Source organism: Intrasporangium flavum, assembly GCF_001956915.1.
GTDB lineage: Bacteria > Actinomycetota > Actinomycetes > Actinomycetales > Dermatophilaceae > Monashia > Monashia flava.
Window position 1 is genome coordinate 172163 of sequence record NZ_MLJO01000003.1, and the last position, 113426, is coordinate 285588.

The following is a 113426-nucleotide window of genomic DNA, read 5'->3' on the forward strand; positions in this document are numbered from 1 at the left end:
GCCCGACGGCGAGCCGGTCGCCCGCGCGGAGCGTGCCGAGCCGCGCCCCCGCGGACCGGGCGAGCCGGCCGACCCGATCGGCCTCGTCGGCCGGGTCGGCGACCCAGGAGGTGCGCACCTCGGCGACCGGCCGGTCGAGCACGCCGGCAAGGCCGTCGACGTGGTCGGCGTGGAAGTGGGTCAGCACGACGAGGTCGACGACGCGCACCCCGAGCCGGTCGAGGCAGCCACGCATCAGGTCGGGCTCGGGCCCGGTGTCGACGACGACGGCGTGACCGTCCCCGGCGTCGACGACGAGGCCGTCGCCCTGGCCGACGTCGCACGCCACGACGACCCAGCCCGGCGGCGGCCACGACAGCACGCTCGTCGGGGTGGCGCCGCCGGCCACGAGGACGACGGCAGCCACCGCCGCGAGCGGCCGGTGCCGCCCGCGGTGCCAGGCCCAGGGCCCGACGAGCAGCGCCGCGAGCGACACCACCGCCAGCAGCACCGCAGCGGGTGCGGAGTCGCCCCACGGCACCGAGCCTGCCGGGAGGCCGGCGCACCACCGCGCGACGGCGGCGATCCCCTGGGCCGGCACCGCCGCCGCCCAGGCGAGCACGGCCGCGACGGGCACGCCCACGGTCGCGACGACGGCGACGACGACACCGACGATCGTGGTCGGGGCGACGAGCGGCGCCGCCAGCAGGTTGGCGAGCACCCCGACGACGGAGACGCTGCCCTGCAGCGGCGCCACGAGCGGCGCACACACGACCTGGGCGGCCACCGGTACCGCGACGACGGGACCGAGCGGCGCCAGCCGCCGCGGCAGCACCGCGGCGATGCGCTCGCCCCACGGGCGGGCGAGGACGAGCAGCCCGAGGGTGGCGACGGCGGACAGCGCGAAGCCGAACGACCGCGAGAGCCACGGGTCCCACACGAGCAGGACGGCCACGGCGCCGGCGAGCGCCGGTACCCCGGCACGGCGCCGCGACGTGGACAGTGCGAGGAGGCCGACACACCCCATGACGGCCGCGCGCACGACGCTCGGCTCCGGTCGCGCCAGGGCCACGAAGCCGACGAGCAGCACGAGGGCGACGGCCGGACGCCAGCGCCGCGGCACGCGCAGCACGCCGCACAGGCCCAGGCCGGCCCCGAGCACGAGCGTGACGTTGGTGCCGGACACCGCGGAGAGGTGGCTCAGCCCGGTGGCCCGCATCGCCTCGGTGAGGTCGCTCGGCGTTCCCGACGTGTCGCCGACGACGAGCGCCGGCACGAGGCCACGAGCATCGGGCCACACGCCCGCCGTCGCGTCCCGGAAGCGTTCGCGGACGTGGTCGGCGGCCTCGACGAGGGCGCCCGGACCGTCCCGGAGCCGTGGTGCGCCGGTGGCCGACACGACTGCCACGACGTCGTCGCCCGGTTGCGACGGTGAGAGGCGGCCGACGACGACGATCTCGTCACGCCAGCCCACGTCGGACCACCCGGGACCCCAGCCGATGAGGAGGACCGGGGTCGACACGGCGCTGCTGCGTCCGCGCCCGGTGACCTGCTCGGCGTCGAGGCGCACGACCCAGAGGGGCGGGCCGGCGCGCTCCGGAGCCGACAGGTCGGTCCCGGTCGGCCGGGGGTCGGCCGCCACCCGTCCGACGAGGGTCACGACGGCCTGCTCGTCGGCGAGCTGCGCCACCGGCCCTGCCGACCGGATCGCGCGGTGACCGGCGGCCGCGCCCAGCAGGAGCGCGACGACGGCGAGCGTCGCGGCGGCGAGCCGGGCCCACGCGGGCACGCGCCCTCGTCCCGGCGCCCGGACCGCCAGGACCGCCAAGACGACGAGTGCGACGCCGAGGACGAGGCACGTCGCGGCTGCCAGGACGACGCCGGCCCCGGGGGCGGTCAGCCCCCAGAACGCGACGACCGGCCACGCGACGACGACCGGGACGAGCAGCCGCACGTCGAGCAGCCCGGCCGTGCGCGCCGCCCGGTGTCGAGCCGCCGTCCCCCGTGAGCCGCTGTCGGTCACAGGGTGACCTTGGGGCGCAGCCGCTCCATGAGCTTGTCGCCGATCCCGCTCACCTCGCCGAGCTCGTCGACGGAGGTGAACCGGCCGTGCTCGGTGCGCCAGTCGAGGATGCGCTGCGCGAGGACCGGTCCCACGCCGGGAAGCGTGTCGAGCGCGGCGAGGTCGGCCGTGTTGAGGCTGACGAGCGCTCCCCCGGAACCGCCTCCGGCGTCACCCGTGCCTCCGGACGCTGCGGCCCGGCCGGCGCCCGCGGTGACCGCCTCGCCCGGCCGCGGCACGTGCACCTGCTCGCCGTCGACGACGAGCCGCGCGAGGTTGAGCGCCGAGAGGTCGGCGCCCCGGCGGGCGCCTCCAGCCGCCGTGATGGCGTCGGCCACGCGGCTCCCCGGCGCCAGCCGCACGAGTCCCGGGCGGTTGACCTGCCCGACGACGTGCACGACGAGAGTGGCGGCGGCCGTGGCGGCCGGCGCACCCGCCGACGATGCCGAGGCACCCGAGGGACCCGAGGCACCTGGAGCGGTGGAGACCCCTCCCGCGTCGGGGGTCGAGGTGCCGGTCGACGCCATGACCGACACCGCACGTCCGGGGCCCTCGACCGGGCCCGCAGCCGAGCGCTCCGCCCACAGCACCCGCACGACGAAGGCCGACCCGACGGCGACGACCAGCGCCAGCAGCGACACGACGGCGGTCGTCGACACGCTCCGCCGGCCCGACCGCACCTCGTCGGGGACCGTGAGCAGACCGGGCCGACGCGCCCGGCGCAGGTCGGCGTCGAGACGACGGGTCTGCTCGTCGGCCTCCGACCCCTCCGACCCGTTCAAACCACCGAGCAGGTCACCGACGCCGCCGAGCCCCACCCTCTCGAGCCCGTCGCGGAGGCTGCCGCCGACTCCCTCGTCCTCGCGGTCGTCGGCGGTCTCGAGCACGGCCTCCGCCCTGGTGGGTGGCTCGGGAACCCACCCGGCCGTGTCGCGTCCGTCGGCGAGGATCGCGGCCACGCGGCGCAGGTCGGCGGGACGGCGCGGTCGTCGAGGCATGCCGGCACGCTAGGGAGACCGAGCGACCCGCGTCCTGCCCCGCCCCGGGGGCTGGGGACGACGCCGACGCCCGGCGAGGGGGTGTGGACGACGCGCGAGCGGGGCGGCAGGCCACGTGACGAGACACCGGGCGTGCCGATTCCCGCGGCGGCAGTGCCGTGGGCCAGACTGCTCCAATGGCCCGGCACATCATGACCCTGACCTGTGAGGACCGTCCCGGCATCGTCGCGGCCGTCTCCGCGGCGCTGCTCGCCGTCGACGCGAACATCGTCGAGAACCAACAGTTCTCCGACGAGGACACCAACCTCTTCTTCATGCGCACCGTCTTCGACGCCGACGCCTCCGAGGTCGAGCGCGTGCTCGACGCCATCCGCGAGAGCCCGGCCGTCGTGTCGCAGCACCTCGCGGTCCGCCCCGAGGACGAGCACTGCCGCACCGTCATCCTCGTGAGCAAGTTCGACCACTGCCTCCTCGACCTGCTGCACCGCTGGAAGTCCGGCGACCTGCCCATCGACATCGTCGGCGTCGTGTCCAACCACGAGGACTGCCGTGGCCTCGTCGAGTACTACGGGCTGCCGTTCACCGTCATCCCGGTCACCCCGGACACCAAGGCCGACGCCGAGGCCGAGCTGCTGCGCATCGTCGACACGGGCGACGTCGGCCTCGTCGTCCTGGCCCGCTACATGCAGATCCTCAGCGACGGCCTGTGCCGGGCTCTCGAGGGTCGCGCCATCAACATCCACCACTCGTTCCTGCCCGGCTTCAAGGGCGCCAAGCCCTACCACCAGGCCCACGACCGGGGCGTCAAGCTCATCGGCGCCTCGGCGCACTACGTCACGGCCGACCTCGACGAGGGCCCGATCATCGAGCAGGACGTCGTGCGCGTGACCCACGCGGAGTCGCCGCAGCGGCTCGTCGCGATCGGTCGCGACGTCGAGCGACGCGTCCTGTCGCGGGCCGTGCGCGACCACGCGGAGTCGCGCGTCTTCCTCTCGGGGCGCCGCACGATCGTCTTCTGACGCGCCGCAGGGCGCGTCCGCGTCCACCCACAGCGTCCTGACAGCCGGTCCATGCCGACCTTTGAGTCGGCGCTCCTACCGTCACGCCGAAACACCTCTCAGACGGATGGATCGGACGGTGTGCGGTGGCCAGGTCTCGCCATGACGGCAGTCCTCGATCGTGGTACCGGAGCAGGGCCGTCGTGCTGCTCGCGGCCGTGCTCCTCCTCGCCGGTGGCGGCGGGGCGTGGGCCCTGACGCACCGGGCGAGCGACCCGACGGCGACCCGGACCCGCACCGTGACGGCGTCCCTGACGACGCTCCAGCAGACGGTCACGGCCTCCGGCACCATCGAGCCGGCGCAGCAGGCCGACCTGGCGTTCGGCAGCGCCGGCACCGTCACGAGGCTGTCGGCGACGGTCGGGCAGAAGGTGACGACCGGTGAGCGGCTCGCGACGATCGACGACACGACGCTGCGCAGCCAGGTCGACCTCGCGTCGGCGCAGGTGACCCAGGCCCAGACCCAGGTCGATGCCAGCTCCACGGGAACGGCCGCGCAGCTGGCCTCGGCGCGCGCCCAGCTTGCGTCGGCGCAGGCCCGCCTGACCCAGGCGCAGGACGCGCTGTCCGCCGCGACGCTCACCGCACCGTTCGACGGCGTCGTCGCCGCGGTCGACGTGCAGGTCGGGGCGCGCGTCGGCGGATCCGGTTCCGGCAGCGGCGGTTCCGGTTCCGGCGGGTCGGGTGGCACCGGAGCGGCGGGTGCGTCGGGAGCCTCCACCTCGACCGGCGGCTCGGGCACGACGGTCCTCACCGTCATCTCGACGTCGTCGTGGCTGGTGACGACCTCCGTGACCAACGCCGACCTGCCGAACGTCAAGGCCGGCCTGCAGGCCCAGGTGACGCCGACCGGTGCCACCCAGCCCCTGTTCGGCACGGTGAAGTCGGTGGGCATCATCGCCTCGTCCGGCTCGAGCGGCGCGGCCGAGTTCCCGGTGACGATCGCCCTGACCGGGCACCCCACCGGCGTCTACGCGGGCACCACGGCGTCGGTGTCGATCATCGTGCGGCAGCTGCCCGACGTCCTCGTGGTCCCGACGCTGGCCGTGCGCACCGAGAACGGGGCCACCGTCGTGTCCCTCGTCCGAGGCGGCTCCACCGTGACGACGCCGGTGACGGTCGGGCAGGTGTTCGGCGCCCAGACCCAGGTGACCAAGGGCCTCTCGGAGGGCGACCAGGTCGTCATCGACCTCGGCACCCTCCAGCGCGGCACGACCGGCGGGACACCACCGAACGGGACCGGGACGGGCGGCCTCGGCGGCCGGGGCCTCGGCGGCTTCGGGGGTGGGGGCTTCGGCGGCGGTGGCGGCGGGTTCGGCGGTGGCGGAGGCGGATTCGGCGGCCAGGGTCGCACGAGCGGGCAGGGTGGGTGAGGTCATGGGCTCCCCCATCCTCGACCTCGCCGACGTCCGCAAGACCTACGCCACAGGCAGCATCGCCGTCGACGCCCTGCGCGGGGTGACGCTGTCCGTCGACGCCGGCGAGTACGTCGCCGTCATGGGCCCCTCGGGCTCGGGCAAGTCGACGCTCATGCACATCCTCGGCTGCCTCGACGTGCCGACCTCCGGCACGTACCACCTGGCCGGCGAGGACGTCAGCGGGATGGGCGAGCGCCAGCTCGCCGACGTGCGCAACCGCCGGATCGGCTTCGTGTTCCAGCAGTTCAACCTCCTGCCGACGCTGAGCGCCTGGCGCAACGTCGAGCTGCCCCTCACCTACGCGGGGGTGGGGCGCGAGGAACGACGCCGTCGCGCGGTCGAGGCCCTCGGACGCGTCGGGCTCGGCGACCGCGTCGAGCACCGACCCGGAGAGCTGAGCGGCGGTCAGCAGCAACGGGTCTCGGTGGCGCGCGCCCTCGTGACCGACCCCGACCTCGTCCTGGCCGACGAGCCCACGGGCAACCTCGACTCGACGTCGACCAACGAGGTCCTGGCCCTCTTCGACGAGCTGCACGCCCAGGGCCGCACCATCGTGCTCATCACGCACGAGTCGGACGTCGCGGCGCGGGCCGCTCGCATCGTGCACGTCCTCGACGGCCGCCTCGTGGCCGACGGCGCCGTGCCGGTGGGGGGCGCGCGATGACGTGGGTCGAGACCGCCCGCACCGCCATCGACGCGATCCGGACCCGCCGGATGCGCTCGGCGCTCACCGTCCTCGGGATGCTTATCGGCATCGCCGCCGTGATCCTCACCGTCGGCCTCGGCCAGGGCGCGCAGGCGCAGGTGGCCAGCCAGATCGACGCGCTCGGCTCGAACCTGCTCATCGTCACCCCCGGCAGCGCCACGCAGACGAGCGGGCTGCGCGGCGGCCGCGGCACGGCCACGACGCTGACCGCCGCGGACGCCGCGGTGCTCGCCGACCGCGCGGTGGCCCCCGACGTCGCCGCGGTCGCGCCGGTGTCGACCTCGACCCAGAGCGTCCTCGCCGACGGCACGAACTGGACGACGAGCATCGTCGGGACCACGCCCTCGTGGCTGGGCGTCCGGGCCCGGACGGTGCAGCTGGGCCGGTTCTTCACCCAGCCCGAGCTCGACGCCGCCGGACGGGTGGCCGTCGTCGGGGCGACGACCGCCGGGCAGCTCTGGGGTGCAAGGTCGCCCGTCGGACAGACCATGAGCGTCGGTGGTCTGCAGCTCACCGTCATCGGCGTGCTCAACACGGCAGGATCCACCGTCGGGGGCGACCAGGACGACCAGGTGGTGCTGCCCTCCACGACGTACGCCCAGGCGTTCGGCGGTGGCAGCCCTGCCGTGTCGACGATCTACGTCGAGGCCACCGGTCAGGACTCGCTCTCGGCGGCCTACCAGGAGACGCAGAACGCCCTGTTCACCTCGCACGGCGTCACGGCCGACACGGCCGACGTCACCGTCAGCAGCCAGGCCTCGCTCGTGCAGACCGCGACGACGACGGCCCACGTGCTGACCGTCCTGCTCGGCGGCATCGCAGCGATCTCACTGCTCGTCGGCGGCATCGGCGTCATGAACATCATGCTCGTCTCGGTCACCGAGCGGATCCGCGAGATCGGCCTGCGCAAGGCCCTCGGCGCGACCCCGCGCGTCATCCTGCGCCAGTTCCTCGTCGAGGCCAGCCTGCTCGGTCTCGTCGGCGGCGTCCTCGGGCTCGGGCTCGGGCTCGTCGGCGCGGCGGTCCTCCCCCATGCGATCGGCCAACCGGTCGCCGTGTCCGTCGCGGCGGCAGCCGCCGCCCTGCTCGTCTCCCTCGTCATCGGCGTCGCCGCCGGGGTCTACCCGGCCAACCGCGCGGCCCGCCTCGCCCCCATCGACGCGCTCCGCAGCGAGTGACGTCCCGTCCGAATCGAGTGATCCCGTGACCGACACCCAGCCTCTCCCCCGTCGACGCGTCGCCGTGCCGGTCCTCACGCTCGTCGCGGCACTCGGCCTGGGCGCCTGCGGTCCGGGGGCGACCGCCGCCTCGCAGTCCGGGGGCACGGCCGTGTCGACCGGACGCGGCGGGGACAGCGGCTCCGGCACCGGCTCCGCCGGCGGGTTCGGCTCGGGCCGTGGGTTCCCCGGCGCCGCCGGCCTCGTCGCCGACGTCACCGGCAGCACGGCCCAGGTGCAGAGCACCACCGCTCAGACCGCGGTCACCTGGACGCGGACGACGCGGTTCACCAGCCTTGCCCCCACGACAGCGGCCGCGGTGCGCGTGGGCGTCTGCATCACCGCCCGACCCGCCTTCGCAGGCCGGCCCTCGGCGACCGGGACCGGGACGCCGACGCCCACCCCCACGGCCACAGGCGTGGCACCGACCGTCGCCGCCGCCACGATCGAGCTGTTCCCGGCCACCTCCGGGCAGTGCGTGCCGGCAGGCTTCGGCGGCGGCAACCGGGTGGCACCGACGGGTTCACCCACGGCGACCGGCGCCCCCGCCGGCCAGAACGGGCTCCGCGGCGGTGGTCGCGGCACGGTGGGGACCGTGACCGCGGTCGAGTCCGGGGCGTTCACGGTGCGGCCCGTGGTCCTGCGCGGCCCCAACGGTCCGGGCGGCACGTCGCTCGCCCCGGTCACGGTCACCTGGGGCGCGTCGACGACGTTCACGACGCTCCAGGCAGCCACCGCGAGCGCGGTCCGGGTGGGCGCCTGCGTCACGGCGATCGGCAGGGCCGACTCCACGGGCGCGGTGACGGCGGCCTCGATGCAGGTCAGCCGGCCGGTCGGTGGGTCCTGCACGACCGGGCGTGGCTTCGGCGGCCGCGGCGGCTTCGGCGGCGGCCCCGGGGCAGGCGCCCCTGCGGCGGGGGTGGGGAACGGTGGCTGAACGAGGCACCACCCGACGTTGGACGGTCGTCGTCGTCGCGGCCGCCGTCGTCCTCGTGCTCGCCGGCGGCTACGCGGTGGGGCTGACACGGAGCACCGACCCGACCGGCAGCTACCGCACCGCGACGGTCGGGCGCGGGCCCGTGCAGCAGGTCCTGACGCTGACCGGCACCGTGAGCCGCCTCGACGAGGTCACCGCGACGTTCCCGACATCGGGCACCGTGCGCAGGGTCGCGGTGCACGTCGGGCAGCGCGTCGCGCAGGGCCAGCTGCTCGCGACGATGGACCCGACCGACCTGCGCGCCGCCCTGCTCGCGGCCGACGCCCAGCTCGCCCACGCGCAGGCCTCGCTCGACGCCGACGAGAGCGCCACCTCGACCCCGACGACCTCGACCACCTCGACGGGCGGCTCGACGGGCTCGACCGGGTCGGCAGGGTCCCGGACGTCGTCCGCGACGAAGACCGCGACCGGAGGCTCCACCGGCGCCCCGACCGGCGCATCGACCGGGTCGAGCGGGTCGAGCGGGTCGAGCGGGTCGAGCCGGTCGACGGGTGGATCCGGCAGCCGGGCTGGCGGGGGCGCTCCGACCGGTTCCATCGACACCCGTTCGCTCGTCAGCGCCGTGGACCGCGCGCAGGCAGCGCTGGCGGCCCAGCAGACCGCGTGCGCGCCCGTGCTCGGAACGCCACCGCCCGGGGGCCGCGCCAGCCGGTCGCAGACCCGGACCGCATCGCCCGCGTCGACCGGTGCGGGCGCCACCGGCACGCCGACGCCGGACCCCACCACGCCGGACGCCACGACCACCGGCACGCCGACCGTGCCCGCGACGACGACGCCACCCACGACGCCGACCACCTCGCCCACCACTGCGCCCACTGAGCCCACTGCGTCACCCACCACTACGCCCACTGCGACCGGAGTGCCCACGGGCACCCCGACCACGTCACCGTCAGGCCCCACCGCGATGCAGCTCGCTGCCTGCGCGCTGGCCCTGCGCACGACCGCCGGAGCCCAGCAGGCCGCGTCCGCGCGGCTGACCAGCCTTGCGGCGCAGGTGTCCCGGGTCGCCACGCAGGTGGCCCGGGCGGCAGCTGCCGCGGCCGGGTCGTCCGGCTCGACCGGTGCCTCGCACTCCCCCGGGACGACCGGCTCGACCGGGACGACCGGCTCCTCGAACACCGGCGGCGCGTCGGGATCGGCCTCACGCGCCGGAGCGACCCCGAACGCGGGCGCCACGGGCACGCAGAGCACCGCGAGCCGCGTCGCGTCGGACCGGGTCGCGGCGCTCCAGGCCCAGGCCTCGGTCGAGCAGGCGCAGGTCGACCTCGCCGGAGCGACGCTGAGGGCTCCCGTCGCCGGCGTCGTGGCGCAGGTCGACCTGACCGCGGGGTCCCCGGCGTCGACATCGAGCGGCATCGTCGTCGTCGGCGACGGCGCCGCCCAGGTGTCGGTGGCCGTCCCTCTCGCCAACGTCCACCTCGTCGCGGCCGGCCTGCCGTCCACGGTCACCCCGGCGGGCGCGACCACGGGCGTCGCCGGCAGCGTCACGTCGGTGGGGCTCCTGCCGACCGCCACCAGCGGGTCCACCTCGGGCAGCGGCTCGACGGCCACCGGGTCCGCCGGCACCGCGACCCCGAGCTACCCCGCCCAGGTGCTGGTGGCCCGCCCGCCCGCGGCCCTCGCCGCCGGCTCCACCGCCACCGTCTCGCTCGTCGTGGCGAGCACGCCCGACGCCGTGCGCCTGCCCGTGTCGGCCCTCGCCGGCAGGGACGGCGGCAGCGCCACGGTGCAGGTGCTCGCGGCCGGCACCCCGACCACCCGACGCGTCGTGCTGGGGGCGGTCGGCGGCGGGTGGGCGCAGGTGCTGACCGGCCTCACGGGCGGCGAGCAGGTCGTCGTCGCCGACCTGTCCGCGGCCCTGCCCACCGCGACGACCGGGCTGCGTGGCCTCGGGGGTGGTGGCTTCGGCGGGGGCGGGTTCGGCGGCGCGGGCGCCGGCCGGGGAGCCGGCGGAGCCGGGGGAACCGGAGGCACCGCGGGCCGGACCGGCTGAGCCGGCGTCGAGCCGGACCGGTCAGCCCTGCTCCCGCTCCCGGTCCGGCTCCTCGTCCGGCTCCTCGTCCGCATCCTCGTCGGAGTCCTCGAGGTGCTCGATCCGGCGCTGGCGCCACCAGCCGATGACGTTGTTCTGGTGGCGCCACAGCACGAGCAGCCCGATCGCCGTGAGCCACCAGCCGGTCCACACGTCACCCGGCGCGTGCCCGGTCCACACGAGCACCGCGACGACGAGCATCGACAGGGCCCCGAAGATCGACCCCGCCGCCACCCAGCGGGTCACGGCCACGGCGACGACGAAGACGACCACGACGACGAGCGCGACCCAGGGGTGCACGCCGAGCACGGCCCCGAGCGTCGTGGCGACACCCTTGCCACCGCGTCCGCGCAGGAACGGCGACCAGATGTGCCCGAGCACCGCGGCGATGCCGACGGCGTACGCGGCGTGGGCGCCGAAGACGTGACCCGCGACGAGCGTCGGAACCAGGCCCTTGAGCACGTCGAGGACGCCGACGAGCACGCCCCACTTGCGCCCGAGCACGCGTCCGGCGTTGGTGGCGCCCGGGTTGCCCGAGCCCGACGTCGAGAGGTCCTTGCCGAGCAGTCGGGCGACGCCGGTCGCAGGGTTGAGCGAGCCGACGAGGAAGGCCGCGAGGACCAGGCCGGCCCAGGCGAGCACGGAACCGGCGGTCACGGCCGGGCGCCCTCCTCGGCCTCGGGGAGCGGCTCGCCCGGTCGCGGTGACACGGCGATGGCGACGGTCCCGGGCCCGACGTGCGCCCCCACCACCGCCCCGAGCTCGACGACGAGCACCTGCGGGGACCCCGGCACCTGGGTACGCAGGTGGGCCGCGATCTGGTCGGCGCGCTCGGCGGCGTCGAGGTGGTGCACGGCGAGGTCGACGGCGAGGCCGCCGGCCCGGACGTGCTCGAGCACCATCGCCTCGATCCGCGCGACGGCGCGCGCCGAGGTGCGCACCTTCTCGACGGGCACGATGCGACCGCCGCGCACCGCGAGGATCGGCTTGATCGCGAGCGCCGAGCCGAGCAGGGCCGACGCGGCGCCGATGCGTCCGCCCCGGCGCAGGTGCTCGAGCGTGTCGACGTAGAAGAGCACCCCGGAGGGCTCGAGCCGCTCGCGCACGGCGGCCGCCACCGCGGTCGCGTCGGCGCCGCCGCGAGCGGCCTCGGCGCCGGCGACGACGGCGAAGCCCATGGCCATCCCGATGGTCTCGCTGTCGACGACCTCGACCGGCACGGGCGCCTCGGCCGCGGCGATCCGGGCGGCCTCGAGGGTGCCGGACATCTGCGAGGACAGGTGGACCGAGACGATCGCGTCGGCGCCGTCGGCGGCGAGCCGCTCGTAGGTGTCGGCGAAGACCTGCGGCGTCGGGCGCGAGGTCGTGACGATCGTGTACTCGCGCAGCGCGGCCGCGACCTCCTGCGAGGTGATGTCGTGGCCCTCGACGTGGTCGCGACCGCCGACGACGACGTGCAGCGGCACGACCTCGATGCCGTGCCGCTCGACGTCGGCGGCCGGCAGGTAGGCCGTCGAGTCGGTGACGATGCGGGTGGTCACGGCTCGCTCCTTCCGCCGGGTCGTGCGGCCTCCAGGTGGTCCCAACGTACCGGCACCGGACGCGTCCGTCGGGGACGCGTCCGGTGCCGTGGGTCGGGCGCCCGGGCGGGTCGGCCCGGAGGCGTCAGGCCGGGACGACGTTGACGAGCTTCGGTGCGCGCACGATGACGGTCCGCACGCCGTTCTCGGTGGCCGCCTGCACCTTGGGCCGGGCGAGGACGAGCTCGCGCAGCGCGTCCTCGGTGATGTCGGGCCTCACCTCGACGCGGTCGCGCACCTTGCCCTTGATCTGCACGACGCAGGTGACCTGCTCCTGCACGATCTTGCTCGCGTCGCTCTCGGGGAACGCCGCGAAGGCGACGCCGCCGGCGTGCCCCAGGCGGGCCCACATCTCCTCGGCGATGTGCGGGGCGATCGGCGACACCATGAGCACGAGCGCCTCGACGACCTCGCGCGGCGGCACGTCGAGCTTGGTCACGGCGTTGTTGAGCTCGATGAGCTTGGCGATCGCGGTGTTGAAGCGCAGGCCCTCGAAGTCCTCGCGGACGCCGGCGATGGTCTGGTGCAGCTGGGTCGTCAGCGCCTGGTCGGGCTCGACGTCGCCGACCCGCGCCTCGCCGGTGGCCTCGTCGACGACGTTGCGCCACAGCCGCTGCAGGAAGCGCTGGCTGCCGACGACGGCGCGGATCTCCCACGGCTTGGACAGCTCGAGCGGGCCCATCGACATCTCGTAGACGCGGAAGGTGTCGGCACCGTAGGCGTCATACATCTCGTCGGGGCTCACCGAGTTCTTCAGCGACTTGCCGATCTTGCCGTACTCGCGGTTGACCGGCTGGCCCTCCCACGTGAACGTCGGCTCCGCGCCGTGCCCGCCGGCATGCTCCTCCACCTCGGCCGCCGGCACGTACTGCCCGCGGGCGTCGGTGTAGGCGTAGGCCTGGATGTAGCCCTGCGAGAAGTACTTGCGGAACGGCTCCTCGCTGCGCACGTGGCCGAGGTCGAACAGCACCTTGTGCCAGAACCGCGCGTAGAGCAGGTGGAGCACCGCGTGCTCGACGCCGCCGACGTAGAGGTCGACGCCGCCGGGGTCGCGGGTGCCGGCCGGCGCGCCCTCGACGGTCTCGTCGTGGCGGGCCAGCCAGTACGCCTCGTTCTCGGGGTCGACGAAGGCCTCGTGGTTGGCCGGGTCGAGGTAGCGCAGGTAGTACCAGCACGAGCCGGCCCAGTTCGGCATGGTGTTCGTCTCGCGCCGGAAGGACCGGGTGCCGCGACCGTCGCCGAGGTCGACCTCGACGTTGACCCACTCGGGCACGCGCGACAGCGGCGGCTCGGGGCTGCTCGACGCGTCGTCGGGGTCGAACGTCTTCGGCGAGTAGTCGGGCACGTCCGGCAGCGTCAGCGGCAGCTCGGCGTCCGGCACCGGGTGGGCGACGCCGTCGGCGTCGTACATGATCGGGAACGGCTCACCCCAGTAGCGCTGGCGGCTGAAGAGCCAGTCGCGCAGGCGGTAGTTGACGGTGCCGTGGCCGGTGCCCTCCTGCTCGAGGAACGCGATGATGCGCTCCTTGGCCTCGCCGACGTGCAGGCCGTCGAGGGAGATGCGCTCGTTGCTCGAGTTGATCGCGACGCCGTCACCGAGGAACGGCTGGTCGTCGGGGTGGCCCTCGGTCGGCTGCACGGTGCGCACGATCGGGATGTCGAACTTCTCGGCGAACTCCCAGTCGCGGGTGTCCTGCCCGGGCACGGCCATGATCGCGCCGGTGCCGTAGCCCATCAGCACGTAGTCGGCGACGAAGACCGGGATCGACTGTCCCGTCAGCGGGTTCGTGGCCCACGAGCCGGTGAACACACCGGTCTTGTCCCGGCCCTCGGTCTGCCGCTCGACGTCACCCTTGCGCGAGGCGGCGAGCCGGTAGGCGGCCACCGCGGCGGCCGGCGTGCCGGACGTGTCGGCATCGTCGCCGCGCCAGCCGGCCTCGGTGCCCTCCGGCCAGTCGCCCTGCGGCACCAGCGAGTCCACGAGCGGGTGCTCGGGCGCGACGACCATGAAGGTCGCGCCGAAGATCGTGTCGGGACGCGTCGTGAAGACCTCGATGCCGGCCTGCTCACCCGCGGTCGTGACGACCGGGAAGGTGACGCGGGCGCCCTGCGAGCGGCCGATCCAGTTGCGCTGCAGGCGCTTGACGTTCTCGGGCCAGTCGACGCCGTCGAGGTCGTCGGCCAGGCGGTCGGCGTAGGAGGTGATGCGCATCATCCACTGCGAGAGGTTGCGCTTGAAGACCGGGAAGTTGCCACGCTCGGACCGGCCCTCGTTCGTGACCTCCTCGTTGGACAGGACGGTGCCCAGGCCGGGGCACCAGTTGACCGGCGCCTCGGACTGGTAGGCGAGGCGGTAGCCCTCCAGGACCTTGGCCCGGTCGGTGGCGTCCAGCTCGGCCCAGGGACGGCCGTCGTCGGAGGTGGCGGTGCGCTCACCGGAGTCGAGCAGCTCGACGAGCTCGCTGATCGGGCGCGCCCGCCCCAGGCCACCGTCCTCGCGCACCGCGTCGGCGTCGTACCAGGCGTCCCAGATCTGCAGGAAGATCCACTGGGTCCACTTGTAGTAGTCCTCGTCGATCGTCGCGAACGTGCGCCGGTTGTCGAAGCCCAGCCCGAGGCGTCGCAGCTGGCGCTTCATGTTCGTCATGTTCTCCTCGGTGGTCTTCCGAGGGTGCTGGCCGGTCTGGACCGCGTACTGCTCCGCGGGCAGGCCGAACGCGTCGTAGCCGAGGGCGTGCAGGACGTTGCGGCCCTGCATGCGGTGGTAGCGGCTGTAGACGTCGGTGGCGATGTAGCCGAGGGGGTGGCCGACGTGCAGGCCGACGCCGCTCGGGTAGGGGAACATGTCGAGGACGATCAGCTTGCGCCCGAGCGCCGCGACCTTGTCGGGCTCGGCCCACGGGCCGGCCGGGTTCGGGGCCGCGAAGGTGCCCTCCTCCTCCCAGCGGTCCTGCCACGCGACCTCGATGTCGCGGGCCATGGCCGCGGTGTAGCGGTGCGGCGTGTCGTCGGTCTGCGGGCGCTCGGACGTCTGGTTCTCGCTGGCCTGGCTCATGTCTTCTCTCTCGTCACTGGTCGCCGGGGCAAAAGAAAACCCCTCGCACAGGAGGGGGAGCCGCGCTGATGTCGGGTGACCCCGACGTTGCTCAACGCGGCTGCGGAAGGAGGAGCAGACCAGCCATGGGGCCAAGGTTAGCGCAGCACGCCCATCCCCTGCCGAGGGCAGGTGTCAGCGGAAGAGGCCGACGACGATGAGGGTCTGGGCCACGTGGTAGGTGACGATGACGACGATCGGGGCCCAGCGGCGCTCGTGGACGAACCGGTCGTGGCCGAGCACCGTGTCGCTGACGACGAACGTGAAGCAGCCGAGGATGACGAGCCAGTCGCCCTTCCACGCGGCGACGAGCAGCAGGGTCAGCAGGGCGAGCTGGTAGATGAAGACCGGGCCGCGCTGCTCCCCCGCGCCCCGCACGATGGCGCGGCCGAAGAGGACGAAGAGCAGCACCGCCACCGGCACCGCGCCGAGCAGCCACCACGGGAAGCCCGGCTGCGTCGGCGTCTCGAGGACGGCCCAGATGTAGGCGACGTGCGCGACGAAGAACGCACCGACCCCGACGAGGAAGCGGGTCTCGGTCGCCGTGAGCAGGGCGACGTCGCCGACGAGGCTGAACCCGAGCGCGAGGAGCACCGGCAGCAGCGGCGGAGAGCCGGGCGCCGCCCCCTCCCAGCTCAGCGACCACGCGAGACCGCCGAGCAGCAGCACGACGAGCGGCTTGGTCAGCCGCTCGAGCGCGTACTCACCCCGAAGCACGGCACCCCAGTTGATGAGCGCCGTGACGCCGAGGGCCACCGAGAGGACCCAGAGGTGGGTGGTCACGATGCCAAGACTCCCAGCCGGGCCGCGCGGCCGGGCTCCGACACGCAGGATCGCCCCGGACGCCCGCCCAGCGGGCACGTGTCGGCAGCCCCACGGTTCTCTGTCAGACTCGGCCAATGCCCATGCGCAAGTTCAAGCACACGGTCACCCCTGACGACACGGCCGCCACGGTCGGCAGCGGTGACCTCGAGGTCCTCGCGACCCCGCGTCTCGCCACGTGGTGCGAGAACGCCGCCTTCCAGGTCTGCCGGCAGAGCATCGACTCCGACCACACCACCGTGGGCACGAAGATCGTCATCGAGCACGTCAAGGGCAGCGCCGTCGGCACCGACATCACGATCCTGTGCGCCGAGCCGATCAACGACGGCCGCCGGCTCGTGTGCCACGTCAGCGCCAAGGACGCCGACGGCGAGGAGATCGCCTTCGGCGAGGTGCACCGGGCGGTCGTCGACCCGGACCGCTTCATGGCCAAGTGCCAGCGCATCCTCTGACCCGCAGGCGCCTCCCAGCCACGGCCGACACGATCGACGCGTGACGCCCGGCCTCCTCGGCGCGCTCCTCGCCGCGCTCGCCTACGGCACCGCCTCGGTGCTCCAGGCCCTCGGCGTGCGCGCCCTGGCGGCGACGCCCGCCGGCACCTCGCTGCTCCGACGCGCCCGGGTGGCCTGGCCCTACGGCGTCGGGCTCGCGCTCGACGGGCTCGGCTTCCTCGCCTCCGTGGCCGCCCTGCGGACGCTGCCGCTCTTCCTCGTCGAGTCGGCGGTGGCGTCGTCGGTCGCGGTGACCGCGGTGCTGTCCGTGGCCGTGCTGGGCCTGCGGATCGGCGCGGGCGAGGTCGTCGCGCTCGTCGCCGTGTGCACCGGCCTGACCGGTCTGGCCCTCTCGGCCGCCGACGGTCCGGCCGTGCACCCCGGACCCGGCGCGACGTGGTGGCTGCTCGCTGCGGCCGCGCTCGTGGCCGGTCTCGTCGTGGTCGGTGCCGTCGACCACGACCGCCGACGCGGCGCGGTGCTGCTCAGCGTCGCCGCGGGCCTCGGCTTCGGCGGGGTCGGCGTGGCGGCGCGGCTGCTCGAGGTCCCCGACCCGGTCTGGGGAGTGCTCACCGACGGCCTGGCGTGGTCGCTCGCGGCGCACGCCGGCCTGGCCACCGTGGCCTACGCGCTGGCCCTGGCCCGCGGGCGGGTCACCACGGTGGCGGCCCTGACGTTCGCGACCGAGACGGTCGTGCCGGCCCTCGTCGGACTGCTCGCCCTCGGTGACGCGGTGCTGCCCGGGCGTGGCCCGATCGCCCTCGCCTCCTTCGTCGCGACGCTCGCCGGGTGCATCGCCCTCGCCGGCCGGGCGGAACCCGCCGAGCCCGCCGAGTCCTCCGAGCCCACCGGCACCCGCCAGGAGGACTCCGACGGGGGCGAGGCCGCCGCAGCCGCCGGCGAGGACGGTCTCGTCATCAGCGGCGACGCAGCCGCTCCACCTCGGCGGCCACCTGGGCCTCCGTCGGCTCTTCCTTGACGTAGGCCTCGTAGGCGTTGGCAACCAGCCCGATGCCCCAGCCGGCGATCGGGAAGATCGGCCAGAAGAAGCCGCTCGTCGTCATCGCCCAGACGATGACGATCATGCCGTTGACGAGGCAGTAGATGAGCAGGTGGACGCGGAAGTCCGCCTTCTTGCGGAGCCGCTGGAGCGCTCTGACGCGCAGGTCCGCCTCCTGCCGCTCCTGCTCGTCGGCCGGCTCGAGAACGGGCTCGCCGACGCGGTCCCGGGTGGGGTCGACGTCGGGTCGCGGTTCGATCGGGGTGCCGTACACGGTCATCGTTCTCACCGTTTCCTCCGCGGGCCGCCGGGCGGACCTCGCACCGGCTCCCACACTCCCACCGTAGGTCTGCACCGCCGCGGCGACGGGCGTCCGTGGTGGGACTCACCCGGTCTGACGCGTCACAGCACGTAGGCGTCGCCGTCGCGACGGAAGCCCAGGGCGGCGTAGTACGGCTCGACCATGTCGGGGGGCGGCAGGAACCGGCGGTACCCGCGCCTGCGGAGCGGTCCGTCGGTGCCGAGGATGAACTCCCCCGGGGAGAGGTCGCGGTGCCGCGGCGTCACCCAGTCGAGCAGCAGCTGAGCCGTGCCGTCGCCGGCGTCGCGGCCGATGACGACGCCGACGGTCTCGTCGCCCTTGAGCACGAGGTAGCACGCGTCGCCGGAGAAGGGGTCGTAGACGAAGTCGGGGTTGAACCGGCGGATGTCGGCCTCGTAGACGCGCAGCACGTGGCGCAGGTACGTGTCGTCGCCGGCGACCTCGAGCACCTCGTACGCGGCGGCGTCGTGCTTCTCGCGCGCCATCCGTGCCAGCTGCCAGACGTTGATCGCGGCCAGCACGACGTTGAGCCCCACCATCGGCCACACGTGGTTGGCGGTGTTGTAGCCGATGAGGATGACGCAGCCGACGAGGTTGATGATCCGCAGCCGTCGCAGCTGGGTCTGCAGCAGCGACCAGACGAGCACGGCCGAGCCGATCCAGCCGATCGCCTCCAGCCACCAGGAACCCATGGGCCGACCCTAGTGCCGTCCGGAGCCGCCGGTGCCCCCGCCGACCGGAATCGACGGGGGCACCGGGTGCCGGCAGCGGACGCGTCAGGCGTCGGGCGCCACGAACTCGGGCAGCGTGGCCTCGAAGCGGGCATCGAGCGTCAGCGAGGGCAGCACCTGCCCCTGCTTCTGCGCGTCGGCGGCGACCGCGGAGCCCCACGTGGAGGCGCGCAGCCGCTGGTTCGGCGTGCCGTGGTGGCCGGCGCTGGTGAAGCTGCAGTCGCCGACCTGGTAGAAGGACTGCTCGGCCTGCAGCACCCGGGCCGTGTTGAGGGCCAGTCCGCGCTTGTGCGTCACGAAGTACGTGCCGAACGCGTCGGCCATGAGCTCGGTGCGGCGGGTGGCCTCGGGGCCGGTGAGCGGCGAGTCGAACAGGCCCTTGTCGTACTGCACGTGGTGCGCGTACTCGTGGCCGAGGACGGCCCGCGGGCCGACGTCGCCGACGCCGATGGCCTCGAGGGCCGAGAGGATGCCGTCGCCGAAGACGAGCTTGTCGGGGATCGCCGCGACGACGGGGTCGGTCTCGCCCTCGGCGCTGAAGGCGAACGCGTTGAGGGTGAACAGCGGGTTGTCGCCGTCCTGCAGCCCCGGGTCGCTCGCGACGACCTGGCGGATCATCGAGGCGAGCCCCGCGACCGCGGACTCCGGCGCGCCGTAGAGGAAGGCGAGCGTACGGGTCATCCGGGCCTCGTCGCGCATGACGTCACCGTGCATGGCCATGAGCTGGATGCCGGACCCGTCGGTGTCCCAGAAGGTCTGGGCCGCGCGGAAGGACCGGGTCAGCTCGTTGCGGTAGTCACGCTGCAGGGCGTACCGCGTGTCGCCCGAGGACCCGAAGAGGATCGCGTCGTAGGTCGGCAGGTCGAGGGCGCCGGTCGTGGCGAGGAAAAAGAGGTTGGAGTAGTCGATGTTCGCGAGGAGGCCGTCGACGTAGGCGTCCAGACGCGTCGGGGAGCACTGGTACTGCGTCGGGTCGATGGCGCGCTCGAGCGCCTCGCGCGGCGCCGACGCCTCGACGCCGAGGCGGGCGACCGACGCCTGGCGGCGGGCCTGCCAGTCGGCCGGCAGGAACGTCCGGGCGCGGGCGACGAGCGCGGCCGCCTGCGGGTCGTCGGTGGCGCCGGTGGCGAGGTCGTAGGTGTGGCCGTTCGGAGCGACGAACGCGGTCGGCGAGACCGCTGCGGACGTGGTCGACGTCGCCGACGCCGGCTCGGCCGACGCGGCACCGGCACCGGCCGCGAGACCGGCGCCGGCGAGCGACAGCGAGAGCGACGCGACGAGCGCGACCGACCAGGGTGAGGGCTTGGGCACGTGAGGGCTCCTTGGTCAGCGTCCGCGGCCCGCTGCCGGGGACGTCGCCCTCATCATCAGGTCCCGACGCGTCGCTCCCCTGCCGGACGCGCCGGAGTGCCGACGACCTTGAGACCGATGACGGCCGCGACGACGCCGGCCAGCAGCAGCACCTTGGCCACGGAGAAGGCCTCCCCGCCGAAGAGCATCGCCCACGTGACGGTGAGGGCGGCGCCGACGCCGGTCCACACGGCGTACGCCGTGCCGATGGGGATCGAGCGGGCCGCGCGCGCCAGTCCCACCATGCTCAGGGCGCCGGCGACGAGGAAGACGACGGCCGGCAGCGGGCGCGAGAGGCCCTCGGACGCGGCGAGCGCCGAGGCCCAGACGGCCTCGAGGACGGCGCTGAGCAGGAGCACGACCCACGGCATCACGCCACCGCCTTGAGCCCGGCGATGCAGCCGACGAGCACGACGAGCAGCACCCCCCGCGCAGCGCCGAGCCGCTCGGTGCCACGGGCGACCGCGAGCGCGATCGTGCCGACGGCGCCGATGCCGACCCACACGGCATACGCGGTGCCCGCGGGCAGGCCGGTCATGGCCCACGCGAGACCGACCATGCTCAGCACGAGCGAGACGGCGAACAGCGTTGTGGCGCGGGGGCGCCGGAAGCCGTCGGACGCGGCGAGCGCGGTGGCCCAGACGGCCTCGAGGGCCCCGGAGACGACGAGGACGAGCCAGTACATGGCAGTTCCGATCCGGCCGTCTTGTCGCTGTGCGGGTACGGCTCCCTCGTCCGCAGCGCGGCGTGGCGCGCTCGCACCCATGGTAGGTGACCGGTGCACCCGGCCCAAGTCGGGCGCTCCCACCTCGCGAACCGTGTATCAGGAGGGTGCCGCCGCACTACCGTGAGATGTCGGTTCGGTTCGACCACCCGGGACCAGCCATGAGCGGTGACTACCTCGACTTCGACATCGCCCTGACCCGCGAGGGCCAGGGGTATGCAGCGCACGTGCTCGACTCCCCTGCGGGGCAGGCGTCCACACCCTTCACGCTGCCGTTCGGCGCCGCCGACCTGGCTCGTTTCATGGTGGCCGTGGGCCCGCCGCGGGTCACGTCGCGGCGGCTCGTGCCGGCGGAGTCGCGGGTCGTCGACGTGCGCGAGTACGGGCGCCGCCTCGCCGACGCGCTGCTCGCCGGTGACGTCGGGCGCGCCTTCCGCGACAGCCTCGCCACGGCCACCGCGCAGGGCCGCGACCTGCGGCTGCGGCTGCGGCTCGACGCGGTGCCCGACCTCGACCCCGTCCCGTGGGAGTACCTGTACGACAAGGGACTCGAGCGGTTCGTCGCGCTCTCGCAGGAGACGCCGGTGGTGCGCCTCCTCGACGCGCTCGACCGTCCGCCCGTCGTCACGGTGGAGCCGCCGCTGCGGGTGCTCGTCATGGTGAGCAGCCCCTCGGACCTCGAGCCGCTGGCCGTCGACCGCGAGAAGCAGCTGCTGCGGGCGACGACCGGCGACCTCGTCGCGGCAGGCCTGCTCGAGGTCGTCGTCGTCGAGGACGCGACGCTCATCTCGCTGCAGCGGGCGCTGCTCGACGACTACCACGTCTTCCACTTCATCGGCCACGGCGGCTTCGACGACCAGGCCCAGGAGGGGGTGCTCGCCCTCGAGCACCCCGACGGCACGGCGCACCTCGTCAGCGGCGCACGGCTCGGCACCCTGCTGCACGACGCTCGGACGCTCCAGCTCGCCGTCCTCAACGCGTGCGAGGGGGCCCGCACGTCGGGGCGCGACGCGTTCTCCGGGGTCGGGCAGGCGCTCGTGCGCCAGGGGCTGCCCGCGGTCGTCGCGATGCAGACCGAGATCTCCGACCGGGCCGCGCTCGTCTTCAGCCACGAGTTCTACTGGTTCCTCACCCGTGGGCTCGGCATCGACGCCGCGATGTGCGAGGTGCGCAAGGCGATGGCGGTGTCGGACGAGGCGGCCGAGTGGGGCACCGCGGTGCTGCTCCGGTCGGGCTCGGAGCAGCCTTTCGCCTTCGTCGGGCCCTCCACTGCGACAGGGCAGCCCGGTGCGGCGACCGCCTTGCGTGACGACCCGCGGGCCAGCGACGCACGACTCGCCTCGCTCTACACGGCGGCCCAGGGCGCCATCGCGGCCGCGGACACGACGACCGCGCTGCCGATGCTCGAGCAGATCGCCGCCGAGCGGCCCGACTACGCCGACGTCACCGAGCTCATCGCGCGCGTGCGGCCCGACGCCGGCCCCCCGGGCCCGGACGCCGCGGCCCCCGCGGACCGGTCGCAGCGGGCCGGCGTGGTCAACCCACGGCCGCAGACCTTCCCGCAGCAGCACGACGCGCAGCCGCCGCAGCCGAGGCAGCCGGACCGACCGGAGCCTCCGCAGCCCGAGCCGCATCCGGAGCCGGAGCAGCCACGGCCGGACCCCGAACGGCGACAACGGGACCGGGGCCGCGGCATCGGCCGCTGGGTGCGGCTCGCCGTCCTCGGCGTCGTGGTCGTCCTCGGGCTCGTCGCGTGGCGCACCCTGCCCTCGCTGCTCCAGAAGGCCGACCCGCTCGTCGCGGCGGCGTGCGGCTCCAGCTCGGTCGACCCCGGCGCCAGCGACGTCACGATCGGCTGCGCTCCCGTGGCGCCGGTCGTCGACGGTTCGTTCGACGACTGGCGCTCGGTCACGACCCACGTCGTCGACGCCCCGGTCCCGGACTTCGCGCGGGTCCCCGTCAACGGGCTGTCGGCGACGTGGCAGGCCCTGTGGGACAAGGACGCCCTCTTCCTGCACGCCGTCGTCACCGATCCCACGCACACCGGCGTGGCGGCCGGGCAGCCGAGCCAGTGGTGGCGCGGCGACGCCGTGTCCTTCGAGGTGGGGCCCGACCCGCGGAAGCTGTCCGCAGCGGCTCCCCTGCGCAAGGGCAAGGACTTCCACGTCATCCTCGCCCTCCTCGACGACGGCGACCGCGGGGCCGCTGCCGCGGTCAACGTCGTCGGGACGAGCCCCAAGGGCCAGGTGGTGTTCGCCACCGGGTCGCGGCGTCCGGGGATCGCCGTCGTGGCGCGCCCGACCGACACCGGCTACGAGCTCGAGGCGCGGGTGCCGTGGTCGGAGATCGGCCGGTCGGTGCCCCCGGCGCGCGGCGAGGTCCTCGGGTTCAACGTCAACCTCAGCGACGCGCGCGGCTCGGGGACCGACTGGGCGCTGCGCACCATGCTGAGCAGCAACCCGAGCCGGTCCGGCGCCAACCAGAACCACCCCGGCACGTGGCAGACCCTCGCCCTCGGCGACTCGGGGTGAGCGTGTCCGGCCGCCTGCACGCCCTGCTCGTCGGGGTCGACGCCTACCCGCCGCCGGTCCCGGCGCTGCAGGGCTGCGTCAACGACGTCACGGTCTTCGCCGAGGTCCTGCGACGCCGGGTCGGCGACGACGCCCTCGACCTGCTCGTCGTCACCGACGCCGCGGCCACCCGCGAGCGCGTCGCGACCGCCTTCGCCGAGCACCTGGGGCAGGCCGGCCCCGACGACACGGCGCTGTTCTACTTCAGCGGCCACGGGTCGCAGCAGGACACGCCCCCGGAGCTGTGGTCGCTCGAGCCCGACCACCGCAACGAGACGATCGTCTGCGTCGACAGCCGCTCCGACGGAGGCTGGGACCTCGCCGACAAGGAGGTGGCCACCCTCGCCGCCGGCGTGGCCGAGAGCGGCTGCCACCTTCTCGTCGTCCTCGACTGCTGCCACTCCGGCGGCGGGACGCGCGACGTCGACGAGGTGGTGCGCCTGGCCCCCGAGGACCGCCGGGTCCGCCCGGCGAGCTCGTTCCTGCCCGGCGTCGTCGCCACCTCCGCCGCCCCCTCGACGACGCGCGGCGTCCCGCGGTGGGCGACCCCGGCCGCGCGGCACGTGCTCCTCGCCGCGTGCCGGTCCTCGGAGAAGGCCCGCGAGGTGACGGTGCTCGGGCGCCAGCGCGGTGTCATGTCGGCGGCGCTCGAGGCGACCCTGCTCGCCTCCGACGGGCGGCCCTCCTACCGCGACGTGCTGCGCGCCGTCACGGCCGAGGTGCTCGGACGCGTCGAGGAGCAGCACCCACAGCTGGAGAGCACCGACGCCGCCGATCTCGACCGGCCCTTCCTCGGCGGCGCCCTCCCCGCGACGCCACGGCCGCTGACGCTGAGCCGCCTGCCGGACGGGTGGTCGATCGACTCCGGTGCCGTCCACGGCGTGCCCGAGCCGATCGGCGACGACACGACAGAGCTCGCGGTGTACCCGCTCACCGGAGAGACGTCCGGGGCGCCCCTCGCGGTCGCGACGGTGACGCGCGTGCTCCCCGACCGCAGCCTCGTCAGGCTCGACCCCGACCTCGACCCGGCGTTCGTCTACCGTGCCGTGGTCACCTCGATCCCGTTGCGTCCGTTGACCGTTCGCGTCACGGGCGACGACGCCGGCACGGCCGCCCTCCGGCGCGCCGCCGAGGAGGCCGACCACACGCTCGTCGACCTGGTCGACCCCGGCGAGCCCGGCGCCGACTCCCCCGGCCTCGTCGTCGAGTCGACGCCCGGCGGGTTCGTCATCACCCGGCCCGGGGTGCCGCGCCCGCTCGTGCCCGTCGTCGCCGGCGCGGGCCGCGAGGAGCGCACCGTCGCGGCGCTCGAGCACGTCGCCCGCTGGCTGCGCCTGTCCACCCTGACGAACCCCGCCACCCACCTCCCGGCCGATGCCGTGCGCTTCGAGGTCGGCACGCCCGACGCCGCGGCGGCGCCGACGGGCGCCGGCGGCATCCTCGGCGTCGCGTACACCGACCAGGGCCCGCCCCGGTTCACCGTGACGCTGACGAACACGTCCGGCGGGCCGCTCTGGGCGGCGCTGCTCGACCTCACCGAGACCTACGGCATCTTCACCGACGCCTTCCCGGCGGGGTCGGTCGCGCTCGGGCCGGGCGAGTCGACGGCGGTCGACCTCGCGGGCCAGGTGTCCGACGCCCTGTGGGCGGCCGGGACCGTGTCGGTCACCGACGTGCTCATGCTCGTCACGAGCACGCTGGAGTTCGACCCCCGCACCCTCGAGCAGGACGAGCTCGACGTCACCGCGCCGCCCGCCCCAGCGGGACCCGTGCGCGGCGTCGACGCGTCGGCGGCCCTCGGCACGAGCGACCCGGCCACCTCGCTCGACGGGGTGCTGCGCAGCGTCCGCACGCGCCGGGCCACCCCGGTCGCGCGGGCCGGGTCGGTGGCCGACTGGCGCACCGACACCGTCCGAGTGGTCACGACCCGCCCGCGCACCTGAGCGACGCAGCCCGTAACAGGCGCCTCAGTCCTCGGGGTCCCACTCGACCAGCCCGTCGAGGGGCTGGCGGTCGCCGTCGAGGTCGAGCACGTCGACGGGCAGGCGCCCGTACATGAGCAGGACGAGGTCGCTCGCCGTGGCCGAGCCCGTGACGGTCGGCACGCCGGCTCCGTCGGCCCCGGCGGCCCCGGCGAGGGGCTCGGCCCGCGCTCCCTCGGCCGAGAGGCCCAGGCGCCAGGCCGGGCCCTCGGTGGCCCGGTAGACAACCGTCGCCGGCTCGTAGGGCCACCGGCTCGTCGTCGCGACGCACGTCGACAGGAACTCCTCGACGCCGTCCAGCGCCACCTCGCGCGGCAGCGGCACGGGCTCGCCGACCGCGGCCTGCGCGTCCCACGTGTGCACCGCGACCTCCTGCAGCTGGTGCCGGGCGACCGCCCCGCTCGTCTGCGGCGACTGCGACCTGGCCCACCACGTCCAGCACGGCCGGTCCGGTCCCGCCTCGCGGAGCGCGTCGAGCAGCTGCTGCGTCGAGGCCGCGAGCCAGGCGTCCAGGGCCGCGCGGTCGCGCGGGGCGTTGGCCTCCTCGGGACCGGGCAGGACGCGTCCGGTCGCGGCGGCACCGAGGGCGACCGTGGCGGCCCAGGAACGGCGCCCCGCGCCGATGTGCTGGGCGAGGTCGGCCAGCGTCCACCCCGGGCAGGAGGGCACCGGGGCGTCGAGGTCGGGGGCGGACGCGATGACGGCGCGGAAGGCGGTCACCCGCTCGTCGATGAGACGCAGCAGGTCGGGCAGCTCGAGGGTGGGGTGCACGGGCGGATGTCTACCAGTTCGTGAACGAACCCGACCAGTGGGTTACCGGTTCTGCGAACCAGCGGCGCGGCTCGACCCGGCGCTGAGGGGAGCCGTCGGCTCCGCTGCGCTCCGCCTCCTCCCGAGTCCCCCATACACATCCGGAAATGAGAGAAGACCGGACGAAAAGCGTGTCCGGTCTTCTCTCATTTGTGGAGCTGAGGGGACTCGAACCCCTGACCCCCTCCATGCCATGGAGGTGCGCTACCAGCTGCGCCACAGCCCCTTTCGGGTGTCGTCTCCGTGAGGCGACTGCGTAACCATAGCGGGTTCCGCGCCCCGATCCCAAATCCGGTGGTGGAGCGACCGATCCGGGCGTACCGGGTCACGGAGGACACCACGCGGAGCGGTCCTCAGACGGTCCAGGGACCGAGGTTCCAGCCGCTGATGCGCCACCGGGTCACCGCCGAGAAGCTCTTGGCGACCTCCACCAGCTCGATCCAGTGGCAGTTGTCCAGGCCCCGGAACACGGCGTCGGAGACGTCCTGGTCGAGGCCCACGAGGTCGCTGGCCGCGACGCGGGCCGACACCCCGTGCGCGACGACGACGGCCGTCCGGCCGGGCTCGAGGGCGTCAGCCACCTCGCGCAGGGCGGCACCGGCGCGCACCGCGACGTCGGCGCGGGTCTCCCCCGTGACGCCGCGCGGGGCGTCCTCGCCGCGGTCGAGGGCCGCGACGACCTCGGGGTAGCGCTCGCGGACGTCGTCGGCGTGCATGCCCTGCCACTGCCCGACGTGCACCTCGCGCAGCCGGGCGTCGAGGCGCACCGGGAGACCGGTGAGGCCGGCGATGGCCTCGGCGGTCGAGGCGGCCCGCTGGAGGTCGCTCGAGACGACGACGGCGGGCTCGTACGCGGCCAGGTGCGGCGCGGCGGCCTGCACCTGCGCGCGTCCGCGCTCGGACAGCGGCGTGTCCTTGTGGCCCTGCCAGACGCGGGCCGCGTTGTCGACGGTCTCGGCGTGCCGGACCAGGACGATGCGCCGGGGCGCGGGGCGCTCGGCGCTCACGCCTCGTCCGACGCGGGCCGGGAGGGCGCGTCGACGTGCGTGAGGTCGATCTCGGGGCAGTCCTTCCAGAGACGCTCGAGCGCGTAGTACTCGCGCTCCTCCTCGTGCTGGACGTGCACGATGATGTCGCCGAAGTCGATGAGGACCCAGCGGCCCTCACGCTCGCCCTCGCGGCGGATCGGCTTGCTGCCGAGCTCGCGGAGGCGGTCCTCCACCTCGTCGACGATGGCGCCCACCTGGCGCTCGGACGCGGCCGAGGCGATGACGAAGACGTCGGTGAGCGGCATCTGCTCGCTGACGTCGATCGCGACGACCTTCTCGGCGATCTTCTCCTCCGCCGCGGCGGCTGCCGCCTTGGCGAGCTGGAGCGAACGGTCTGCTGCGGTCACTGGTCTCCTTGTGGCGCACCGGCGAGCTCGGGCTGCGCGGGCAGTCCCGAGTAGAGCCGGTACTTGTTGATGTACTGCACGACGCCGTCCGGCACGAGGTACCAGACCGGCTCGCCCGCCGCGACGCGCGCGCGGCAGTCGGTGGAGCTGATGGCCATGGCCGGCACCTCCTGGAGGGTCACCCGGTCCTCGGGCAGACCCTTGTCGGACAGCTCGTGCCCGGGGCGCGTGACACCCACGAAGTGGGCGAGGTCGAAGAGGAGCTCGGAGTCCTTCCACGACAGGATCTCGGCGAGCGCGTCGGCACCGGTGATGAAGAACAGCTCGGCGTCCGGGCGCTCGGCCCGGATGTCACGCAGGGTGTCGATCGTGTACGTCGGCCCGGGCCGGTCGATGTCGACCCGGCTCACGGTGAAGCGGGGGTTGCTGGCCGTCGCGATGACGGTCATGAGGTAGCGGTCCTCGGCGGGTGAGACGTCCTGGGCGGCCTTCTGCCAGGGCTTGCCGGTGGGGACGAAGACGACCTCGTCGAGACCGAAGAGCGACTGGACCTCGCTCGCGGCGACGAGGTGGCCGTGGTGGATCGGGTCGAACGTCCCACCCATGACGCCGAGGCGCATGCTCAGTGGTGCGGTCCGTTCGGGTCGACGCCGGCGCCCGGGGCGCCGTGCTGGCGGCGACGGTTCTGGGCCACCTTGTACGCCGTGTTGCGGAAGCTCCACGTGATCCCCAGCAGGAGCAGGAACACCGAGAACGCGATGATGAAGTAGGCGATCACCGGCATGGGAAGCTCGCGAACGGCCTCCTGCGACTCGGCTGCCAGGGCGAGGACACGATCAGACATGGGGTCAGCCTATCGTCCGCGCCCGGCGCAGCCACGCGTGCCCGACCGTGCCGAACGGCTCGTCCCCGCGGGCGACCGCCAGCAGGACGGCGTCGCGGCTCGCCTCGGCGAGCGCCACGACCTCCGGCGGGTAGCCGAGGCTGATCCGGTGCTCGTCGAACTCGTCCTCGTCGTCGACGAAGAGGTGCCCGTCCCGGGTGAGGACGACGTCGAGGTCGAGGTCGACCATCGTCACCTCCCACTCGGGTCCGTCGGCACCCCAGTGGTCGAGGGCCGGGTCGCGACGCTGCCAGCGCGGCACCGTGGCCATGTCGACGTAGACCGAGACCTCCTTCTCCTCCGGGTAGAACCCGGCTGCCCAGCCGCCGTCGTGCGGGGCGAGCGAGACCCAGTCGTGCTCGTCGACGAAGTCGACGCCCGGGCGGACGCAGCGCGTGCCCGGCGGCGCGTACCACCAGTGCCCGTGCTCGTCGGCCCCGGCGTAGACGCCGGTCCACTGCCAGTGGGGTCGCTGCCCCCACTTGGTGAACCGGCCGGCGACCGGGGTGCCGGGGACCAGCCCGCCGGGCGGCATCTCGTGGGTGGGAGGTCTCACCCGGGCACGCTAGCGCCGCCCGCTCCCCGCCGCGACAGCGCGGGCACAGCGGGCTGACAGGGAGCACCCATCCGCGGCCGTACCCTTGTTCGCATGGTTCCCGAGCTGTCCGTCGTCATCCCGATGTACAACGAGGAGGAGGTGCTCCCCCTCCTCGTGCAGCGGCTACGCCCGATCCTCGACGGCCTCGGCTCGCCGTACGAGGTCGTGGCGGTCGACGACGGCAGCAAGGACCTCACCGCCGCGCTCCTGCAGCGCTACCACCGCGAGTGGCCGCAGCTGCGCGTCATCCGCCTGCGCGCGAACGCCGGGCACCAGGCCGCGATCTCGGCCGGGCTCGTCTGCGCCCTCGGCGACTACGTCGTGACCATCGACGCCGACCTGCAGGACCCGCCCGAGATCATCCCCCAGATGCTCGCCGCGGCGAAGGACGACGGCGTCGACGTCGTCTACGGCGTGCGCAACGACCGCTCCACCGACACGTGGTTCAAGCGGGTGTCCGCCCAGTCGTTCTACCGGCTCATCCAGCTGATGTCCCCGACGAGCGCGCACGCCGACGCCGGCGACTACCGCCTCATGTCGCGGGCCACCGTCGATGCGATCAACAGCCTGCCCGAGCACAATCGCGTCCTGCGCTTCATCGTGCCGGCGCTGAACTTCCCGTCCGACACCGTCGAGTACAAGCGCGAGGAGCGCGCGGCGGGCGACTCGAAGTACCCGCTCATCAAGATGATCAAGCTCTCGCTCGACTCGCTCACCGGCTTCTCGACGGCGCCGCTGCGGGTGGCGACCTTCGCGGGGTTCGCCGGCGCCCTCCTCGCGGTGCTGCTCTTCCTCTACACGCTCGTCGCCCGGGCGCAGGGCCACACGGTCGCGGGCTGGACCTCGACGGTCGCCATCGTCTCGGGCGTCGGCGCGGTGCAGCTGGTCTGCGTCGGCATCCTCGGCGAGTACATCGGGCGGATGTACGCGCACATGCAGGGCCGACCGACCTACTTCATCGCCTACGACTCGATGACGGCGGCCGCGTCCGGGCACGGCCCCACCGACACCCCCCTGCCGGCGCAGCCGGCGGACGTCCACCTCGTGGCGCAGCCGGCCGACGCGCCGGCGCAGGCCGCGCCCGTCGACGACGGGCACAGCTCGGCCGGGGCCGGTCAGCTGCGCGGCTGAGCCCGCACGAGGAGGCTGACGCCCGGCAGGCCCCCGACCGGCAGGTACCGCTCGGCGGCGATGACGGCGCGCAGCCCGAGGTTGACCACCGGGTTGAGGTCCTCGAGGTCCGACCCGGAGCTCGTCCTGCGCCGCATCGCGACCACGGGTCGCAGCAGCACGTTCCAGGACCTGACGTCGGCGACCTCGAAACCGCCGCGGTCGAGCAGCTCGAGCAGGCCCTCGCGGGTGTAGCGGCGCACGTGGTCGACCGCGACGTCGTGGCTCGACCACAGGCGCGGGTCGGCCGGCACGGCCACGAGGTAGGTGCCGCCCGGTCGCAGGATGCGGCGCACCTCCGCGACGGCGGCGTCGTCGTCCTGGAGGTGCTCGAGGACGTCGAAGGCCACGACGAGGTCGAGCGAGGCGTCGGCCAGGGGCAGGTTCGTCGCGTCGCCGCGCAGGGTCGCGAGACCACGCTCGTGCGCGACCGCCGCGCCGTCGGCTCCGTACTCGAGCGCCACTGCGTCCCAACCGTGCTCACGCAGGACGCGGGTGTTGCCACCCCCTGCGGCGCCGATGTCGATGGCCCGTCCCGGGGCGAGCCCGGTGATGGCCCGAGCGAGCAGGTGACGCCGCTCGCGGTACCACCAGTGCTCGTCCTCGAGCTGGGCGAGCTTGCGGACCTCGGTGCCTTCCATGACGGCACATCATGCCACCCGCGCGTGACCGCTCAACGAACGTGCCCGTCGCCTTCCACGACCCACTTGGTCGTCGTCAGCTCGGGCAGGGCCATCGGGCCCCGGGCGTGCAGCTTCTGCGTCGAGATCCCGATCTCGGCGCCGAAGCCGAACTCGCCGCCGTCGGTGAACCGGGTGCTGGCGTTGACCATGACCGCGGCGGCGTCGACCTCGGCCGTGAACCGCCGTGCGGCGCCACGGTCCTCGGTGACGATGGCCTCGGTGTGCCCGGTGCCGTAGCGGCGGATCCGGTCCATGGCCTCGTCGAGGTCCTCGACGACGGCGACGCTCATCTCCAGGCCGTGCCACTCGGTGCCGAAGTCGGTCTCGGAGGCGAGCTCGTACGCCGCCCCCGCGGCCTCGGCGTACTCGGTCACCTCGGGCCCGACGTGCAGGCGCACGCCGGCGCCGGCTAGGTCGGTCAGCGTCTTGGGCAGGAAGTCGGCGGCGACGGCGCGGTGCACGAGCAGCGACTCGGCGGCGTTGCAGACGCTGGGCCGGTGCGTCTTGGCGTTGAGCGTGATGGCGCGCGCCTTGTCGAGGTCGGCCGCGCGGTCGACGTAGACGTGGCAGACCCCGACGCCGGTCTCGATGACCGGCACCGTCGACTCCATGACGACGGTGCGGATGAGGTCGGCGCCGCCGCGCGGGATGACGAGGTCGACGCGTCCGCGGGCGGTCATGAGCGCCCGGGCGGCGTCGCGGCCGCCCTCCTCGAGGAGGTTGACGGCCTCGGCCGGCAGGCCCTGGGCGGACAGGGAGTCGCGCAGCGCCTCGACGAGGGCGTGGTTGGTGCTCGCGGCGGCCGACCCGCCCCGGAGGATGACGGCGTTGCCGGACTTGAGGGCGAGCCCGGCGGCGTCGACGGTGACGTTGGGGCGGGCCTCGTAGATCATCCCGATGACGCCCATCGGCACCCGTACCTGGCGGATCTGCAGGCCGTTGGCGAGCGTGGAGCCGCGGACGACCTCGCCGACCGGGTCGGGCAGGGCGGCGACGTCGCGCAGGGCCTGGGCCACCGCGGCGACGCGCGGCCCGTCGAGGCGCAGCCGGTCCTGCAGGCTCTCGGACATCCCACCGGCCCGACCCCGCTCGAGGTCCTCGGCGTTGGCCGCGACGATCGCCGTGGTGGCGGCGTCGACGGCGTCGGCGAGGGCGAGGAGGGCGGCGTCCTTCTCGGCCCGCGACATCAGGGCGAGCCGGCGGGAGGCGACGCGTGCGCCGTCGGCGACCTGCGCCACGTGCTCGACGACGGCGGGGTCGATCGTGCGTTCCATGGTCCAAGGGTAGGTCGGCCGCGCGCCGCGCCCCGCCGCGTTTCCGCGGGCTGGACGCACTGGATCACGGAGCACCGACTCAGTCGAAGATGCCGCTGTAGGCGTTGATGGCGGGCTGGCCGCCGAGGTGGGCGTAGAGCACGGTGGAGTCCTTCGGGATCTCCCCCGAGGAGACGAGGTCGACGAGGCCGGCCATCGACTTCCCCTCGTAGACGGGGTCGATGATCATCCCCTCGAGCCGGCCGGACAGGCGGATCGCCTCGACGGTCGACTCGACGGGCACGCCGTAGAGGTCCCCCGCCCAGCCGGGCAGGACCGTCACCTCGTCGTCGCGCAGGTCTCGCTCCAGGCCGATGAGCGCGGCGGTGTGGCGGGCGATGCGGCCCACCTGGTCACGCGTCTTCTCGAGGGTCGCCGACGCGTCGATGCCGATGACCCGGCGTGGGCGGCCGCCGGCGTCCTCGAGGGCGGCGAAACCGGCGACCATCCCGGCGTGGGTCGAGCCGGTGACGGTGCACACGACGACGGTGTCGAAGAAGACGCCGAGGGCCTGCTCCTGCTCGGCCACCTCGTGGGCCCACGCGGCGAAGCCGAGACCACCGAGCCGGTGCTCCGACGCGCCGGCCGGGATCGCGTACGGGCGACCGCCCGCAGCCTCGACCTCGGCGATCGCCTCCTCCCACGACGGCCGGATGCCGATGTCGAAGCCGTGCGGGTCGAGGCGCACGTCGGCGCCCATGATCCGCGAGAGCAGGATGTTGCCGACGCGGTCGTTGACCGGGTCGTCCCAGTCGACCCACCTCTCCTGCACGAGCCGGCAGCCGAGCCCGAGCTTCGCGGCGACGGCGGCGACCTGCCGGGTGTGGTTGCTCTGGTAGCCGCCGATCGAGACCAGGGTGTCGGCGCCGCTCGCGAGCACGTCGGGGACGATGTACTCGAGCTTGCGCGTCTTGTTGCCCCCGAAGGCCAGGCCGCTGTTGACGTCCTCCCGCTTGGCCCAGACGTCGGCGCCGCCGAGGTGAGCCGTGAGGCGGCCGAGCCGGTGCACCGGACTCGGGCCGAAGGTGAGCGGGTAGCGCTCGAAGTCATGGATCGACACAGTGGATCTCCTTGCAGGTCAGGCGTTCTCGGACTCGAGGGTCTCGATGAGGGGACGGAGCGTCTCCCACGTCTCGTGGGCCACGTCGCCGGCGGCCCCGGCGTCCCCGGCCGCACAGCGCTCGATGATCCGCTCGTGCAGGGCCACCGACGCGCGGCCCGAGAGCGAGCCGAAGCGGAGCCGCTCGAGGCGGCGCAGGACCGGCGTGTACTGGTCGAGGACGGTCTCGACGGCGGTGTTGGCCGCCGCCCGCACCGCGACGGCGTGGAAGGCGTCGTCGGCGGTCACGGCGGCCTCGGCGTCACCCCGGCGCAGCGCGTCGGCGAACCGCTCGTTGGCCTCCCGCATCGCCTCGAGGTCGGCCGGTCCGAGCTGTGGCACCGCCTGCTCGACGGCGAGGCGGTGCATGGCCGCGACCACGGCCTGCGCGTCGCGGATGGCGCGCGCATCCAGGGTGGCGACCGTCGTGGACCGGCCCGGCGCCGCGTGCACGAGTCCCGCCTGCCCGAGGCGCAGCAGCGCCTCGCGCACGGGGGTGCGGCTCACCCCGAGCCACGCGGCGAGGTCCTGGTCGCGCAGGCGCTCCCCCGGGGTGAGCGTGCCGTCGACGATGGCGTCACGCAGCCGCTGGTGCACGTCGTCGCGCAGGAGCGGTCGCGGCGCGAGGGATTCCATCGGGATCGGCATGCAATATATTGCACATCGCACGCCCGGACCTGTCAACGTCCGAGTCGCGCGTCCGGGTGGCGAGACCTCGGCGTGCGCCTCCGCCAGGACGTGGCTACTGTGGCGACGTCCTTCACGGGAGTCCGGCGCACCGGGCTGAGAGGGGGCTGACGCGGCCCCGACCGTCCACACCTGATCCGGATCATGCCGGCGCAGGGACGCAAGGAGCCGCGATGCCGCAGCACGACCTGCACCACCTGCACGACCCCCTCGATCCGGGCCGCCCCCTCCCCCGGCTCCACGTCCTCACCGACACCCGCGACGGACGGGACCCGCTGCCGGACGTGCTCGCCGCCGTGCGCGTCGCCGGTCCCGGAGGCTGCGCCGTCCAGGTGCGCGCCAAGGAGGCGACCGACCGCGAGGCGTTCGCACTCACGGTGCGCGTCCTCGAGGTGGCGCGCCCGTTCGGGGTGCCGGTGCTCGTCGACGACCGCGTCGACGTCGCCCTCGCCGCCGGGGCCGACGGCGTCCACCTCGGAGCCACGGACCTCCCGGTCGAGCGCGTGCGAGCCGTCGTACCAGCCAGATTCGTCATCGGGGCCACGGCCCGCGACGCAGTCTCCACCCTGGCTGCCGCGTCCGCCGGTGCCGACTACCTCGGGGTGGGACCGGCCCACGCCACGACCACCAAGCCCGGGCTGCCGACGCCGCTCGGCCCGGCCGGCATCGCAGCGGTCGTCGCGGCGACGACCCTGCCCGTCGTCGCCATCGGTGGCATCGACGCGGCCCGCGTGCCTGCGCTGCTCGCAGCCGGGGCGCACGGAGTGGCCGTCGTCGCCGCCGTGAGCACGGCGCCCGACCCCGCGGCCGCGGTCGCCGGCCTGCTCGCCGCCCTGTCCCCACCCACCAGGCCACCGAACGACCCACCGACGCCCGCGGCGTCGGTGGTCGGGAACGGACCGACCGGCGCAGCGTCGTGAGCGCCGCGAGCGTCGTCGTCCTCGGCGGCGGCGTCATCGGCCTGTCCTGCGCGTGGCGGCTGGCCCGCCGCGGACACGTGGTCACCGTGCTCGACCCCACGCCGGGCCGGGGCGCGAGCCACGCCGCCGCCGGCATGATCGCGCCGGCGAGCGAGGCCGTCTTCGGCCAGGGCGCCCTCCTCGGTGCCGGCCTCGCCTCCGCGCGGGCCTGGCCCGGCTTCGCCGCCGAGCTCGCGCGCGACTCCGGCCGACGCGTCGAGCTCGCCCCGCGCGCGACCCTCCTCGTGGCCCTCGACGCCGACGACGAGGCGCACCTGGCACGGCACGCCCGGCACCTCGAGCGGCGCGGCTGCCGCGTCGAGCGCCTGACGTCCCGGGCGGCGCGGCGCCTCGAGCCGTCGCTGACCCCGCGGGTCACCGGAGCGGTGCGGCTCGAGGAGACCGCGGTCGACCCGCGCGCGGTCCTCGCCGCGCTCGCCGAGGCCTTCGCGGCGCAGGGCGGCACGGTGCTGCCGGTCGCCGCGGAGCCGGTGGTGCGCCTCGGGCGGGCGGTAGCGGCGCGTCCGGTCGGCGAGGGCTTCGGCACCGACGTGGAGGGCGAACGGGAGACCGACCTCGCCGCCGACGTCGTCGTGGTCGCAGCCGGCTGGTCGTCGCCGCGGGCCCTCGCCGGCGTCGGCCGGCCCGTGCCGGTGCGCCCGCTCAAGGGCCAGGTGCTGCGCCTGCGCGCGACCCCCGGCGTACTGACCCACACGGTCCGCGCCACCGTGCACGGCCGGGAGGTGTACGTCGTGCCCCGCCCGTGCGGCGAGGTCGTCGTCGGGGCGACGAGCGAGGACGTCGGCGAGGACACGTCGGTGAGCGCCGGGGCCGTGCACGACCTGCTCCACGACGCCGTCGAGATCGTCCCCGAGCTCGCAGAGGCCGGGTTCCGGGAGGCCTGCGCACGGCTGCGCCCCGCGACGCCCGACAACCTCCCGTTCGTCGGCCCCACCGGCGTCGAGGGACTCGTCGTCGCCACCGGGCACGGGCGCGACGGCGTGCTCCTCGCACCCCTGACGGCCGACGCGGTGACCGCCCACGTCGAGGGCCGCCCGCCGCCGCGGCCGGCCGAATCCTTCCACCCCGCCCGGCTGGGTCCCTCCCCGGACCGCGGCCACGAACCCGAGGAGAACGCATGACCGTCCACGTCAACGGCGAGGAGCGCCTCGTGCGCCCCGGAGTCACCGTGAGCGACCTCGTCGAGGACCTCGGCGTCCCGGCCCGCGGCGTCGCCGTCGCCCTCGACCAGGTCATCGTCCCCCGCTCGGCGTGGGCCCGGACCGTCGTGCAGGTCGGCGCCCGGGTCGAGGTCGTCACGGCTCTGCAGGGCGGCTGACGTGGACGACCCCTTCGTCGTCGCCGGCACGACGCTCGGCTCACGGCTCGTCCTCGGCACCGGGGGCGCCACGGGCCACGACGTGCTCGGTGCCGCGGTCCGGGCCTCGGGCACGGCCCTCGTCACCGTCGCGATGCGCCGGGTGCCGCGGGAGGGCACGGGGGGCCTGCTCGACGTCCTCGACGCGAGCGGCGTCCGGCTCCTGCCCAACACGGCAGGCTGCCGCACGGCCCGTGAGGCGCTCCTGACCGCGCGCCTCGCCCGCGAGGCGCTCGGCACCGACTGGGTCAAGCTCGAGGTCGTCGCCGACGACCGGACGCTGCTGCCCGACGTCGTCGAGCTCGTCGACGCCGCAGAGCAGCTCGTCCGCGACGGCTTCACCGTCCTGCCGTACACGAGCGACGACCCCGTCGTGGCCGGCCGCCTCGCCGACGTCGGGTGCGCCGCCGTCATGCCGCTGGGCTCCCCGATCGGCAGCGGGCTCGGCATCCGCAACCCGCACGCGATCGAGCTGGTGCGCGAGGCCGTCGACGTGCCCGTCGTCCTCGACGCCGGCATCGGCACGGCCTCCGACGCCGCCCTCGCGATGGAGCTGGGGTGCGACGCCGTCCTGCTCGCCACCGCGGTGACCCGGGCCGAGGACCCCGTGGCGATGGCCACCGCGATGCGGCACGCCGTGCAGGGCGGGAGGCTGGCACGGCTCGCCGGTCGCGTCCCGCGCCGGCACCTCGCGTTCGCGTCCTCGCCGACGCAGGGGCGGGTGGAGGCGTGAGCGCGCCACGGGTCCTCGTCGTCACCGACCGGGCGCAGGTGCCGCAGCGGCGCACCGTCCTCGACGTCGTGGCCGACGCGCTGGCAGCCGGCGCCGACGGCGTGCTCGTCCGCGAGCGCGATCTGCCGCACGGCGAGCGGGCACGGCTCGTCGACGCGGTGGGCGCCCTCTGCGCGGACGCCGGTGCCGTCCTCCTCGTGGCCGCTCCCTCGCCGCCGGGGCTCAGGACGCCGCCCGGCACGTTCGGCGTGCACCTGCGCAGCCGCGACGTCGACCGCGTCCGCGAGCTCGACCCCGACCTCGTCGCGGCCCGGCTCGTCGGCCGCTCGTGCCACGGCGTGGCCGACCTCGTCCGCGCCGCCGACGACGGCCTCGACCTCGCGACGATCTCACCCGTGGCGCCCACCCCGTCGAAGCCGGGCCACGGGCCCGCCCTCGGTCTCACCGGCCTGCGCGCGACCCTCACCACCGCCCGACGCGTGCGGCGCACGCTGCCGGCCGTGCTCGCGCTCGGCGGGGTCGACGCGTCCAACGCCCGGGGATGCCTCGAGGCGGGAGCCGACGGCGTCGCCGTCATGGGCACCGTCATGCGGGCCGCCGACCCGGCATCGGTCACCCGCGCCGTGGTCGAGTCCGTCTGCGCTGCAAGGCCCCTCGTCCGATGACCACTCGAACCGCACGGGCCGTCAGGGTGGGCACCCCTCCCGTCGCGCTCACCATCGCAGGCTCGGACTCCGGTGGCGGGGCCGGCGTCCAGGCCGACCTGGCGACGTTCGCCGCCCTCGGCGTCCACGGGACGAGCGCCGTCACCGCTGTCACCGTGCAGGACACGACGGGCGTGCACGCCGTGCACCAGCTGCCGGCCGACCTCGTCGTCGCGCAGGTCGAGGCGGTCCTGCGCGACCTCGCCCCGGCGGCCGTCAAGGTCGGGATGCTCGGCTCGGCCGAGGTGGTCGAGGCCGTGGCCGCCCTCGCCGCCGGCGGCCGGCTCGCCCCCCTCGTCGTCGACCCCGTGCTCGTGGCGACGAGCGGCGACCCGCTCGCCGGGCCCGGCGTTCCCGCGGCGCTCGCCGACCGGCTGCTACCGCACGCGGCGCTCGTCACCCCCAACGTCGACGAGGCGGCCGTGCTGCTCGGTCGCCCGCCGGCCGAGGGCGTCGACGCGCAGGCCGAGCACGCTCGCGACCTGCGCGGGGCGCTCGGGTGCGGTGCCGTCGTCGTCACCGGCGGCGCCGTGGCCACACCCCGGGGCACCGACCGCGTCGACGTGCTCGTCGACGCCGGCGGCACCCACGTCCTGCGCTCGCGCGAGGTGGCCACGCGCAACGACCACGGCACCGGGTGCACCTTCGCCTCGGCCGCGGCGGCGTTCCTGGCCCAGGGGGCCGACCCGCCCGACGCCGTCCGCCGCGCCCGCGCCGTGGTGCGGCGGGCCCTGCTCACCTCCGCGTCGTGGCGCCTCGGCGCCGGCCGCGGCCCCGTCGCCCACACCCACACCGACCCGTCCCACAGCCATCGAGGAGTCCCGTCATGACGACCCACCCCGCCCGCGCCAAGGTCCACGTGCCGAGCGAGCCGCACGGCCTGGCCGTGCCCTTCACCGAGGTGACGCAGTCCGGCGGCCACGCGCCGTTCCGCCTCTACGACACCTCCGGTCCCGGCAGCGTGCCCGAGCAGGGCCTGCCCCCGCTGCGTGCGGCGTGGATCGGCGAGCGCGGCGACACCGAGGAGTACCGGGGGCGCGAGCGGGTCCTCGCCGACGACGGCCGGTCGGCCGTGCGCCGCGGGGCGGCGTCGCTCGAGTGGCGTGGCGAGCGTCGGGCTCCCTTGCGGGCCAAGGACGCCCTACGCGTCACGCAGCTGGCCTACGCCCGCGCCGGCGTCGTGACCAAGGAGATGGAGTTCGTCGCGACTCGTGAGCGGTGCGACGTCGAGCTCGTCCGTTCGGAGGTGGCGGCGGGCCGGGCCGTCATCCCGGCCAACGTCAACCACCCCGAGAGCGAGCCGATGGTCATCGGGCGCGCCTTCCTCGTCAAGGTCAACGCCAACATCGGCAACTCGGCCGTGACGAGCTCGATCGCCGAGGAGGTCGAGAAGCTGACGTGGGCCACCCGCTGGGGCGCCGACACGGTCATGGATCTCTCCACCGGTGAGGACATCCACACGACGAGGGAGTGGATCGTGCGCAACTCCCCCGTCCCGATCGGCACCGTGCCGATCTACCAGGCGCTCGAGAAGGTCGACGGCGACGCCGCGCGCCTGTCGTGGGAGGTGTTTCGCGACACGGTCGTGGAGCAGTGCGAGCAGGGCGTCGACTACCTGACCGTCCACGCCGGCGTCCTGCTGCGCTACGTGCCGCTCACCGCGCAGCGGATCACCGGGATCGTCAGCCGCGGCGGCTCGATCATGGCCGGCTGGTGCCTGGCCCACCACGAGGAGAACTTCCTCTACACGCACTTCGACGAGCTGTGCGAGATCCTCGCCCGCTACGACGTCGCCTTCAGCCTCGGCGACGGCCTCCGGCCCGGCTGCACCGCCGACGCCAACGACGAGGCCCAGCTCTCGGAGCTGCGCACCCTGGCCGAGCTGACCGCCCGCGCCTGGGAGCACGACGTGCAGGTCATGGTCGAGGGTCCCGGCCACGTGCCGCTCGACCTCGTCAAGGAGAACGTCGACCTCCAGCAGGACTGGTGCCACGGCGCCCCGTTCTACACGCTCGGCCCGCTCGCGACCGACGTCGCGCCCGGCTACGACCACATCACCTCGGCGATCGGCGCGAGCCACATCGCGTGGCACGGCACGGCGATGCTCTGCTACGTCACGCCCAAGGAGCACCTCGGCCTGCCGAACCGCGACGACGTCAAGACCGGCGTCATCACCTACAAGCTCGCCGCGCACGCCGCCGACGTCGCCAAGCGGCACCCGTACGCCCGCGACTGGGACGACGCGCTGTCGCGGGCCCGGTTCGAGTTCCGGTGGGAGGACCAGTTCAACCTCTCCCTCGACCCCGACACCGCGCGGGCCTTCCACGACGAGACGCTCCCGGCCGAGCCCGCCAAGACCGCGCACTTCTGCTCCATGTGCGGGCCGAAGTTCTGCTCGATGCGGATCAGCCAGGACGTGCGCCGTTACGCGGCCGAGCGCGGGCTCGACGGCTCCGACGGCTCCGATGGCTCGGAAGGCTCCGACGGCTCCGGCACCGAAGACGTCGTCGAGGCGGGCCTGGCGCAGAAGAGCCGTGAGTTCCTCGACCTCGGCGCCTCTGTCTACGTCGAGTCGCCCTGACCGGCGGGCATGGACAGGGCGGCACGGCTCCGGCCCACCTCACTACAGTCGGTGCTGTGTCGCCCCGATCCGTCATCGCCACCGCCCGGCGCCTCGTCGTCAAGGTCGGGTCGAGCTCGCTGACGGGTCCGGACGGCGGCATCGACCACGAGCGCCTCGTCGCCCTGTCCGACGCCCTCGCCGCACGCCACGGCGACGGCACGCAAGTCGTCCTCGTCAGCTCCGGCGCGATCGCCGCCGGTATCCACCCGCTGCGCCTCGGCACGCGTCCGCGCGACCTCGCCACCCAGCAGGCCGCGGCGTCGGTGGGCCAAGGCGCCCTCCTCGCCGGCTACACGGCGGCGTTCTCCCGGCACGACATCACCGTCGGGCAGGTGCTGCTCACCGCCGACGACGTGACCCGGCGGACCCACTACGCCAACGCCCGCCGCACCCTCGAGCGCCTCCTCGACCTCGGCGTCCTGCCCATCGTCAACGAGAACGACACCGTGGCGACCTCCGAGATCCGCTTCGGCGACAACGACCGCCTCGCGGCCCTCGTCGCCCACCTCATCGACGCCGACGCCCTCGTGCTGCTCTCCGACGTCGACGCGCTCTACGACGGCCCGCCCACCCGGCCCGGCACGACCCGCATCCCGCTCGTCCGCGGCCCCGAGGACCTCGTCGGCATCGAGATCGGCGGCAGCGGGTCGAAGGTCGGCACCGGCGGCATGACGACGAAGATCGAGGCGGCACGCATCGCCACCGCCGCGGGCGTCGTCACGACCGTCACCGCGGCCGCGCGCGTGGTGCAGGTACTCTCCGGCGACGACGTCGGCACCGTTTTCCTGCCGATCGGCGTGCGTGGCCGTTCGCGGCGGCTGTGGCTCGAGCACGCGACCACCGCGCGCGGCCGGCTCGTCGTCGACGACGGCGCCGTCGCGGCACTCGTGCACCGCAAGAAGTCGCTGCTGCCCGCGGGCATCGTCGCCGTCGAGGGCACCTTCCACGAGGGCGACCCCGTCGACGTGTGCGGACCCGACGGCACGGCCGTGGCCCGCGGCCTCGTCAACTACGACTCCGCCGAGCTCCCCGCACTGCTCGGGCGGTCGACGCGCGAGCTGGCCCGCGACCTCGGCCCCGAGTACGAGCGCGAGGTCATCCACCGCGACGACCTCGTCGTGCTCTGAGCCCGGGACACCACCTCCGACCGCCAGCACGCACGACAGAGGCGGTCACGCGTCCGATGAACGCGTGACCGCCTCTGCCACAAGGGTGCTCGAGCCTCTCGCGGCGCTCAGTGGTGCGTCGCGGCCTCCGCGCCGACCCCGGTGAGCGAGCGGACCTCCATCTCCGCGTACTTCGCGGCGTTGAACTCCCGGCTCGTCACCGTGCCGATGTAGCCGAGCAGGAAGCCGAGCGGGATCGAGATGATCCCCGGGTTGTCGAGCGGGAACCAGTGGAAGTCGACCCCCTGGAGCATCGAGGGGCTCTTGCCCGTCGCGGGGTCGATGGGCTTGCCCGACACCACCGGCGAGAACACGATGAGCGTGATCGCGCTGATGAGGCCGCCGTAGATCGACCACAGGGCGCCCCGGGTGTTGAACCGCTTCCAGAACAGCGAGTAGAGGATCGTCGGCAGGTTCGCGCTCGCCGCGATGGCGAAGGCGAGGGCGACGAGGAAGGCGATGTTCTGGCCGAGGGCGAAGATGCCGCCGACGATGGCGATGGCGCCGAGGACGAGCGCCGAGAGGCGCGCGACCTTGACCTCCTCCTCCGGCGTCGCCCTCCCGTGCTTGACCACGGTGTTGTAGATGTCGTGCGACAGCGACGCGCTCGCGGTGATCGTCAGGCCGGCGACGACCGCGAGGATCGTCGCGAAGGCCACGGCCGAGATGATCCCGAGGAGGATCTCGCCGCCGAGGTGGAAGGCGAGCAGCGGCGCGGCCGAGTTGACGGCCCCCGGTGCCGCCTTGATCTCCTTGGCCCCGACGAGCTCGGCGGCGCCGAAGCCGAGGACGAGCGTGAACAGGTAGAAGATGCCGATGAGCCAGATCGCCCAGACCACCGAACGGCGGGCCTCGCGGGAGGTCGGCACCGTGTAGAACCGCATGAGCACGTGCGGCAGGCCGGCCGTGCCGAGCACGAGGGCCATGGCCAGGGAGATGAAGTCGACCGGGTTCTTGTACTGCAGCCCCGGTGCGAGCAGGTCGCGCGTCGCGCCGTCGGCGGCCTTGGGGGCCGAGGCGGCGGCGTCACCGAGCAGCTGGCTGAGGTTGAAGCCGAACTGGCCGAGCACCCAGAGCGTCATGATGCCGGCACCGATGATGAGCAGGACGGCCTTGATGATCTGCACCCACGTCGTGCCCTTCATGCCGCCGTAGATGACGTAGAAGATCATGATGAGCCCGACGACGGCGATGACGACGCGCTGGCCGACCGCTCCCTCGACGCCGAGCAGCAGGGCGACGAGGCCACCGGCGCCGGCCATCTGGGCCAGCAGGTAGAAGAACGACACGACGAGGGTCGAGATCGCGGCCGCGATGCGGACCGGGCGCTGGCGCAGCCGGAAGCTGAGCACGTCGGCCATCGTGTACTTGCCGACGTTGCGGAGCAGCTCGGCCACGAGCAGCAGCGCGACGAGCCAGGCGACGAGGAAGCCGATCGAGTAGAGGAAGCCGTCGTAGCCGTTGAGCGCGATGGCTCCGGCGATGCCGAGGAAGCTGGCCGCCGACAGGTAGTCGCCGGCGATGGCGATGCCGTTCTGCCGGCCGGTGAAGGCGCGGCCGCCGGCGTAGTACTCCGCGGCGCTGCGGTTGTTGCGCGAGGCGCGGATGACGATGGCGAGCGTGACGACGACGAACAGGGCGAAGATGCTGATGTTGATCGTCGGGTTGCCGACTGTGGTGGCGGCGGGGGCGAGGGTCGCGACGGCGCTCACTGGTGGTGCCCTCCCATCTTCTGGGCGAGGGCCTCGGCGGCGGGGTCGAACTCCCGGTCGGCCCAGCGCGCGTAGTACATCGTGATGACGAAGGTCGACACGAACTGCAGGAGCCCGAGGATCAGGCCCCACGTGATGTTGCCGAAGACGCGGGTGGCCATGAAGCCCTTGGCCCACACCGCGAGGAAGACGTAGAGGAAGTACCACGCGAGGAACAGCGCGGTCAGGGGGAAGACGAAGCGGCGGAACTTGGTTCGCAGCGCGGCGAACTCGGCCGACTCCTGCATGACGACGTTCGGGTCGACGTTCGGGTCGTCGGCCACGCGCTCTGGAGCTTCTTTGCTCACGGGCCACCTCCTGTGGTGGGTGTTCGGGCGAGTGCCAACGTAGGAGCACGGGCACCCGCCCGGAATCCCCTGCGCGGCGGGCGTCGCCCAGCGGCCGAGGTCGTCGCCGTGCGCAGGCTCAGCCGCGACGAGCGGTCGCGTTCGTGCGCTGAGCGGTCGACCCGACGGGGTGGAACGGACCCCGGTCGAGGTGCAGGTGCTCGGGAGCGTGCAGCCGGACCATGGTGCGGGCGACGTGCTCGGGGCGCCGCGAGCGCGTCGCGAGCGAGGCGAGCACCATCGTCGCGAACGCCACCGGCACCGTGACGGCGGCGGGCTGGCTCATGACGACACCGAGCCAACCCTGCGTCGCGATGCCGAAGGTCGTCGCGAGGACCGACGCCATCGACAGCCCTCCCCCGACGACGAGCCCGCAGATCGCCCCGGCCGCGGTGAGCCCGCGCCACCAGATGCCGAGCACGAGCATCGGGCAGAACGTCGACGCCGCGACGGCGAACGCCAGCTCGACCGCGTGCGCCACCGGCACGCCGGCCGAGGCGACGGTCAGCAGGACGGCGACGACGACGGCGATGACGGTGGAGACGCGGAAGGAGGCGATGCCCTGCCGGTGCCCGGAGCCCCACCGGACGAGGTCCTGGCTCAGCACCCCCGCCACCGACACGACGAGACCGGTCGACGTCGACAGGAAGGCGGCGAAGGCCCCGGCGGCGAGCAGGGCGGTCAGGCCCTGGGCGGCCGCACCGTCGAGCAGCCGGCTCGGCAGCTCGAGCACGACCGAGTCGGAGCGGCCGCTCGCGACGAGGTCTCCCGCGACCTGCCGGCCGATGACGCCGTAGAGCACCGGCAGCAGGTAGAAGGCGGACAGCAGCGACAGGACGACGAGCGTCGTGCGGCGCGCGGCGCGTCCGTCGGGGTTGGTGTAGAACCGCACGACGACGTGCGGCAGGCCCATGGTGCCGAGGAACGTCGCGAGGACGAGCGAGTAGGTGAGGTAGAGGGCGTTCGGCCCGCGCAGCGGCTCCGCCCAGTCGGCGACGTCGACCGCGCCGACGACGGTGGCGGGGTCGCGCCCGGCGAAGGCCGCGACGAGGAAGAAGAGCGGCGTCAGCAGCGCGACGAGCTTGAGCCAGTAGTGGAACGCCTGCACGAGGGTCACGCTGCGCATCCCGCCGGGCAGCACGCTGAGGCACACGACGAACGCCACCGCGAACTGCCCGACCCACGACGGGGCCCCGGTCAGGGTGCGCAGCGTCAGGCCGGCCCCTTGGAACTGCGGGATGAGGTACAGCATGCCGATGCCGACGACGAGCAGGCTCGAGAGCCGCCGGGCCGGAAGCGACTCGAGGCGCAGCTGGGCGAAGTCGGGCAGCGTGTAGGCACCCGACCGGCGCAGCGGGGCCGCGACGAACACGAGGAGCAGCAGGTAGCCCGCGGTCCACCCGACCGGCAGCCACAGCATGTCGACGCCACGTGCGAGGATCAGCCCGGCGACACCGAGGAAGCTTGCGGCAGAGAGGTACTCGCCGCTGATGGCGGATGCGTTGAGTATCGGGCTGACGCCGCGCGAGGCGACGTAGAAGTCGCTCATCGTGCGCGACAGGCGCAGTCCGAACGCCCCGACGGCCAGCGACGCGATCGACACCACGACCACGGCCACGACGCTGACGACGCTGTTCACGGCTCTCTCCTCAGCGCCCGTCGAGCAGGTCGCTGAAGCTCTCCTCGTTGCGCTCGGCGAGGTGCACGTAGACCCGCCCCAGCCCGATGATCTCGGCGAAGGCGACGACCGTGAGCAGCACCCACGGCAGCGGCACCCCGAGCACGTCGACGCGGCCGATCCCCGGCCACGCGTGCAGCACGAGCGGCAGCGCGCCGAGCGTCGCGGCGACGACCGCGGCCACGCCGAGGGCGAGCCGCAGCTGGCTGCGCATGAGCGAGGTGATGTAGACTTCGCCGAGCGGGGTCTGCGCGTCGATCTCCGAGGCGATGGAGGTGGCGCGGGTCCGGGCGGCCGCGGTGCGCGGGCTCGTGACCCGCACCCGTGCCGGGGCTGCCGACGCCGCCGAAGCGGCGGGCGCAGCGGGTGCGCCGGGCCCGTCCTGAGGGGCGTCCGGCGGTGCGTCCGGGGTCATGGCCGCCCCCGCGGCTGGGCCCGGCCGGCGAGCAGGTCGCGCAGCGCCCGGGTGTGGCGCCGGCTGACGACGAGCTCGTGCCCGCCGACGACGACGGTCGTGCGCCCGCCCTCGGTACGCCACTCGCTGATGTGCACTACGGACACGAGCGAGGAGCGGTGGATCCGCACGAACCCGGCCTCGCGCCACTGGTCGGCGAGGGTCGTGAGCGGCACCCGCACCAGGTGGCTGCCGGACGCCGTGTGCAGCCGTGCGTAGTCGCCCTGCGCCTCGACGTAGAGCACCTCCGAGCGCGGGACGAGCCGGCTCACCCCGGCCAGCTCGACGACGATGCTCTCGTCGGCGGGCGGCGGGGTGGCAGCCTCGCCCTCGACGCGTCGCACCACCTTGCGCACGGCCTGGTCGAGCCGGTCGTCGCGCACCGGCTTGAGCACGTAGTCGACGACGTTGAGCTCGAAGGCGTCGACGGCGTGCTGCTCGTGGGCCGTGACGAAGACGACGGGCGGCTGGGCCGTGAACCGCGACAGCACGCGGGCGAGGTCGAGGCCGCTCAGCCCCGGCATCTGCACGTCCATGAAGATCGCGTCGACGGGCTGCTCGTGCAGCACGCGAAGCGCGGCCTCCCCCGACTGCGCCGGCAGCACCTCCCCGACGCACTCGTGCCGGCCGAGCATCCAGACGAGCTCGTCGAGGGCCGGCGCCTCGTCGTCGACGGCCAGGACCCGCAGCGCAGGGGTGCTCATGCGTACCTCATACGTGCACTCCGGGGCGGAACTTCGGCAGCCGGACGACGACCTTGGTGCCGGCTCCCTGGGCGGTCTCGACGACGAGACCGTACTCGTCGCCGTAGGCGGCGCGCAGGCGCTCGTCGACGTTGGCCAGCCCCACCGAGTCGCTCGCCGGGTCGCCGGCGAGCACGCGGGCCACCCGCTCGGGGTCCTCCCCGACGCCGTTGTCCTCGATCGTCACGACGCACTCCTGGTCGACGTCCTGGGCCAGGATGCTGATCTCACCCGGCCCGGCGCGGCCCTCGATGCCGTGCCGCACGGCGTTCTCGACGAGCGGCTGCAGGCACAGGAACGGCACGACGACCGGCAGCACCTCGGGCGCGACGCGCACCGTCACCGTGAGCCGGTCACCGAACCGCGCCTTCTCGATCACGAGGTAGGCCTCGATCGAGCGCAGCTCCTCGGCGAGCGTCGTGAACTCCCCGTGCCGCCGGAAGGAGTACCGGGTGAACTCGGCGAGGTCGAGGAGCAGCTCGCGGGCCCGCTCCGGGTCGGTGCGGGTGAACGAGGCGATGGCCGTCAGCGAGTTGTACACGAAGTGCGGGCTGATCTGGGCCCGCAGCGCCCGCACCTCGGCCTCCATGAGGCGGGTCCGCGACGCGTCGAGCTCGGCGAGCTCGAGCTGTCCCGACACCCACCGGGCCACCTCGTTCGTCGCGCGGACCAGGCCCGCCGACGCCTCGTCGGTGAAGACCTGCAGCGTGCCGACGACCTTCTCCTCGACGTCGAGCGGCGCGACGACGGCCTGGCGCACGATGCACGACGGCTCGCCGCATGCGACGTCGGCGCCGCCGACGACGGTGGCCCGCCCGTGCTGCAGCGTGCCGGCCGCGATGACGACGGGCTGCGGGGCGTGGTGGGCCCGGCCGCCCTCCCACGCCAGCAGCCGGGTCGTGTCGGTCATCGCGACCGCCGGCGCACCGAGCAGCGACCGCAGGTGCTTGAGCGAGCGCTCCGCCGCCTGCGGCGTCAGCCCCGCCCGCAGGGGCGGCGACGCGAGCAGCGCGGTGTGCAGCGTCCGGTACGCGGCGCGGTCGGCCTGCGTGCCGAGGTGACCGCGACGCAGCAGCGCGCCCCACGTGCTCATGCGCACACCCTAGAGGCCGGACGGCCCCCGTGAGCGTGGCTCAGGCGTCGTCGGTGTCCTCGTCGCGCAGGTGCCACAGCCCCGAGCGACGCTCGGCGTCGAGCTCCTCCTGGGTCGCGGCGCGCGCGGCATAGCGGTCGCGCATCGCCTCGCGCTTCTCGTCGCGGGTCGGTCGCGCGTCGTCCTGCAGGCGCAGGTCGGTGCCGCGGACGCCGAGCAGCTCGGCGCCGGGCTGCAGCGTCGGCTCCCAGTCGAAGACGACGGCGTCGTCGGTGGCGCCGATGACGACGGTGTCGCCCGCGACGGCCCCGACCTTGTAGAGCTGGTCCTCGACGCCGAGGCGCGCGAGCCGGTCGGCGAGGTAGCCGACCGCCTCGTCGTTGCTGAAGTCGGTCTGGCGCACCCACCGGATCGGGCGCTCGCCCGTGACGCGGTAGAACGGGCCGTCGGGACCGTTCTCCTTCGTCACCGTGAAGCCCCGGTCGTCGAGCGAGCGCGGGCGCAGCACGACGCGCTTGGGCATCGCCGCCTCGGCCTCGACCTGCTTGCGGGCCTCCTCGACGTGGCGCGCCATGGCGTAGCTCAGCTCGGCCAGGCCCTGGTGGGCCACCGCCGAGACGATGAACACCTCGAGGCCGCGGGCCTCGAGGTCGGGCTTGACCATCTCGGCGAGCTCGCGGGCCTCGGGCACGTCGGCCTTGTTGAGCACGACGATGCGGGTGCGCTCGGCGATGGGGCGGCCGCCGAGGTCGGCGTCGGGCACGTAGAGGGACAGCTCGTTCTCGATGACGTCGAGGTCGGTCATCGGGTCGCGGCCGGGCTCGAGCGTGGCGCAGTCGATGACGTGCACGAGCACGGAGCAGCGCTCGACGTGCCGGAGGAACTCCAGCCCCAGGCCCTTGCCCTCGTGGGCGCCGGGGATGAGACCCGGCACGTCGGCGACGGTGAACCGGCTCGACCCCGCCGTCACGACGCCGAGGTTGGGCACGAGCGTCGTGAACGGGTAGTCGGCGATCTTCGGCCGCGCGGCCGACAGCACCGACACGAGCGAGGACTTGCCCGCGCTCGGGAAGCCGATCAGGGCGACATCGGCGAGCGTCTTCAACTCGAGGACGACGTCGATCTCCTCCCCCGGCTCGCCCAACAGCGCGAAGCCCGGCGCCTTGCGTCGCGTCGACGCGAGGGCCTTGTTGCCGAGACCGCCACGACCGCCTCGCGCGATGACGTGCTCGGTGCCCATGCCGACGAGGTCGGCGACGATCGAGCCCGACGCGTCCTTGACGACCGTGCCCTCCGGCACCGGCAGGACGAGGTCGTCGCCGTCGGCGCCGTTCTTCTCGTCGCCGGCGCCCGGGGCGCCGTTGCCGGCCTTGCGGTGCGGGTGACGGTGGTAGTCGAGCAGCGTCGTGGACTGCGGGTCGACACGCAGCACGACCGAGCCCCCGTGACCGCCGTTGCCGCCGTCAGGGCCGCCGAGCGGCTTGAACTTCTCGCGGTGGACCGACGCGACGCCGTGCCCGCCGTTGCCGGCGGCCAGGTGCAGCACGACACGGTCGACGAAGGTCACTGCCATGGGAGGTCACTCTTCCAGTTCAGGGTGGGCCGGCGGCGACCTCACGATCGGGGTGCCGGGGTGGCCCGGGAAAGGCGGAAGGACGGGCCGCGCGGGCCCGCCCTTCCGGTACATCAGTGGTGATCGAGGCGATCACTCAGCGGCAGCGGTCTCCGGCTGCTCGATGTTGACGGTCTTGCGGCCGCGCTTGGTGCCGAACTTCACGGCGCCGGCGACGAGGGCGAACAGCGTGTCGTCGCCACCTCGGCCGACACCCTCACCCGGGTGGAAGTGCGTGCCGCGCTGACGGACGAGGATCTCGCCCGCGTTGACGGTCTGGCCGCCGAAGCGCTTGACGCCGAGTCGCTGTGCGTTCGAGTCGCGACCGTTGCGGGTCGAGGACGCACCCTTCTTGTGTGCCATGTCGTTGCTCCTTGTGAGGTCTGTGTCGGCCGGGTCAGGCGTCGATCGCGGTGATCTTGACCTGGGTCAGCGGCTGGCGGTGGCCCTGACGCTTCCGGTAGCCCGTCTTGTTCTTGTACTTCATGATCGTGATCTTCGGGCCCTTGGCGGCCTTCACGACCTCGGCCTTGACCGACGCCTTCGACAGCTTCGCGGCGTCCGACGTGACGGTGGTGCCGTCGACGAGGAGCAGCGGCGTGAGCTCGACGGCGTCGCCGGGCTGACCCGTCACCTTGTCGATGAGCAGGACGTCGCCCACCGAGACCTTCTCCTGGCGACCGCCAGCGCGCACAATCGCGTACACAGTGAAACTCACTCTCTTCGTTCAGGGGTGATCGCCGCTTTCGGAACCGGCCCGTCAACACGGGCCCGGTGGGCGCACCAAGGATCAAGCGTACCGGCAGGAGCGTGCTGCTCCAAACCGAGGTCAGGCGTCGTCGCCACCACCGTCGGCGGTCGCCTTGGGCGGGCCGGCGGGGGCCACGACTCGGCCGCGGCGACGGCGTCCGCGCGCGGCGGGTGCCGGCTCCGACGCGGGCTCGGACGCGGGCTCCGGCTCGGGGGCCGCCTCCGGCTCGGGCGTCGGCTCGGGCGTCGGCTCGGGCTGCTCGTCGACGGCACCGGGCACGTCGGACTCGAGCTCGACCGGGACGGCGGCGTCGGCGCCGTGCGAGGCGTCGGCGTCCTTCTCGGCGATCGGGGCGTCGTCGCCGCCCCACGGCCCGGAGTCCTCGGGGAAGGCGTGCGGGTGGCCGTCGACCGAAGAGCCAGACGAGCCCGACTCGGCCGCCTGGTCGAGCTGCTCGAGCGCCTCGATCTGCTCGGCGGCGGTCGTCGCCCCCTTGATGGCCGCGGCGTGCGCCGCCGCGGCGATCTGGGCCGCGGTGGGGCCGGAGGGCTTGTGGTCGGCAGCCGCCTCGTGGGCGGCGGACGGCTGACCGCCCGTGCCCTGCGACGCCTGGCCGGAGCCGCCCTGGTTGCCCTGGCCGCCCTGACCGCCCTGGTTGCCCGAGCCGCCCTGGCCACCGGAGCCGCGACCGCCGCGACGGCGACCCTCGCCCGAGGGCTCGTGCTGGTGGGCGCCCTTGTCGACGGGGTCGGTGTGGATGACGTAGCCGCGGCCGTTGCAGTGCTCGCACGTGTGCGAGAAGACCTCGATGAGGCCCGAGCCCACGCGCTTGCGGGTCATCTGGACCAGGCCGAGCGAGGTGACCTCGGCGACCTGGTGCTTGGTCCGGTCGCGGCCGAGGCACTCGAGCAGGCGCCGCACGACGAGGTCGCGGTTGCTCTCCAGGACCATGTCGATGAAGTCGATGACGATGATGCCGCCGATGTCGCGCAGCCGCAGCTGGCGCACGATCTCCTCGGCCGCCTCGAGGTTGTTCTTGGTGACGGTCTCCTCGAGGTTGCCGCCCGAGCCGACGAACTTGCCGGTGTTGACGTCGACGACGGTCATCGCCTCGGTGCGGTCGATGACGAGGGAGCCGCCCGAGGGCAGCCAGACCTTGCGGTCCATGGCCTTGGACAGCTGCTCGTCGACGCGGTGATGGGAGAAGAGGTCCTCCTCGGAGGTCCACTTCGTGACGCGGTCGGCGAGGTCGGGGGCCACGGCCGTGATGTACGGGTGGATCTCCTGCCAGGCCTGCTCGCCGGAGACGACGAGCTGCTTGAAGTCCTCGTTGAAGACGTCGCGGATGACGCGGACGGTGAGGTCGGGCTCGCCGTGCAGGAGCATCGGGGCCGTGCCGCCGGTCGCGGAGCCGCTGCCGCCGTTCTTCTTCTTGCCCTTGCTCTTGCCGGCGCGCGGGGTGGAGCCGGCCTCGGCCTTGGCCTGGATGTCCTCCCACGTCGCGGTCAGCCGCTCGACGTCGGCGCGCAGCTCCTCCTCGCTGGCCCCCTCGGCGGCCGTGCGCACGATGACGCCGGCGGAGTCCGGCACGACCTCGCGCAGGATCTTCTTGAGGCGGGCACGCTCGGTGTCGGGCAGCTTGCGGCTGATGCCGGTCATCGAGCTGTTCGGGACGTAGACCAGGTAGCGGCCGGGCAGGCTGATCTGCGAGGTGAGGCGCGCGCCCTTGTGGCCGATCGGGTCCTTGGTCACCTGGACGAGGACGGTCTGGCCCGAGCCGAGCGCGTTCTCGATGCGCTTGGGCTGGCCGGACTCGAGGCCTGCGGCGTCCCAGTTGACCTCGCCGGCGTAGAGCACGGCGTTGCGGCCCTTGCCGATGTCGACGAACGCCGCCTCCATCGAGGGCAGCACGTTCTGGACCCGGCCGAGGTAGATGTTGCCGGCCATCGACACGTTGGTCGCCTGGTCGATGTAGTGCTCGACGAGGACGTCGTCCTCGAGGACGCCCATCTGGGTGCGGCCGTCCTTGTTGCGCACGACCATGACCCGGTCGACGGCCTCGCGGCGGGCCAGGAACTCGGCCTCGGTGATGATCGTGCGGCGGCGACCGGCCTCGCGGCCCTCGCGGCGTCGCTGCTTCTTGGCCTCGAGGCGCGTCGAGCCCTTGACGGCGACCGGCTCGTCGCTGCGGGGCTGGCGCACGCGCGTCGAGACGCCGGGGGCGTCCTCGGCGGCGTCGGAGCCCGACCCGGCCCGGCGGCGCCGACGGCGGCGACGGCTCGAGCCGGCCTCCTCGTCACCCTCCGCGGCCTCGGCCGCCTCGCCAGTCTCCTCGCCCGACGCGTCGGCCTCGCGGGCCTCCTGCGTGTCGCGGGACGTGCGGCCCCGGCCGCGTCGGCCCCGGCCGCTCTCCGGCTCGCCCGACGCGTCCTCGTCGGGCGCGTCGTCGGTGTCCTGGTCGGACTCGGCGTCGGCGCCCCGGCCACGGCGGCCCTTGCCGCCCCGGCGGCGGCGCGAGCGGCGCGGCGACGAGTCGTCGCCCTCGCGGTCGTCCTGGTCCTCGCCGGACCGGTCGGCCTCGGCGGCGGCGGACGTGTCGGCCTCGTCGAGGCCGGGCTGCTCGTCGGTGGCGTCGTGGTCCTCGGGCTCCGGGCGGCGGCTGCGCGACCGGCGGGTCGGGACGCTGCTGGTGTCAGGGGCCTGGAACAGGACGCTGAAGCTCGGGACGACCGCGAAGGGGTCGGCCGGCTCGGCGCCGTCCTCGGTGTCCGTGACGTCCTCGGTGTCCTCGGTGTCCTCGTCCGTCACGTCGGCGTCGGCCTGCTCGTCGACGCTCGCGACGAGCTCCTCGAGCGCCGCGGCGGCGCGGTCGCGCCCGGAGCTGCGCCGGCGACGACCCGACTTCTCCTCGGCGGGCGCCTCGGTGGAGGTCTCCGTGGTGTCGGCAGCGACGGCGGTGTCGGTGGTGTCGGTGGTGTCGGTGGTCTCGGTGGTCTCGGCCGGCTCGGCGGGAGCGGCCTTCTTGCGGCGCGTCCGGGTCGCCTTGGGGGCGTCGTCGGACGCCGCGGCCTTGGCCGAGCGGCTGGCGCGCTTGCGCGCGGCCCGCGCCGGCGCGGCCTCGGCGGCGTCGGCGCCCTCGGCGGCGTCGGTGCCCTCGCTCGCCGGCGGGACCTCCGCCTCGCCGGCTGGGGTGGTCGTCTCGGGTGCCGGCGCGGGCGCGGCGGCCTTCTTCGTGACGCGTCGCGAGGCCCGCTTGCGGGGCGCCGGCGCGCTCGGCGCGTCGGTGGTGGGGTCGCCGTCGAAGAGGTTGGGGGCCTGGGTGCCCTCGGTCGATGCGGTGGTGTCGTTGGGTGCCATCCGGCAGCCTCCCGTCAGGAGCGGTGTGACCCACACCGCGGCCCGTGGGCCGTCGCCACCGCTCGAAACGCGGTCTGTGTCGTCCCGGTGTGACCCGTGACGGAAGTCGATGCGTTACACCCGGTCCCGGTTCGCGCTGGGCGCGGCCCCGGTCCCTCGTGCCGTCGGCGTTCTCGTCGGCAGCCGGTTCGTCGTCATGGCCGGGTGGTCATGTCAGCGGGTCGGTCACCCTCGCGGTTGCGGTGTCGAGCGGTCCCTGCGCCAGACGCGTCACCAGTGGCGGACGCGGAGGCTGCAGGTCGGCGATCTCACGCAGCGCGGTCAGAATGTCGTCGGGGCGTACGGCAGGTGTGGTGTGTCGTACGACCATGCGCAGTATCGCACAGTCGGCCGCGATCGCGAGCGAGGCGGGCACGTCGGTGGCCGTGTCGGACGCGCGGCCGACGCGGGCGGAGAGGATCGCCCCGCGCACGTCGAAGGTCCGCGGGCCGGACTTCGTCACGCGGGTCACCTCGGCGACCTCCCGTTCGAGCAGTGCGTCGACGGCGGCGGCGAGCACCCCGACGGGCAGCCCGGTGTACACGAGGAGCCAGTCGCTGGCCTCGAGCCGGTCGGCGAGCGCGCCGGGGGCCGCCTCGACGACCTCGACGATGTCGATGCCGTCGGGCAGTGCCTCGTCGAGGGCGACCCGCACCGACTCCGGGTCGACGCGCGAGGTGACGGCGATCTCGACGTACTCGGCCTCGGAGGCCGTGCCGGTCGCCGCCGCGTTGGCGTAGCTGATCTTCGGGTGCGGGTGGAAGCCGGCCGAGAAGGCCATCGGCACGTCGGCCCGGCGCAGCGCCCGCTCGAGGGCACGCTGGAAGTCGCGGCTCGAGGTGAAGCGGAGGCGCCCGCGCTTGGTGTAGCGGATGCGGAGCTTCTGGACGGCGGGGGCCGGGGGCGGACCCTCGGGGACGCGCTGACGAGCCTGACGAGCCATGCGCGGAAGGGTACCGGCGCGGTGGGCCCGGCCCCGAACCCGCGTCACCGGGTGTCGCCGTGGTGGTGGCTTCTCCCGCCGGTCGGCTACGTCCTGCAGCGGCGCCGCAGCCGCGGCTACCAGGCCGCGGCCTTCGCGACGCTGAGCCACCAGCAGAAGACCCAGCTCGTCCACTTCAAGGCGACGGCGACGGCTGCTTGTGCACTGGGGCCGGGAGATGCTCGGCGAGCCCCCGCCGGGCCACCGACGCTGACGCGTCAGTCCTCGGAGCCGAAGCCGCGGCGCTCGTCGGCGCGGCGACGACGCTCCTGCGCCTCCTGCGCGTCGAGGCGGTCGGCCTCCTCGAGCGTCGGCGCGGTGCCGCCGAGGCTCGCCGGCAGGTAGCGCAGGTCGGGGCCCCGCAGCGGCTCGTACGCGGCGCGCGCGACGTCGAGCAGCTCCTGCATGACGCGCTTGTAGCGGACCGTCACCGCGTCGGGGTCGGCGTCGGGCGCCACCGGGATGGGCTCGCCGACGTTGATGAGGATCGGGACGTTGGTGCGGCCGAGGCGCCGCGGCAGGCCCTTGGACCAGACCCGCTGCGAGCCCCAGATGACCGTCGGCAGGATCGGCACGCCGGCCTCGGCGGCCATCCGCGCCGCGCCGTTCTTGAAGGCTTTGAGCTCGAAGGAGCGCGAGATCGTCGCCTCCGGGAAGACGCCGACGATCTCGCCGGCCCGGAGGGCCTCGACGGCGGCCTCGTACGAGGCGGCGCCGGCGGTGCGGTCGACGGGGATGTGGTGCATGCCGCGCATGAGCGGGCCGCTGACCGGGTGACTGAAGACGCCGTCCTTGGCCATGAACCGCACGAGGCGGTCCGAGCGGCGGGCCGCCAGCCCCGCGTACGCGAAGTCGAAGTAGCCGGTGTGGTTGACCGTCATGACGGCACCACCCTGACGCGGCACGTTCTCGTCACCGAGGATCGTGAAGTGCAGGCCCTGCAGGGCGAAGACGCCACGGGCGAACCCGATGACCGACGAGTAGACCGGCTCCATGGGGACACTCTGCCCTGCCGCTCCAGGCTTCGGCACACCCATCCGCCCGAACGTCCGGAAGGACCTGCGTGAGCATCGCCACACCGGCCCTCGCCACCGGCGTCGACCGCCGGTGAAAGCCGGTCGAGGGCATCCGTCGCCGCATGGAAGGATTGGGCGCATGACTGACGCACCTGCCACCACGACCTCTCGGATCCCCGAGCGCCCGACGCTCGACGGCCTCGAGGAGAAGTGGATGCAGGTATGGAAGGACGAGCAGACCTACGCCTTCGACCGGTCCCGGGCTCTCGAGCTGCCGCGCGAGCAGGTCTTCGCCATCGACACTCCCCCGCCCACAGCGTCGGGCAGCCTCCACGTCGGGCACGTGTTCTCCTACACGCACACCGACTGCATGGCGCGCTACAAGCGGATGCAGGGCCTCGAGGTGTTCTACCCGATCGGCTGGGACGACAACGGCCTGCCCACGGAGCGCCGCGTGCAGAACTACTACGGCGTGCGCGGCGACGCGACCCTTCCCTACGTCGAGGGCTACGAGCCGCCCTTCTCCGAGGGCGTCGACGCGAAGGGCAAGGCGATCAAGCCGGCCGACCAGCAGCCGATCAGCCGCAAGAACTTCATCGAGCTGTGCGACGCGCTCACCGTCAAGGACGAGGTGACCTTCGAGTCGCTGTTCCGCCGGCTCGGGTTCTCCCTCGACTGGGACATCTCCTACCGGACCATCGACGAGCGTTCGCGCGCCGTGGCCCAGCAGGCCTTCCTGCGCAACCTCGAGCGCGGCGAGGCCTACCAGAGCGAGGCACCCGGCCTCTGGGACGTCACGTTCCAGACCGCCGTGGCGCAGGCCGAGCTCGAGGCGCGCGACTACCCCGGCGCCTACCACCGGGTGGCCTTCCACCGTCCCGGCGGGGAGCCCGTCCACATCGAGACGACCCGCCCCGAACTCATCCCGTCGGTCGTGGCGCTCATCGCCCACCCCGACGACGAGCGCTACCAGCCGCTCTTCGGCACCACGGTGACCTCGCCGCTCTTCGGCGTCGAGGTGCCGGTGCTCGCCCACCACGCGGCCGAGATGGACAAGGGCGCCGGCATCGCCATGTGCTGCACCTTCGGCGACCTCACCGACGTCATGTGGTGGCGCGAGCTGCGCCTGCCGATCCGCTCGCTCATCACCCGCAACGGACGCCTCCAGGCCGACACGCCCGAGTGGCTCGCCGGCGGCCCCGGCGAGGCGCTCTACGCCGAGCAGCTCGCGACGAAGACGACCTTCAGCGCCCGCGAGGCGGTCGTCGCCGCGCTGCGCGAGTCCGGCGACCTCGACGGCGAGCCGACGAAGACCCAGCGCAAGGCGAACTTCTACGAGAAGGGCGACAAGCCCCTCGAGATCGTCACCTCGCGCCAGTGGTACATCCGCAACGGCGGTCGCGAGGCCGACCTGCGGGCGGCTCTCGTGGCCCGGGGCGACGAGGTCGACTTCCACCCAGCGTTCATGCGCTCGCGCTACAAGAACTGGGTCGAGGGCCTCAACGGCGACTGGCTCATCAGCCGCCAGCGCTTCTTCGGCGTGCCGTTCCCGGTCTGGTACCCGGTGACCGCCGAGGGCGAGACCGACCACGACCACCCGATCGTCGCCCCCGAGTCGGCGCTGCCGGTCGACCCGCAGACCGACGTGCCCGAGGGCTACGACGAGAGCCAGCGCGGCGTGCCGGGCGGCTTCGTCGCCGACCCCGACATCATGGACACGTGGGCGACGTCGTCGCTCTCGCCGCAGATCGCGGCCGGCTGGCCGGTCCGCGGGGGCGAGGGCCCCGGCTCGGACCCCGAGCTGTTCGACGCGATCTTCCCGATGGACATGCGCCCGCAGGCGCACGACATCATCCGCACCTGGCTCTTCGCGACGGTGACCCGCGCCCACTTCGAGCACGGCACGGTGCCGTGGCGCAACGCGGCCATCAGCGGCTGGATCCTCGACCCCGACCGCAAGAAGATGAGCAAGTCCAAGGGCAACGCCGAGACGCCCGAGGACGTCGTCATGGCCCACGGCGCCGACGCCGTGCGCTACTGGGCGGCCTCGGGTCGCCTCGGCACCGACGCGGCCTACGACACCGGCCAGATGAAGGTCGGCCGGCGCCTCGCCATCAAGGTGCTCAACGCGAGCAAGTTCGCGCTCGGCTTCGGCGACGTGTCCGGCGACCTGCGCTCCGCGGTGACCAATCCCCTTGACCTGTCGATGCTCTCGGCCCTCGGCGACGTCGTCGACAAGGCCACGCACGGGTTCGAGGCGTGGGACTACACCCGCTCGCTCGAGGTCACCGAGACGTTCTTCTGGACGTTCTGCGACGACTACCTCGAGCTCGTCAAGGACCGCGCCTACGGCGGCCAGGGCGGGGCCGAGGCCGACTCCGCCCGTGCCGCGCTGCGGCTCGCGCTCGACACCCTGCTGCGCCTGCTCGCCCCGTTCATCCCGTACGCCACCGAGGAGGTCTGGTCCTGGTTCGGCGAGGGCTCGCTGCACCGCCAGTCCTGGCCCAGCCGCGACGCGCTGCCGACCGGTGGCGACCCCGCGGTGCTCACGACCGTCGGCGAGGCGCTCGCGTCGGTCCGCAAGGTCAAGTCGGAGGCCAAGCTCGGCATGCGCGCCGAGATCCGCACGATGACCCTCGTGGGCCTTCCCGAGGAGCTCGAGCGGGTCCGTGCGGCCGAGGCCGACCTGCGGGCCAGCGGTCGCGTCACCGACCTCGCCTACGCCGAGGGCGACGGCATCGAGGTCCGCGACGCCGACCTCGTGCCCGTCGAGAAGGACCGCGCCGCGCGCGCCTGACGACTCCTCCCCGACGCGTGGGCGGCACCCGATGGGGGCCGCCCACCGTCGTGTCCGGCCCCGGTGCGCCGGCAACATGTCAGGACGACAACGATCGGGGTGGTGACCCCGACGCCCCGCCCCGCGCGGAATATCGTGACCGGCATGTCGAGACGGGGGACGGTCGCCGCTGCCGTGGCCGGGGTCGTCGTCGCCGTGGCGCTCGTCGTGGCCGCCACGGGTCCGTCGGTGCCGGTCCTCTCGCGCCCGGTGAGCACCGTGACCTTCACGGAGGTGCCGACGACGACCGTGCAGCCGACGTCGTCGCCGGTCTCGCCCGTCACCTCGTTCCGCGACGTCGCGCCGAGCCCGCCGTCACCGCTGTGGGGCCTGCTCGTCCAGGTGGTCATCGCGCTCGTGGCGATCGGTGTGCTCGCCGTGCTGGCCCAGATCGTCATCGCCCTGCTGCGGCGCCCCCGGCTCGTCCGGCACGACGAGCCGGTGTTCGAGGCGCCCGACGTCCCCGAGGAGCTGCTCGCCGGGGCCCGCGCCGGCATCGACCTGCTGCTGACCGGCGAGCCCCGCAACGCCATCGTCGCGGCCTGGCTCGCCCTCGAGACCTCCGCGGCGGCCACGGGCCTGCCCCGCGACCCCGCCGAGACGTCCACCGAGTACACGGCGCGCGTCATCGGCACGTGGGCGATCGACCGGGACCGGCTTGCCGACCTCGCGGCGCTCTACCGCGAGGCCCGGTTCTCGGTCCACGACCTCGGCGAGATCCACCGCGACCGCGCCGTCGCCGACCTGCGCGTGCTGAGCGCCGACCTCGAGCGCGTCGCCGCGGCCGTGCCCGGCCCGGCACCCGAGAGGGCCGACGATGCCCGCTGAGCCGACGCGTCGCGGACGCCACGCCCCACCGCCTAGCGGGCCCGCCCGCCAGGTCGCCGGGCTCCGCGAGGTGCTCGCGCCGTGGCGCCGACGCATCACGGCGGTGCTGCTGACCTGGCTCGGCTTCGTCACTGCCACGGCCCTGCTCGGCCTGACGCCCGACGCGCCACGCCTGCTCGCCGTCCTCGTCGCCGGCTTCGTCATCGCCTGGCACGTCGTCGACCACGTCGGCGCGCTCGGGCGCACCGTGTGGCCCCTCGTCGACGGCGAGCTCGGCTCCGGCGGTCGCGGCAACGACTTCCGGGTGGCCAACCTCGCCGCGCGCCTCGAGGCGGCCAACGTGCACGGCGAGGGGCGTGAGGCCCTCGTCCACGACCTGCACGTGCAGCTGCAGGACCTCATCCGCGAGCGGCTCTTCGTGCGGCACGGGCTCGTCGTCGAGGAGGAGCCGCGCTGGTCCGAGGGCGTCACGCCCGCCGAGCTGTGGCAGCTCCTCGTCGAGCTGCCCCCGTCCGACCTCTACCGTCCGGCCCGGCTGGACCCGATCCTCCGACGAATCGAGCAGTGGTGACCCATGACTGAGACCGATCCCGAGACGCCCGCAGCGACGACCCCGATGGCGCTGGCCCGCGTCAGCGAGCTCAGTGCCGCCATCCTCGACGAGGTCGACCGCGCCGTCGTCGGCAAGCGTGAGGCGCTGACGCTCGTCCTCGCGGGCATCCTCGCGGGCGGCCACGTGCTCATGGAGGACTTTCCCGGCCTCGGCAAGACGCTCGCCGCGCGCAGCTTCGCCCAGACCCTCGGCCTGGAGTTCAAGCGCGCCCAGTTCACGCCCGACCTGCTCCCCGGTGACATCACCGGCTCGTTCGTCTTCGACCAGCGCGACCGCGAGTTCGTCTTCCGGCCCGGGCCGCTCTTCACCGGGCTGCTGCTCGCCGACGAGATCAACCGCACCCCGCCCAAGACCCAGGCCGCGCTCCTCGAGGCCATGCAGGAGAAGCAGGTGACGGTCGAGGGCCGCACCTTCGGCCTGCCCCGCCCCTTCCACGTTCTCGCGACGGCCAACCCCGTCGAGTACGAGGGCACCTACCCGCTGCCCGAGGCCCAGCTCGACCGGTTCCTCATGCGCGTCTCCTTCGGCTACCCGAGCCTCGAGGAGGAGTGGCAGGTGCTCGCCGGGCGGATGGCGCGCCGCCAGGAGGAGCAGCAGCTGCCCGCCGTCGTCGGGGCCGAGGAGCTGCTCGCGATGCAGGCGGCGGTCGAGGCCACGGTCGTCGACGAGTCGGTGGGTCGGTACTGCGTCGCCCTGGCCGCGGCGACCCGCACGCACGGCGACGTCCTCATGGGCGCCTCGCCGCGTGGCTCGCTCGGCCTGCTCCTGTGCTCGCGCGCCTACGCCGTCATCAACGGGCGCGACTACGTGACCCCGGAGGACGTCAAGGCGGTCGCCGTGCCCGTGCTCGCCCACCGCGTCACGGTCAAGCCCGAGCTGTGGATGAGCAACGTCAGCGGGGCGGCCGTCGTCGGCGGCCTGCTGCGCACCGTGCCGACCCCCTCGGCCCGTGAGGGCGCCGTCCCCCACGACGCGCACCGGCCGCGATGACCGGGGGCGTGCCCTCGGGCGGCGCCGGGACCGGGGTCGGGACCGGCGGGCGGTCGCTCGGGTCGTGGGCGCCGACGGCGGCGCACCAGCGCGCCATCGTCCTCGCGTCCGCGTTCGCCGTCGTGGGTGTCCTGAGCCGGCACGCCGACCTGCTCGTCCTCGCGACACCGCTCGCCGTCGCCGCGCTGTGGGGCCACGTGACCCGCCCCCGCGCCGATGTCCGCGCGTCGGCCCACGTGCAGCTGGCGACGCTGCGCGAGGGCGAGGCGACCAACGTCCTCGTCACCACCGAGCCGGCCCTGCACGAGGCCCACGGCGTGGCGATGCTGGCCAGCGTGCCGTGGGTCGAGCGCAAGCCGTCCTCGGGCATCGTGCCGCTCGACGACGGGCGGGCCGTCGTCGCGATCCGCTCGACCCGGTGGGGACGCCGGCGCGTCGGCACCGTCAGCGTCGTGCTGTCGAGCCCGTGGGGCGCCTTCCGCGTCGGCCCGACCGACCTGCCCGACCTCGAGGTGGGCACGCTGCCGCTCCCCGCGCTCTTCGACGCGAACGCCCCGACCCCGCACCCGCGTGGCGTCGTCGGGCTCAACCGCTCGAACCGGCCCGGGTCGGGCACCGAGTTCAACACGATCCGTCGCTTCCAGCCGGGCGACCGGCTGCGCCGGATCCACTGGCCGGTCTCGATGCGCACCGGCACCCTGCACGTCACCTCGACCTTCACCGACGAGGACGCGCACGTGTTCCTCCTCGTCGACGCCTTCAGCGACCTCGGGCGACGCGAGGGCGTCGACGGGCGCCCCACGAGCCTCGACGTCACGGTCCGCGCGGCCGGCGCCATGAGCGAGCACTTCCTGTCCGGCAACGACCGGCTGACGCTGCGCACCGTCGGCGCGGCCAAGGTCCCGACGCTCGGGGTCGGCTCCGGCATCAACCACCTGCGCCGCGTCCTCGAGACGCTCGCCTCGATCTCGCCGGCCACCGAGCGCCGCGACACCGGCGAGTCGGCGATCCGCGGCGTCGACGCCAACGCGCTGTGCCTCGTGCTGTCCCCGCTCGTCGACCCGACGATGGTGATGCTCGCGCACACGCTCGCCTCGCGGGGCATGACGGTCGTCGTCGTCGACACCTTCCCGGAGCACCTGACCGACCCGTCGACGAACCCGTACGAGTCGCTGGCCTGGCGGATCCGTCTGCTGCAGAGGGAGGCCCAGGTGCAGGGCCTGCAGATGCGCGGTGTCCCGGTCGTGGCCTGGCGCGGTCCGGGATCGCTCGACCAGGTGCTGCGCGACATCGCCCGGCGCGCCCGCGCCCCGCGCATGGCGAGGCGGTGACCGGCATGACCCATGCGACCGGCACCCCCGCCCAGCCCTCGACCCGTCTACCCCACCACGCGCGGTGGACGCTCCGGCTCGGCGGTCCGGAGTGGTCGGCGAGCCAGCTGGGCCTCGCCGCCGCGCACGCCCTCGGCGCCCTCGCCTACCTCGTCTGCCTCGACCACGCGTCCGGCGGTTTCGACGGGTTGTTCTGGATCCTCGCCGCCGTGCCCCTGCTGACGCTGTCGTGGACCGGGTCGGCCCTGCCGCTCGCCTACTGGGGCCTCATGCTCTTCGGCTGGTTCACCCTGACGCCGGAGGGCTCGTTCTCGTGGTGGAGCCTGCCGGCGGCCGCCGGTGTGGCCGTCGGCCACGCGGCCGCGGCCCTCGGTGCGTCGGTCCCGCCCGCGACGCAGGTGGCACCGCGCGAGCTGCTGCGCTGGACCCGTTGGACCGGTGTCGCTGCCGCCGCAGCCCTGCCCGTTGGGGCGCTCGCCGGCGTGCTCGCGGGCCACGGTGACGTCGGGGGCCCGGCCGCCCTCGTCGTCGGCGTCCTCGGGCTGGCCGCCGCCGTCCTGCTCCTGCGCACCGAGCCACCGGCCGAGCGCGACTGAGCCACGAGGACGCGAGGAGCGGTCAGGTGGCGTCGTGGACCGCGGCCCAGGGGACGTCCCAGCCGGCCAGGCGCAGCCGGCGCATCACGAACGCCTCGCGCGAGAGGCCGACGACGCGTCCGACCGACGGCTCGTAGACGTCGAGCCCGTCGCCACCGGTGGGCGGCAGCGCGAGCACGACGTGGCGCGGCAGCGTCGGGCTGCCGATGTAGAGGACGCCCGGTCGACCCGGGCGCACCGCGGCCGCGAGGTCGTCGTAGGCGCGTCCGAGCCGTTCGGCCGAGCCGAGCCGGAACCACGCGACGTGCCACCGTGCCCCGGGGGCGCCGGCGCCGAAGCGCAGCTCGTTGCGGGCACCCCACGGCGAGGTGCCGAGCGCGCGGGGCCACGGCAGCTGCAGCCGCCCGCCCCCGCCGAACCAGCCACCGGTGCGCCGAGCGACGACCTGCTCGTAGGCGGCGAAGCGCCCGGTCTCGGTGCCGGCGTCCATCGGGGCGGCCGGGTCGTGCGGGACGCCCAGGCGGATCCACTGCGCGAAGGCCGGGTTGACGAGCATCCGCGCCACGGTGAGCGAGGCGGAACCGCACGTCGTCGAGGTCTGCTGCACCGGTACGGGATCGCCGGAGTGCAGGCGGAACGGTGCGACCACGGCTCAGCCTCCCGTCAGGACGGGTCGGACCCGGTGGAGGTCCGCACCGGCGTCAGGCAGACTCCTTGCGCGGACGCTTGGCCCGCGGCTCGGCCTCACGCCGCACGATCGTCGGGTTGACGTTGTCGAGGACGACCTCACGGCTCACGACGACGCGGGCGATGCCGTCGTCGCTCGGCACGTCGAACATGACCGGGAGGAGGACCTCCTCCATGATGGCGCGCAGGCCGCGGGCACCGGTGCCGCGCAGCAGCGCCTGCTCCGCGACGGCCTCTAGGGCGTCGTCGCTGAACTCGAGCTCGACGCCGTCGATCTCGAACATCTTCTGGTACTGCTTCACGAGCGCGTTGCGCGGCGTCGTGAGGATGTTGACGAGGGCCTGGCGGTCGAGCGGCGCGAGCGTCGTGAGCACGGGCAGGCGGCCGATGAACTCGGGGATGAGGCCGAACTTGAGCAGGTCCTCGGGCATGACGTCGGCGAAGGAGTCGGCGAGGTCCTTGGGGCTGTGCAGCGCGGCCCCGAAGCCGAGGCCCTTGCGCCCGACGCGCGACTCGATGATCTTCTCGAGCCCGGCGAAGGCACCGCCGACGATGAACAGGACGTTCGTCGTGTCGATCTGGATGAACTCCTGGTGCGGGTGCTTGCGCCCGCCCTGCGGAGGCACCGATGCCGTGGTGCCCTCGAGGATCTTCAGGAGGGCCTGCTGGACGCCCTCGCCGGAGACGTCGCGCGTGATCGACGGGTTCTCGCTCTTGCGGGCGATCTTGTCGACCTCGTCGATGTAGATGATGCCCGTCTCGGCCTTCTTGACGTCGTAGTCGGCGGCCTGGATGAGCTTGAGCAGGATGTTCTCGACGTCCTCGCCGACGTAGCCGGCCTCGGTCAGCGCCGTGGCGTCGGCGATGGCGAAGGGCACGTTGAGCATCTTCGCGAGGGTCTGGGCCAGATAGGTCTTGCCGGAGCCGGTCGGGCCAATGAGCAGGATGTTGCTCTTGGCGATGTCGACGTGCTCGTCGTCGCGCTTGGGGCCGTCACCGGCCTGGATGCGCTTGTAGTGGTTGTAGACCGCGACGGCGAGCGCCTTCTTCGCGGTGTCCTGGCCGACGACGTAGTTCTGCAGGAAGTCGAAGATCTCCCGCGGCTTGGGCAGGTGGTCGAGGCCCAGCTCGCTGTTCTCGGCGAGCTCCTCCTCGATGATCTCGTTGCAGAGGTCGATGCACTCGTCGCAGATGTACACCCCGGGCCCGGCGATGAGCTTCTTGACCTGCTTCTGGCTCTTTCCGCAGAACGAGCACTTGAGCAGGTCCCCGCCTTCTCCGATTCGTGCCACCGATTCGCTCCTGGTCGCTCGACCCCGGGTGCCGGATGCGCCCGAGCGTCCCCGCTGCCCGCGGGGTCGCCTCTATTAGACGACGGAGGGGGGCGCGCCCGCTCGCGCAACGCCGTTTGTCCGCTGATGGCTGACAAACGACGCCGGTGTCAGTTGAACGGTGTTCCAGCCGAATCGACGCAGGTCAGCGGGCCGGCCGGCTCATCGCGAGGCGTCGGGCGCGGGCCTCCACGCGGGCCCGGCGAAGGCCGACGCCGGCCGCCACGAGCAGCGCGAGGACCAGCGCGGCGCCCATCAGGGCGAACCCGACGGCGGCTGGGCTCCACCCGGAGCCGAGCTCGACCGGCGCGTACCCCGGCAGGGCGGTAGCCGCGGCGCCGTCTGTGGGGGCGTGCCCCGGCCCGGCCGCGGCGAGGACGGCGTCCGCCTCCGTGGTGCCGTAGGCGGCCAGGGCGCAGGGGCTCACGAGCAACCGCCCGTCCCGGGTCTGCAGCGCGACCACGTACCGGTCCCCCTCCGGCACGGTCGTCACGTCGTCGGTCTCGGCGTGGAGCAGGCGGGGCGCCTGCCCCTGGTGGACGCTCGCCACCTCGACGGTCCACGAGACCGGGTGCGGGCTGTAGGAGGCGCCGGGGTCCTCGACGTGCGTCAGCCGACCGACGACGATGACGTCGGCCGACGCCACGACCTCCGAGGCCGTGGGCGCGGCGCAGGAGGCCGCCGCCGCGGGCGGGATGTGCGCACCCACGCTCGTGCCGAACAGCGCCGCAGCGGCGAGCACCACGGCGGCCAGGCCCCGGAGCCCGGCCGTGCGGCGTCGAGCCACTCGTGGCCGCGCAGACACCCCTGTCATGTCCCGAGCGTGGCAGGTCCGCGCGTGTCCCATGCCCACCAGACCCCTGCCGTGGCCCGATCGTTGCGCCCGCCGCCTACCACCGCGACAAGGGACCACGTGGCGGGCTGTCGTGCCGGACGTCGCCCTGCCACCACGACAAGCGACCACATGGCGTCGTGCTGAGGCGCGCGACGCCTGTCGGGCTGGGGATGAGCCGCTCGGCGGCAGGCTCCCCTGCGCGAGCATCGGGCCATGCACGGCACGCCAGCACCACCCCGAGGCCCCGGGTCGCGACCACCACGGACCCCGTCAGCGGGCGACGCCAGGTCGTCCCGCCGCCGGGAGTCAGCGTCTGGGACCTGCGCTCCGGGCGCTACCGGAGGCTGCTCCGGGGCGTCTACGTGTCGGCGTCGGTGCCGGTCACGCCGGTCGTCGCGGCACGGGCCGGGCTGCTCGTCGCGGGCCCCGCGGGAGTCGCCTCGCACCACACGGCCGCTCGCGTCTGGGGCGCCGTCGTCCCCGACGACGGCCTCGTGCACGTGACGGGCCACACTCGCCCGCGCGGGGCCGGGCTCAGGGCCCACCGGCCGAAGCCCGGGCAGCGCGGTACGACGCGGCACGGGATCCGGCTGACAACGCCCGCCTCGACCTTCCTCGACCTCAGCGACGACCTCGGGCTCGTCGACCTCGTCGTCGCCGGCGACTCACTCGTCAGGGCCGGCGTCGTGACGCCCACCCAGCTCGTCGAGGCATCGGCCGCCTACCGGGGCAGGGCGCGTCGCCTGGCTCGACGCGCCGCTTCGCTCGTGCGGGCCGCCGTCGACTCGCCGATGGAGACGCGCCTCCGGATGCTCATGGTGCTGGCCGGGCTCCCCGGGCCGGTGGTCGACCACCGCATCCGGTGGCCGGACGACCGGGTCCGCTTCCGGTTCGACCTGTCGTTCCCCGACGCACGGCTCGTCATCGAGTACGACGGCCGGCATCACGCGGAGTCCGACGATCAGTGGGACAGCGGCATCGACGGGCGCGAGTGGATGGACGGCGACGGCTGGCGCCTCGTCGTCGTCCGATCCAAGGACCTCTACCGGACGCCCGCGCGCACCCTGGGTCGGATCGCCGCAGCCATGCGCGACCAGGGAATGCACGTGCCCCGCCTGTCCGACGCGTGGCGGCTGCACTTCCCGAGCCTGCCGGAGGACCTCGCCGTCCCCGCGTGAACCGCACCACGTGGTCCCTTGTGGCGGCCGGCGGAACGGATCGGACGCGACAACGTGCCATGTGGCCCCTTGTTGCGCAGGCGGACGCCGGGCGGGCGCGACAACGCGCCACACGGTCGCTTGACGCGCTGGGACGCGGGTGCGGGAGGGACGCGTCAGGCGGAGGTGAGGTCGCGGACGATCGCGACGTACTGCTCCTCGGCGGCCTCCGGGGCGGTGCCGGACAGTTTGGCCCACGCGTCGTACTTGGCCCGGCCGACCGGGTTCATCATCCCGGGCCGGGACCCGCTGACGTCGCCCTGCGTGACCTGCTTGAAGAGGCCGTAGAGCGTCAGCTTCACGTCGTTGCCGGGGTCGGTCGTCAGGCCCTTGACCGCCTCGACCGCCTGCTCGAACTCCGCACTCGCCATGTCTGCTCCTTCGATCGGCGCACCACCCGGACGCCACCATCCAAGCAGGTACGCGAAGGGCCGGGTCCAGACGGACCCGGCCCTTCGCGCATGCGCCTGACTCAGACCTCGAGCGAGGCCTTGCGCGAGGCGAGCACCTCGTCGATGAGGCCGTACTCCTTGGCGTCGGCAGCACCGAGGATCTTGTCGCGCTCGATGTCCTGGCGGACCTGGTCGGACGTGCGGCCGGTGTGGTGGGCCATGGTGTCCTCGAGCCAGGTGCGCATGCGGAGCACCTCGTTGGCCTGGATCTCGATGTCGGAGGCCTGCCCGTAGTCGCCGCCCGAGAGCGCCGGCTGGTGGATGAGGATGCGGGAGTTCGGCAGGGCGAACCGCTTGCCCGGCGCGCCGGCGCCGAGGAGCACGGCCGCGGCCGAGGCCGCCTGCCCGATGCAGAACGTCTGGATGTCGGGTCGGACGAACTGCATCGTGTCGTAGATCGCGGTCATCGCCGTGAACGAGCCACCGGGGCTGTTGATGTACATGAGGATGTCGCGGTCGGGGTCCAGCGACTCGAGGACGAGCAGCTGGGCGATGATGTCGTCGGCCGACGCGTCGTCGACCTGCACGCCGAGGAAGATGATGCGGTCCTCGAAGAGCTTGTTGTAGGGGTCGGACCGCTTCATCCCGTAGGACGTGCGCTCCTCGAACTGCGGCAGGATGTAGCGGCTCGAGGGCTGCGCCACGGCGAGACGGTTCGTGGGTTCGATCATCATGGTGTTCTCCAAAGTCCTTGCAGCCGTGGTCAGTTGGCGTCCGGCTTGGCGTCGGCAGACCCGACGCCGCGCCCCTCGACGGCCTGGTCGGAGCGGCTGAAGACGTGGTCGACGAAGCCGTACTCCTTGGCCTCCTCCGCGCTGAACCAGCGGTCGCGGTCGGAGTCCTTCTCGATCTGGTCGACGGTCTGCCCCGTGTGCTCGGCGATGAGCTGGGCCATCTGCTTCTTGACGTAGAGCATCTGCTCGGCCTGGATCTTGATGTCCGTGGCCGTGCCGCCGATGCCGCCCGAGGGCTGGTGCATCATGACGCGGGCGTGGGGCGTGGCGTAGCGCTTGCCCTTCGTGCCGGCCGACAGGAGGAACTGGCCCATCGAGGCGGCCATGCCCATGGCGACGGTCGCGACGTCGTTGGGGATCCAGTTCATCGTGTCGAAGATGGCCATGCCGGCCGAGATGGACCCGCCGGGGCTGTTGATGTAGAGCCAGATGTCCTTCTCGGGGTCCTCGGCCGACAGCAGCAGCAGCTGCGCGGCGATGGCGTTCGCGTTGTCGTCGCGCACGTCGGACCCGAGGAAGATGATCCGCTCCTTGAGCAGGCGGTTGTAGATGTGGTCGTCGAGACCACCCGGCTGGCCGTTGCCGTTGGCGGAGATGTCCGAGTTCACCATGTCTCCATCGTCGAAGTTGTCCGGTCCTGGCGGCGTCCGCGGCCCCGGCCACGGGGTCCCGGTCCGTCACCGGCCGGCTCGTCACTGACCCTAACGCGCACCCCCCGGAGCAGATTTCCCGATTCGGGTCCTGTTCGCCGTGAGCGCACAAACCTGAGCGCCCCCGGCGCAAGCCGGGGGCGCTCAGGCGTCGACAGGCGTCGACGCGTACCGACGCGTCACTCGTTCAGGCCGTTGTCCTGCCCGGACTCCCCCTCGGCGCTCGCCTGGTCGGCCCACGCCTGCGCGTCGGAGCCAGTGCCGGAGCCGGTCGTGTCCTGCGCGTCGCCCAGCACGTCCTCGCGCGGGGCGGCGCTCGGGGTGCTTCCGTCGGCGTTGCCGCGCTCGACGTCCTCGTCGGTCGCCGCGCCGGACGCGTCGGCCGGGCTGCCGTCGGAGGTGCCGCTCGTCGTCGCCGACGTGCCCTCGCCGCCCGAGCCGTCGGGCCGCTCGCTGTTGATGTCGGTGTCGGTCAGGCCGGGCGTGCTCTCGTCGTGGGTGCTCATGCCCGTCCCGTACCCATCCGCGACCGGTCCGCGCGGTGGCGTCCCCGACGCACGGGGCCCGGACACGACGAACGGCCGGCCCCAGCGGGACCGGCCGTTCGTGCGAAGGAGCGGGACGCGTCAGGCGTCGGCCTTCTCCTCGGTGGCCTCGGTGGCCTCGGTGGCCTCGGCGACGGGCGCCTCGTCCTCGTCACCCTCGGAGCCCGGGACGGCCTCGTTGAGGTCGACCGTGTTGCCGGCGGTGTCCTTGACGGAGACCTTCTCGAGGACCGTGGCGAGGGCCTTGCGGCGCGCGACCTCGGAGACCATCGCGGGGATCTGGCCGTCCTTGTCGATCTGCTGGGCGAAGGAGTTCGGGTCCATGCCGTACTGCTGCGAGCTCATGACGAGGAACTCGATGAGCTCCTGCTGCTGGACCTGGACCTCCTCCTTCTCGGCGATCGCGTCGAGGAGCAGCTGCGTGCGCAGGCCCTTGCGGGTGCTCTCGTCGACCTCGGCGCGGTGCTCGTCGTCCTCGAGACGACCCTCACCCTCGAGGTGGTTGTGGACCTCGGCCTCGACGACGCCCTCGGGCACCGGGACCTCGACCTTCTCGAGCAGCGCGTCGAGGAGCTGGTCGCGGGCGGCGACGCCCTGGGCGAACTTCGCGTCGATCTCGGCCTTCTGGGCGAGGTCGGCCTTGAGGTCGTCGAGCGTGTCGAACTCCGAGGCCAGCTGGGCGAACTCGTCGTCGAGCTCGGGCAGCTCGCGCTCCTTGACGGCAGTGACCGTGACGGTGCACTCGGCGTCCTGGCCCTCCTTGTCGCCACCGGCGAGCGGGGCGGTGAAGGTCTTGGTCTCGTCGGCGCTCATGCCGACGAGGGCCTCGTCGAGACCGTCGAGCATGTTCTTGCTGCCGACCTCGTAGGAGACGCCCTTGACCGCGTCGATCTCCTCGCCGTCGATCTCGGCGGCCAGGTCGATGGAGACGAAGTCGCCGTCCTGGACGGCGCGCTCGACGCCCTTGAGGGTGCCGAAGCGGGCGCGGAGGTCGTCGAGGCGCTTGGTGACCTCGTCGTCGGAGACGGTGGCCTCGTCGACGGTCAGCTCGATGTCGGAGAAGTCGGGCAGCTCGATCTCGGGGCGCTTGTCGACCTCGGCGGTGAAGCTGAAGTCCTCGCCGTCCTTGGCCGGCACCTTGAGGTCGGTGATCTCGGGCTGGCCGAGCGGGCGGACCTCGTTGGCCTCGAGGGCCTGGCCGTAGAAGGTCGGGAGGGCGTTGTTGACGGCCTCCTCGAGGACGGCCGCGCGGCCGACGCGCTGCTCGATGATGCGCGCGGGAATCTTGCCCTTGCGGAAGCCGGGGACCTGGATGTGCTCGCCGATGTGCTTGATGGCCGCATCGAGGCTCGGCTTGAGCTCCTCGAACGGGACCTCGACGGTCATCTTGACCCGGGTCGGGCTGAGGGTCTCGAGGGCACTCTTCACTGCGGGGTACTCCATCTGGGGCAGTTGGGGGCCGGCGCGCTTCGACGGTGGCGCCGACGCTGGACATGGAACCGACGCACCATGCTATAGGCCGCACGACGGATGGCTAAATGCGCCGACGGCGCCGCCCCCGCGCTCGCCTATGCTCGGGGCCCATGAGCGAGTCGCCGGCCCCGTCGCCCAGCCCGTCGGACCCGACGCGTCCGGTGCCCTCCGGCGCCCTCGGGACGCTGCGGACGATCCAGATGGTCTCGGGCATGGTCGGCATCGGCGCCCTCATGCTCTCGGCGGTGCGCATCCTCGTCGACCCGGCCGCCCCGATGCCGTCGTGGCCCGCCGTCGCGGTCGTGCTCGTCGTGCTCGTCGGCTCGGCCGTGCTCGTGCGCCGCGTCGGCTACACGGTGCCGGCCCTCCCCCAGGGCCTGCCGCGCGAGAACGCCGAGACGACGAGCCTGCGGTACTTCACCTCGACGACGATCCTGCGGACCGCCTTCGCCGAGGCGCCGGTGCTCGTGGCCTTCGCCGTGTCGTTCGTCTTCACGCCGCACACGTGGGTGACGCTGCTCATCGCCCTGCCGGGCGGGCTCGCGCTCTTCTGGCTGCACGGGTGGCCCTCGCCCCGCACGGCCGCGGCGGTCGAGGCGGGCCTGGAGGCCGAGGGTGCGGAGTCCTACCTGTCCGAGGCGCTGGGCTTCCGGGCCGGGTGAGGTCGCCCGACGCGTCCGGCCCGGGCCGTCACGGGGTGACGGTGCCGCCGCTGCGCCAGTAGCGCCCGTCGGCGCGGTCGAGGAAGCCCTCCTCGACGAGGTAGCGACGCAGGGCCGCGACGTCCGGGTGGTAGGCCCGCAGCGCGTTGTTGACCTGCGTCTCGTCGTAGCGTTCCCCGGGCTCGAACTGCTGGGCGAGGAGGTCGAGGACGACGAGACGCTTGCGGATCTTCGTCGGGATCGCGGTGAGCGAGCCGTCGGGCGCGAGGAACGAGCGGAGGACGGCGTCGCGGTCGCGGAGGGCGTCCTGGAGGTCGGGGCGGTGCACGCGTCCACGGTAGGAGCCCGGTCGGTGGTGGTGCCACCGGCTTTCTGGAGCGGGCGACGAGAATCGAACTCGCGTAATCAGTTTGGAAGACTGAGGCTCTACCATTGAGCTACGCCCGCAGGAGTGCCGGTCGGTGCCGGCGATCCGAGGCGCTAGCCTACTGGTTCGCGCCCGGTCCGCCGAATTCGACCCGCTGCCAGCGGGTTCGTCGCGTCCGCGGGCGCGAACGGGGCATGGCGCAGCTTGGTAGCGCGTCCGCTTTGGGAGCGGAAGGTCGCAGGTTCAAATCCTGTTGCCCCGACATCACGAAAGGCCGGGCTGGAAGCGACGGAGTCGCTCCAGCCCGGCCTTTCGCTCGTCGGGGCCACAGGATGCCGGGAGCCGGAGCGCACCGAGGCGAGGAACGAGCCACGGGACGCGACGGCGGCATCCTGTTGCCCCCGCCTCGATGAGACTTCTGCTGGCAGGACGGAAGCAATTCGAACCGGCCCCGGACCGACACCTGACCTGGAGAAGGTGCGAAGGCACCGACCCGGCTCAGTCGGCGAACGGGAGCAGGTCCAGGCGCAGCTCGTTGATCGTGCGTCCGGCGCGCAGGCCCTTGGCCTCGAACCCGTCGCTCGGCCGCCAGGAGGGACGCTCGACGCGTCGCGCCCTGAAGCGCGGGTGGGCGGCGACCTCCTCGAGGACGTGCTCGGCGTAGAAGTCCTGGTCGGTGGCGACGAGGACGTGGCCGCCGGGCGCCAGAACGCGCGCGAGCAGGTCGAGGTTGGTCGGGCTGACGAAGCGTCGCTTGGTGTGCTTCGTCTTGCGCCACGGGTCGGGGAAGAAGAGGTGGACGGCGTCGAGGACGGCGTCGCCGACGCGCTCCTCGAGGAAGACGACGGCGTCGCCGACCTCGACGCGGAGGTTGGGCACGCCGGCCTTCTCGGCGTCGGCGAGCATGCGCGCGACACCGGGGGTGTGCACGTCCATGGCGAGCAGGTCGTGCTCGGGGTGGGTGGAGGCGTAGGCGATGGCGGCGTGCCCGTGGCCGCAGCCGATCTCCAGGACGACGGGTGCGACCCGTCCGAACGCGGCCACGGGGTCGAAGGGGCCCGCCGGCAGCGCCCGGGCCGGGGCCAGCGTCTCCATCCGCTGGAGGGTCAGCGTCGACAGGCGTCCGCGGCGCACGAAGCTGCGCACCCGGGCGGGGCTGACGCCCTCGGGCAGGTCGGGCACGTCGTGCGCCTTGCGCCGCGTCGGGGGCTGGGAGGTCTGGTCGTCGGGCTGCTCGTCCACGCGGGCATCGTAGTGACGGGACGCTCCCCCGCCCGAACGCCGGCCGCGCCCGAGGCGTCAGGTGCGCCAGATGGTGACGACGGCCCGGTCGTCGCCGAGGCCCGCCGCGGCCTGGTCGCACAGGCGCTGGGCCAGGCCCTCGAAGCCGGTGCGGATGAACGACTCGGCCCGTCCGAGCATCCGGTCGATGCCGTCGACGAGCGCCTTGTCGCGGGCCTCGATGACGCCGTCGCTGTAGAGGACGAGGGCGTCGCCGCGGCGGATCGTGCCGCTCTCGCGGGGGTAGGTGGCCTCCTCGATGACGCCGAGGAGCGGGCCGCGACCGCCGGTCAGCATCCGCCAGCGGCCCGAACCGGCCGCGAACTGCGCGGCGGCGGGGTGCCCGGCGTAGCCGATGGTGAAGTTGCCGCTCTCGAGGTCGACGGCGACGTGCACCGCCGTGGCGAAGCCCTCGGCCCAGCGCAGCCGGAGCAGGTGGTTGTTGGCCGACTGGAGGAACCCGTCCTCGTGGGTCTCGCCGAGCAGGCCCCCGAGGGCCCCGGACAGCAGGAGGGATCGGGTGCCGGCCTCGCGGCCCTTGCCCGACACGTCGACGAGGGCGACCTCGAGCGTGCGCCCGTCGGTGGACCGGCTCGCGACGACGAAGTCGCCGGCGAACCCGTCGCCGTAGGCCGACTCGAGCGCGACCTCGGCCTGCCACGTCGGCGGCAGGTCGGGCAGCTCGCCCTGGGCGCGCAGCCGGTCGCGCATGTCGACGAGCATCGACTCGCCGCTGACCCCGACGACGCCCACCTGGGCCCGGGCGTGCGAGAGCCACAGCATGAGCAGCATGGTGACGACGGTGACGATCTGCGAGCCGGTGGTCGCGGTCTTGATGCCCGAGAGGTACACCCCGAGGATCGCCATGGCCAGGAAGAGGCCGATGAAGACGACGAGCAGGAAGCGCGGCTCGAGGAACAGCCCCGCCCCGACGACGAGGAGGCAGTAGACGCTCCACGGCACCGAGACCGGCCAGACGTATACGGCCACGGTGGCGAGGACCCCGAGCGACAGGAAGATGCCGACGATGACCCAGGGCGCGCGCGACAGCCACGGGCCGAGGAGGCTGAGGCGTCGGAGGGGTCCGGCAGCGTAGCCCGAACGGCGAGAGACGATGCTCTCGTTGGTCGCCACGTGCCTCCCTTGCTGGGCTGGAGGGGAGCCGGCCCGGGGCGTCAGGTCAGGACGCGTCCGAGTCCGGCAGCGCCGGCAAGTCCCCCGTGTTCTCGTACGCGGAAACCATACCGAGACGACGCGCGTGGCGCTCCCCATCTGAGAAGTTCGTCCCGATGAAGGTGTCGACGATCGCGATGGCGTCCGCGACCGCCGTGAAGCGGGCGCCGATGGACACGACCTGCGCGTCGTTGTGCTCGCGCGCGAGGCTCGCGATCTCGGTCGAGTAGGCCAGGGCGGCGCGGACGCCGCGGACCTTGTTGGCCGCCATCTGCTCGCCGTTGCCCGAGCCACCGAGGACGACGCCGAGCGAACCCGCCTCGGCCGCAACGGCCTCCGCGGCCCGCAGGACGAAGACCGGGTAGTCGTCGAGCGCGTCGAACGAGAACGGGCCGTGGTCGACGACGTCGTGGCCGGCCTCGCGCAGGTGGGTCAGGAGAGCCTGGTGCAGGTCGTAGGCCGCGTGGTCGCCGCCGATGTGGATGCGCATGTCCGTCCTTGGGTGCGTCGGGGTCTGGTGCAGGGGTGCGTGCGGGTGGTCAGTCGAAGATCGGGCCGAGCGTACGGGTGCGCTTGAGCTCGAAGAAGCCGGGCGTCGAGGCGACGAGCACGCAGCCGTCCCAGAGGCGCAGCGCGTCCTCGCCCTTGGGGGCGGGCGTCACGACGGGCCCGAAGAAGGCGACGCCGGCCACGGAGATGATCGGCGTGCCGACCTCGGTGCCGACGAGGCTGATGCCGCGCTTGTGGCTGCGGTGCAGGGCGGCGTCGAACTTCTTGTGGTGGGCCTCCTTGGCGAGCGCCGCGGGCAGGCCCACCTCCTCGAGGGACTCGCGGATGACGGCGTCGAAGTCACTCATCCTGCGCAGGTGGATGCGGGTGCCCATGGCGTCGTAGAGCGGCTTGACGACACCGTGGCCGTGCGCCTCGGCGGCGGCGATGATGACGCGGACCGGGCCCCACGCCTCGTCCATGCGCGCCCGGTAGGCGGCGTCGAGGTCGTGGCGGTGCTCGTTGAGGACGGCCAGGCTCATCACCGACCACGTGACGTTCAGGCCGCGGAGGCTCTCGACCTCCATGAGCCAGCGCGACGTCATCCACGCCCACGGGCAGATGGGGTCGAACCACATCTCGACGTCGTGGCCCCCGCCGCCCCCGCCGCCCTCGGTGTCCGGGTGGGTCGTCGAGGTGAGGGGTGCTGGGGTGGCCTCCGTCATGCCGCCCATCCTCGCACCCGCCCGCGGGCGCCAGCACCGGCCCTCCACTGCGGGGTCGGGCGCGGGGTCGGGCGCGGGGTCCGGCGCGGGATCGGGCGCGGTATCGCGGTGGCGGTGACGGGGTGGTCCCGTGCGAGGATGTCCGGGCGACGAGGCCGTCCGACCGGTACCGCCTGCGCCGCACGCCACGCACTTTCCGTCCCCAGGAGGTCCCTTCGTGCCCGGCAAGAACCTGACCCGCGAGGAGGCAGCGGCTCGCGCCGCCGTCCTGCGGGTCGACAGCTACGACGTCCGTCTCGACCTCACCACGGGCCCCGAGACGTTCCGCACGGTCACGACGGCGCGGTTCGCCTGCTCCGAGCCGGGCACGGACACCTTCATCGACCTCATCGCCGACTCGGTCGAGCGCGTCACCCTCAACGGCGCCGACCTCGACGCGGCGCAGCTGTTCGCCGACTCGCGCGTCGCCCTGCCCGGCCTCGCCGCCGACAACGAGCTGACCATCGAGGCCACGGGCCGGTACACCAACACCGGCGAGGGCCTGCACCGGTTCGTCGACCCGGTCGACAACGAGGTGTACCTCTACACCCAGTTCGAGGTGCCCGACTCGCGCCGCATGTACGCGGTCTTCGAGCAGCCCGACCTCAAGGCGTCGTTCGCGTTCACCGTCACGGCGCCCGCGCACTGGAAGATCATCTCCAACTCCCCGACGCCGCAGCCCGAGCCGGCCGGTGTCGCCGACGGCGTCGAGAAGGCCACGTGGACCTTCGCGCCGACCCCGCGCATCTCCTCCTACATCACGGCGCTCATCGCGGGCCCGTACGACGAGGTCCGCGACGAGGTGCAGACCCGCCGCGGCACCGTGCCGCTCGGCGTCTTCTGCCGCAAGTCGCTGACCCAGCACCTCGACGCCGACAACATCTTCGACTGCACGAAGAAGGGCTTCGCGTTCTTCGAGTCGGAGTTCGACCAGGCCTACCCGTTCGAGAAGTACGACCAGGTCTTCACGCCCGAGTACAACATGGGCGCGATGGAGAACGCCGGCGCCGTGACGTTCACCGAGATCTACGTCTTCCGCTCCAAGGTGAGCGAGGCCAAGATCGAGCGCCGCGCGCTGACGATCCTGCACGAGCTGGCCCACATGTGGTTCGGCAACCTCGTGACGATGAAGTGGTGGGACGACCTCTGGCTCAACGAGTCGTTCGCCGAGTGGGCCTCGACGACGTGCCAGGCCGAGGCCACCGAGTGGAGCAGCGCCTGGACGACGTTCGGCACGGCCGAGAAGGCCTGGGCCTACACCCAGGACCAGCTCTCCTCGACCCACCCGATCGCCGCCGACATGCGCCACCTCGAGGACGTCGAGGTCAACTTCGACGGCATCACCTACGCCAAGGGCGCCTCGGTGCTCAAGCAGCTCGTCGCCTACGTCGGCCGCGAGCCGTTCGTCGCCGCGCTGCGCGAGTACTTCCGCAAGCACGCGTGGAGCAACACGACCCTCTCGGACCTCCTCGGCGAGCTCGAGGCCGCGTCGGGCCGCGAGCTGACCGAGTGGAGCAAGCTGTGGCTCGAGACGGCCGGCGTCAACACGCTGCGCCCGTCGTTCGAGGTCGACGCCGACGGCCGCTACACGCGCTTCGCCGTCGAGCAGTCCGCCGCCGAGGAGTACCCGACGCTGCGGCCGCACCGCCTCGGCATCGGCCTCTACTCCGTCGAGGGCGACGACCTCGTCCGCACGGCCTACCACGAGGTCGACGTCGCCGGTGAGCGCACCGAGCTCGCCGAGCTCGTCGGCGCCGCGCAGCCGGACCTGCTGCTGCTCAACGACGACGACCTCGCCTACGCCAAGATCCGCCTCGACGAGCGCTCGCTCGCCACGGCGCTGGCGCACCCGCGGGGCTTCCAGGACTCCCTCCCCCGCTCGCTCGTGCTCGGCGCGACGTGGGACATGACGCGCGACGCCGAGATGTCGGCCCGCGACTTCGTGCGGTTCGTCCTCGAGACACTCCCGGGCGAGAGCGACTCGACGCTGCTGCGCGTCCTGCTCAGCCAGATCGTCCAGTCGGCGCGCCTCTACGTGGCGCCCGAGCACCGGGCCGAGACCTCGGCGCTGCTCAGCAGCTCGCTGCGGGCCCTGGCCGAGTCGGCCGAGCCGGGCAGCGACGCCCAGTTCCAGCTCGTCGAGGCGTGGGCCAACACCACGGCCGACGCCACCGACGCCGACCGCTTCCGGGCGCTGCTCGCCGGCGAGGCGTCGCTGCCGGGGCTGACGGTCGACACCGAGCTGCGCTGGACGTTCACCCGCGCCCTGGCCGCGCTCGGCGTCGTCACCGACACCGAGCTCGAGGCCGAGCTCGACCGTGACCCGACGGCCACCGGCAAGGAGCGGCACGCCGAGGCGCTGGCCTCGCGCCCGACCGCCGAGGCCAAGGCCGACGCGTGGGCCAAGGCCGTCGAGCAGAACGTCCTGTCCAACCAGATGGTCGACTCGGTCGCCGCCGGCTTCCGCCGCAGCACCGACCTGTCGCTCCTCGAGCCCTACGTGGCGAAGTACCACGAGATGCTCGTCGACGCGTGGGCCGCGCGCAGCGTCGCCATCGGCGAGCGCGTCGTGGGCGGGTTCTACCCGTTCTCGCTCGCCAACACCGCGCTGCTCGAGGCCTCGGACGCCTGGCTCACGGCCAACCCGGACGCCCAGGCCGGCCTCGTGCGCACCGTGGCCGAGAACCGCGACACCATCGCCCGCGCGCTGCGCGCCCAGGAGGCGGACCGCCGGGCCTGACGCGTCCGGCGCCCGAGCGTCCGTCCGGCCCCGTCCCGGGGCCGGGCGGGCGCTCTCCCGCTTCACCCGCCCGGTCGCGGCCGCCCGGCGTCTGCGACCATCGAGGACGACGCCCCGGCGTCGCGCAGCATCCCTCCACCTGCCCCCGAGAGCACCGACCGAGACTCTGTGACTGACCTACTCACGACCCTGACCCAGCCATCGGCGACCACACCGCCACTGCCCGGAACGGAGGGAGCGTTGGAGCTCTCGATGCCCCAGCTCAGCTGGACCGAGGTCGGCGACTGGCTCGTCGGCACGCCCCTGCTCATCATCGTCACGATCGTCCTCGGGATCGTCGTGCGCTGGCTCGTGCACCGGCTCATCAACCGCGTGGTCGCGACCGCCGCCTCGAAGCGGGCCGAGCGGCTCGCCGGCATGCTCGGCGGCCGGCGCGCGCCCAGCTCCGTGGGGGCCGCGAACGCCCGGCACGTGCAGCGCACCCAGACGATGGGGGCCCTGCTCAAGAGCATCACGACATTCGTCGTCTTCGGCGTCACGGGCCTGACCGTGCTCTCCCTCGTCGGCATCCCGCTGACCCCGATCCTCACGTCGGCGGGCGTCGGCGGCGTCGCGCTCGCCTTCGGCGCGCAGAGCCTCGTCAAGGACTTCCTGTCCGGCGTCTTCATGATCATCGAGGACCAGTACGGCGTCGGCGACGTCGTCGACACCGGCGAGGCCGTCGGCACCGTGGAGAACGTGTCGCTGCGCATCACCCAGCTGCGCGACGCGCAGGGCATGACCTGGTACGTCCGCAATGGCGAGATCATCCGCATCGGCAACAAGACGCAGGGCTGGTCGACGGCGATGGTCGACATCCCGATCGCCTACGACCAGGACGTCGAGAAGGCGATCGGCGTCATCCGCGACGTCGTCTCGGTGATGGACGACGACGATCGGTGGCGCGACATCCTCCTCGAGGAGCCCAACGTCGTCGGCGTCGAGTCGATGTCGGCCGGCGTCATCACGATCCGGGTGCTGGCCAAGACCGTGGCCAACGAGCAGTTCGCCATCCAGCGCGAGATCCGCGAGCAGGTCAAGGGCGCCCTCGACCGGGCCGGGATCAAGAGCCCGTCCCCGGCCCTGCCGCCCTACGGCGGCGGCAAGCCGCTCTGACCGGCCCGAAGCCCACCTGAGAGACTGGCGCGCGTGACCTACTACGAGGACTTCGGCGGCCACGAGACCTTCACCAAGCTCGTCCACGAGTTCTACCGCGGCGTGGCGCAGGACGAGCCGCTGCGTGCCCTGTACCCGGAGGAGGACCTCGCCCCGGCCGAGGAGCGCCTGCGGATGTTCTTCGAGCAGTACTGGGGCGGGCCGACGACGTACTCCGAGCAGCGCGGCCACCCCCGGCTGCGGATGCGTCACATGCCCTTCACCGTGACGCCCGACATGCGCGACCGGTGGCTGCTGCACATGATGAACGCCGTCGACACCCTGGGCCTGGCCCCCGAGCACGACGACCTCCTGCGCGACTACCTGACGCGGGCCGCGTACTCGCTCGTCAACGCCCCCGGGCCCGACGGCACCTTCTGAGCCCGTGCTCCGGCACGGCCCGACCACGACTCACAGCAAGTCACAGCACGAACTGTGCACACGCGGCCCGCGCGCGTGCTGTGCTGGTGCCAGTCACGGGTGCCGTGGCACCAGCACTGGCAGGGAGGCCGGGATGGTCGAGCTGAACCGCACCGTCGTGGGCGCCGTCGCGGCGGGCGCCGCCGCGCTCGCCGCCGTCCTCGGGGCCGCCGCCGTCGGTCGCGCCGACGCGTCGGGCCCGCCCACCTCGCCCGCTGCCGCGGTCCTGCCCGTGGCCGCGACGACGCCCGCACCCACTGCGTCCGGCAACGGGAACGGCAACGGGAACGGGAACGGCAAGGGGCACGGGCACGGCTGGGGGCCGGGCGGCGTCGGCGGCCCGGGCCATGGGCTCGGCCACCTCGGCGGTGACCTCTCCGACCTCGCGAGCCGGCTCGGCGTCAGCGAGTCGGCCCTGCGCGACGCGGTCAAGGGCGCGCGCGACGACCTGCGCGCCGCACAGCCGAAGCCCACGGCGCCGCCCACCGGCCCGCCCACGGCGGCCCAGCAGAAGGCCGCGACGGACGCGTTCACCGCCGCGCTCGCCAAGCGGCTCGGCATGGACGTGACGAAGGTGCGTGCCGCGGTCGCCGCCGAGCAGGCGGCTCGTCAGGCCGACCGGCAGAAGGCCTTCGACGCCCGGTTGGCCCAGGCCGTCAAGGACGGCACGCTCACCCAGGCCGAGGCCGACGCCGTGAAGAAGGCGGCCGCGGCGGGCGTCATCGAGATGGACGACGGCCCGCACTGACGCGGCCGGCGCCCAGGCGCCTAGAGGGCGCGCAGCGCCGGGACGACGTGGTTGCGCAGCAACGGCGCGAGGTCCTCGGGCAGCTCCCCGGCGAGGTCGAGCCAGCGCTGCTCGGCGATCTCCGCGCGCGGCTCGGGCCGGTGGGCCGGGTCGAGCGGTGCGACGTAGACCGTCGCGTCGACCCACGAGTCGGGCTCGTTGGCGGCGACGTCGTGGAAGCGCCCGAGCGGCGTGCCGGTGCCGTCCGGCAGGACGAGCCCGACCTCCTCGGTCACCTCGCGCAGCGCGGCCTCGTACGGCGACTCCCCCGGGTCGATCTTGCCGCCCGGCAGCATGAACCGGCTCGAGCCGCCCTTGCGCACCGTGAGCAGGTGCCCGTCGCGCAGGAGGCAGAAGGCGGCGGTGACATAGGTCGTCATGGCCTCGACGCTAGCGGTGGGGCGCCGGCCTTCTCCCACGGCACGCGGTAGCCGGTCATCCACGCGCCGGCTCGTTCGGTGGCGACGTACCGGAAGACGACGCGCAGCACGGCGTCGCGCACCCCGCGCCCGACGCGTCCGGGCACCTTCGCGCTGCTGCTCCGGGCGCCGGCGGCCACGATCCGCTCGACGCGTCGCCGTCGGGCCTGCTCGTACGCCGCGAGCGCGACCTCCGGGGTCGGGTGGTCGCGCAGGCTGGTGGCCAGGACGACGGCGTCCTCGAGCGCCATCGAGGCCCCCTGGCCCGAGCTCGGTGCGGGCGCGTGGACGGCGTCGCCGACGAGGACGACGCGGCCGCGGCGCCAGGTGGCGACGTGGCGCAGGTCGTGGGTGTTGTCGGCCCACAGCTCGAGCCGTCCCGCGCGCACGAGCGCGGCGGCCGGGCCCGCGTCGGCGTCGAGGAGGCCGGCCAGGTGCTCCTTCCACAGCTCGGGCGTCGTGGCGGCCCGCTCCTCGGGGGTGATCGGCGGGCGGGGCGCGTTGACGAACCACACGACGTCACCGGCTGGGGTGCGGTGTGCGCCGAAGAAGCACCGGGCCCCGAAGACGAAGTGCCAGGCCCGCTCGGGCAGCGCGGCGGCGAGCCCGGTGGCCGAGGGCGCGGGCGTCATGCCGCCGAAGTTGGTCAGGCCGACGTAGCGCGCGGGTGCCGCGTCGGGGTCGATCGCCCGACGCACGACGGAGTGGACGCCATCGGCGCCGACGAGCAGGTCGGCGCTGACCGTGCTGCCGTCGGCGAGGCGGGCCTCCACGCTGTCGGCTGCCCCGCGGGCCTCCAGCACCCGCGCGCCGTGGCGCACGTCGATGCCCCGCGCCGCCGCCTCGTCGGCGAGGGCGAGCGCCAGCCGGGAGCGCTTGAGGGTCAGGCCGACCCGGCCGTCCTCGAGGGGCACCCCGAGCGACAGGGAGCCGAGGTGGCAGCCGGTGCTGCCGACGACCTCGTGGCCGTGCGTGGGGAAGCCGAGCGGCTCGACCACCTCGCGCAGGCCGAGAACGTCCAGCGCGTGCAGGCCGTTCGGGGCGAGGGTGAGGTAGGAGCCCTTGTCGCCGTCGCCACGGGGCCACGCCTCGAGGACGACGGGCTCGATGCCGACCCGGTGCAGGGCCAGGGCGGTGGCGGGGCCGGCGATGCCGCCTCCGACGACGAGTGCGCGCATCTTGATAGCCTTTCTTACGAGAACCAAATGATTTGATTTTCGAAAGGTAGGCGCGGTGAGCCCCTCTCGTCAACCGGCCCGTGACGACCTCGTCGAGGCTCTCGGCAGCGCGATGCAGCAGTACCAGCGCTCGGTCCAGGCGTTCGACGACGCCGTCGGCCGGCTGCTCGACCTCGGCCCGAGCGACCTGCGCTGCCTCGACTGGCTCGTCGACGGCCCGAAGACCGCCGGGCAGCTGAGCACGGCCACGGGCCTGCGCCCAGCCGCGACGACGGCCCTCGTCGACCGGCTGGCCCGACGCGGGCTCGTGCGGCGGCGCCGTTCCGAGACCGACCGACGGGCCGTCCTCGTGGAGATGACCGAGCACGGCAACGCGCTGACCTGGCAGGCCTACGGCCCGCTCGTCGCCGCAGGGCGCCCGATGCTCGACGAGCTCTCGCCCGAGCAGCTGGCGTTCATGACCGACTACCTGCACCGCATCACGGCGCTCACCGACGACCAGCGCGAGCAGCTGGGACGGCGCGACTGACCCGCACCTCACGGGCCGTCGGTGCGACCGCCCGGCGCCCGTCAGCGGTGCGGCGGCCCGGCGTCGACGCGTCGGCGCAGCTCGGCCACGCCGTCGGGCCCGGCCGGCACGTCCCACCAGCTCTCGACCCACCACGTGGCGCCGGCGTCGGCCCACGCCGCCGGCTCGGCGGGCTCGAGCGTGGCGAAGTCGCCCCAGGAGTCGGCCTCGACGACGACGTCGTAGCCCTCCCAGGGCAGCCCGAGCCCGGCCCGCAGCTCTCGCACCGGGTCGACGACTCCGGCGAAGGCCTCGACGGTCTTCGGCTCGCCGTCGGGAGGGTGCACGGCGGGGATCAGCCCCTGCCATCGCGCCGCCCGCTCCAGCGAGCGCTGCCGCCCGCCACCCGGCGTCGGGGCGCCGACGACCCACACCGGCGGGTGCGGGCGCTGCGGCGTCAGGGCCGGCTTCGGGAAGTCGTAGGGCACGGCGCGGTAGAACTCTCCCTCGTAGGTGAGGTCGTCGCCACGGGTCAGCCCGGCATAGACGTCGAGGCACTCGTCGAGCTTGCGCGCCCGGGTGCCCCGGCCCTCGTCGGCCTCGAACGCGGTCCACCCGGGGTGCAGCGCGCCGAGCCCGACCGACAGGAAGGCGCGGCCGGCGCTGAGCCGGTCGACGGTGCCGACGTCGGTGGCGAGGTCCCACGGCCGGTACCGCGAGGCGGGCGTCAGCAGGGTGCCGAGCCGGATGCGCTCGGTGGCCACGGCGGTCGCGCCGAGCAGCACCCACGCGTCGGTGCCGAAGAGCGCCTCCCACGTGAGGACGGCGTCCCAGCCGCGCTCCTCCCCGAGCCGCGCGAGCTCGACGAACTCGTGCTCGGTGGTGAACGGGACGACGAAGCCGTAGCGCATGGACCCTGCCTACCACCGGGCGCGGACACCCGGTCGGGGTGACGCCATGCAAGATCTTGCAGATCTTTCTTTGAGTTTCGGTCGTGATGCGGAACGATGGTGGCCCGTGACGCGATCAGCAACCCAGACCCTCACGACCGACACCGCGGCGGGCGTCCGCGAGGCAGCCAGCCCGATCCACGCCGCCGACCGCCCCGACGCGGCGTGGTGGCGCCAGGCCGTGATCTACCAGATCTACCCCCGCTCCTGGAGCGACGCGAACGGTGACGGCATCGGCGACCTGCCGGGCATCACCGCGCGGCTGCCCCACCTGAGCGCCCTCGGCGTCGACGCGATCTGGCTCTCGCCGTTCTACACCTCGCCGCAGGCCGACGCCGGCTACGACGTCGCCGACTACCGCGACGTCGACCCGATCTTCGGCACCCTTGCCGACGCCGACGCCATGATCGCCCGCGCCCACGAGCTCGGACTCAAGGTCATCGTCGACATGGTCCCGAACCACAGCTCGGACGAGCACGTCTGGTTCCAGGCCGCCCTCGCCGCCGGCCCCGGTTCGGCCGAGCGCGAGCGCTACATGTTCCGCGAGGGCCGCGGCGAGCACGGCGAGCTGCCCCCGAACAACTGGGAGTCCGTCTTCGGCGGTGCCGCGTGGACGCGTGTCACCGAGGCCGACGGCCGCCCCGGCCAGTGGTACCTGCACCTGTTCGACCCCAAGCAGCCCGACTTCAACTGGGAGCACACCGAGGTGCGCGCCGAGTTCGAGTCGATCCTGCGCTTCTGGCTCGACCGGGGCGTCGACGGCTTCCGCGTCGACGTCGCGCACGGCCTCATCAAGGAGCAGGGCCTGCCCGACACCGAGGAGGAGCGCACGGTCATGCTCGGCCACGCCGAGCACGACGACGACGCCACCCCGGCCGTCCAGCAGGACGACGCCCCGCGCATCGACCACACGAAGCGCAGCCCGATGTGGGACCAGGACGGCGTCCACGAGGTCTACCGCGCCTGGCGCACGATCCTCGAGTCCTACGGCACGCCCGACCGCATCCTCTGCGCCGAGGCGTGGGTCGAGCCGCAGGAGCGCGCCGTCAAGTACGTCCGCTCCGACGAGATGCACCAGGCGTTCAACTTCGACTTCCTCACCTCCTCGTGGGTGGCCGGCGACCTGCGCGCCGTCATCACCTCGTCGCTGCACGCCGCCGACTCGGTGGGCGCGCCCTCGACGTGGGTGCTGTCGAACCACGACGTCGTCCGGCACGCGTCGCGCCTCGGCTACGCCCCGGGCACGCCGCGGATGAACGGCATCAGCGCCACCGACCCGCAGCCCGACCGCGCGCTCGGCCTGCGCCGGGCGCGGGCGGCGACGGCCCTCATGCTCGCGCTACCCGGTGGTGCGTACGTCTACCAGGGCGAGGAGCTCGGCCTGCCCGACTCCACCGACATGCCGGCGCAGTTCCGCCAGGACCCGACCTTCGCGCGGACCAACGGCGCCGAGACCGGCCGCGACGGCTGCCGCGTGCCGATCCCCTGGGTCGCCGACGCCCCGAGCCTCGGCTTCGGCCCGTCCGACGCGACGTGGCTGCCGCAGCCGGCCGTCTACGCCGAGTACGCCGTCGACCGCCAGACCGGCGTGCCCGGCTCGACGCTCGAGCTCTACCGGTCGCTGCTGGCCGCGCGTCGCCGCCTGTCGCTCGGCACCGGCTCGCTCACGTGGGTCGAGGGCTACGGCGAGGACGTCGTCGCGCTGACCAACGGCGGCCAGGACCGCGAGCGCGTCCTCGTCGTGGCGAACCTCGGCACCGAGCCGGTCGAGCTGCCCGAGGGCGTCGACGTGCTCGTCACGTCGGGTCCGCTCGAGGAGGGGCGCGTGCCCGCCGACACCACGGTCTGGGCCCTCTGGGCCTGAGCCCCGCACCGCGCACGAGGGCGCTCCCGGTCTCCGGGGGTGCCCTCGTCGCGTCCGGGGCCGAGCGGGCAGGGGTGCCGGGGCGAGCCGTGAGCGCCTAGTCTCGCGGCATGACCGTGCCGGCCCCGCGACCCCGCCCCTACCTCGCCCGGACGCCGGTGGCCCTGGCACACCGCGGCGGCGCGCTCTACCGGCCCAACGTCGGTCTCGAGAACACGATGACGGCGTTCGGCAACGCCGTGGACCTCGGCTACACCCACCTCGAGACCGACGTCCACCTGACGGCGGACGGCCGGCTCGTCGCCTTCCACGACACCCGCCTCGACCGGGTCACCGACCGGGCCGGGCTCATCGCCGACCTCACGTGGGAGCAGGTGCGCGCGGCCACCCTCGGCGAGGGCGAGCACGTGCCGCTGCTCACCGAGGTGCTCGACGCGTGGCCCGCGGTCAACCTCAACATCGACCTCAAGGCGCCCGGCACCGCCCCGGCGCTGTGGGAGCTCGTCGAGGAGCGCGGCCTGCACGACCGGGTGTGCGTCGGCTCGTTCTCGCAGCGCAACATCGCCGCGTTCCGACGCCTCGCGCGCGGCCGCGTCACCACAGCGGCGGCGCCCGTCGGGGCGGCCGTCAACCGCTACGGCCCGCGGTGGCTCGCGCGGTGGCTGCACTCCCCCGCCGAGGTGTTCCAGGTGCCGGCCTCGTTCCCGGTGCGGGGGCGCGTCGTCGAGGTGGTGACGCCCGGCTTCGTCGCGGCTGCGCACGCCGCCGGCAAGCAGGTGCACGTGTGGACCATCGACGACCCGGTGCAGATGCACGAGCTACTCGACCTCGGCGTCGACGGGCTCGTCAGCGACCGGATCGACGTGCTCAAGCAGGTGCTCGTCCAGCGGGGTGTGTGGACCGGGCGCTGACGCGTCGGACGGGATGACGCGTCGGGCGGGATGACGCGTCAGCGCACGAGGACGTGCCCGCGGGCCGTCGACAGACGCGTCCAGCGTCCGTTCGTCGACACCGACGCCTCCGCCCCGGGCGCGGTGAAGCCGAGCACGTGCGCGCCGAACGCGAGGCCCGCTGCCACGGGCGGCACGGTGTCGGTCATCGCGCCCCACACGCGACGTCGGAGCGCCGTGACCGCGTGACCGCCGGCTCCGTCAGGGGTGCCCTGCGCGACCTGCGAGATCCCTTCGCGCGCAACGGCGTCGACGGTCTCGGACGAGAGCCGGCCGACCGGCTCCCAGCCGTCGCGCGGCGGGGTCAGGCCGCTCCACGAGGCCCGCACCGTCGTGGGCGGCACGGCGAGGACGCTCGAGCCGGCGGAGGCCTCGCGCCGGGCCAGGCGGTCGGCGAGCGAGGCGAAGGACACCGTGGCGTCGACGGCGTCGTCGGTGCCGTCGGGACGGACGGGAGCGACGCGCAGCCCGAGCACCGTGCCCTCGCCGAGCAGGCCGCTGCCCTCGAGCACGGCGACGGTGACGAGGACGAACCCGCCGACGACCTGCAGCCGCACGGCCCCGTCGGGGTTGGCGCGCCGCGCGCGGCCGAGGAAGGTCTCGAGGTCGGCGAGGGCGCGGGGGTCGCCGAGGTCGAGGTGCTGGGTGGAGGTGCTCATCCCGCCCGCCTCACCGACGACGCCGGAACGGCGCGGGGCCGCCGCGGTGGGCCTGCAGGGCGGCGCGCTCCTCGGGCCGCATCCGCCGCGGTGACGCGGAGGCGAAGTCGTAGAGGGCCAGCTCGGTCTCGGCGACGGCGTAGACGACCTCGGCGCCTCGGGTCTCGGTGCCCTCGGGGTCGATGCCCTCGGGGTCGGTGACGATGTAGGCGACGTCGAACCCGGCGCCGCCGACGCGCGAGACCCACATCCGGATCTCGACCGGGGCGTGCCGGAACCCGAGCGGCCGGCGGTACTCGATCTCGTGGCGCGCGACGAGCACGCCCTCGTCGAGGAGCGACTTGTCGCCGGCGCCGCTCGCGTCGAACCAGTCGCGGAAGGCGATGACGCGGGCGTCCTCGAGCAGGCGCAGGAACTGGACGTTGTTGATGTGGGCGTAGGCGTCCATGTCGGACCAGCGCAGCGCCACATGGGCGGCGTAGGGGGTGTGCGCGTCGGTCGTCGCATCCGTCATGGGGCCATCCTCGCAGCCCGTCCACATCCCCGGCCGGGGTGCCCACCCGTCCACAGGGCGCACCGGGGCGTGGTGGTCGCGTCAGCGCCGGCACGTAGGTTGGGGACCATGCCGAGCATGTCAGCGACCCCCGCCGCCGAGCCCGCCACCCAGCCCACCGGCACCCCCGATGCGCCGGTGGCCGACGCGCCCGTGGGCGACGGGCTGCGGGAGCGGGCCACCGAGGCGCTGCGCCGGCTCGTCGGCCGGGCCGACGCCGACTTCCGCGACGGCCAGCTCGAGGCCATCGCCGAGCTCGTCGAGGGGCGCCGGCGCGTGCTCGTCGTCCAGCGCACCGGGTGGGGCAAGTCGGCGGTCTACTTCGTCGCCACGGCCCTGCGCCGCGCCGAGGGCGCCGGCCCGACCGTCATCGTCAGCCCGCTGCTGGCGCTGATGCGCGACCAGATCGGCGCCGCCCAGCGGGCCGGCATCCGGGCCGTCACGCTCAACTCGACCAACGCCGACGAGTGGGGCGAGGTCTCGGGGGCGCTGGCGCGCGGCGAGGTCGACGTGCTCCTCGTCAGCCCCGAGCGGCTCAACAACCCGCGCTTCCGCGACGAGCAGCTGCCGCACCTGGCGAGCACGTGCGGCCTGCTCGTCGTCGACGAGGCGCACTGCGTCAGCGACTGGGGCCACGACTTCCGGCCCGACTACCGCCGCATCCGCGACCTGCTCACGTCCCTGCCCGAGCGCACCCCGGTGCTCGCCACGACCGCCACGGCCAACGCCCGCGTCGTCACCGACGTCGTCGAGCAGCTCGGTGCCGGTGGCCGCGACGTGCTGACCCTGCGCGGACCGCTCGCCCGGGCCTCGTTGCGCCTCGGTGTCCTGCCGCTCGCCGCGCCCGAGCAGCGCCTCGCCTGGCTCATCGCCCACCTCGGCGAGCTGCCCGGCTCCGGCATCGTCTACGCGCTCACCGTCGCCGCGGCCGAGGACGTCGCCGCCGCGCTGCGCGAGGCCGGGCACGAGGTCGCCGCCTACACCGGACGCACCGAGCCGGCCGAACGCATCCGGCTCGAGGAGGCGCTGCGCGACAACTCGGTCAAGGCCCTCGTGGCCACCTCGGCCCTGGGGATGGGGTTCGACAAGCCCGACCTCGGCTTCGTCCTGCACCTCGGTGCGCCGTCGTCCCCCGTGGCCTACTACCAGCAGGTCGGTCGCGCGGGCCGGGCCACCGAGCGGGCCGACGTCCTGCTCATGCCCGGCCCCGAGGACAAGGACATCTGGCGCTACTTCGCCTCGGCGTCGATGCCCCGGCAGGACCAGGCCGACGCCGTGCTGCGGGCGCTGTCCGAGTCGGCCAAGCCGCTGTCCACCGTGGCCCTCGAGGCGATCGTCGACGTGCGCCGCACCCGGCTCGAGCTGCTCCTCAAGGTGCTCGACGTCGACGGCGCCGTGCAGCGCGTCCCCGGCGGCTGGACCGCCACCGGCGAGCCGTGGGCCTACGACGAGGAGCGGTACGGCCGCGTCACCGAGGCCCGCGAGCGCGAGCAGCAGCTCATGGTCGACTACGAGCGCACCGACGGCTGCCGCATGGCGTTCCTGCAGACCTGCCTCGACGACGACACCGCCGAGCCGTGCGGCCGGTGCGACGGGTGCGTCGGGCCGTGGTTCGACGCCACGATCCCCGACGCGGCCGTCAACACCGCGCGCTCGCGGCTCGACCGTCCCGGCGTCGCCCTCGAGCCGCGCGCCCAGTGGCCCTCGGGCATGGACCGCCTCGGCGTGCCGCTGCGCGGGCGGATCGCGGCCGACGTCGCGATGGCCGAGGGCCGCGCCGTGGCCCGGCTCAGCGACCTCGGCTGGGGCCAGCGGCTGCGCGAGCTGCTCCGTGGCGAGGACCGCGAGCTGCCGCCCGAGGTCCTGCGCGCCTGCGTCGACGTCCTCGCGAGCTGGGGCTGGAGCCGGCGCCCGGTCGCCGTCGTGTCAGTCCCCTCGCGGCGCCGGCCCCGGCTCGTCGAGTCGCTCGCCTCGGGCATCGGCGAGCTCGGTCGCTTGCCCTACCTCGGCTCTCTCGACCTCGCCGAGGGCGGCCCCGTCGGCGACCCGGGCGGCAACAGCGCCTTCCGCCTCGCCAACGTGTGGGGCCGGCTCGTCGTCGGTCCCGAGCTCGCGGGACGGCTCGACGGCGTGCCCGGACCGGTGCTGCTCGTCGACGACGTCGCCGACTCCCGCTGGACCCTCACCGTGTGCTCCGGCCTGCTCCGCGAGGCCGGGGCCCCGGAGGTGCTGCCCCTCGCGCTCGCCCTCGAGGCGTGAGCCGCTTTGTGGGGTGGGGCGTGACCTCGACCCCAGGGCGGCGACGACGTCCGCCGCGGGTCGGTAGGGTCGGCTCGTGACCGACGAGATCACCGTGCTGCCCCCAATCGAGGACCTCATCGACGTCCTGACGCTCAAGGACGTCGGCACCGCCCACATCGCCGTGACCGACGTCGCCGGGCGCGACGCCGCGGAGTCGATCGGCGCGACGTCCGCCCGCGTGTTCGAGGGCCGCAGCCAGAAGATGCCGCACGGACGCGTCTTCGGCGGGCAAGTGCTGGCCCAGTGCGTCATGGCGGCCGGCACGACGGTCCGCGAGGTCGACGGCGACGGCCCACGGCCGATCCACTCGCTGCACGGCTACTTCATGCGCCCGGGCGATGACACCCTGCCGATCCGGTTCGCCGTCGAGGAGATGCGCGACGGCCGGTCGTTCTCGACGCGTCGGGTGCACGCGGTCCAGAAGGGCGCCCCGATCATGTCGATGACGTGCTCCTTCCAGGAGCGCGCGGGCGGCCTCGACCACCAGGACCCGATGCCCGAGGTGGCCGGGCCCGAGGGGCTCGCCTCGCTCGCCGAGGCCTTCCGCGGCATCGACCACCCCGGCGCCCGGCACCTCGCCGAGGCACGACCCATCGAGCTGCGGCCCGTCGAGAGCAACATGTTCCTCGACGCCGGCCCCGAGCAGGTCGCGACGAACCACGTGTGGATGCGCGCGATCGGCCGACTGCCCGACGACCCGCTCCTGCACGCCGCGGTCCTCGCCTACTCGAGCGACTACTCGCTGCTCGAGCCGGTACTGCGGCGCCACGGTCTCGTGTGGACCGACCGCCGGCTGCGCGTCGCGAGCCTCGACCACTCGATGTGGTTCCACCGCGACGCCCGTGCCGACGACTGGCTGCTGTACGCCCAGGCCTCCCCCTCGGCGATCAGTGGGCGTGGCCTGTCGATCGGGCAGATCTACGCCCAGGACGGCGCCCTCGTCGCGACGACGGCCCAGGAGGGCATGGTCCGCCTCAAGGAGGGCTGAGGCCCACCCTGCCCGGTGCCGTCGCGGGTCAGTCCTCGAGCCGGAAGCCCAGCTTGACCGTGACCTGCCAGTGCGCGACGGCGCTCTCGGCGAGCTGGCCGCGGATGTCGGTCACCTCGAACCAGTCGAGGTTGCGCACCGTCGTGCTGGCCTTGGCGACGGCGTTGCCGACCGCCGCCTCGATGCCCTCGGGAGAGGATCCGACGACCTCGGAGATCGAGTACACGTGGTTGGCCATGGCTTCTCGATTCGCTCAGGGCACCCCGGGCTCTCCGAGCCGCCTCGCACCAACCTAGACCCGGTGGCGGGCAGCCCGCTCGACTCTCACCGCACCCTGACCACGGCGACGTCGTGCCCCTCGAGGCGCAGGCCGCCGCTGACCTTCTCCGGGTGTCGCCCCCACGAGGCGACGACCTCGTCGACGTCCTCGCTCAGCGGCACCACCTGGGGCTGCTCGGAGAGGTTGGCGACGACGCGCAGGGCCCCGCGCGCCAGGACGAACCACGCGGCGTCCTCGTCGAACCGGGTGCTCGTGGCGCGCAGGTCGCCCGAGGCGACGTCGGGTTCGGTGCGGCGCACCTCGACGAGCCGCCGGTAGAAGGCGAGGGTCTCGACGTGGCCCGGTTCGTCGACCTCCGCCCACCGCAGCACGCTCGCGTCGCGGGTGGCGGGGTCCTGCGGGTCGGGCACGTCGGCCTCGTCCCAGCCGTGCGCCGCGAACTCGCCGCGACGACCCGTGCGCACCGCGTCGGCCAGCCACTCCTCCTCGAAGGAGGTGAAGAACGCGAACGGCGTGCTGGCACGCCACTCCTCCCCCATGAAGAGCATCGCCGTGAACGGTGAGAGCAGGTAGAGGGCCGCGCCGATGGCCTGCTGCCCGGGGGTCACGGTGGCGCCGATGCGGTCGCCGACCGCGCGGTTGCCGACCTGGTCGTGGGTCTGCAGGTAGGCGACGAAGCGGTGGCCCGAGGTGGTGGCCGGGTCGACCGGACGGCCCCAGGCCGCACCACGGAAGGTGGACACGCGCCCGTCGTGCAGGAAGGCCTGCGTCAGCACCTTGGCGAGCACGGAGAGGCGCCCCCCGCCCGGCCACGCCTCGGTGCCACCGGCGAAGTCCGCGTAGTACCCCTGGGTCTCGCCGGTCAGCGTGACGTGGAGCGCGTGGTGCACGTCGTCGTCCCACTGTGCCGTCATGCCTCGGCCGCCCTCGGAGGTCGGCGTGACCATGACGGCGTCGTTGAGGTCGCTCTCGGCCACGAGGTCGAGGCTGCGGCCGAGCTGCTCTGCGAAAGAGGCGGTCTCGTCGGACAGCTGCGCAAGCACATGGCGGTCGGAGGAGTCGCGCAGCTCGTGCACCGCGTCGAGGCGCAGCGCGTCGACGTGGAAGTCGCGGAACCAGCGCAGCGCGTTGTCGACCACCCACCGCCGCACCTCGGACGAGCCCTCGCCGTCGAGGTTGACCGCCGGGCCCCAGGGCGTCGTGTGGGCGTCCGTGAAGTACGGACCGAACTCGGCCAGGTAGTTGCCGGTGGGCCCCAGGTGGTTGTGCACGACGTCGAGGCAGACCCCGAGGCCGCGCGCGTGGCAGCCGTCGACGAAGCGCTGGAACGCGGCCGGTCCGCCGTAGGCGTCCTGGACGGCGTACGGCTGCACGCCGTCGTAGCCCCACCCGTGGGTGCCGCCGAACGCGGCGACCGGCATGACCTCGACGACGTCGACGCCGAGCTCGACGAGGTGGTCGAGGTGCCCGGTGGCGGCGTCGAGGGTGCCCTCAGGCGTGAAGGTGCCGACGTGCAGCTCGTAGACGACGCCGCCGGCGACCCCCCGGCCCTCGCGTGGGCCGACCCAGCCGGCGTCGCCCCACGGGTGCACCGACGCGTCGAAGGTGCGGCTGGGCCCGTGCACCCCGTGCGGCTGCCAGGCGCTGCGCGGATCGGGGCGGGGGTCGCCGCCGTCGAGGCTGAAGGCGTAGTCGAGCGCCGGCGCCTCGGCCAGCGCTCCGGCGGGTTCCCACGACCACCAACCGCCCTCGCCGCGGGTCATCGGGGCACGGTCGGTGGGGGCGTCCGCGCCGTCGGAGGCCGGACCGACCACGACGTCGACGGTCGACGCGTCGGGTGCCCAGACGCGGATCTGCGGGTGTGCCGGGTGTGTCATGTCAGGCCTCACGGACGAGCAGGGCTACGGGCAGGCCCCCGTCGGGGAGCACCTGGGCAGCCCGTACCCGCCCGCCGTCGGTCGCCCGCCCGGACAGCGCGTCGCGCCAACGCCCCTCGGGCAGCTCGACGGTCGCCTCGCCCCAGCCGCCTGCGTCGGCGAGCCGACCGGCGAGCCGGGTCACGATAGTCACGACCGACGCGCCGCCGGCGGCGCCCCGGGCGAAGCCGACGACGTGCTCCGACGACGCCTGCAGCGGCGCGTACGTCGCCGTGGGGCCGACGAACGACTCGGCCCGGTCACGACGCGCGCGCAGCGCGGCGGCCGTGACGAGCAGCTTCTCGTCGGACAGGTCGGCCGGCGCCGCTCCCCCGTCGAGGCGCGCCAGGCGCTGGGCCCGGTCGCCGTAGTCGACGAGGCGTCGGTTGTCGGGGTCGACGAGCGAGAGGTCGACGAGGTCGGTGCCCTGGTAGACGTCGGGCACTCCGGGCATCGTCAGCTGGACGAGCTTCTGCCCCAGCGTGTTCGCCCGGGTCTCGGCGGACGTGTCGGCGAGCCACGCCTCGACGTGCTCACGGACGGCGTCGGACGCGACCACCCCCGACACGAACTGCTCGACGGCCGCCTCGTACGCCTCATCCGGCGACGTCCACCGCGTGAAGAGCTTCGACTCGCGGATCGCCTTGAGCGCGTACGCGTTGAGACGTTCACCGCTGATCGGCCACGCCCCCACGACGGTCTGCCAGAGGAAGTACTCGGTCAGGGCGTCGAGCTCGCCGGCACGGACGCCGTCGGCGAGCCCCCGAGCCGTGCGCACCCAGTCGCCCCAGGCCTCCGGTCGCTCCGACAGCACGGCGAGCCGCGCCCGGACGTCCTCGGCCCGCTTCGTGTCGTGGGTCGACAGGGTGGTCATCGCCGCAGGCCAGTGCTGGGCGAGTCCCGTTGCGAACCGGTGGAACTCGGCGGTCGGAACGCCGAACCGCTCCGGGTCGCCTCCCACCTCGTTGAGCCCGACCAGCCGCACGAAGCGGTAGTAGGCGGTGTCCTCGATGGCCTTGGCCATGACCGGACCGCACGTCTGCTGGAACCGCACGAGGAACTCGTCGGCGGCCTCCACGTCGGCCCGCTCCCCCTGCCCGAGCGCGAGGTCGAGCAGACCCGCGACCGTCGACGCGTCGAGGTCGGGGCCCGTCAGGGACCCCCGCCCGCGGGCCACGGCGGCCTCGAGCTCGGCGGCGTCGCGCGCCTCGGGCTCGGTGCCCGGTCGCCGGTACACCCGGTAGCGGTCCATCCCGACGAGCATCGTCTCGAGGACGCGTCGGGCCTCGGTGGCGTCGAGGTCGGGCCGGGCCCGGGCGACGAGGCGTATCAACCGCGAGACCTCCGCGACGAGCATCACCTCGACGACCCAGCGCTTGGACTCCGCGACGATCGCGCCGAGGTCCTGCGCCTCGCCGAGCAGCTCGGCCGACAGCCCGGTCAGCGGCCCCTCGCCCGAGGGGTCGACGAAGAGCCCGCCGACGCGCAGCAGGGCGTCGTAGCCGGTCGTGCCCGCGGTGCGCCACGAGGCCGGCAGCTGCTCGTCGCCCTCGAGGATCTTCTCGACGACGACCCACGCGTCGCCCGTGGCGTCGGCGAGCCGGTCGAGGTAGCCCTCGGGGTCGGCGAGGCCGTCCGGGTGGTCGATGCGCAGGCCGTCCACGGCACCGGACCGCACGGCCGCGAGGAGCCGCTCGTGCGTGGCGTCGAAGACGTCGGGGTCCTCGACGCGCACGGCGATGAGCGAGGTGACGTCGAAGAAGCGCCGGTAGTTCAGCTCGGAGTCGCCCACCTGCCAGAAGGCCAGGCGGTAGTGCTGGGCCTCGAGGACCTCGGCGAGGGGTGCCGCAGGGTCGGTGCCCGGCGCGAGCGGGAAGACGTGGTCGTAGTACCGCACGACGGGCTCGCCCTCGTGCTCGCCGACGCCGAGCTCGCCCGCGGCGAGGACGTCCTCGACCGGGGCCCCGAGCACCGGCAGCAGGATCCGGCCGTCCTGGGCGTCCCAGTCGACGTCGAACCATCGCGCGAAGGCCGACGCCCGGCCCTCGCGCAGGACCGACCAGAGCGGCCGGTTGAGCGAGAGCGGCGTCGGTGTCGTCATGTGGTTCGGCACGACGTCGACGACGACACCCAGGCCCGCGGAACGCGCTGCGGCACAGAGGCGCTCGAACGCGTCGTCGCCGCCCAGCCCCTCGGCGACGCGCGAGTGGTCGATGACGTCGTAGCCGTGCATCGAGCCCGACGTCGCCTGCAGCACCGGTGACAGGTAGAGGTGGGTGACCCCGAGCGTCGCGAGGTGCCCGACCTGCGCCGTCGCGTCGTCGAGGGTGAAGCCCGGCTCGAGCTGGAGCCGGTGCGTCGAGACCGGGACCGCGCGCGAGCGCTCGGCGGCGCTCACGCGGTGGCCCCCTCCGAGACGCCCGCGACGGGCGGCGAGGCCGGCACCCGCGGGCACCGGAGCACGACGATGCTGTGGGCCTCGACCTGGACCTGCCACGTCGGGTCGAGCGGCGACTCCTCGACCTCCTCGCGTGCCGTGTCGATGACCGGCAGCCACTCGGCGCCGTACTCGGCGTCGGGCAGCGTGAACGAGAGCCCCTCGTAGTGCGCGTTGAAGAGGACGAGGAAGGAGTCGCCGAGGATCTGCTGGCCGCGCGGGTCGGGCTCGGGGATGGCCGAGCCGTTGAGGAACACCATGAGCGACTTGGCCAGCCCGTTGCTCCAGGCCTGCTCGTCCATGTGCTCGGCGTTCGGCATGAGCCAGGCGATGTCGCCGAGGTCGCTCTCGCCACCGTGGTCGGCGCTGCCGGCGAAGAAGCGCCGCCGGCGGAACACCGGGTGCTCGCGCCGCAGGCGGACCAGCGACTGGGTGAAGGCGAGCAGCTGCTGGTCGTCCTCGTCGAGGGACCAGTGGATCCACGAGATGTCGTTGTCCTGGCAGTAGCCGTTGTTGTTGCCGCCCTGGCTGCGGCCGAGCTCGTCGCCGTGCAGCAGCATCGGCACGCCCTGGCTCAGCAGGAGCGTGGTGAGGAAGTTGCGCTGCTGGCGCATCCGCAGGTCGCGGACGGCGGGGTCGTCGGACGGACCCTCGACGCCGCAGTTCCACGAGCGGTTGTGGCTCTCGCCGTCGTTGTTGCCCTCGCCGTTGGCCTCGTTGTGCTTGTCGTTGTACGACACGAGGTCGCGCAGCGTGAAGCCGTCGTGGGCCGTGACGAAGTTGATGGAGGCGATCGGCTTGCGGCCCGAGTGCTCGTAGAGGTCGCTGGATCCGGTGAAACGAGAGGCGAACTCGCCGAGCGCGCCGCCCTCGCCGCGCCAGAAGTCGCGGACGGTGTCGCGGTACTGGCCGTTCCACTCGGTCCACAGGGGCGGGAAGCCGCCGACCTGGTAGCCGCCCTCGCCGACGTCCCACGGCTCGGCGATGAGCTTGACCTGGCTGACGACCGGGTCCTGCTGGATGAGGTCGAAGAACGCCGACAGCTTGTCGACCTCGTGGAACTGGCGCGCCAGCGTCGCCGCGAGGTCGAAGCGGAAGCCGTCGACGTGCATCTCGGTGACCCAGTAGCGCAGCGAGTCCATGATGAGCTGCAGCACGTGGGGGCTGCGCATGAGGAGGCTGTTGCCGGTGCCGGTCGTGTCGTAGTAGTGCGACAGGTCGTCGCTGACGAGCCGGTAGTAGCTGTTGTTGTCGAGGCCGCGGAAGGCGAGCGTCGGGCCCATGTGGTTGCCCTCGGCCGTGTGGTTGTAGACGACGTCGAGGATGACCTCGATGTCGGCCTCGTGCAGGGCCTTGACCATCGCCTTGAACTCGAGCACCTGCTGGCCGCGCTGGCCGCCGGCGGCGTACGCATTGTGCGGTGCGAGGAAGCCGATGGTGTTGTAGCCCCAGTAGTTCGACAGGCCACGGTCGACGAGCGGGGCGTCCTGGACGAACTGGTGCACCGGCATCAGCTCGACGGCGGTGACGCCGAGGTCGGTCAGGTGCTTGATCGTGGCCGGGTGGGCGATGGCCGCGTAGGTGCCACGGATCTCCTCGGGCACGTCGGGGTGCAGCATCGTCAGGCCCTTGACGTGGGCCTCGTAGATGACGGTCTCGTGGTACTCGTGCCGCGGCGGGCGGTCGTCGCCCCAGTCGAAGAACGGGTTGACGACGACGGAGTGCATCGTGTGGGCGATGCTGTCGTCGGTGTTGACCTTCGTCGTCGTCGCGGCGTCGGGGTCACCGAAGGTGTAGGAGTAGAGGGACTGGTCGTTCTCGGCCTGCCCCTCGATCGCCTTGGCGTACGGGTCGAGCAGCAGCTTGCTCGGGTTGCACCGGTGTCCGTGCTCGGGCTCGTAGGGGCCGTGCACGCGGAAGCCGTAGCGCTGACCGGGCTGGAGGTAGGGCACGTAGCCGTGCCACACGAACCCGTCGACCTCCGGCAGGTCGAGGCGCGTCTCGGTGAGGTCGTCGGCGATGAGGCACAGCTCGACGCGCTCGGCGACCTCGGAGAACACCGCGAAGTTGACGCCCGCCCCGTCGTAGGTGCCCCCGAGGGGGTAGGGCTTGCCGGGCCAGATCTCCATGGGTCTTCTTCCGTCGTCGTGGACGCGGCCGTCGGCCGCGCCGCCACCGCTGTGGCTCGGGCGGACGACGCCGGCCACCCCGGGCCCATCGTGGTGCCCGGCGAGGTGCCGCGCAACCACCGCTCCCCTGACGGTCGCCCCCCTGACGTCGGCGTCCGACGCAGGAGGGCAGCGGTGACTACTGCGCGCGTCCCTGCTTCCAGTACCCCATGAAGGCCACCTGGTGACGCGGCAGCCCCGCCTCGCCCACGAGGAGTCGCCGGCAGGCCTTGACGGTGTCCGAGTCGCCGGCCACCCAGGCGTAGGTGTCCTCGGGTCCCAGGTGCGCGGCCCGTTCGGGGGCGTCCGCGACGTCGTCGCCGGAGGAGCTGAAGAGCGCGGTCTCCCACACGTCGTCGAGGTCGGCCGCGCGCCCGGGTGACGGCGACCGGCCGGCGTCGGACGCGTCGGCCCCGAGTCGGAGGCAGGCCCGCAGCGTCGCGAGCGTCTGCGACCCCCGGGCGCGGTGGCCCCGCGCGATCCAGTGCGCCTCGATGCCGGGCGGGAACCGGACGTCGAGGAAGTCGGCGGCGTCGGGCACCTCGAGCACCGCGACACCCTCGGCGTCCGCGGGCAGTGCGTCGGCGATCGAGGCGAGCGCGGGCACGGCGGTCTCGTCGGCGACGAGGACGAGCCGGCGCGCGTCGCCCGGTGCGAACTCGATGCCACCGAAGTCCCGCTCGTGACGGCGGCGCGGCGCGAGCAGGCCGATCTCGTCGCCGACGCGCGCCTCATCGGCCCACGCTCCTGCGGGGCCGGCGGCCGCGCCACCGTGGGCGTCCGGGCCGTGCAGCACGAAGTCGACGACGAGCCGGCGGTCGGCGCCCTCGCCCTCGACCGCGCGGGCCGTGTACGTGCGCAGGACGCCGCGCTCGTCCTCGGGCAGGGCGAGCCACGCGGCGTACCACCCCGAGGGGTCGAGCCGCGGCACTCCCCGCCCCGGCGTCGGGATGATGAGCTTGACGCGTTGGTCGAGCGTCGCTCCCTCGGGCCCGACGTGCTCGAACCCGTCTCCGCCGAACCGGATCCGCACGAACGACGGGCTGAGCCGCTCGACGCCGCGGACCACGGCGGTGAGCAGGAGCACGGGGTTGACGGCGGTCGTGGTCATGCGCTGGCTCCGGTCTGGTGGTGGGTGGAGGTGGGGACGACGAGGGGCGAACCCGTCACGGGGTCCGCGATGACGCGGCTCGCGAGCCCGAAGACCCGCTCGACGAAGGACTCGTCGACGAGCTCGCGCGGGGCGCCGCTGCCGACGAGGCGCCCGTCGCGCAGGGCGACGACGTGGTCGGCGTACCGGGCGGCGAGGTTGAGGTCGTGCAGCACCATGACGACGGTCGTGCCGTGGGTGCGGTTGAGCTCTCGCAGCAGGTCGAGCACGTCGACCTGGTGGGCGAGGTCGAGGTAGGTCGTGGGCTCGTCGAGCAGGACGATGTCGGTCTCCTGGGCGAGGGTGAGGGCGATCCAGACCCGCTGGCGTTGACCACCCGAGAGCTCCTCCACGTGGCGCTCGGCGAGGTCGAGGGTGCTGGTCGCGCGCATCGCCCGGGCGACGGCTTCGTCATCGGCGGCGGACCAGCGGCGGACCAGCGAGTGGTGCGGGTGGCGGCCGCGGCCGACGAGGTCGACGACGGTGATGCCCTCGGGCAGGGGCGGGCTCTGTGGCAGCAGGGCGACGCGCCGCGCGAACTCCTTGGGGCGCAGGGCCCAGACGTCGTCGTCGGCGCCGTCGGAGACGAGGCGGACCCCGCCCTCGGCCGGGCGCAGCAGGCGGGAGAGGCCGCGCAACACGGTCGACTTGCCGCAGCCGTTGGGGCCGACGACCACGGTGACCTGCCCGGCGGGCACGTCGAGGTCGAGGCCCTCGACGACACGGCGGCCGTCGTAGGACAGCGTCAGCCCCACGGCGCGCAGCGCGGGCGGGCGGGAGCCTGCCGCGACGGGGGTGGGGCGCAGGGTCGTGGAGGTCATGTCACGCCTTTCCGGCTCGGCCCGCGGCGATGACGACCGCGATCATGAGGGGGACGCCGAGGGCGCCCGTGACGACGCCGACCGGCAGGTTGACGTCGGGGATGAGGTAGTCGCCGGCGAAGTCGGACGCGACGACGACGACCGCGCCGACGAGCGCGGCCGCCCAGAGCGAGGGGCGGCCACCGCAGAGCCGGCGCGCGATCGGCCCGGAGAGGAAGGCGACGAACGCGATCGGTCCCGTCGCGCTCGTGGCCACGGCGGCGAGCGCCACGGCGACGACGAGCCCGAGACGGGCCCGTCCGGCGGGCACCCCGAGCGTCGTCGAGAGGTCGTCGCCGAGCTCTGCGAGACGCATCCGCCGAGCGCACAGGGCAAGGAGCGGGCCGAGGACGAGCATCGAGAGCGCGAGCAGGCCGATGACCGGCCACGTGGCCCGCGCGAGGCTGCCCGTGAGCCACACGAGCGCGGCCTGCGCGTCGTGGATCGAGGTGCGCGTCATGACGAGCTGGATGACGCTGCCGAGCAGCGCGGCGATGCCGATGCCCACGAGCACCATGCGCTGGCCGGCGAGCGACGTGCCGCGCCCCACCGCGTACATGAGCAGGCTGACGGCGAGCGCCCCGGCGAGCGCAGCGGCCGGGAGCCAGATGCCCTGGGCGTCGAGGACGGTGAGCGCGATGACCGCGGCCGCCGAGGCGCCGAGGCTGATGCCGATGATGTCGGGGCTCGCGAGCGGGTTGCGCAGCGTCGTCTGGAACATCGCGCCGGCCGCGCCGAACGCCATCCCGGCCAGCGCCCCGATGACGGCGCGCGGCAGCTTGGCCTCCATGACGATGAAGGACGCTCCGGGGGCGTCGGGCACCGTCTCACCACGCAGGATCGGCAGGAGGTCCGCGAGGGCGACGACGTAGTCGCCGAGGAGCACGCGCACGAGGACCGCGAGCAGCGCCGCGGTCGAAAGCAGTGCGACGACGAGGCGGACGCGCCGCACGGGGCGTCGCCGGGCGCGGCGCACGCGGACGACGTCGGGGTGGCTGGCCACGGCGGTCACAGGCTGGCCATCCGTCCGCGACGCACGAGCAGGACGAAGAAGGGCACCCCGATGACGGCCGTCATGATGCCGGCCTGGACCTCGCTCGGCTGCGCGACCAGACGGCCCACCGTGTCGGCGACGAGCAGGAGCGTCGGGCCCGCGACGAGGCACACGGGGATGATCCGCCGGTGGTCGGGGCCGACGGCGAAGCGGGCGACGTGCGGCACGACGAGGCCGAGGAAGCCGATCGGCCCGGCGAGCGCCGTGGAGGCCCCGCAGAGGACCGCGACGCCCACGGCGACGGTCGCCCGGGCCAGCACGACGTTCTCGCCGAGCCCGCGTGCGAGGTCGTCGCCGAGGGCGAGGGCGTTGAGCCGGCGCACGACGAGCAGGACGACGACGAGGCCGACGACGACGAAGGGCAGCACCGTCACGACGAGGTCGAACCCGCGGCCACCGATCGTGCCGACCTGCCAGAAGCGGAAGGAGTCGAACGACTGCCTGCTCGAGACGAGCAGTCCCGACGACCAGCTCGCGAGCCCCGCCGTGACGGCCGCCCCGGCGAGGGTGAGCCGCAGCGGCGTCACGCCACCTCCCGCGAGACCGGCGAGGGCGTGCACGAGCACCGCGGCGATCCCGGCGCCGGCCATGGCCCACCAGACGTAGCCGGTGAGCGACCCGACACCGAAGACCGCGATCGCGACGACCACGGCGAGGGCCGCGCCGGCGTTCACGCCGAGCAGGCCGGGGTCGGCGAGCGGGTTGCGGGTCAGGCCCTGCATCGCGGCGCCGGCGACCGCGAGGGCCGCACCGACGAGGAAGCCGACCGCCGTGCGCGCGAGCCGCGCCTCGACGATGCCACGGTCCGCGACGGCGTCACCATGCCCGGTGAGCACCCGGACCACGTCCGCGACCCCGACTCCCCTGGAGCCCAGCGTGATCGACGCGACGACGGCCGCGGCGAACAGCGCCAGGAGCGCGACGGTGAGGGCGACGGGAGCGCGTCGGCCCACGGACACGACGGCCGCCATCAGGACGCGTCGGTCGTGGTCGCCCTGTTCGCCTGGGTGGCCAGATCGGCCTTGTCGGCCTTGTCGGCCTTGTCGGCCGCGGCCGCGACGAGCGGCACGAAGAGCCTGGTCATGTACGGGATGGACAGCGGCGTCGGCGAGCTCATCGTCAGCCCGACCTTCTGGTCCTTCGTCGCGACGAGGGCGCCGGACCTGATGGCAGGCACCTGGCCGACGAGCGGGTCATTCGTCATGACGGGCACCTCGGAGTCCTCGGTGATGTAGGTGAGGAAGACGTCGGACTCCAGCGTCGAGGCCTGCTCGGCGCTCACGGTGAGGTAGAACTCCTTCGAGCCCTTGGCGCGCTCCTCGACGATGGGCGCGTTCTTCATGCCGAGCTCGGTGAGCATCTGGGGCCGCAGGTCGCTTGGGGTGTAGAACCCGATCTGCGACAGGTCCGTCGGGGCGACGTAGCCGTAGATGAAGGTCTTGCCCGCGAGCTGCGGGTACCTCGCCTTCGCGGCGTCGAGGGCGGCGACGGTCCTCTTCTCGACCGCCGCGGCCTGCGCCGGGCGGCCGAGGGCCTTGCCGATGGTCTCGAGCGAGTCCTGCCACGACGTGCCGTACGCGACCTTCGGGTACGCGACGACCGGGGCGAGCTTGCTCAGCTTGTCGTACTCGTCCTTCGTGATGCCGGAGTTCGTCGCGAGGATGAGGTCGGGCTGCAGCTTCGCGATCTCCTCGATGGGGTTGCCGTCGGCGTCGTCGAAACGGGTGGGCTGCGCGCCGCCGAAGGTGGCGAGCTGCTCGTCGAACCAGTCGGTCGACAGGTTCTTGTTGCCACCCCACGTGACCTTGGGGGCGCCGACGGGCGCGACACCGAGTGCGGCGACGTGGTCGGCGTCCGACCAGCCGAGCGTCACGACGCGCTTCGGCTCCCGGGTGATGGTCGCGCTGCCGAACGCGTCCTTCAGGGTGACGGGGTAGGCCCCGGGCTCGGCCCCGCCCCCTGACGCGGTGGCGGCCGGCGTCGAGGCGTCCTGCCCGGTGGGGCCGGTGGTGCAGCCGACGAGGACGAGGGCCGCGGCGACGGCGGCGAGCAGGGCGGGGCGAAGTGGGGACACGGCGACGGGAGTCCTTCGGTCGGGAGGCTCCGACAGGCCCTGACGTGACCGGCCGGAATAGGTGAGCCTCACCTTACTTAGGTGACCCTAAGTGTCAAACATCCGCCCCCGCCACGCGGGCGACACGTGCCAGGGACCGGAGGGCCACACCCTTGCGGGATCCCTTGCAGCCGAGACGAATCCGGGGTTCCAGGCAATCACCAGGGCAGGGGACGGCCGTCGCGCAGGAAGGCGCCGGAGGGACCGCCGTCGGGCAGGACCGTCGCCGCGACGACCGACGCCGCCCCCTCCGCCACCGGACGAGCACCCATCTGCTCGGCGCCCGGCCACGTCGCGGTGAGGCCCGGGCAGACCGCGTTGACGAGCACGCCGGTGCCGGCCAGCTCGGCCGCGAGCGTGGCCGTCAGGGCGTTGAGCGCCGCCTTGCTCACGCCGTAGCTCGCGGCGGCGCCACCGCGGCGGGTCAGGCCGAACTGCTCGTCCCCGTGGGAGCCGCCGCCGCTGGAGACGTTGACGACCCGGGGGTGTGGGCTCTCGCGCAGGAGCGGGAGCAGCACCTGAGTGAGGCGCCATGGGCCGAAGAGGTTGGTCTCCATGACGGCTCGGGCCGCGTCGAGGTCGGCCGCGCTGGCGACCTCGGTCCAGTCGACGAAGGCGGCGGCGTTGTTGACGAGGACGTCGAGCCGCCCCGTCCCCGCGCGGACCGCCTGCGGGACGGCCTCGACCGCAGCCGCGTCGGTGACGTCGAGGTCGACCTCGAGGGCCCGGACGTCACCGTGGCCGGCGAGCTCGGCGGCCACGGAGCGGGCCGTCGCGGCGCTGCGGCCCGAGACGAGGACGGTCCACCCGCGGTCCGCGAGGTCGGAAGCGACCTGGCGGCCGATCCCGCGGGTGGAGCCGGTGACGAGGGCGACACTGAGGGCGGGGTCGGGCACGGTTCCTCCTCGGTGGTCCGGGTGCGGCCAGACCACGCTGGCACCACCCGGACCACCCGGGGAAGGATCCTGTCCACCCTTGTCGCCGCACGGCGCCCGCGGGTGGCGCTGCTAGAGCGCGCCCCCGAGGGTGACGCCGCCATCGATGGTCAGCGTCTGGCCGGTGATCCACGACGCGTCGGAGGACAGGAGGAAGCTGACGGCCCCCGCGACGTCCTCGGGCACGCCGAGGCGCTTCATCGGGTAGGCCCGGACGACCTTCTCCTCGCGCCCCTCGTAGAGCGCCTCGGCGAACTTCGTCTTGACGACGGCCGGGGCGACGGCGTTGACGCGCACGTCGGGGCCGAGCTCGTAGCCGAGCTCGGTCGTCAGGTGGATGAGCGCCGCCTTGGAGACGCCGTACCAGCCGATGACGCCCGACGCCCCCTGCCCCGCCACCGAGGCGAGGTTGACGACGGCACCGGGGTGGTCCGCGTCGCCGAGGCCCGCGGCGACGGCCTTCCTGATCCACGAGAAGGCCGCGACGACGTTGACGTCGAGCACCTTGCGCGCGACGTCGAGCCCGCTGTCGAGCATCGGGCCGTAGGCCGGGTTGATGCCGGTGTTGTTGACGAGCAGGTGCAGCCCGCCGAAGGTCTCGCGCGCCGCGGCGACCACCTCGTCCTGGTGCGACTCGTCGGCGGCGTTGCCGGCGATGCCGAGGGCGTGCTCGGGGCCGCCGAGCTGCTCGACGGCCTCGGCCAGGGCCTCCGGCTTGCGCGCGGTGATGACGACCTTGGCGCCCTCTGCGACGAGCCGCTCGGCGATGCCGAGGCCGATGCCGCGGCTGGCGCCGGTGACGATGGCGACGGCGCCCTCGTGGCGTCCGCCGCTGTTCGCAGCGCCCATCAGAAGCCGAGGTCCCGGCCGATGAGCTCCTTCATGATCTCGTTGGAGCCGGCCCAGATCTTCGTGACGCGGGCGTCGCGCCAGGCGCGGGCCACGCGGTACTCGTTCATGAAGCCGTAGCCGCCGTGCAGCTGCACGCAGTGGTCGAGCACCTCGTTCTGCACCTGCGAGCTCCACCACTTGGCCTTGGCGGCGTCGACGGCCGACAGCTTGCCCTCGGCGTGCGCGGCGACGCAGTCGTCGACGTAGGCCTCGGCGACCTCGATCTTCGTGACGAGCTCGGCCATGAGGAACTTGTTGTGCTGGAAGGCGCCGATCGGCTGGCCGAAGGCCTTGCGGTCCTTGGCGTACTGGATCGTCTCCTCGAGGATCGCCTTGGCGTGCGCGACGTTCGACACGGCGGCGCCGACGCGCTCCTGCGGGAGGCGCTGCATCATCGCGATGAAGCCCATGCCCTCCTCGCCGAGGCGGTTCTCGTCGGGGACCCGGACGTTGTCGAAGAAGAGTTCGGCGGTGTCGGACTCGTCCATGCCGACCTTGTCGAGCTTGCGGCCGTTGACGAACCCCTCCATGCCGCGCTCGACCATGAGCAGCGTGATGCCCTTGGCGCCCTTGGACGGGTCGGTGCGGGCCGCGACGATGACGAGGTCGGCCTGGTAGCCGTTGGTGATGAAGGTCTTGGAGCCGTTGAGGACCCAGTGGTCGCCGTCGCGCACGGCGGTGGTCTTGAGGGCCGCGAGGTCGGAGCCGCCGGAGGGCTCGGTCATGGCGATGGCGCAGATGAGCTCGCCGCTGGCCATGCCGGGCAGCCACCGCTGCTTCTGCTCCTCGGTGCCGAGGTCGACGATGTACGGCGGGCACACGTCGGAGTGGATGCCGAAGCACGAGCTCGTCGCGGCGTTGAAGCGCGACATCTCCTCGGCCACGACGGCGTTGAAGCGGTAGTCGTCGACGCCCGCGCCGCCGAACTCCTCGGGGATGTCGAGGCCGAAGAAGCCCTGCTTGCCGGCCTCGACCCAGATGTCGCGCGGGATCGACTTGCCCTCGATCATCTCCTCGGCGCGCGGGGCGAGCGTGCGGGCGACGAACTCGCGCGCGGACGCGCGCATCGCCTCGTGGTCCTCGTCGTAGATGTTGCGGGGCATCCGTCCTCCATCGGGCGTGCGGGCTGAGCGAGCGGCGCGCCGTACCGACAGGTAACTAAGCGCTTGCTTAGTCTCCCGCCGCTGCGGCATGCTGTCAACGTGCCGCAGCCCACCCCGAGCCCGACCCCCGTCGCCACGCAGCCGCCCGCCGACGCGTCGACCGTCGACCGGCTCATGCACGCGGCCGCCCACGCGTTCGCCGACAAGGGCTTCCACGCCACGACGACCCGCGACATCGCCTCGGGCGCGGGCCTGTCCCCCGCCGGCGTCTACGTGCACTTCGGCTCCAAGGAGGAGCTGCTCTTCAACCTGAGCCGCAGCGGCCACGAGAGCGCCCTGCGGCTGCTGCGCGGCGCGATCGCCGACGGCCCGACGCCGACCGACCAGCTGGCCAACGTCATGGCGCGCTTCAGCGAGTGGCACGTCGAGCAGTACCAGGTCGCCCGCGTCGTCCAGTACGAGCACCACCACCTGACGCCCGAGCACCACGCCGAGGTGCTCGCCCTGCGCAAGGAGATGGACGGGCTCGTCCGCGGCGTGCTCGAGCGCGGCGTCGCCGACGGGGCGTTCACCGTCGAGGACAGCGCCGACACCGCCCTCGCGCTGCTGTCCATCGTCGTCGACGTCGCCCGCTGGTACTCCCCGACCATCCGCCGCTCCCCCGAGCAGATCGGCGCGACGAACGCCTCGCTCGCGCTGCGGCTCGTCGGCGTCTCGCACTGACGCCGCCCGGTGGCAGACCACGGGAGCCACCCCGGGCACGGCGTCCTGCTCGTGCCCGTGCCGATGCTCGAGCCGTTCGTCCTCGAGCGGCACCGCCACTACGACGAGGCCTACGTCTCGTCGGACCCCGCCTTCGTCCACGCGCACGTGACCGCCCTGGGCCCGTTCCTGGCGCCTGACCAGGTCACGGACGAGGTCGTCGCCGCTCTCGACGAGATCACCTGCGCCACAGCCCCTTTCGACTTCACCCTCCGACGCGTCGCGACCTTCCCCAACGGCATCGTGCACCTGCTCCCGGAGCCCGACGACGCGTTCCGCGCACTGACCGCCGCTCTCTCGCAGGCGTTCCCGCAGTGCCCGCCGTACGGCGGTGCCTTCCCCGACCCCGTGCCGCACCTGACCCTCGACGGGCTGTCCGACGCCGTCAGCGAGTCCTCCACGCGCCAGGCCGTGGGGCCGTGGGTCCCGGCCGCCTGCCGGGCCGAGCGTCTCGACCTCGCGTGGTACGAACCACACCGGTGCCGCGTCCTGCGCTCGTGGCGCCTCGGCGGTGGGGCGACCGCGTCTGCCTAGGGTGGGGCCATGACCGCCTTCGACTGGCAGCGCACCCGGTCCCAGCACGTCGCCGCCCCGGCCGCGTCTGTCTGGGAGGTCGTGTCGGACCTGCGGCGGTGGCCAGAGTGGGCCACGTCGATCGGCAGCGTCGAGGCCCCGGAGCGGCTCGAGCCCGGCTCGAGCACGCGCTACCTGCCGTCGGCCCGGTGGGCGGCCGAGCTGCACGGTCGCACGGCTCCCCCGCTGCGCGTCGTCGAGGTCGAGCCCGGTCGTCGACTCGCCGTCGAGCAGCCCAACCCCGTCGGCGCGATGCGCGTCGAGTGGACCGTCGAGCCCGCCGGCGACGCGGCCTGCACCGTGACCCAGCGCGTCGCCTGCACCGGTCCGCTCTCGCCGCTCGTGGTGCGCGGGGTGGCCGGGGCCCTCGCCCGGCAGTGGCCCGAGTCGGTCACCCGCCTCGCGGCGCTGGCCGGGGTGCGCCCCTCGCCCGACGCGCTCAGGGTCGTCGTCGCCGGCGGCTCCGGCACGCTGGGGCGGGCGCTGTCGGCCGACCTCGCCTCCCGCGGCCACGAGGTCGTCGTGCTGACTCGCTCGCCGCAGCCCGACCTGCCGCACCGGCAGGTCGCGTGGGACGGCGAGACCCTCGGACCGTGGGTCGAGGCGCTGAACGAGGAGCCCGGGCGCACCGCGGTGGTCAACCTCGCGGGGCGCCTCGTCGACGTCCGCCCGACCGCCGCCAACGTCCGCGACCTCCGCGAGTCGAGAGTGCGCCCGACCCTCGCGCTCGTCGAGGCGAGCCGCTCGCTGTCCTCGCCGCTCGCCGCGTGGGTCCAGGGGTCGACGACCGCCATCTGGTCCGACGCGGGAGAGGCGCTCGTCACCGAGTCGACGCCGCTGCCGACCGGCACCGACGCGCTGCCGCAGATGACCGGCGTCGCCCGGCCGTGGGAGGACGCCGCCGACGGGGCGAACACCGCGCGGCTCGTGCTGCTGCGCACCTCGATCGTCCTGCAGGACGGCTCCCCGGCCTTCGACCGGCTGGCCGGGCTGACCCGGCTCGGGCTCGGCGGGCGCGTCGGCTCGGGCCGACAGTGGTTCAGCTGGGTCCACGTCGACGACTGGCTGGCGATCGTGCGCAGCGCCCTCGGCGTCGACACCGGTGTCAACCCCGGTGTCGACCCTGCGGCGTCGCTCGAGGGCGTCGTCGTCGCGGCCGCTCCCGAGCCGGTGCGCAACGCCGAGCTCATGGCCGCGCTGCGCCGCCACCTGCGCCGGCCCGCGTCTCCCCCGACGCCCGAGCTGCTCGTGCGCGTCGGCTCGGTGCCGCTACGGACCGACCCGGCCCTGGGCCTGACCGGGCGGCACTGCACGAGCGAGGTGCTCGCCGCCTCGGGGTTCGCCTTCGCCCACCCCGGCCTCGACGGCGCCCTCGCGGACCTGCTGTCCTGAGCGCGAGGGTCGCCTCGGTCAGTCGCCGAGGCAGGGCGCCGGCACCGGGACTCCAGACAGCTCCCCAAGTCGAGTGGGCACTTTCTCCCGTGACGAACTGCCCACTCGACTGAGTGCTGGGGCCGCGCCACCCGGTCGACTGGGCACTTTCTCCCGTGACGAACTGCCCACTCGACTGGGTGCTGGGGCCCGCGCCACCCGGTCGAGTGGGCACTTTCTCCCGGGGTCGTCGGTCAGTCGCCGAGGCAGGGCGCCGGCACGGGCACCGGCGCCACAGCCGGAGCCGCAGCCGGGACGGGAGCGGTGTCGAGGCGGTCGTCGATCGGGTCGGTGCCGAGGTCGATGGTGAGCCGCGGCAGGAAGAACTGGACGAGCGGGCCGATCGACACGGCGTAGAGCACGGTGCCCAGGCCCACCGAACCGCCGAGCAGCCACCCGACGAGGAGGACCACGATCTCGATCGTCGTGCGCACGAGGCGGATCGACAGGCCGGTGCGTCGGGCGAGGCCGGTCATGAGGCCGTCACGCGGGCCCGGGCCGAGCTGGCTGCCGATGTAGAGGCCGCCCGCGACGCCGTTGAGCACGAGGCCCGACAGCAGCAGCGCGACCCGCGCCCACCAGGCGTCGGGCTGGGCGATGAGGGCCAGCCCCGCGTCGGCGGCCAGGCCGATGACGACGACGTTGGCGACGGTGCCGAGGCCGGGCCACTGGCGCAGCGGCACCCAGAGGAGCAGCACGAGGGCGCCGACGACGATGGTCACCTGGCCGAACGTCAGCGGCACGTGGCTCGCGACGCCCATGTGGAAGACGTCCCACGGGTCGAGCCCGAGCGCACCGCGCACCATCATGGCCATCGAGACGCCGTAGAGGGTCAGCCCGACGAGCAGCTGCACGATGCGCCGCGGCAGGTGCGGTGCCCGCAGCTGGGCGAGCGGTCCGAGGTTGCGCAGGGGCACGTGGCGTCTCATGGCCACCATCCTGACGCCGATTGGACTGATCGTTAAGGGCCAGTCGTGGGAGACTGGACCCATGCGCTCCGTCTCCGCCCGGACCCTGTCCGCCCTCCTCGGGCCCGAGCCGCTCCCCCGTCCCGCCTACCGCGGGCTCGCCGACGCCGTGCGCCGGCTCGTGTCCGACGGTCGGCTCCTCGTCGGCACCCGGCTGCCGAGCGAGCGCACCCTGACCACCGAGCTCGGGCTGAGCCGCACCACCGTCGTGGCCGCACTGGACGCGCTGCGCGACGAGGGCTTCGTCGTGACGCGCCGCGGCTCGGGCAGCGTCGTGGTCCTTCCCACCGGCACCTCCGGGCTCGCCCTCTCGGGTGCCGGGCTCATCCCCACCGACGTGCCGGCCGACGTCATCGATCTCACGTACGCCGCGATGCCCGCGGCCGCCGGCATCACCGCGGCCTACGAGCGGGCGCTCGCCGAGCTGCCGCGCCACCTCGCGACGGCCGGGTACCACCCGCACGGCCTGCCCGAGACCCGCTCGGCGATCGCCGAGTGGTTCACCGGTCGCGGCCTGCCCACCTCCCCCGACCAGGTCGTCGTCACCTCGGGGGCGCACGCCGGCCTCTCGACCGTGCTGCGCGCCGGGCTCGACGTCGGCGACCGGGTCCTCGTCGAGACGCCCACCTACCCCAACGCCGTCGTCGCCGTGCGGCGCTCCGGGCTGCGCCCCGTGCCGGCGCTGCTGACCCGTGACGGCTGGGACCTCGACGCCATCGAGATCGGCCTGCGGCAGAGCGGCGCCCGGATGGCCTACCTCATCCCGGACCACCAGAACCCCACCGGCCTGCTCATGGACGCCGGCACCCGCGCGGCCGTCGGCGAGGTGCTGGCCCGCGGGCGAGCCGTGCCCGTCGTCGACGAGACGTTCGTCGAGCTCGGGCTCGACGGCCTCGACGGGCCCGACGGCGGCACGAGCCGGCGCGTCGCACCGTTCGCGGCGACCGCCCCCGGCACCTTCACCCTCGGCAGCGCCGGCAAGACGTGGTGGGGCGGCATCCGCGTCGGCTGGGTCCGCTCGCCGCGCGAGGCCGTCGGGTCGATCGTCGAGTCGCGGCACAGCCTCGACCTCGGCAGCGCGGTGCTCGAGCAGCTCGTCGTGGCCGACCTACTGCACCAAGGCGACTCGGTCCTGCACGAGCGACGCCGCGAGGCGCGCAGCCGACGCGACGCCATGGTCGCGGCGCTGCGCCGGCACGTGCCCGACTGGCGGTTCGACGTGCCCGTCGGCGGGCTCAACCTCTGGTGCGAGCTCCCCATCGCGAGGGGTGAGCAGCTGGCGCGAGTCGGCGAGCAGGCCGGCGTCCGGCTCGCCCGGGGCAGCCAGTTCGCCGCCACCGGCGGCCTCGGGCGCTGGGTGCGGATCCCGTTCTGCGTGCCGGCCGACGAGGCCGACGAGGTGGGGCGGCGGCTCGCGGCGGCCTGGGACCTCGCCCTCGCCGGCCGACCGGCCCGCGACGACGCGCCGCCGCTCATCGCCTGACCCGTCCGTCCCGCAGCCCTCCCCTGCCACACTGGGATCGTGACCCAGACTGACGCGACGGTGCGCACACGCCGCTGGGAGGAGGGCGCCCTCGTCGAGGAGGACTTCCCCCTCGAGCAGGTGTCCGAGCACCTCGACCGCGAGGGCTCGCTGCTCTGGGTCGACCTGTGCGAGCCCGACCGCGCGCACCTGCAGCGCCTCGCCGACGAGCTCGGGCTGGACCCGCACGCCGTCGAGGACGCCGTGACCGCGGGCGAGCGTCCCAAGGCCACCCGGCACGCCAAGCACACCTTCCTGACCGTGTACGCCACCCGGCTCGACGCGCCGGACGACGACCCGGCGTCCCGCGACTCGCGCCTGCGGCTGAACCGCATCTCGGCGTTCGTCCTGCCGCGGGGCGTCATCACGGTCCGCTCGGACAGCTCGTTCGACATGGACCCGGTGCTGGAGCGGTGGAACGAGGACCCGGACCTGCTGCGGTACGGCGTCGGGGCCCTCGTGCACGGGCTGCTCGACACCGTCGTCGACGGGCACTTCGAGACGATCCAGCAGCTCGACGACGCCATCGAGGGGCTCGAGGACGACCTCTTCGACGACCGCGGTCGCGCCCGCGTCGTGCAGGTGCGCACCTACCGGCTGCGCAAGGAGCTCGTCGAGCTGCGCCGGGTCGTGCTGCCGATGCGTGAGGTGGTCAACGCGGTGCTGCGCCACCGCAAGGACCTCGACGAGCGGCGGCCCGAGCTCGACGGGTTCTACGACGACCTCTACGACCACGTCCTGCGGGCCGCCGAGTGGACCGAGTCGCTGCGCGACATGGTGACGACCGTCTTCGAGACCAACCTGTCGCTGCAGGACGCGCGGCTCAACACCGTCATGAAGAAGCTGACGGCGTGGGCGGCGATCATCGCCGTACCGACGGCCGTCACCGGCTGGTACGGCCAGAACGTGCCCTACCCCGGGTTCGCCTCGCACTCAGGCGTGCTCGTCAGCGGCGGGATCATCCTCGGTGTCGCCACGCTGCTCTACGTCGTGTTCCGGCGCAAGGGCTGGATCTAGCGCGACGGCCACCACCCCGGGAGCAGGGTGGCGGCCGTCGGTGCTGCGCGTCCGCGGGCCCGCCGTGGCGGGCGCACGAGGATCAGTCGCGCGTCAGCTTGCGGTAGGTGACGCGGTGCGGGCGGGCCGCCTCCGGGCCGAGGCGCTCGACCTTGTTGGCCTCGTAGGACTCGTAGTTGCCCTCGAACCAGTACCACTTTGCCGGGTCGTCCTCGGTGCCCTCGTAGGCGAGGATGTGCGTCGCGACGCGGTCGAGGAACCACCGGTCGTGGGAGATGACGACGGCGCAGCCCGGGAAGTCGAGCAGCGCGTTCTCGAGCGAGCCGAGGGTCTCGACGTCGAGGTCGTTGGTCGGCTCGTCGAGGAGCAGCAGGTTGCCGCCCTGCTTGAGGGTGAGCGCGAGGTTGAGGCGGTTGCGCTCACCACCGGACAGCACGCCGGACGGCTTCTGCTGGTCGGGGCCCTTGAAGCCGAACTGCGACACGTAGGCGCGCGAGGGGATCTCGACCTGGCCGACCTTGATGTAGTCGAGGCCGTCGGAGACGATCTCCCAGAGGTTCTTCTTCGGGTCCAGGCCCTCTCGGCCCTGGTCGACGTAGGAGATCTTGACCGTCTCGCCGATCCTGACCTCGCCGCTGTCGGGCTGCTCGAAGCCGACGATCGTCTTGAAGAGCGTCGACTTGCCGACGCCGTTGGGGCCGATGACGCCGACGATGCCGTTGCGCGGCAGCGAGAACGAGAGGTTGTCGATGAGGACGCGCTCGCCGAAGCCCTTCTTGAGGTTGTTGACCTCGATGACCGTCGAGCCCAGGCGCGGACCCGGCGGGATCTGGATCTCCTCGAAGTCGAGCTTGCGGGTGCGCTCGGCCTCGGCCGCCATCTCCTCGTAGCGGGCCAGTCGCGACTTGCTCTTGGCCTGACGGCCCTTGGCGTTGCTGCGGACCCACTCGAGCTCCTGCTTGAGGCGCTTCTGCAGCTTCTGGTCCTTCTTGCCCTGGACCGTGAGGCGCTCGGCCTTCTTCTCGAGGTAGGTCGAGTAGTTGCCCTCGTACGGGTAGAGGCGGCCGCGGTCGACCTCGGCGATCCACTGGGCGACGTTGTCGAGGAAGTACCGGTCGTGGGTCACCGCGATGACGGCGCCCGGGTAGGTCTCGAGATGCTGCTCGAGCCACTGGACCGACTCGGCGTCGAGGTGGTTGGTCGGCTCGTCGAGCAGCAGCAGGTCGGGCTTCTGCAGGAGCAGCTTGCAGAGCGCGACGCGGCGACGCTCACCACCGGAGAGGTTGGTGACCGGGGCGTCCGGCGGCGGGCAGCGCAGCGCGTCCATCGCCTGCTCGAGCTGGGAGTCGAGGTCCCACGCGTCGGCGTGGTCGATGTCCTCCTGCAGCTTGCCCATCTCGGCGAGCAGCGCGTCGTAGTCGGCGTCGGGGTCGGCCATCTCGGCCGAGATCTCGTTGTAGCGGTCGAGCTTGGCCTTGATCTCGCCCGCGCCCTCCTCGACGTTGCCGAGGACGGTCTTGTCCTCGTTGAGCGGCGGCTCCTGCAGGAGGATGCCGACCGTCGCGCCCGGAGCCAGGCGGGCCTCGCCGTTGCTGGGCTGGTCGAGTCCGGCCATGATCTTCAGGATCGTCGACTTGCCGGCGCCGTTGGGACCGACCATGCCGATCTTCGCACCCGGGTAGAACGACATCGAGACGTCATCGAGGATGACCTTCTCGTTGTG

106 protein-coding genes, 3 tRNA genes and 2 riboswitches (2 of these 111 running past the window's edge) are annotated in these 113426 nt (G+C 73.7%); of the genes, 42 read left to right on the top strand and 67 right to left on the bottom strand.

Features of this window, described 5'->3' with window-relative positions:
- Positions 1–2002, bottom strand: partial view of a ComEC/Rec2 family competence protein gene (locus tag BIV28_RS02410; protein ID WP_083706965.1) — the 5' portion only. It extends 425 nt beyond the left edge of the window; only the first 2002 of its 2427 coding nucleotides appear in the window; it begins with the start codon at positions 2000–2002; its stop codon lies off the left edge, out of view.
- The gene (locus BIV28_RS20180) at positions 1999–3039 is read right to left on the bottom strand and encodes a ComEA family DNA-binding protein (protein ID WP_242652730.1); all 1041 of its coding nucleotides are present in this window, start codon (positions 3037–3039) and stop codon (positions 1999–2001) included. Before BIV28_RS20180 ends, BIV28_RS02410 begins: the two co-directional genes overlap by 4 nt.
- Before the next feature lie 176 nt (positions 3040–3215).
- On the opposite strand from BIV28_RS20180, the gene purU reads away from it, so the two are divergent.
- The 6 genes from purU (at position 3216) to BIV28_RS20390 (ending at position 10428) form a co-directional block, all read left to right on the top strand.
- Positions 3216–4058 carry a formyltetrahydrofolate deformylase gene (gene purU / locus BIV28_RS02420; protein WP_076258986.1) on the top strand — a complete coding sequence of 281 codons (843 nt, stop codon included), beginning with the start codon at positions 3216–3218 and terminating at the stop codon, positions 4056–4058.
- A 182-nt stretch (positions 4059–4240) separates the two neighbouring features.
- Positions 4241–5470 (top strand): efflux RND transporter periplasmic adaptor subunit, encoded by a 1230-nt coding sequence (locus BIV28_RS02425; RefSeq protein WP_207555715.1) that lies wholly within the window; start codon positions 4241–4243, stop codon positions 5468–5470.
- 4 nt (positions 5471–5474) lie between these two features.
- Positions 5475–6179 (top strand): ATP-binding cassette domain-containing protein, encoded by a 705-nt coding sequence (locus BIV28_RS02430; protein ID WP_076259415.1) that lies wholly within the window; start codon positions 5475–5477, stop codon positions 6177–6179.
- Entirely contained in the window at positions 6176–7399 is a 1224-nt protein-coding gene (locus tag BIV28_RS02435; protein ID WP_076258990.1) for an ABC transporter permease, read from the top strand. The genes BIV28_RS02430 and BIV28_RS02435 overlap by 4 nt, the downstream gene beginning before the upstream one ends.
- 25 nt (positions 7400–7424) lie before the next feature.
- Positions 7425–8375 (top strand): hypothetical protein, encoded by a 951-nt coding sequence (locus tag BIV28_RS02440; RefSeq protein ID WP_076258992.1) that lies wholly within the window; start codon positions 7425–7427, stop codon positions 8373–8375.
- Entirely contained in the window at positions 8368–10428 is a 2061-nt protein-coding gene (locus BIV28_RS20390) for an efflux RND transporter periplasmic adaptor subunit (protein ID WP_207555716.1), read from the top strand. The genes BIV28_RS02440 and BIV28_RS20390 overlap by 8 nt, the downstream gene beginning before the upstream one ends.
- A gap of 21 nt (positions 10429–10449) precedes the next feature.
- Here BIV28_RS20390 and plsY read toward each other — a convergent pair whose 3' ends face one another.
- The 4 genes from plsY to BIV28_RS02465 form a co-directional block, all read right to left on the bottom strand.
- Positions 10450–11124, bottom strand: coding sequence for a glycerol-3-phosphate 1-O-acyltransferase PlsY (gene plsY / locus BIV28_RS02450; protein ID WP_083706967.1), 675 nt, complete (start codon positions 11122–11124; stop codon positions 10450–10452).
- Entirely contained in the window at positions 11121–12008 is an 888-nt protein-coding gene (locus BIV28_RS02455; protein WP_076258995.1) for a DegV family protein, read from the bottom strand. The genes plsY and BIV28_RS02455 overlap by 4 nt, the downstream gene beginning before the upstream one ends.
- A 124-nt stretch (positions 12009–12132) precedes the next feature.
- Positions 12133–15102 (bottom strand): leucine--tRNA ligase, encoded by a 2970-nt coding sequence (locus BIV28_RS02460; RefSeq protein WP_076258996.1) that lies wholly within the window; start codon positions 15100–15102, stop codon positions 12133–12135.
- A gap of 174 nt (positions 15103–15276) precedes the next feature.
- Positions 15277–15924, bottom strand: a complete 648-nt coding sequence (locus BIV28_RS02465; RefSeq protein WP_076258998.1) for a lysoplasmalogenase — start codon at positions 15922–15924, stop codon at positions 15277–15279.
- Positions 15925–16040: 116 nt separating this feature from the next.
- Here BIV28_RS02465 and BIV28_RS02470 point away from each other — a divergent pair, with 116 nt between their 5' ends.
- Both BIV28_RS02470 and BIV28_RS02475 read left to right on the top strand, forming a co-directional pair.
- Complete coding sequence (locus BIV28_RS02470; RefSeq protein ID WP_083706969.1) at positions 16041–16415, top strand: thioesterase family protein; 375 nt, start codon at positions 16041–16043, stop codon at positions 16413–16415.
- Positions 16416–16455: 40 nt separating this feature from the next.
- On the top strand, positions 16456–17433 hold the full coding sequence (locus BIV28_RS02475; RefSeq protein WP_076259000.1) for a hypothetical protein: 978 nt from the start codon (positions 16456–16458) through the stop codon (positions 17431–17433).
- Here BIV28_RS02475 and BIV28_RS02480 read toward each other — a convergent pair.
- The 5 genes from BIV28_RS02480 to BIV28_RS02500 form a co-directional block, all read right to left on the bottom strand.
- A complete protein-coding gene (locus BIV28_RS02480) occupies positions 17372–17734 on the bottom strand; it encodes a 2TM domain-containing protein (protein WP_207555717.1) in 363 nt (120 codons plus the stop codon). The two genes, BIV28_RS02475 and BIV28_RS02480, sit on opposite strands and share 62 nt — an antisense overlap.
- Positions 17735–17856: 122 nt before the next feature.
- Positions 17857–18468, bottom strand: coding sequence for a YgjV family protein (locus BIV28_RS02485; RefSeq protein WP_076259003.1), 612 nt, complete (start codon positions 18466–18468; stop codon positions 17857–17859).
- 84 nt (positions 18469–18552) lie between these two features.
- Positions 18553–19818, bottom strand: a complete 1266-nt coding sequence (locus BIV28_RS02490; protein ID WP_076259005.1) for a neutral zinc metallopeptidase — start codon at positions 19816–19818, stop codon at positions 18553–18555.
- A gap of 56 nt (positions 19819–19874) precedes the next feature.
- The gene (locus BIV28_RS02495; RefSeq protein WP_076259006.1) at positions 19875–20228 is read right to left on the bottom strand and encodes a DMT family transporter; all 354 of its coding nucleotides are present in this window, start codon (positions 20226–20228) and stop codon (positions 19875–19877) included.
- A complete protein-coding gene (locus BIV28_RS02500) occupies positions 20228–20542 on the bottom strand; it encodes a DMT family transporter (RefSeq protein ID WP_076259008.1) in 315 nt (104 codons plus the stop codon). The genes BIV28_RS02495 and BIV28_RS02500 overlap by 1 nt, the downstream gene beginning before the upstream one ends.
- 10 nt (positions 20543–20552) lie before the next feature.
- Positions 20553–20618: riboswitch (guanidine-III (ykkC-III) riboswitch) on the bottom strand.
- A 124-nt stretch (positions 20619–20742) separates the two neighbouring features.
- Between BIV28_RS02500 and BIV28_RS02505 the strand changes: the two genes are divergently transcribed.
- The gene (locus BIV28_RS02505; RefSeq protein ID WP_076259010.1) at positions 20743–23112 is read left to right on the top strand and encodes a CHAT domain-containing protein; all 2370 of its coding nucleotides are present in this window, start codon (positions 20743–20745) and stop codon (positions 23110–23112) included.
- The gene (locus BIV28_RS02510; RefSeq protein WP_242652731.1) at positions 23109–25094 is read left to right on the top strand and encodes a caspase family protein; all 1986 of its coding nucleotides are present in this window, start codon (positions 23109–23111) and stop codon (positions 25092–25094) included. The genes BIV28_RS02505 and BIV28_RS02510 overlap by 4 nt, the downstream gene beginning before the upstream one ends.
- Before the next feature lie 24 nt (positions 25095–25118).
- Here the strand turns inward: BIV28_RS02510 and BIV28_RS02515 are convergent, their stop codons facing one another.
- The 7 genes from BIV28_RS02515 to BIV28_RS02540 form a co-directional block, all read right to left on the bottom strand.
- On the bottom strand, positions 25119–25904 hold the full coding sequence (locus BIV28_RS02515) for a maleylpyruvate isomerase family mycothiol-dependent enzyme (protein WP_076259012.1): 786 nt from the start codon (positions 25902–25904) through the stop codon (positions 25119–25121).
- 192 nt (positions 25905–26096) lie between these two features.
- Positions 26097–26169: transfer RNA gene (locus BIV28_RS02520), tRNA-Ala, on the bottom strand.
- A gap of 127 nt (positions 26170–26296) precedes the next feature.
- Entirely contained in the window at positions 26297–26950 is a 654-nt protein-coding gene (locus BIV28_RS02525; protein ID WP_076259013.1) for a histidine phosphatase family protein, read from the bottom strand.
- The gene (rsfS, locus tag BIV28_RS02530; protein WP_076259015.1) at positions 26947–27339 is read right to left on the bottom strand and encodes a ribosome silencing factor; all 393 of its coding nucleotides are present in this window, start codon (positions 27337–27339) and stop codon (positions 26947–26949) included. Before rsfS ends, BIV28_RS02525 begins: the two co-directional genes overlap by 4 nt.
- A complete protein-coding gene (gene nadD / locus BIV28_RS02535; protein WP_278247754.1) occupies positions 27336–27959 on the bottom strand; it encodes a nicotinate-nucleotide adenylyltransferase in 624 nt (207 codons plus the stop codon). Before nadD ends, rsfS begins: the two co-directional genes overlap by 4 nt.
- Positions 27960–27961: 2 nt before the next feature.
- A complete protein-coding gene (locus tag BIV28_RS19860; RefSeq protein ID WP_207555718.1) occupies positions 27962–28183 on the bottom strand; it encodes a hypothetical protein in 222 nt (73 codons plus the stop codon).
- Between the two features lie 4 nt (positions 28184–28187).
- Entirely contained in the window at positions 28188–28778 is a 591-nt protein-coding gene (locus tag BIV28_RS02540) for a ribonuclease FAU-1 family protein (RefSeq protein ID WP_207555719.1), read from the bottom strand.
- A gap of 93 nt (positions 28779–28871) precedes the next feature.
- On the opposite strand from BIV28_RS02540, the gene BIV28_RS02545 reads away from it, so the two are divergent.
- Complete coding sequence (locus BIV28_RS02545; RefSeq protein ID WP_076259017.1) at positions 28872–29951, top strand: glycosyltransferase family 2 protein; 1080 nt, start codon at positions 28872–28874, stop codon at positions 29949–29951.
- Here the strand turns inward: BIV28_RS02545 and BIV28_RS02550 are convergent.
- The 4 genes from BIV28_RS02550 to BIV28_RS02565 all read right to left on the bottom strand — a co-directional run bounded on the left by BIV28_RS02550 (position 29936) and on the right by BIV28_RS02565 (position 33733).
- On the bottom strand, positions 29936–30631 hold the full coding sequence (locus BIV28_RS02550; protein WP_076259019.1) for a class I SAM-dependent methyltransferase: 696 nt from the start codon (positions 30629–30631) through the stop codon (positions 29936–29938). The genes BIV28_RS02545 and BIV28_RS02550 overlap by 16 nt on opposite strands.
- A 32-nt stretch (positions 30632–30663) precedes the next feature.
- Entirely contained in the window at positions 30664–31947 is a 1284-nt protein-coding gene (locus BIV28_RS02555) for a glutamate-5-semialdehyde dehydrogenase (RefSeq protein WP_076259021.1), read from the bottom strand.
- A 79-nt stretch (positions 31948–32026) separates the two neighbouring features.
- The gene (locus BIV28_RS02560) at positions 32027–33046 is read right to left on the bottom strand and encodes a 1-aminocyclopropane-1-carboxylate deaminase (protein ID WP_076259023.1); all 1020 of its coding nucleotides are present in this window, start codon (positions 33044–33046) and stop codon (positions 32027–32029) included.
- 18 nt (positions 33047–33064) lie between these two features.
- Positions 33065–33733, bottom strand: coding sequence for a GntR family transcriptional regulator (locus BIV28_RS02565; protein ID WP_076259025.1), 669 nt, complete (start codon positions 33731–33733; stop codon positions 33065–33067).
- Positions 33734–33837: 104 nt separating this feature from the next.
- Positions 33838–33949: riboswitch (TPP riboswitch) on the top strand.
- Between BIV28_RS02565 and thiE the strand changes: the two genes are divergently transcribed.
- The 8 genes from thiE (at position 33946) to proB (ending at position 41296) form a co-directional block, all read left to right on the top strand.
- Entirely contained in the window at positions 33946–34692 is a 747-nt protein-coding gene (thiE, locus tag BIV28_RS02570) for a thiamine phosphate synthase (RefSeq protein ID WP_076259026.1), read from the top strand. Its footprint overlaps the riboswitch before it by 4 nt.
- Positions 34689–35873 (top strand): glycine oxidase ThiO, encoded by a 1185-nt coding sequence (gene thiO, locus BIV28_RS02575; RefSeq protein ID WP_076259028.1) that lies wholly within the window; start codon positions 34689–34691, stop codon positions 35871–35873. Before thiE ends, thiO begins: the two co-directional genes overlap by 4 nt.
- Positions 35870–36070 (top strand): sulfur carrier protein ThiS, encoded by a 201-nt coding sequence (gene thiS / locus BIV28_RS02580; RefSeq protein WP_076259030.1) that lies wholly within the window; start codon positions 35870–35872, stop codon positions 36068–36070. Before thiO ends, thiS begins: the two co-directional genes overlap by 4 nt.
- 1 nt (position 36071) lies before the next feature.
- On the top strand, positions 36072–36842 hold the full coding sequence (locus BIV28_RS02585) for a thiazole synthase (RefSeq protein WP_076259032.1): 771 nt from the start codon (positions 36072–36074) through the stop codon (positions 36840–36842).
- Positions 36839–37507: a thiamine phosphate synthase gene (locus BIV28_RS02590; protein ID WP_076259034.1), complete on the top strand. Its 669-nt coding sequence runs from the start codon at positions 36839–36841 to the stop codon at positions 37505–37507. Before BIV28_RS02585 ends, BIV28_RS02590 begins: the two co-directional genes overlap by 4 nt.
- Positions 37504–38376, top strand: coding sequence for a bifunctional hydroxymethylpyrimidine kinase/phosphomethylpyrimidine kinase (thiD, locus tag BIV28_RS02595; RefSeq protein WP_076259036.1), 873 nt, complete (start codon positions 37504–37506; stop codon positions 38374–38376). Before BIV28_RS02590 ends, thiD begins: the two co-directional genes overlap by 4 nt.
- Positions 38373–40127: a phosphomethylpyrimidine synthase ThiC gene (gene thiC, locus BIV28_RS02600; RefSeq protein ID WP_076259037.1), complete on the top strand. Its 1755-nt coding sequence runs from the start codon at positions 38373–38375 to the stop codon at positions 40125–40127. Before thiD ends, thiC begins: the two co-directional genes overlap by 4 nt.
- A 56-nt stretch (positions 40128–40183) precedes the next feature.
- On the top strand, positions 40184–41296 hold the full coding sequence (gene proB / locus BIV28_RS02605) for a glutamate 5-kinase (RefSeq protein ID WP_076259039.1): 1113 nt from the start codon (positions 40184–40186) through the stop codon (positions 41294–41296).
- A 107-nt stretch (positions 41297–41403) separates the two neighbouring features.
- Here the strand turns inward: proB and BIV28_RS02610 are convergent, their stop codons facing one another.
- The 12 genes from BIV28_RS02610 to BIV28_RS02665 all read right to left on the bottom strand — a co-directional run bounded on the left by BIV28_RS02610 (position 41404) and on the right by BIV28_RS02665 (position 55137).
- Positions 41404–43047 carry a solute symporter family protein gene (locus tag BIV28_RS02610; protein ID WP_076259041.1) on the bottom strand — a complete coding sequence of 548 codons (1644 nt, stop codon included), beginning with the start codon at positions 43045–43047 and terminating at the stop codon, positions 41404–41406.
- The gene (locus BIV28_RS02615) at positions 43044–43334 is read right to left on the bottom strand and encodes a DUF485 domain-containing protein (protein ID WP_076259423.1); all 291 of its coding nucleotides are present in this window, start codon (positions 43332–43334) and stop codon (positions 43044–43046) included. The genes BIV28_RS02610 and BIV28_RS02615 overlap by 4 nt, the downstream gene beginning before the upstream one ends.
- Before the next feature lie 178 nt (positions 43335–43512).
- Positions 43513–45072, bottom strand: coding sequence for a sodium/solute symporter (locus BIV28_RS02620; protein WP_076259043.1), 1560 nt, complete (start codon positions 45070–45072; stop codon positions 43513–43515).
- 10 nt (positions 45073–45082) lie between these two features.
- Positions 45083–45526 (bottom strand): hypothetical protein, encoded by a 444-nt coding sequence (locus BIV28_RS02625; RefSeq protein WP_242652732.1) that lies wholly within the window; start codon positions 45524–45526, stop codon positions 45083–45085.
- Entirely contained in the window at positions 45523–46269 is a 747-nt protein-coding gene (locus BIV28_RS02630) for a LytR/AlgR family response regulator transcription factor (RefSeq protein WP_076259046.1), read from the bottom strand. The genes BIV28_RS02625 and BIV28_RS02630 overlap by 4 nt, the downstream gene beginning before the upstream one ends.
- Before the next feature lie 7 nt (positions 46270–46276).
- Positions 46277–47401, bottom strand: coding sequence for a sensor histidine kinase (locus tag BIV28_RS02635; RefSeq protein WP_076259047.1), 1125 nt, complete (start codon positions 47399–47401; stop codon positions 46277–46279).
- Between the two features lie 40 nt (positions 47402–47441).
- Positions 47442–48974: a GTPase ObgE gene (obgE, locus tag BIV28_RS02640; protein ID WP_076259049.1), complete on the bottom strand. Its 1533-nt coding sequence runs from the start codon at positions 48972–48974 to the stop codon at positions 47442–47444.
- Between the two features lie 132 nt (positions 48975–49106).
- Positions 49107–49376 carry a 50S ribosomal protein L27 gene (rpmA, locus tag BIV28_RS02645; RefSeq protein ID WP_076259051.1) on the bottom strand — a complete coding sequence of 90 codons (270 nt, stop codon included), beginning with the start codon at positions 49374–49376 and terminating at the stop codon, positions 49107–49109.
- A gap of 34 nt (positions 49377–49410) precedes the next feature.
- On the bottom strand, positions 49411–49719 hold the full coding sequence (gene rplU, locus BIV28_RS02650; protein ID WP_076259053.1) for a 50S ribosomal protein L21: 309 nt from the start codon (positions 49717–49719) through the stop codon (positions 49411–49413).
- A gap of 123 nt (positions 49720–49842) precedes the next feature.
- The gene (locus BIV28_RS02655; RefSeq protein WP_076259055.1) at positions 49843–53121 is read right to left on the bottom strand and encodes an Rne/Rng family ribonuclease; all 3279 of its coding nucleotides are present in this window, start codon (positions 53119–53121) and stop codon (positions 49843–49845) included.
- 208 nt (positions 53122–53329) lie between these two features.
- Positions 53330–54103, bottom strand: coding sequence for a TIGR03936 family radical SAM-associated protein (locus BIV28_RS02660; protein ID WP_076259056.1), 774 nt, complete (start codon positions 54101–54103; stop codon positions 53330–53332).
- A gap of 257 nt (positions 54104–54360) precedes the next feature.
- The gene (locus BIV28_RS02665) at positions 54361–55137 is read right to left on the bottom strand and encodes a lysophospholipid acyltransferase family protein (RefSeq protein ID WP_076259058.1); all 777 of its coding nucleotides are present in this window, start codon (positions 55135–55137) and stop codon (positions 54361–54363) included.
- 160 nt (positions 55138–55297) lie between these two features.
- On the opposite strand from BIV28_RS02665, the gene valS reads away from it, so the two are divergent.
- The 6 genes from valS (at position 55298) to BIV28_RS02695 (ending at position 62352) form a co-directional block, all read left to right on the top strand.
- Positions 55298–57955 carry a valine--tRNA ligase gene (valS, locus tag BIV28_RS02670; RefSeq protein WP_076259060.1) on the top strand — a complete coding sequence of 886 codons (2658 nt, stop codon included), beginning with the start codon at positions 55298–55300 and terminating at the stop codon, positions 57953–57955.
- A gap of 144 nt (positions 57956–58099) precedes the next feature.
- The gene (locus tag BIV28_RS02675) at positions 58100–58822 is read left to right on the top strand and encodes a DUF4129 domain-containing protein (protein ID WP_076259062.1); all 723 of its coding nucleotides are present in this window, start codon (positions 58100–58102) and stop codon (positions 58820–58822) included.
- Positions 58812–59393 (top strand): hypothetical protein, encoded by a 582-nt coding sequence (locus BIV28_RS02680; RefSeq protein ID WP_076259063.1) that lies wholly within the window; start codon positions 58812–58814, stop codon positions 59391–59393. The genes BIV28_RS02675 and BIV28_RS02680 overlap by 11 nt, the downstream gene beginning before the upstream one ends.
- A 3-nt stretch (positions 59394–59396) precedes the next feature.
- The gene (locus tag BIV28_RS02685) at positions 59397–60425 is read left to right on the top strand and encodes an AAA family ATPase (protein ID WP_076259065.1); all 1029 of its coding nucleotides are present in this window, start codon (positions 59397–59399) and stop codon (positions 60423–60425) included.
- A gap of 8 nt (positions 60426–60433) precedes the next feature.
- A complete protein-coding gene (locus tag BIV28_RS02690; protein WP_242652733.1) occupies positions 60434–61756 on the top strand; it encodes a DUF58 domain-containing protein in 1323 nt (440 codons plus the stop codon).
- 5 nt (positions 61757–61761) lie between these two features.
- Positions 61762–62352 (top strand): hypothetical protein, encoded by a 591-nt coding sequence (locus BIV28_RS02695; RefSeq protein WP_076259425.1) that lies wholly within the window; start codon positions 61762–61764, stop codon positions 62350–62352.
- Between the two features lie 22 nt (positions 62353–62374).
- Here BIV28_RS02695 and BIV28_RS02700 read toward each other — a convergent pair whose 3' ends face one another.
- The 3 genes from BIV28_RS02700 to BIV28_RS02710 form a co-directional block, all read right to left on the bottom strand.
- On the bottom strand, positions 62375–63001 hold the full coding sequence (locus BIV28_RS02700) for a hypothetical protein (RefSeq protein WP_076259068.1): 627 nt from the start codon (positions 62999–63001) through the stop codon (positions 62375–62377).
- 52 nt (positions 63002–63053) lie between these two features.
- Positions 63054–64331, bottom strand: coding sequence for an ATP-dependent Clp protease ATP-binding subunit ClpX (clpX, locus tag BIV28_RS02705; protein ID WP_076259070.1), 1278 nt, complete (start codon positions 64329–64331; stop codon positions 63054–63056).
- Positions 64332–64515: 184 nt separating this feature from the next.
- A complete protein-coding gene (locus BIV28_RS02710; protein WP_207555720.1) occupies positions 64516–65184 on the bottom strand; it encodes a hypothetical protein in 669 nt (222 codons plus the stop codon).
- A gap of 191 nt (positions 65185–65375) precedes the next feature.
- Here BIV28_RS02710 and BIV28_RS02715 point away from each other — a divergent pair, with 191 nt between their 5' ends.
- Positions 65376–66383: a hypothetical protein gene (locus BIV28_RS02715; RefSeq protein ID WP_076259074.1), complete on the top strand. Its 1008-nt coding sequence runs from the start codon at positions 65376–65378 to the stop codon at positions 66381–66383.
- A gap of 155 nt (positions 66384–66538) precedes the next feature.
- Here the strand turns inward: BIV28_RS02715 and BIV28_RS02720 are convergent, their stop codons facing one another.
- The 5 genes from BIV28_RS02720 to tig all read right to left on the bottom strand — a co-directional run bounded on the left by BIV28_RS02720 (position 66539) and on the right by tig (position 70231).
- Positions 66539–66793, bottom strand: coding sequence for an acyl-CoA-binding protein (locus tag BIV28_RS02720; protein ID WP_076259076.1), 255 nt, complete (start codon positions 66791–66793; stop codon positions 66539–66541).
- A 101-nt stretch (positions 66794–66894) separates the two neighbouring features.
- A complete protein-coding gene (locus tag BIV28_RS02725) occupies positions 66895–67548 on the bottom strand; it encodes an ATP-dependent Clp protease proteolytic subunit (protein WP_076259078.1) in 654 nt (217 codons plus the stop codon).
- A gap of 29 nt (positions 67549–67577) precedes the next feature.
- A complete protein-coding gene (locus tag BIV28_RS02730) occupies positions 67578–68219 on the bottom strand; it encodes an ATP-dependent Clp protease proteolytic subunit (RefSeq protein WP_076259080.1) in 642 nt (213 codons plus the stop codon).
- Positions 68220–68437: 218 nt separating this feature from the next.
- Complete coding sequence (locus BIV28_RS02735; RefSeq protein ID WP_076259082.1) at positions 68438–68764, bottom strand: hypothetical protein; 327 nt, start codon at positions 68762–68764, stop codon at positions 68438–68440.
- Between the two features lie 120 nt (positions 68765–68884).
- Positions 68885–70231: a trigger factor gene (tig, locus tag BIV28_RS02740; protein WP_076259084.1), complete on the bottom strand. Its 1347-nt coding sequence runs from the start codon at positions 70229–70231 to the stop codon at positions 68885–68887.
- 155 nt (positions 70232–70386) lie between these two features.
- Between tig and BIV28_RS02745 the strand changes: the two genes are divergently transcribed.
- On the top strand, positions 70387–70938 hold the full coding sequence (locus tag BIV28_RS02745; protein ID WP_242652734.1) for a hypothetical protein: 552 nt from the start codon (positions 70387–70389) through the stop codon (positions 70936–70938).
- A gap of 28 nt (positions 70939–70966) precedes the next feature.
- Here BIV28_RS02745 and BIV28_RS02750 read toward each other — a convergent pair whose 3' ends face one another.
- Both BIV28_RS02750 and BIV28_RS02755 read right to left on the bottom strand, forming a co-directional pair.
- Positions 70967–71266: a DUF2087 domain-containing protein gene (locus BIV28_RS02750; protein ID WP_076259086.1), complete on the bottom strand. Its 300-nt coding sequence runs from the start codon at positions 71264–71266 to the stop codon at positions 70967–70969.
- Between the two features lie 45 nt (positions 71267–71311).
- Positions 71312–71385: transfer RNA gene (locus BIV28_RS02755), tRNA-Gly, on the bottom strand.
- 108 nt (positions 71386–71493) lie between these two features.
- On the opposite strand from BIV28_RS02755, the gene BIV28_RS02760 reads away from it, so the two are divergent.
- Positions 71494–71567, top strand: a tRNA-Pro gene (locus tag BIV28_RS02760).
- A 236-nt stretch (positions 71568–71803) separates the two neighbouring features.
- Here the strand turns inward: BIV28_RS02760 and trmB are convergent.
- Genes trmB through BIV28_RS02780 form a run of 4 tightly spaced genes read right to left on the bottom strand, consistent with a single transcriptional unit; the run spans position 71804 to position 74886 of the window.
- Entirely contained in the window at positions 71804–72547 is a 744-nt protein-coding gene (trmB, locus tag BIV28_RS02765) for a tRNA (guanosine(46)-N7)-methyltransferase TrmB (RefSeq protein WP_242652735.1), read from the bottom strand.
- 57 nt (positions 72548–72604) lie between these two features.
- Positions 72605–73720, bottom strand: coding sequence for a PP2C family protein-serine/threonine phosphatase (locus tag BIV28_RS02770; protein WP_083706971.1), 1116 nt, complete (start codon positions 73718–73720; stop codon positions 72605–72607).
- Between the two features lie 46 nt (positions 73721–73766).
- The gene (locus BIV28_RS02775; RefSeq protein ID WP_076259087.1) at positions 73767–74249 is read right to left on the bottom strand and encodes a ribose-5-phosphate isomerase; all 483 of its coding nucleotides are present in this window, start codon (positions 74247–74249) and stop codon (positions 73767–73769) included.
- A 49-nt stretch (positions 74250–74298) separates the two neighbouring features.
- Positions 74299–74886: a mycothiol-dependent nitroreductase Rv2466c family protein gene (locus BIV28_RS02780; protein ID WP_076259433.1), complete on the bottom strand. Its 588-nt coding sequence runs from the start codon at positions 74884–74886 to the stop codon at positions 74299–74301.
- 304 nt (positions 74887–75190) lie between these two features.
- On the opposite strand from BIV28_RS02780, the gene pepN reads away from it, so the two are divergent.
- The 4 genes from pepN (at position 75191) to BIV28_RS02800 (ending at position 80114) form a co-directional block, all read left to right on the top strand.
- Positions 75191–77752, top strand: a complete 2562-nt coding sequence (gene pepN, locus BIV28_RS02785) for an aminopeptidase N (protein WP_076259089.1) — start codon at positions 75191–75193, stop codon at positions 77750–77752.
- Between the two features lie 252 nt (positions 77753–78004).
- Positions 78005–78907, top strand: a complete 903-nt coding sequence (locus tag BIV28_RS02790) for a mechanosensitive ion channel family protein (protein ID WP_076259435.1) — start codon at positions 78005–78007, stop codon at positions 78905–78907.
- A gap of 33 nt (positions 78908–78940) precedes the next feature.
- Entirely contained in the window at positions 78941–79327 is a 387-nt protein-coding gene (locus BIV28_RS02795; RefSeq protein ID WP_076259091.1) for a globin, read from the top strand.
- A gap of 133 nt (positions 79328–79460) precedes the next feature.
- Positions 79461–80114: a hypothetical protein gene (locus tag BIV28_RS02800; protein ID WP_083706973.1), complete on the top strand. Its 654-nt coding sequence runs from the start codon at positions 79461–79463 to the stop codon at positions 80112–80114.
- A gap of 20 nt (positions 80115–80134) precedes the next feature.
- Here the strand turns inward: BIV28_RS02800 and BIV28_RS02805 are convergent, their stop codons facing one another.
- Together BIV28_RS02805 and BIV28_RS02810 are read right to left on the bottom strand one after the other, a co-directional pair.
- Positions 80135–80533, bottom strand: coding sequence for an NUDIX hydrolase (locus tag BIV28_RS02805; RefSeq protein WP_076259093.1), 399 nt, complete (start codon positions 80531–80533; stop codon positions 80135–80137).
- Positions 80530–81750, bottom strand: a complete 1221-nt coding sequence (locus BIV28_RS02810; protein ID WP_076259095.1) for an FAD-dependent monooxygenase — start codon at positions 81748–81750, stop codon at positions 80530–80532. Before BIV28_RS02810 ends, BIV28_RS02805 begins: the two co-directional genes overlap by 4 nt.
- A 55-nt stretch (positions 81751–81805) precedes the next feature.
- On the opposite strand from BIV28_RS02810, the gene BIV28_RS02815 reads away from it, so the two are divergent.
- Positions 81806–82279, top strand: a complete 474-nt coding sequence (locus BIV28_RS02815; protein WP_076259097.1) for a MarR family transcriptional regulator — start codon at positions 81806–81808, stop codon at positions 82277–82279.
- A 41-nt stretch (positions 82280–82320) separates the two neighbouring features.
- On the opposite strand, the gene BIV28_RS02820 is transcribed toward BIV28_RS02815, so the two are convergent.
- The gene (locus BIV28_RS02820) at positions 82321–83169 is read right to left on the bottom strand and encodes an LLM class flavin-dependent oxidoreductase (RefSeq protein WP_076259099.1); all 849 of its coding nucleotides are present in this window, start codon (positions 83167–83169) and stop codon (positions 82321–82323) included.
- 106 nt (positions 83170–83275) lie between these two features.
- On the opposite strand from BIV28_RS02820, the gene BIV28_RS02825 reads away from it, so the two are divergent.
- Together BIV28_RS02825 and BIV28_RS02830 are read left to right on the top strand one after the other, a co-directional pair.
- The gene (locus BIV28_RS02825) at positions 83276–85072 is read left to right on the top strand and encodes a glycoside hydrolase family 13 protein (protein ID WP_076259101.1); all 1797 of its coding nucleotides are present in this window, start codon (positions 83276–83278) and stop codon (positions 85070–85072) included.
- Positions 85073–85182: 110 nt separating this feature from the next.
- Positions 85183–85983 carry a glycerophosphodiester phosphodiesterase family protein gene (locus BIV28_RS02830; RefSeq protein ID WP_076259102.1) on the top strand — a complete coding sequence of 267 codons (801 nt, stop codon included), beginning with the start codon at positions 85183–85185 and terminating at the stop codon, positions 85981–85983.
- Positions 85984–86021: 38 nt separating this feature from the next.
- Here the strand turns inward: BIV28_RS02830 and BIV28_RS02835 are convergent, their stop codons facing one another.
- A complete protein-coding gene (locus BIV28_RS02835; RefSeq protein WP_076259104.1) occupies positions 86022–86681 on the bottom strand; it encodes a DUF8185 domain-containing protein in 660 nt (219 codons plus the stop codon).
- A gap of 10 nt (positions 86682–86691) precedes the next feature.
- Entirely contained in the window at positions 86692–87195 is a 504-nt protein-coding gene (locus BIV28_RS02840) for an acyl-CoA thioesterase (RefSeq protein ID WP_076259105.1), read from the bottom strand.
- 117 nt (positions 87196–87312) lie between these two features.
- Here BIV28_RS02840 and BIV28_RS02845 point away from each other — a divergent pair, with 117 nt between their 5' ends.
- The gene (locus BIV28_RS02845; RefSeq protein ID WP_207555721.1) at positions 87313–89493 is read left to right on the top strand and encodes a RecQ family ATP-dependent DNA helicase; all 2181 of its coding nucleotides are present in this window, start codon (positions 87313–87315) and stop codon (positions 89491–89493) included.
- Positions 89494–89569: 76 nt separating this feature from the next.
- Positions 89570–90523, top strand: a complete 954-nt coding sequence (locus BIV28_RS02850) for an acyl-CoA thioesterase (RefSeq protein ID WP_076259107.1) — start codon at positions 89570–89572, stop codon at positions 90521–90523.
- Between the two features lie 28 nt (positions 90524–90551).
- On the opposite strand, the gene BIV28_RS02855 is transcribed toward BIV28_RS02850, so the two are convergent.
- From BIV28_RS02855 to BIV28_RS02910, 12 genes are all read right to left on the bottom strand, one after another.
- Entirely contained in the window at positions 90552–90761 is a 210-nt protein-coding gene (locus BIV28_RS02855; protein ID WP_076259108.1) for a dodecin, read from the bottom strand.
- Positions 90762–90847: 86 nt separating this feature from the next.
- Positions 90848–92680, bottom strand: a complete 1833-nt coding sequence (treZ, locus tag BIV28_RS02860) for a malto-oligosyltrehalose trehalohydrolase (RefSeq protein WP_076259110.1) — start codon at positions 92678–92680, stop codon at positions 90848–90850.
- Position 92681: 1 nt separating this feature from the next.
- Positions 92682–95117 carry a malto-oligosyltrehalose synthase gene (gene treY / locus BIV28_RS02865; protein WP_076259441.1) on the bottom strand — a complete coding sequence of 812 codons (2436 nt, stop codon included), beginning with the start codon at positions 95115–95117 and terminating at the stop codon, positions 92682–92684.
- Positions 95114–97285, bottom strand: coding sequence for a glycogen debranching protein GlgX (gene glgX, locus BIV28_RS02870; protein ID WP_076259111.1), 2172 nt, complete (start codon positions 97283–97285; stop codon positions 95114–95116). Before glgX ends, treY begins: the two co-directional genes overlap by 4 nt.
- 178 nt (positions 97286–97463) lie before the next feature.
- Positions 97464–98435 (bottom strand): siderophore-interacting protein, encoded by a 972-nt coding sequence (locus BIV28_RS02875; protein WP_076259113.1) that lies wholly within the window; start codon positions 98433–98435, stop codon positions 97464–97466.
- Positions 98432–99295 (bottom strand): ABC transporter ATP-binding protein, encoded by an 864-nt coding sequence (locus BIV28_RS02880; protein ID WP_076259114.1) that lies wholly within the window; start codon positions 99293–99295, stop codon positions 98432–98434. The genes BIV28_RS02875 and BIV28_RS02880 overlap by 4 nt, the downstream gene beginning before the upstream one ends.
- A gap of 1 nt (position 99296) precedes the next feature.
- Entirely contained in the window at positions 99297–100337 is a 1041-nt protein-coding gene (locus BIV28_RS02885) for a FecCD family ABC transporter permease (protein WP_076259443.1), read from the bottom strand.
- 5 nt (positions 100338–100342) lie between these two features.
- The gene (locus BIV28_RS02890) at positions 100343–101359 is read right to left on the bottom strand and encodes a FecCD family ABC transporter permease (protein WP_076259116.1); all 1017 of its coding nucleotides are present in this window, start codon (positions 101357–101359) and stop codon (positions 100343–100345) included.
- Positions 101359–102462, bottom strand: a complete 1104-nt coding sequence (locus BIV28_RS02895) for an iron-siderophore ABC transporter substrate-binding protein (RefSeq protein ID WP_242652736.1) — start codon at positions 102460–102462, stop codon at positions 101359–101361. The genes BIV28_RS02890 and BIV28_RS02895 overlap by 1 nt, the downstream gene beginning before the upstream one ends.
- 197 nt (positions 102463–102659) lie before the next feature.
- Positions 102660–103397 (bottom strand): SDR family NAD(P)-dependent oxidoreductase, encoded by a 738-nt coding sequence (locus BIV28_RS02900; RefSeq protein ID WP_076259118.1) that lies wholly within the window; start codon positions 103395–103397, stop codon positions 102660–102662.
- A gap of 111 nt (positions 103398–103508) precedes the next feature.
- Positions 103509–104285 (bottom strand): SDR family oxidoreductase, encoded by a 777-nt coding sequence (locus BIV28_RS02905; RefSeq protein ID WP_076259119.1) that lies wholly within the window; start codon positions 104283–104285, stop codon positions 103509–103511.
- A complete protein-coding gene (locus BIV28_RS02910; RefSeq protein ID WP_076259121.1) occupies positions 104285–105430 on the bottom strand; it encodes an acyl-CoA dehydrogenase family protein in 1146 nt (381 codons plus the stop codon). The genes BIV28_RS02905 and BIV28_RS02910 overlap by 1 nt, the downstream gene beginning before the upstream one ends.
- A 99-nt stretch (positions 105431–105529) precedes the next feature.
- On the opposite strand from BIV28_RS02910, the gene BIV28_RS02915 reads away from it, so the two are divergent.
- From BIV28_RS02915 to BIV28_RS02925, 3 genes are read left to right on the top strand one after another with little or no spacing between them, the layout of a single operon-like run.
- Positions 105530–106153 carry a TetR/AcrR family transcriptional regulator gene (locus BIV28_RS02915; protein ID WP_076259123.1) on the top strand — a complete coding sequence of 208 codons (624 nt, stop codon included), beginning with the start codon at positions 105530–105532 and terminating at the stop codon, positions 106151–106153.
- A gap of 9 nt (positions 106154–106162) precedes the next feature.
- Complete coding sequence (locus tag BIV28_RS02920) at positions 106163–106726, top strand: 2'-5' RNA ligase family protein (RefSeq protein ID WP_242652737.1); 564 nt, start codon at positions 106163–106165, stop codon at positions 106724–106726.
- Positions 106727–106735: 9 nt separating this feature from the next.
- Entirely contained in the window at positions 106736–108157 is a 1422-nt protein-coding gene (locus tag BIV28_RS02925) for an SRPBCC family protein (protein WP_076259124.1), read from the top strand.
- A 233-nt stretch (positions 108158–108390) separates the two neighbouring features.
- On the opposite strand, the gene yczE is transcribed toward BIV28_RS02925, so the two are convergent.
- The gene (yczE, locus tag BIV28_RS02930; protein ID WP_076259449.1) at positions 108391–109125 is read right to left on the bottom strand and encodes a membrane protein YczE; all 735 of its coding nucleotides are present in this window, start codon (positions 109123–109125) and stop codon (positions 108391–108393) included.
- Positions 109126–109186: 61 nt separating this feature from the next.
- On the opposite strand from yczE, the gene yczR reads away from it, so the two are divergent.
- Together yczR and BIV28_RS02940 are read left to right on the top strand one after the other, a co-directional pair.
- Positions 109187–110647 (top strand): MocR-like transcription factor YczR, encoded by a 1461-nt coding sequence (yczR, locus tag BIV28_RS02935; protein WP_076259126.1) that lies wholly within the window; start codon positions 109187–109189, stop codon positions 110645–110647.
- Positions 110648–110686: 39 nt separating this feature from the next.
- Entirely contained in the window at positions 110687–111703 is a 1017-nt protein-coding gene (locus tag BIV28_RS02940; protein WP_076259128.1) for a magnesium transporter CorA family protein, read from the top strand.
- 82 nt (positions 111704–111785) lie between these two features.
- Here the strand turns inward: BIV28_RS02940 and ettA are convergent, their stop codons facing one another.
- Positions 111786–113426, bottom strand: the 3' portion of a protein-coding gene (gene ettA / locus BIV28_RS02945) for an energy-dependent translational throttle protein EttA (protein ID WP_076259129.1). Its footprint extends 42 nt past the window's final position; 1641 of the gene's 1683 nt are visible here — the last part of the coding sequence; its start codon lies off the right edge, out of view; it ends in the stop codon at positions 111786–111788.

Bases quoted from the DNA above. Each gene is read 5' to 3' on its own strand.
- glgX (WP_076259111.1), bottom strand. From the start codon at position 97,285: ATGGAGATCTGGCCCGGCAAGCCCTACCCCCTCGGGGGCACCTACGAC.
- BIV28_RS02495 (WP_076259006.1), bottom strand. From the start codon at position 20,228: ATGCCGTGGGTCGTGCTCCTGCTCAGCGCCGTCCTCGAGGCCGTCTGG.
- rpmA (WP_076259051.1), bottom strand. From the start codon at position 49,376: ATGGCACACAAGAAGGGTGCGTCCTCGACCCGCAACGGTCGCGACTCG.
- treZ (WP_076259110.1), bottom strand. From the start codon at position 92,680: ATGACACACCCGGCACACCCGCAGATCCGCGTCTGGGCACCCGACGCG.
- BIV28_RS02635 (WP_076259047.1), bottom strand. From the start codon at position 47,401: ATGAGCACGTGGGGCGCGCTGCTGCGTCGCGGTCACCTCGGCACGCAG.
- BIV28_RS02665 (WP_076259058.1), bottom strand. From the start codon at position 55,137: ATGGAGCCGGTCTACTCGTCGGTCATCGGGTTCGCCCGTGGCGTCTTC.
- BIV28_RS02780 (WP_076259433.1), bottom strand. From the start codon at position 74,886: ATGTGGTTCGACCCCATCTGCCCGTGGGCGTGGATGACGTCGCGCTGG.
- BIV28_RS19860 (WP_207555718.1), bottom strand. From the start codon at position 28,183: ATGTCTGATCGTGTCCTCGCCCTGGCAGCCGAGTCGCAGGAGGCCGTT.
- BIV28_RS02680 (WP_076259063.1), top strand. From the start codon at position 58,812: ATGCCCGCTGAGCCGACGCGTCGCGGACGCCACGCCCCACCGCCTAGC.
- BIV28_RS02730 (WP_076259080.1), bottom strand. From the start codon at position 68,219: ATGGTGAACTCGGACATCTCCGCCAACGGCAACGGCCAGCCGGGTGGT.
- BIV28_RS02830 (WP_076259102.1), top strand. From the start codon at position 85,183: ATGACCGTGCCGGCCCCGCGACCCCGCCCCTACCTCGCCCGGACGCCG.
- BIV28_RS02655 (WP_076259055.1), bottom strand. From the start codon at position 53,121: ATGGCACCCAACGACACCACCGCATCGACCGAGGGCACCCAGGCCCCC.
- BIV28_RS02855 (WP_076259108.1), bottom strand. From the start codon at position 90,761: ATGGCCAACCACGTGTACTCGATCTCCGAGGTCGTCGGATCCTCTCCC.
- thiE (WP_076259026.1), top strand. From the start codon at position 33,946: ATGCCGCAGCACGACCTGCACCACCTGCACGACCCCCTCGATCCGGGC.
- BIV28_RS02820 (WP_076259099.1), bottom strand. From the start codon at position 83,169: ATGCGCTACGGCTTCGTCGTCCCGTTCACCACCGAGCACGAGTTCGTC.
- BIV28_RS02775 (WP_076259087.1), bottom strand. From the start codon at position 74,249: ATGCGCATCCACATCGGCGGCGACCACGCGGCCTACGACCTGCACCAG.
- BIV28_RS02480 (WP_207555717.1), bottom strand. From the start codon at position 17,734: ATGACCGTGTACGGCACCCCGATCGAACCGCGACCCGACGTCGACCCC.
- BIV28_RS02695 (WP_076259425.1), top strand. From the start codon at position 61,762: ATGACCCATGCGACCGGCACCCCCGCCCAGCCCTCGACCCGTCTACCC.
- valS (WP_076259060.1), top strand. From the start codon at position 55,298: ATGACTGACGCACCTGCCACCACGACCTCTCGGATCCCCGAGCGCCCG.
- purU (WP_076258986.1), top strand. From the start codon at position 3,216: ATGGCCCGGCACATCATGACCCTGACCTGTGAGGACCGTCCCGGCATC.
- BIV28_RS02625 (WP_242652732.1), bottom strand. From the start codon at position 45,526: ATGACCCCGGACGCACCGCCGGACGCCCCTCAGGACGGGCCCGGCGCA.
- BIV28_RS02800 (WP_083706973.1), top strand. From the start codon at position 79,461: ATGGTCGAGCTGAACCGCACCGTCGTGGGCGCCGTCGCGGCGGGCGCC.
- BIV28_RS02555 (WP_076259021.1), bottom strand. From the start codon at position 31,947: ATGGAACGCACGATCGACCCCGCCGTCGTCGAGCACGTGGCGCAGGTC.
- BIV28_RS02485 (WP_076259003.1), bottom strand. From the start codon at position 18,468: ATGGGTTCCTGGTGGCTGGAGGCGATCGGCTGGATCGGCTCGGCCGTG.
- BIV28_RS02745 (WP_242652734.1), top strand. From the start codon at position 70,387: ATGAGCGAGTCGCCGGCCCCGTCGCCCAGCCCGTCGGACCCGACGCGT.
- yczE (WP_076259449.1), bottom strand. From the start codon at position 109,125: ATGAGACGCCACGTGCCCCTGCGCAACCTCGGACCGCTCGCCCAGCTG.
- BIV28_RS02880 (WP_076259114.1), bottom strand. From the start codon at position 99,295: ATGACCTCCACGACCCTGCGCCCCACCCCCGTCGCGGCAGGCTCCCGC.
- BIV28_RS02550 (WP_076259019.1), bottom strand. From the start codon at position 30,631: ATGGAAGGCACCGAGGTCCGCAAGCTCGCCCAGCTCGAGGACGAGCAC.
- BIV28_RS02910 (WP_076259121.1), bottom strand. From the start codon at position 105,430: ATGCCCCGCAACATCTACGACGAGGACCACGAGGCGATGCGCGCGTCC.
- BIV28_RS02630 (WP_076259046.1), bottom strand. From the start codon at position 46,269: ATGAGCACCCCTGCGCTGCGGGTCCTGGCCGTCGACGACGAGGCGCCG.
- BIV28_RS02545 (WP_076259017.1), top strand. From the start codon at position 28,872: ATGGTTCCCGAGCTGTCCGTCGTCATCCCGATGTACAACGAGGAGGAG.
- thiC (WP_076259037.1), top strand. From the start codon at position 38,373: ATGACGACCCACCCCGCCCGCGCCAAGGTCCACGTGCCGAGCGAGCCG.
- BIV28_RS02675 (WP_076259062.1), top strand. From the start codon at position 58,100: ATGTCGAGACGGGGGACGGTCGCCGCTGCCGTGGCCGGGGTCGTCGTC.
- BIV28_RS02715 (WP_076259074.1), top strand. From the start codon at position 65,376: ATGAGCCGCTCGGCGGCAGGCTCCCCTGCGCGAGCATCGGGCCATGCA.
- BIV28_RS02685 (WP_076259065.1), top strand. From the start codon at position 59,397: ATGACTGAGACCGATCCCGAGACGCCCGCAGCGACGACCCCGATGGCG.
- thiD (WP_076259036.1), top strand. From the start codon at position 37,504: ATGACCACTCGAACCGCACGGGCCGTCAGGGTGGGCACCCCTCCCGTC.
- BIV28_RS02470 (WP_083706969.1), top strand. From the start codon at position 16,041: ATGCCCATGCGCAAGTTCAAGCACACGGTCACCCCTGACGACACGGCC.
- BIV28_RS02710 (WP_207555720.1), bottom strand. From the start codon at position 65,184: ATGACAGGGGTGTCTGCGCGGCCACGAGTGGCTCGACGCCGCACGGCC.
- BIV28_RS02565 (WP_076259025.1), bottom strand. From the start codon at position 33,733: ATGCCGATCCCGATGGAATCCCTCGCGCCGCGACCGCTCCTGCGCGAC.
- BIV28_RS02890 (WP_076259116.1), bottom strand. From the start codon at position 101,359: ATGGCGGCCGTCGTGTCCGTGGGCCGACGCGCTCCCGTCGCCCTCACC.
- BIV28_RS02845 (WP_207555721.1), top strand. From the start codon at position 87,313: ATGTCAGCGACCCCCGCCGCCGAGCCCGCCACCCAGCCCACCGGCACC.
- yczR (WP_076259126.1), top strand. From the start codon at position 109,187: ATGCGCTCCGTCTCCGCCCGGACCCTGTCCGCCCTCCTCGGGCCCGAG.
- BIV28_RS02790 (WP_076259435.1), top strand. From the start codon at position 78,005: ATGCCCCAGCTCAGCTGGACCGAGGTCGGCGACTGGCTCGTCGGCACG.
- BIV28_RS02905 (WP_076259119.1), bottom strand. From the start codon at position 104,285: ATGGGCGCTGCGAACAGCGGCGGACGCCACGAGGGCGCCGTCGCCATC.
- BIV28_RS02615 (WP_076259423.1), bottom strand. From the start codon at position 43,334: ATGCAGGAGTCGGCCGAGTTCGCCGCGCTGCGAACCAAGTTCCGCCGC.
- BIV28_RS02725 (WP_076259078.1), bottom strand. From the start codon at position 67,548: ATGATGATCGAACCCACGAACCGTCTCGCCGTGGCGCAGCCCTCGAGC.
- BIV28_RS02435 (WP_076258990.1), top strand. From the start codon at position 6,176: ATGACGTGGGTCGAGACCGCCCGCACCGCCATCGACGCGATCCGGACC.
- BIV28_RS02660 (WP_076259056.1), bottom strand. From the start codon at position 54,103: ATGGCTCGTCAGGCTCGTCAGCGCGTCCCCGAGGGTCCGCCCCCGGCC.
- BIV28_RS02430 (WP_076259415.1), top strand. From the start codon at position 5,475: ATGGGCTCCCCCATCCTCGACCTCGCCGACGTCCGCAAGACCTACGCC.
- BIV28_RS02460 (WP_076258996.1), bottom strand. From the start codon at position 15,102: ATGAGCCAGGCCAGCGAGAACCAGACGTCCGAGCGCCCGCAGACCGAC.
- nadD (WP_278247754.1), bottom strand. From the start codon at position 27,959: ATGCGCCTCGGCGTCATGGGTGGGACGTTCGACCCGATCCACCACGGC.
- BIV28_RS20180 (WP_242652730.1), bottom strand. From the start codon at position 3,039: ATGCCTCGACGACCGCGCCGTCCCGCCGACCTGCGCCGCGTGGCCGCG.
- BIV28_RS02720 (WP_076259076.1), bottom strand. From the start codon at position 66,793: ATGGCGAGTGCGGAGTTCGAGCAGGCGGTCGAGGCGGTCAAGGGCCTG.
- BIV28_RS02735 (WP_076259082.1), bottom strand. From the start codon at position 68,764: ATGAGCACCCACGACGAGAGCACGCCCGGCCTGACCGACACCGACATC.
- BIV28_RS02925 (WP_076259124.1), top strand. From the start codon at position 106,736: ATGACCGCCTTCGACTGGCAGCGCACCCGGTCCCAGCACGTCGCCGCC.
- BIV28_RS02805 (WP_076259093.1), bottom strand. From the start codon at position 80,533: ATGACGACCTATGTCACCGCCGCCTTCTGCCTCCTGCGCGACGGGCAC.
- BIV28_RS02505 (WP_076259010.1), top strand. From the start codon at position 20,743: ATGAGCGGTGACTACCTCGACTTCGACATCGCCCTGACCCGCGAGGGC.
- obgE (WP_076259049.1), bottom strand. From the start codon at position 48,974: ATGGCAGTGACCTTCGTCGACCGTGTCGTGCTGCACCTGGCCGCCGGC.
- BIV28_RS02840 (WP_076259105.1), bottom strand. From the start codon at position 87,195: ATGACGGATGCGACGACCGACGCGCACACCCCCTACGCCGCCCATGTG.
- BIV28_RS02835 (WP_076259104.1), bottom strand. From the start codon at position 86,681: ATGAGCACCTCCACCCAGCACCTCGACCTCGGCGACCCCCGCGCCCTC.
- BIV28_RS02875 (WP_076259113.1), bottom strand. From the start codon at position 98,435: ATGACCACGACCGCCGTCAACCCCGTGCTCCTGCTCACCGCCGTGGTC.
- BIV28_RS02810 (WP_076259095.1), bottom strand. From the start codon at position 81,750: ATGCGCGCACTCGTCGTCGGAGGCGGCATCGCCGGCCCCGCCACCGCC.
- BIV28_RS02500 (WP_076259008.1), bottom strand. From the start codon at position 20,542: ATGTACTGGCTCGTCCTCGTCGTCTCCGGGGCCCTCGAGGCCGTCTGG.
- thiS (WP_076259030.1), top strand. From the start codon at position 35,870: ATGACCGTCCACGTCAACGGCGAGGAGCGCCTCGTGCGCCCCGGAGTC.